The organism is Komagataeibacter saccharivorans (genome assembly GCF_003207825.1).
In the GTDB taxonomy this organism is placed as follows: Bacteria; Pseudomonadota; Alphaproteobacteria; order Acetobacterales; family Acetobacteraceae; genus Komagataeibacter; species Komagataeibacter saccharivorans.
Genome location: NZ_NKTY01000003.1, coordinates 1 through 115,343, shown reverse-complemented (window position 1 = coordinate 115,343; position 115,343 = coordinate 1). Strand labels below are relative to the sequence as shown.

100 protein-coding genes and 2 tRNA genes (1 of these 102 running past the window's edge) are annotated in these 115,343 nt (G+C 63.8%); 72 read left to right on the top strand and 30 right to left on the bottom strand.

Translation table 11 applies throughout. From position 1 onward, the window contains the following. The 3 genes in view from CFR79_RS03435 to CFR79_RS03425 are tightly spaced (at most 8 nt apart) and all read left to right on the top strand, a layout consistent with a single transcriptional unit that may run on beyond the window. On the top strand, positions 1-731 hold the 3' portion of the coding sequence (locus tag CFR79_RS03435) for an ABC transporter substrate-binding protein (protein WP_110546934.1). It extends 325 nt beyond the left edge of the window; only the last 731 of its 1,056 coding nucleotides appear in the window; its start codon lies beyond the left edge, outside the window; it ends in the stop codon at positions 729-731. An 8-nt stretch (positions 732-739) separates the two neighbouring features. Then, on the top strand, positions 740-1,756 hold the full coding sequence (locus CFR79_RS03430; protein ID WP_371207029.1) for a FecCD family ABC transporter permease: 1,017 nt from the start codon (positions 740-742) through the stop codon (positions 1,754-1,756). Continuing rightward, positions 1,753-2,499: an ABC transporter ATP-binding protein gene (locus CFR79_RS03425; RefSeq protein WP_110546984.1), complete on the top strand. Its 747-nt coding sequence runs from the start codon at positions 1,753-1,755 to the stop codon at positions 2,497-2,499. The genes CFR79_RS03430 and CFR79_RS03425 overlap by 4 nt, the downstream gene beginning before the upstream one ends. Positions 2,500-2,529: 30 nt before the next feature. Here CFR79_RS03425 and CFR79_RS03420 read toward each other — a convergent pair whose 3' ends face one another. From CFR79_RS03420 to CFR79_RS03410, 3 genes are all read right to left on the bottom strand, one after another. Continuing rightward, positions 2,530-2,850, bottom strand: coding sequence for a hypothetical protein (locus tag CFR79_RS03420; protein WP_110546983.1), 321 nt, complete (start codon positions 2,848-2,850; stop codon positions 2,530-2,532). Between the two features lie 137 nt (positions 2,851-2,987). Then, complete coding sequence (locus CFR79_RS03415; protein WP_110546933.1) at positions 2,988-4,847, bottom strand: hypothetical protein; 1,860 nt, start codon at positions 4,845-4,847, stop codon at positions 2,988-2,990. A gap of 164 nt (positions 4,848-5,011) precedes the next feature. After that, positions 5,012-5,656, bottom strand: coding sequence for a class I SAM-dependent methyltransferase (locus tag CFR79_RS03410; protein ID WP_110546932.1), 645 nt, complete (start codon positions 5,654-5,656; stop codon positions 5,012-5,014). A gap of 90 nt (positions 5,657-5,746) precedes the next feature. On the opposite strand from CFR79_RS03410, the gene CFR79_RS03405 reads away from it, so the two are divergent. From CFR79_RS03405 to CFR79_RS03385, 5 genes are all read left to right on the top strand, one after another. Further along, positions 5,747-6,148, top strand: coding sequence for a VOC family protein (locus CFR79_RS03405; RefSeq protein WP_102324847.1), 402 nt, complete (start codon positions 5,747-5,749; stop codon positions 6,146-6,148). A gap of 73 nt (positions 6,149-6,221) precedes the next feature. Then, positions 6,222-7,046: a diaminopimelate epimerase gene (gene dapF / locus CFR79_RS03400; protein WP_110546931.1), complete on the top strand. Its 825-nt coding sequence runs from the start codon at positions 6,222-6,224 to the stop codon at positions 7,044-7,046. Further along, complete coding sequence (gene mtaB, locus CFR79_RS03395; protein ID WP_110546930.1) at positions 7,043-8,290, top strand: tRNA (N(6)-L-threonylcarbamoyladenosine(37)-C(2))-methylthiotransferase MtaB; 1,248 nt, start codon at positions 7,043-7,045, stop codon at positions 8,288-8,290. Before dapF ends, mtaB begins: the two co-directional genes overlap by 4 nt. Before the next feature lies 1 nt (position 8,291). Next, the gene (gene ftsY, locus CFR79_RS03390; RefSeq protein WP_102324694.1) at positions 8,292-9,302 is read left to right on the top strand and encodes a signal recognition particle-docking protein FtsY; all 1,011 of its coding nucleotides are present in this window, start codon (positions 8,292-8,294) and stop codon (positions 9,300-9,302) included. Between the two features lie 122 nt (positions 9,303-9,424). After that, entirely contained in the window at positions 9,425-10,051 is a 627-nt protein-coding gene (locus CFR79_RS03385) for a LysE family translocator (protein WP_110546929.1), read from the top strand. 58 nt (positions 10,052-10,109) lie between these two features. On the opposite strand, the gene CFR79_RS03380 is transcribed toward CFR79_RS03385, so the two are convergent. Genes CFR79_RS03380 through CFR79_RS03370 form a run of 3 tightly spaced genes read right to left on the bottom strand, consistent with a single transcriptional unit; the run spans position 10,110 to position 14,297 of the window. Continuing rightward, a complete protein-coding gene (locus tag CFR79_RS03380; RefSeq protein ID WP_110546928.1) occupies positions 10,110-11,333 on the bottom strand; it encodes a phosphoglycerate kinase in 1,224 nt (407 codons plus the stop codon). Then, the gene (gap, locus tag CFR79_RS03375; RefSeq protein WP_102324691.1) at positions 11,333-12,355 is read right to left on the bottom strand and encodes a type I glyceraldehyde-3-phosphate dehydrogenase; all 1,023 of its coding nucleotides are present in this window, start codon (positions 12,353-12,355) and stop codon (positions 11,333-11,335) included. The genes CFR79_RS03380 and gap overlap by 1 nt, the downstream gene beginning before the upstream one ends. 31 nt (positions 12,356-12,386) lie before the next feature. Next, the gene (locus tag CFR79_RS03370; protein WP_110546927.1) at positions 12,387-14,297 is read right to left on the bottom strand and encodes a transketolase-like TK C-terminal-containing protein; all 1,911 of its coding nucleotides are present in this window, start codon (positions 14,295-14,297) and stop codon (positions 12,387-12,389) included. 134 nt (positions 14,298-14,431) lie between these two features. On the opposite strand from CFR79_RS03370, the gene CFR79_RS03365 reads away from it, so the two are divergent. Beyond that, positions 14,432-14,896, top strand: coding sequence for a hypothetical protein (locus CFR79_RS03365; RefSeq protein ID WP_110546926.1), 465 nt, complete (start codon positions 14,432-14,434; stop codon positions 14,894-14,896). A 200-nt stretch (positions 14,897-15,096) separates the two neighbouring features. Continuing rightward, on the top strand, positions 15,097-16,362 hold the full coding sequence (gene hemA / locus CFR79_RS03360) for a 5-aminolevulinate synthase (RefSeq protein ID WP_110546982.1): 1,266 nt from the start codon (positions 15,097-15,099) through the stop codon (positions 16,360-16,362). A gap of 66 nt (positions 16,363-16,428) precedes the next feature. Here the strand turns inward: hemA and CFR79_RS03355 are convergent, their stop codons facing one another. Beyond that, positions 16,429-17,223: a DsbA family protein gene (locus tag CFR79_RS03355; RefSeq protein WP_110546925.1), complete on the bottom strand. Its 795-nt coding sequence runs from the start codon at positions 17,221-17,223 to the stop codon at positions 16,429-16,431. A 239-nt stretch (positions 17,224-17,462) separates the two neighbouring features. On the opposite strand from CFR79_RS03355, the gene CFR79_RS03350 reads away from it, so the two are divergent. The 3 genes from CFR79_RS03350 (at position 17,463) to CFR79_RS03340 (ending at position 20,586) form a co-directional block, all read left to right on the top strand. Then, positions 17,463-18,884 carry a gamma-glutamyltransferase gene (locus CFR79_RS03350; protein WP_110546924.1) on the top strand — a complete coding sequence of 474 codons (1,422 nt, stop codon included), beginning with the start codon at positions 17,463-17,465 and terminating at the stop codon, positions 18,882-18,884. Positions 18,885-19,066: 182 nt separating this feature from the next. Beyond that, complete coding sequence (recA, locus tag CFR79_RS03345; protein ID WP_110546981.1) at positions 19,067-20,113, top strand: recombinase RecA; 1,047 nt, start codon at positions 19,067-19,069, stop codon at positions 20,111-20,113. Positions 20,114-20,214: 101 nt separating this feature from the next. Further along, positions 20,215-20,586, top strand: a complete 372-nt coding sequence (locus CFR79_RS03340; RefSeq protein ID WP_243705218.1) for a hypothetical protein — start codon at positions 20,215-20,217, stop codon at positions 20,584-20,586. Here CFR79_RS03340 and CFR79_RS03335 read toward each other — a convergent pair. Continuing rightward, entirely contained in the window at positions 20,583-21,908 is a 1,326-nt protein-coding gene (locus CFR79_RS03335; protein WP_110546923.1) for a glycerate kinase type-2 family protein, read from the bottom strand. The two genes, CFR79_RS03340 and CFR79_RS03335, sit on opposite strands and share 4 nt — an antisense overlap. A 303-nt stretch (positions 21,909-22,211) precedes the next feature. Between CFR79_RS03335 and coaA the strand changes: the two genes are divergently transcribed. Continuing rightward, the gene (gene coaA, locus CFR79_RS03330) at positions 22,212-23,189 is read left to right on the top strand and encodes a type I pantothenate kinase (protein WP_102324685.1); all 978 of its coding nucleotides are present in this window, start codon (positions 22,212-22,214) and stop codon (positions 23,187-23,189) included. Positions 23,190-23,264: 75 nt separating this feature from the next. On the opposite strand, the gene aldA is transcribed toward coaA, so the two are convergent. Together aldA and CFR79_RS03320 are read right to left on the bottom strand one after the other, a co-directional pair. Next, the gene (gene aldA, locus CFR79_RS03325; protein WP_110546922.1) at positions 23,265-24,713 is read right to left on the bottom strand and encodes an aldehyde dehydrogenase; all 1,449 of its coding nucleotides are present in this window, start codon (positions 24,711-24,713) and stop codon (positions 23,265-23,267) included. Between the two features lie 135 nt (positions 24,714-24,848). After that, on the bottom strand, positions 24,849-25,412 hold the full coding sequence (locus tag CFR79_RS03320) for a ferritin-like domain-containing protein (RefSeq protein ID WP_102324683.1): 564 nt from the start codon (positions 25,410-25,412) through the stop codon (positions 24,849-24,851). A gap of 244 nt (positions 25,413-25,656) precedes the next feature. On the opposite strand from CFR79_RS03320, the gene CFR79_RS03315 reads away from it, so the two are divergent. Continuing rightward, complete coding sequence (locus CFR79_RS03315; protein ID WP_102324682.1) at positions 25,657-26,331, top strand: GntR family transcriptional regulator; 675 nt, start codon at positions 25,657-25,659, stop codon at positions 26,329-26,331. A 54-nt stretch (positions 26,332-26,385) separates the two neighbouring features. On the opposite strand, the gene minE is transcribed toward CFR79_RS03315, so the two are convergent. The 3 genes from minE to minC form a co-directional block, all read right to left on the bottom strand. Beyond that, positions 26,386-26,661 (bottom strand): cell division topological specificity factor MinE, encoded by a 276-nt coding sequence (gene minE / locus CFR79_RS03310; RefSeq protein ID WP_110546920.1) that lies wholly within the window; start codon positions 26,659-26,661, stop codon positions 26,386-26,388. Beyond that, positions 26,661-27,473 (bottom strand): septum site-determining protein MinD, encoded by an 813-nt coding sequence (gene minD, locus CFR79_RS03305; RefSeq protein WP_102324680.1) that lies wholly within the window; start codon positions 27,471-27,473, stop codon positions 26,661-26,663. The genes minE and minD overlap by 1 nt, the downstream gene beginning before the upstream one ends. 111 nt (positions 27,474-27,584) lie before the next feature. Next, positions 27,585-28,322, bottom strand: a complete 738-nt coding sequence (minC, locus tag CFR79_RS03300) for a septum site-determining protein MinC (RefSeq protein ID WP_102324679.1) — start codon at positions 28,320-28,322, stop codon at positions 27,585-27,587. A 166-nt stretch (positions 28,323-28,488) separates the two neighbouring features. Between minC and fzlA the strand changes: the two genes are divergently transcribed. The 7 genes from fzlA to CFR79_RS03265 all read left to right on the top strand — a co-directional run bounded on the left by fzlA (position 28,489) and on the right by CFR79_RS03265 (position 37,517). Further along, a complete protein-coding gene (gene fzlA / locus CFR79_RS03295) occupies positions 28,489-29,157 on the top strand; it encodes an FtsZ-binding protein FzlA (protein WP_102324678.1) in 669 nt (222 codons plus the stop codon). A 4-nt stretch (positions 29,158-29,161) separates the two neighbouring features. Further along, complete coding sequence (locus CFR79_RS03290; RefSeq protein WP_110546919.1) at positions 29,162-30,394, top strand: BaiN/RdsA family NAD(P)/FAD-dependent oxidoreductase; 1,233 nt, start codon at positions 29,162-29,164, stop codon at positions 30,392-30,394. Beyond that, positions 30,394-31,770 (top strand): MBOAT family O-acyltransferase, encoded by a 1,377-nt coding sequence (locus CFR79_RS03285; protein ID WP_110546918.1) that lies wholly within the window; start codon positions 30,394-30,396, stop codon positions 31,768-31,770. The genes CFR79_RS03290 and CFR79_RS03285 overlap by 1 nt, the downstream gene beginning before the upstream one ends. Before the next feature lie 104 nt (positions 31,771-31,874). Then, positions 31,875-33,263 carry a replication-associated recombination protein A gene (locus CFR79_RS03280; RefSeq protein WP_102324675.1) on the top strand — a complete coding sequence of 463 codons (1,389 nt, stop codon included), beginning with the start codon at positions 31,875-31,877 and terminating at the stop codon, positions 33,261-33,263. After that, a complete protein-coding gene (locus CFR79_RS03275) occupies positions 33,260-34,237 on the top strand; it encodes an RluA family pseudouridine synthase (RefSeq protein ID WP_110546917.1) in 978 nt (325 codons plus the stop codon). The genes CFR79_RS03280 and CFR79_RS03275 overlap by 4 nt, the downstream gene beginning before the upstream one ends. A 32-nt stretch (positions 34,238-34,269) precedes the next feature. Further along, positions 34,270-36,759, top strand: coding sequence for an AsmA family protein (locus CFR79_RS03270; RefSeq protein WP_110546916.1), 2,490 nt, complete (start codon positions 34,270-34,272; stop codon positions 36,757-36,759). After that, positions 36,756-37,517: an ATP12 family chaperone protein gene (locus tag CFR79_RS03265; RefSeq protein ID WP_110546915.1), complete on the top strand. Its 762-nt coding sequence runs from the start codon at positions 36,756-36,758 to the stop codon at positions 37,515-37,517. Before CFR79_RS03270 ends, CFR79_RS03265 begins: the two co-directional genes overlap by 4 nt. Positions 37,518-37,573: 56 nt before the next feature. Here the strand turns inward: CFR79_RS03265 and ispF are convergent, their stop codons facing one another. After that, on the bottom strand, positions 37,574-38,743 hold the full coding sequence (ispF, locus tag CFR79_RS03260) for a 2-C-methyl-D-erythritol 2,4-cyclodiphosphate synthase (RefSeq protein ID WP_110546980.1): 1,170 nt from the start codon (positions 38,741-38,743) through the stop codon (positions 37,574-37,576). A gap of 70 nt (positions 38,744-38,813) precedes the next feature. Between ispF and CFR79_RS03255 the strand changes: the two genes are divergently transcribed. The 9 genes from CFR79_RS03255 (at position 38,814) to CFR79_RS03215 (ending at position 49,142) form a co-directional block, all read left to right on the top strand. Continuing rightward, a complete protein-coding gene (locus CFR79_RS03255) occupies positions 38,814-39,056 on the top strand; it encodes a hypothetical protein (protein WP_110546914.1) in 243 nt (80 codons plus the stop codon). A gap of 71 nt (positions 39,057-39,127) precedes the next feature. After that, positions 39,128-40,189, top strand: coding sequence for a tRNA dihydrouridine synthase DusB (dusB, locus tag CFR79_RS03250; protein ID WP_181417343.1), 1,062 nt, complete (start codon positions 39,128-39,130; stop codon positions 40,187-40,189). Beyond that, positions 40,186-41,328 (top strand): two-component system sensor histidine kinase NtrB, encoded by a 1,143-nt coding sequence (locus CFR79_RS03245; protein WP_110546912.1) that lies wholly within the window; start codon positions 40,186-40,188, stop codon positions 41,326-41,328. Before dusB ends, CFR79_RS03245 begins: the two co-directional genes overlap by 4 nt. A gap of 35 nt (positions 41,329-41,363) precedes the next feature. Further along, positions 41,364-42,815 carry a nitrogen regulation protein NR(I) gene (gene ntrC, locus CFR79_RS03240; RefSeq protein WP_110546911.1) on the top strand — a complete coding sequence of 484 codons (1,452 nt, stop codon included), beginning with the start codon at positions 41,364-41,366 and terminating at the stop codon, positions 42,813-42,815. A gap of 50 nt (positions 42,816-42,865) precedes the next feature. Further along, positions 42,866-45,079 carry a sensor histidine kinase NtrY-like gene (locus tag CFR79_RS03235; RefSeq protein WP_243705374.1) on the top strand — a complete coding sequence of 738 codons (2,214 nt, stop codon included), beginning with the start codon at positions 42,866-42,868 and terminating at the stop codon, positions 45,077-45,079. Further along, entirely contained in the window at positions 45,069-46,460 is a 1,392-nt protein-coding gene (ntrX, locus tag CFR79_RS03230) for a nitrogen assimilation response regulator NtrX (RefSeq protein ID WP_102324666.1), read from the top strand. Before CFR79_RS03235 ends, ntrX begins: the two co-directional genes overlap by 11 nt. A gap of 127 nt (positions 46,461-46,587) precedes the next feature. Continuing rightward, positions 46,588-46,872 (top strand): RNA chaperone Hfq, encoded by a 285-nt coding sequence (hfq, locus tag CFR79_RS03225; RefSeq protein WP_102324665.1) that lies wholly within the window; start codon positions 46,588-46,590, stop codon positions 46,870-46,872. Next, the gene (hflX, locus tag CFR79_RS03220) at positions 46,869-48,182 is read left to right on the top strand and encodes a GTPase HflX (RefSeq protein ID WP_102324664.1); all 1,314 of its coding nucleotides are present in this window, start codon (positions 46,869-46,871) and stop codon (positions 48,180-48,182) included. Before hfq ends, hflX begins: the two co-directional genes overlap by 4 nt. A 123-nt stretch (positions 48,183-48,305) precedes the next feature. Beyond that, positions 48,306-49,142 carry an inositol monophosphatase family protein gene (locus CFR79_RS03215; RefSeq protein ID WP_102324842.1) on the top strand — a complete coding sequence of 279 codons (837 nt, stop codon included), beginning with the start codon at positions 48,306-48,308 and terminating at the stop codon, positions 49,140-49,142. A gap of 139 nt (positions 49,143-49,281) precedes the next feature. Here the strand turns inward: CFR79_RS03215 and mazG are convergent, their stop codons facing one another. Next, positions 49,282-50,079 carry a nucleoside triphosphate pyrophosphohydrolase gene (gene mazG / locus CFR79_RS03210; protein ID WP_110546910.1) on the bottom strand — a complete coding sequence of 266 codons (798 nt, stop codon included), beginning with the start codon at positions 50,077-50,079 and terminating at the stop codon, positions 49,282-49,284. Between the two features lie 97 nt (positions 50,080-50,176). Between mazG and argC the strand changes: the two genes are divergently transcribed. From argC to CFR79_RS03185, 5 genes are all read left to right on the top strand, one after another. Then, positions 50,177-51,112: an N-acetyl-gamma-glutamyl-phosphate reductase gene (gene argC / locus CFR79_RS03205; protein ID WP_102324662.1), complete on the top strand. Its 936-nt coding sequence runs from the start codon at positions 50,177-50,179 to the stop codon at positions 51,110-51,112. Positions 51,113-51,185: 73 nt separating this feature from the next. Further along, a tRNA-Leu gene (locus tag CFR79_RS03200) sits at positions 51,186-51,269 on the top strand. 64 nt (positions 51,270-51,333) lie between these two features. Further along, on the top strand, positions 51,334-52,506 hold the full coding sequence (locus tag CFR79_RS03195; protein ID WP_110546909.1) for a phosphoserine transaminase: 1,173 nt from the start codon (positions 51,334-51,336) through the stop codon (positions 52,504-52,506). A gap of 74 nt (positions 52,507-52,580) precedes the next feature. Beyond that, positions 52,581-53,732, top strand: a complete 1,152-nt coding sequence (locus CFR79_RS03190) for an ATP phosphoribosyltransferase regulatory subunit (RefSeq protein WP_110546908.1) — start codon at positions 52,581-52,583, stop codon at positions 53,730-53,732. A gap of 82 nt (positions 53,733-53,814) precedes the next feature. After that, on the top strand, positions 53,815-55,104 hold the full coding sequence (locus CFR79_RS03185; RefSeq protein ID WP_102324659.1) for an adenylosuccinate synthase: 1,290 nt from the start codon (positions 53,815-53,817) through the stop codon (positions 55,102-55,104). A 149-nt stretch (positions 55,105-55,253) separates the two neighbouring features. Here the strand turns inward: CFR79_RS03185 and rpoH are convergent, their stop codons facing one another. Both rpoH and CFR79_RS03175 read right to left on the bottom strand, forming a co-directional pair. Further along, positions 55,254-56,150, bottom strand: a complete 897-nt coding sequence (rpoH, locus tag CFR79_RS03180; RefSeq protein WP_102324658.1) for an RNA polymerase sigma factor RpoH — start codon at positions 56,148-56,150, stop codon at positions 55,254-55,256. Between the two features lie 239 nt (positions 56,151-56,389). Beyond that, positions 56,390-57,361, bottom strand: coding sequence for an RluA family pseudouridine synthase (locus CFR79_RS03175; protein WP_110546907.1), 972 nt, complete (start codon positions 57,359-57,361; stop codon positions 56,390-56,392). 48 nt (positions 57,362-57,409) lie between these two features. Here CFR79_RS03175 and CFR79_RS03170 point away from each other — a divergent pair, with 48 nt between their 5' ends. The 17 genes from CFR79_RS03170 to CFR79_RS03085 all read left to right on the top strand — a co-directional run bounded on the left by CFR79_RS03170 (position 57,410) and on the right by CFR79_RS03085 (position 82,213). Further along, positions 57,410-57,757, top strand: coding sequence for a hypothetical protein (locus CFR79_RS03170; protein ID WP_110546906.1), 348 nt, complete (start codon positions 57,410-57,412; stop codon positions 57,755-57,757). Positions 57,758-57,835: 78 nt separating this feature from the next. Then, positions 57,836-57,911, top strand: a tRNA-Glu gene (locus CFR79_RS03165). A gap of 638 nt (positions 57,912-58,549) precedes the next feature. Beyond that, complete coding sequence (locus CFR79_RS03160) at positions 58,550-59,221, top strand: SGNH/GDSL hydrolase family protein (protein ID WP_110546905.1); 672 nt, start codon at positions 58,550-58,552, stop codon at positions 59,219-59,221. Between the two features lie 63 nt (positions 59,222-59,284). Beyond that, positions 59,285-60,445 (top strand): acyltransferase family protein, encoded by a 1,161-nt coding sequence (locus tag CFR79_RS03155; protein WP_110546904.1) that lies wholly within the window; start codon positions 59,285-59,287, stop codon positions 60,443-60,445. Between the two features lie 49 nt (positions 60,446-60,494). Further along, on the top strand, positions 60,495-64,337 hold the full coding sequence (locus CFR79_RS03150) for a cellulose biosynthesis protein BcsC (RefSeq protein ID WP_146220112.1): 3,843 nt from the start codon (positions 60,495-60,497) through the stop codon (positions 64,335-64,337). Between the two features lie 34 nt (positions 64,338-64,371). After that, positions 64,372-66,060 carry an SGNH/GDSL hydrolase family protein gene (locus CFR79_RS03145; protein ID WP_110546902.1) on the top strand — a complete coding sequence of 563 codons (1,689 nt, stop codon included), beginning with the start codon at positions 64,372-64,374 and terminating at the stop codon, positions 66,058-66,060. Positions 66,061-66,184: 124 nt separating this feature from the next. Continuing rightward, positions 66,185-67,276 carry a glycosyl hydrolase family 8 gene (locus CFR79_RS03140; RefSeq protein WP_110546979.1) on the top strand — a complete coding sequence of 364 codons (1,092 nt, stop codon included), beginning with the start codon at positions 66,185-66,187 and terminating at the stop codon, positions 67,274-67,276. Continuing rightward, a complete protein-coding gene (locus tag CFR79_RS03135; protein ID WP_110546901.1) occupies positions 67,273-68,409 on the top strand; it encodes a hypothetical protein in 1,137 nt (378 codons plus the stop codon). Before CFR79_RS03140 ends, CFR79_RS03135 begins: the two co-directional genes overlap by 4 nt. Positions 68,410-68,665: 256 nt before the next feature. Beyond that, positions 68,666-73,255, top strand: a complete 4,590-nt coding sequence (gene bcsA, locus CFR79_RS03130; protein ID WP_110546900.1) for a UDP-forming cellulose synthase catalytic subunit — start codon at positions 68,666-68,668, stop codon at positions 73,253-73,255. 204 nt (positions 73,256-73,459) lie between these two features. After that, complete coding sequence (bcsD, locus tag CFR79_RS03125) at positions 73,460-73,930, top strand: cellulose biosynthesis protein BcsD (protein WP_102324647.1); 471 nt, start codon at positions 73,460-73,462, stop codon at positions 73,928-73,930. A gap of 262 nt (positions 73,931-74,192) precedes the next feature. Next, a complete protein-coding gene (locus CFR79_RS03120) occupies positions 74,193-74,846 on the top strand; it encodes a hypothetical protein (protein WP_181417342.1) in 654 nt (217 codons plus the stop codon). Between the two features lie 82 nt (positions 74,847-74,928). Then, on the top strand, positions 74,929-75,384 hold the full coding sequence (locus CFR79_RS03115) for a cupin domain-containing protein (RefSeq protein ID WP_110546899.1): 456 nt from the start codon (positions 74,929-74,931) through the stop codon (positions 75,382-75,384). After that, the gene (locus tag CFR79_RS03110) at positions 75,381-76,019 is read left to right on the top strand and encodes an NUDIX hydrolase (RefSeq protein WP_110546898.1); all 639 of its coding nucleotides are present in this window, start codon (positions 75,381-75,383) and stop codon (positions 76,017-76,019) included. The genes CFR79_RS03115 and CFR79_RS03110 overlap by 4 nt, the downstream gene beginning before the upstream one ends. 96 nt (positions 76,020-76,115) lie before the next feature. Further along, the gene (gene htpG, locus CFR79_RS03105) at positions 76,116-77,999 is read left to right on the top strand and encodes a molecular chaperone HtpG (protein ID WP_110546897.1); all 1,884 of its coding nucleotides are present in this window, start codon (positions 76,116-76,118) and stop codon (positions 77,997-77,999) included. 313 nt (positions 78,000-78,312) lie between these two features. Then, on the top strand, positions 78,313-79,404 hold the full coding sequence (gene mtnA, locus CFR79_RS03095) for an S-methyl-5-thioribose-1-phosphate isomerase (protein WP_102324840.1): 1,092 nt from the start codon (positions 78,313-78,315) through the stop codon (positions 79,402-79,404). Between the two features lie 113 nt (positions 79,405-79,517). Then, the gene (aspS, locus tag CFR79_RS03090) at positions 79,518-81,314 is read left to right on the top strand and encodes an aspartate--tRNA ligase (protein WP_102324641.1); all 1,797 of its coding nucleotides are present in this window, start codon (positions 79,518-79,520) and stop codon (positions 81,312-81,314) included. A 5-nt stretch (positions 81,315-81,319) separates the two neighbouring features. Beyond that, positions 81,320-82,213 (top strand): EipB family protein, encoded by an 894-nt coding sequence (locus CFR79_RS03085; RefSeq protein WP_110546895.1) that lies wholly within the window; start codon positions 81,320-81,322, stop codon positions 82,211-82,213. Here CFR79_RS03085 and CFR79_RS03080 read toward each other — a convergent pair. Both CFR79_RS03080 and CFR79_RS03075 read right to left on the bottom strand, forming a co-directional pair. Next, complete coding sequence (locus CFR79_RS03080; protein ID WP_110546894.1) at positions 82,182-82,979, bottom strand: exodeoxyribonuclease III; 798 nt, start codon at positions 82,977-82,979, stop codon at positions 82,182-82,184. The genes CFR79_RS03085 and CFR79_RS03080 overlap by 32 nt on opposite strands. Further along, positions 82,976-83,341 carry a HesB/IscA family protein gene (locus CFR79_RS03075; protein ID WP_102324638.1) on the bottom strand — a complete coding sequence of 122 codons (366 nt, stop codon included), beginning with the start codon at positions 83,339-83,341 and terminating at the stop codon, positions 82,976-82,978. The genes CFR79_RS03080 and CFR79_RS03075 overlap by 4 nt, the downstream gene beginning before the upstream one ends. 129 nt (positions 83,342-83,470) lie before the next feature. Between CFR79_RS03075 and CFR79_RS03070 the strand changes: the two genes are divergently transcribed. The 8 genes from CFR79_RS03070 to serS all read left to right on the top strand — a co-directional run bounded on the left by CFR79_RS03070 (position 83,471) and on the right by serS (position 91,826). Continuing rightward, positions 83,471-84,649, top strand: coding sequence for a deoxyguanosinetriphosphate triphosphohydrolase (locus CFR79_RS03070; RefSeq protein WP_110546893.1), 1,179 nt, complete (start codon positions 83,471-83,473; stop codon positions 84,647-84,649). Positions 84,650-84,754: 105 nt separating this feature from the next. After that, entirely contained in the window at positions 84,755-86,560 is a 1,806-nt protein-coding gene (gene argS / locus CFR79_RS03065; RefSeq protein WP_110546892.1) for an arginine--tRNA ligase, read from the top strand. Beyond that, positions 86,557-87,558, top strand: coding sequence for an SPOR domain-containing protein (locus CFR79_RS03060; RefSeq protein ID WP_110546891.1), 1,002 nt, complete (start codon positions 86,557-86,559; stop codon positions 87,556-87,558). Before argS ends, CFR79_RS03060 begins: the two co-directional genes overlap by 4 nt. 36 nt (positions 87,559-87,594) lie before the next feature. Further along, complete coding sequence (locus CFR79_RS03055; RefSeq protein WP_258373403.1) at positions 87,595-88,443, top strand: segregation and condensation protein A; 849 nt, start codon at positions 87,595-87,597, stop codon at positions 88,441-88,443. Then, positions 88,443-89,108, top strand: coding sequence for an SMC-Scp complex subunit ScpB (gene scpB / locus CFR79_RS03050; protein WP_110546890.1), 666 nt, complete (start codon positions 88,443-88,445; stop codon positions 89,106-89,108). The genes CFR79_RS03055 and scpB overlap by 1 nt, the downstream gene beginning before the upstream one ends. Positions 89,109-89,174: 66 nt before the next feature. Further along, complete coding sequence (gene tatB, locus CFR79_RS03045) at positions 89,175-89,741, top strand: Sec-independent protein translocase protein TatB (protein ID WP_110546977.1); 567 nt, start codon at positions 89,175-89,177, stop codon at positions 89,739-89,741. A 4-nt stretch (positions 89,742-89,745) separates the two neighbouring features. Beyond that, positions 89,746-90,555, top strand: coding sequence for a twin-arginine translocase subunit TatC (gene tatC, locus CFR79_RS03040; RefSeq protein WP_102324633.1), 810 nt, complete (start codon positions 89,746-89,748; stop codon positions 90,553-90,555). Next, the gene (gene serS, locus CFR79_RS03035; RefSeq protein WP_110546889.1) at positions 90,555-91,826 is read left to right on the top strand and encodes a serine--tRNA ligase; all 1,272 of its coding nucleotides are present in this window, start codon (positions 90,555-90,557) and stop codon (positions 91,824-91,826) included. Before tatC ends, serS begins: the two co-directional genes overlap by 1 nt. A gap of 162 nt (positions 91,827-91,988) precedes the next feature. Here serS and CFR79_RS03030 read toward each other — a convergent pair whose 3' ends face one another. Next, complete coding sequence (locus CFR79_RS03030) at positions 91,989-94,436, bottom strand: helicase-related protein (RefSeq protein ID WP_110546888.1); 2,448 nt, start codon at positions 94,434-94,436, stop codon at positions 91,989-91,991. 294 nt (positions 94,437-94,730) lie between these two features. Here CFR79_RS03030 and CFR79_RS03025 point away from each other — a divergent pair, with 294 nt between their 5' ends. The 3 genes from CFR79_RS03025 to gorA are packed head-to-tail and all read left to right on the top strand — an operon-like array spanning position 94,731 to position 97,136. After that, a complete protein-coding gene (locus CFR79_RS03025) occupies positions 94,731-95,609 on the top strand; it encodes a ferredoxin--NADP reductase (protein WP_102324630.1) in 879 nt (292 codons plus the stop codon). A 4-nt stretch (positions 95,610-95,613) separates the two neighbouring features. Then, positions 95,614-95,739 carry a hypothetical protein gene (locus CFR79_RS16095; protein WP_258373402.1) on the top strand — a complete coding sequence of 42 codons (126 nt, stop codon included), beginning with the start codon at positions 95,614-95,616 and terminating at the stop codon, positions 95,737-95,739. Continuing rightward, the gene (gene gorA, locus CFR79_RS03020; protein ID WP_110546887.1) at positions 95,736-97,136 is read left to right on the top strand and encodes a glutathione-disulfide reductase; all 1,401 of its coding nucleotides are present in this window, start codon (positions 95,736-95,738) and stop codon (positions 97,134-97,136) included. Before CFR79_RS16095 ends, gorA begins: the two co-directional genes overlap by 4 nt. 112 nt (positions 97,137-97,248) lie before the next feature. On the opposite strand, the gene CFR79_RS03015 is transcribed toward gorA, so the two are convergent. Continuing rightward, positions 97,249-97,596, bottom strand: a complete 348-nt coding sequence (locus CFR79_RS03015) for a hypothetical protein (protein ID WP_102324628.1) — start codon at positions 97,594-97,596, stop codon at positions 97,249-97,251. Positions 97,597-97,903: 307 nt separating this feature from the next. Between CFR79_RS03015 and CFR79_RS03010 the strand changes: the two genes are divergently transcribed. The 4 genes from CFR79_RS03010 to gltX all read left to right on the top strand — a co-directional run bounded on the left by CFR79_RS03010 (position 97,904) and on the right by gltX (position 102,515). Next, entirely contained in the window at positions 97,904-99,307 is a 1,404-nt protein-coding gene (locus tag CFR79_RS03010; protein ID WP_102324627.1) for a class II 3-deoxy-7-phosphoheptulonate synthase, read from the top strand. Between the two features lie 30 nt (positions 99,308-99,337). Beyond that, a complete protein-coding gene (locus tag CFR79_RS03005) occupies positions 99,338-100,501 on the top strand; it encodes a beta/alpha barrel domain-containing protein (protein WP_110546886.1) in 1,164 nt (387 codons plus the stop codon). 46 nt (positions 100,502-100,547) lie between these two features. Beyond that, positions 100,548-100,916, top strand: a complete 369-nt coding sequence (locus tag CFR79_RS03000; RefSeq protein ID WP_102324625.1) for a hypothetical protein — start codon at positions 100,548-100,550, stop codon at positions 100,914-100,916. A gap of 261 nt (positions 100,917-101,177) precedes the next feature. Beyond that, positions 101,178-102,515 carry a glutamate--tRNA ligase gene (gltX, locus tag CFR79_RS02995; RefSeq protein WP_110546885.1) on the top strand — a complete coding sequence of 446 codons (1,338 nt, stop codon included), beginning with the start codon at positions 101,178-101,180 and terminating at the stop codon, positions 102,513-102,515. A gap of 59 nt (positions 102,516-102,574) precedes the next feature. On the opposite strand, the gene CFR79_RS02990 is transcribed toward gltX, so the two are convergent. The 4 genes from CFR79_RS02990 to rpsD all read right to left on the bottom strand — a co-directional run bounded on the left by CFR79_RS02990 (position 102,575) and on the right by rpsD (position 107,139). Beyond that, complete coding sequence (locus tag CFR79_RS02990; protein WP_174234077.1) at positions 102,575-103,360, bottom strand: RNA methyltransferase; 786 nt, start codon at positions 103,358-103,360, stop codon at positions 102,575-102,577. Beyond that, complete coding sequence (gene cysS / locus CFR79_RS02985; protein ID WP_110546883.1) at positions 103,357-104,733, bottom strand: cysteine--tRNA ligase; 1,377 nt, start codon at positions 104,731-104,733, stop codon at positions 103,357-103,359. The genes CFR79_RS02990 and cysS overlap by 4 nt, the downstream gene beginning before the upstream one ends. A gap of 107 nt (positions 104,734-104,840) precedes the next feature. Beyond that, positions 104,841-106,403, bottom strand: coding sequence for a peptide chain release factor 3 (locus tag CFR79_RS02980; RefSeq protein WP_110546882.1), 1,563 nt, complete (start codon positions 106,401-106,403; stop codon positions 104,841-104,843). 118 nt (positions 106,404-106,521) lie between these two features. Further along, positions 106,522-107,139 carry a 30S ribosomal protein S4 gene (gene rpsD / locus CFR79_RS02975; RefSeq protein WP_102324620.1) on the bottom strand — a complete coding sequence of 206 codons (618 nt, stop codon included), beginning with the start codon at positions 107,137-107,139 and terminating at the stop codon, positions 106,522-106,524. An 80-nt stretch (positions 107,140-107,219) separates the two neighbouring features. Here rpsD and CFR79_RS15625 point away from each other — a divergent pair, with 80 nt between their 5' ends. Further along, a complete protein-coding gene (locus tag CFR79_RS15625; protein WP_132305664.1) occupies positions 107,220-107,414 on the top strand; it encodes a hypothetical protein in 195 nt (64 codons plus the stop codon). Between the two features lie 33 nt (positions 107,415-107,447). Continuing rightward, on the top strand, positions 107,448-107,996 hold the full coding sequence (locus tag CFR79_RS02970; RefSeq protein WP_102324619.1) for an HdeD family acid-resistance protein: 549 nt from the start codon (positions 107,448-107,450) through the stop codon (positions 107,994-107,996). Here CFR79_RS02970 and CFR79_RS02965 read toward each other — a convergent pair. After that, entirely contained in the window at positions 107,975-108,757 is a 783-nt protein-coding gene (locus CFR79_RS02965) for an NADPH-dependent F420 reductase (RefSeq protein WP_110546881.1), read from the bottom strand. The two genes, CFR79_RS02970 and CFR79_RS02965, sit on opposite strands and share 22 nt — an antisense overlap. Before the next feature lie 120 nt (positions 108,758-108,877). On the opposite strand from CFR79_RS02965, the gene CFR79_RS02960 reads away from it, so the two are divergent. Next, on the top strand, positions 108,878-109,231 hold the full coding sequence (locus CFR79_RS02960; protein ID WP_102324617.1) for a hypothetical protein: 354 nt from the start codon (positions 108,878-108,880) through the stop codon (positions 109,229-109,231). Positions 109,232-109,263: 32 nt separating this feature from the next. Here the strand turns inward: CFR79_RS02960 and CFR79_RS02955 are convergent, their stop codons facing one another. The 3 genes from CFR79_RS02955 to alaS form a co-directional block, all read right to left on the bottom strand. Beyond that, a complete protein-coding gene (locus CFR79_RS02955) occupies positions 109,264-110,091 on the bottom strand; it encodes an endonuclease/exonuclease/phosphatase family protein (RefSeq protein WP_110546976.1) in 828 nt (275 codons plus the stop codon). Positions 110,092-110,143: 52 nt separating this feature from the next. Then, a complete protein-coding gene (locus tag CFR79_RS02950; protein ID WP_102324616.1) occupies positions 110,144-110,833 on the bottom strand; it encodes a carbonic anhydrase in 690 nt (229 codons plus the stop codon). 295 nt (positions 110,834-111,128) lie between these two features. Next, positions 111,129-113,777, bottom strand: a complete 2,649-nt coding sequence (alaS, locus tag CFR79_RS02945; RefSeq protein ID WP_110546880.1) for an alanine--tRNA ligase — start codon at positions 113,775-113,777, stop codon at positions 111,129-111,131. A gap of 151 nt (positions 113,778-113,928) precedes the next feature. Between alaS and tenA the strand changes: the two genes are divergently transcribed. Next, the gene (gene tenA / locus CFR79_RS02940) at positions 113,929-114,633 is read left to right on the top strand and encodes a thiaminase II (RefSeq protein WP_110546879.1); all 705 of its coding nucleotides are present in this window, start codon (positions 113,929-113,931) and stop codon (positions 114,631-114,633) included. Here the strand turns inward: tenA and CFR79_RS02935 are convergent. Beyond that, positions 114,555-115,079: a GtrA family protein gene (locus CFR79_RS02935; protein ID WP_102324613.1), complete on the bottom strand. Its 525-nt coding sequence runs from the start codon at positions 115,077-115,079 to the stop codon at positions 114,555-114,557. The genes tenA and CFR79_RS02935 overlap by 79 nt on opposite strands. Positions 115,080-115,343: the final 264 nt, after the last annotated feature.

Genomic DNA, 115,343 nt, shown 5'->3' with positions numbered 1-115,343 from the left:
GGGTGGACCTTGTATTCGTGCCCGAAGCCTCCGCCACCATCGCGGCCTTTCGCGCGGTGGGGGTGCCGGTCCTTGTCTCATCCTTCCATGACAGCGACGGACTGCTGCGTGTCGTGGATATGACCGCCACCGCGCTGGGCACGGATACCGCCCGCGCCACGGCGGCGGCCTACCGTGCCATGATGCACGATACGGTGGACAGTATCCGCACGCGACTGGCGGACCTGCCTGCTATGGCGCGTCCGCGCGTCGTGCATATCCAGTCGCTGCATCCGCTTCGGGTGGATGGGACGGACAGTATCGTGGATGAATGGATTACCCTTGCCGGTGGCGTGAACGCGGCGACGGGGATCAGCGGGAACATGAAACCGGTCTCTGCCGAACAGGTGGCGGCATGGAATCCCGATGTCATAATTCTTGGCCCCGATAGTGGCACGCTGGACCAGAATGCCGATGGTGGTGTGTGGCAGCGCATGACCGCCGTCCGGGCCGGACGGGTTTACCAGAATCCATCGGGCGTTTTCCCATGGGACCGTTACGGCAGCGAACTGCCGCTACAGATCCGCTGGGCGGCCAGAACCCTTCACCCTGACCGTTTCGCGGATGTGGACATGGTGGCCGTAACACGTGATTTCTACCGCACCTATTTCCATTACGACCTGAATGCGGGGGATGCCGCGCGCATTCTCGCAGCCCAGCCCCCGCAGGCAGCCCCGGACAGGAGCCGGTGATCCTGCGCATGCGTGCGTCAGTGGTCGGATGCCTGTGTTTTGCGGGATTGATCGTGGTGGCGATGGTATCAGCCTGCGTGGGGCGTTTTCCGCTGCACGCGGGGCAGGTGCTGCACGCGATGCTTGCGGCGGCAGGCATGAATCCCGGCCCGCCGCCACCGGATGCGGACATGGTGCATACCATCCTGTTCGGCGCGCGCCTGCCCCGTATCGGGGGGGCGATCTGTGTGGGCGCGGCGCTGTCGGTGGCGGGGGCGGCGTATCAGGCCGTGTTCCGTAACCCGCTGGTCTCCCCCGGTCTGCTGGGCGTGCTGGCGGGGTCCGGAACCGGTGCCGCACTGGGGATCGTATGGGGTGCGGGGCCTGCGGGGGTGGCGGGCCTGTCCTTTGTAGGGGGGCTGGCGGCCGTGGCGTTCGGGGTGGGGGTTGCGCATATGTTCGATGCGGCTTCCATGCTGATGCTGGTCTTTGGCGGGCTGATCAGTTCGGCGCTGTTCACCGCATTGCTGTCATTGCTCAAATACGTGGCGGACCCGCAGAACCAGTTGCCCGATATCGTATTCTGGCTGCTGGGCAGCCTGACGCAGGTGACGCCGCGCGCGCTGTCCGTGCTGGTGCTGCCGGTGCTGGCGGGGACCATGCTGCTGTCGGCCTGCGGGCGGATGCTGGACGGGCTGGCCATGGGGGACGAGGAGGCCCGTACCCTTGGCATTCCCGTCATGGCGCTGCGTTACGGGGTGATCGGCGGGGCTACGGTGCTGGCGGCGCTGACGGTGTCGGTCGCGGGCATGATCGGCTGGGTGGGGCTGGTGGTGCCGCATGTGGCGCGGCTGCTGGTGGGGCCGTGCAATATGCGCGTACTGCCGGTCAGTGCGTGTATCGGGGCGATCTTCCTGCTGGTATGCGATGATCTGGCGCGCAGCCTGTCGGCGGAGGAAATACCAGTGGGCCTGATTGCCGATCTGCTGGGGGTTGTGGTGTTCGTATCGGTCCTGCCGCTGCTGCGGCGTGGGTGGCGGGCATGAAGGCCGATACGCCCGTGCTGTGTCTGGATCATGTGAGGTTCCGCCATGGCAGGCGTACGGTGCTGCATGATCTGTCCTTTGCAATCCATGCGGGTGAACTGACCGCGCTGCTGGGGCCGAACGGTGCAGGCAAGACCACGCTGCTACGCCTGATGCTGGGCCTTGCGCAGCCCGACACGGGGCAGGTCTGGCTGGACGGGCGGCCCATGGCCGACTGGTCACGGCGCGAGGTCGCGCGGCGCATCGCCTATGTGCCGCAGGGGCATGTGCCGCTTTTTCCCTATACCGTGCGTGATATTGTCGGCATGGGGCGACTGGCGGAAACACCGTTTGCCCCATCGCTGCGGGCGACGGATTGCAGTGCGGTCGAACATGCCATGGCGGAACTGGCCATAACCCGGCTGGCCGGACGGCCCTATACCGATCTGTCAGGCGGGGAACGGCAGGCCGTGCTGCTGGCGCGTGCGCTGGCGCAGGGGGCGCGGACCCTTATTCTGGATGAACCGGAAACCGGGCTGGACCATGGGCAGAAACAGCGCCTGTACGCCCTGCTGCGCAGGCTGGCGGAACAGGGCCATGCCGTCGTGGCGACAACACATGACCCGTTTCAGGCGGCACGGGTATTTGACCGCGCCGTGCTGCTGCGCGATGGCCGGATTATGGGCGATGGCCCGGCAGAAACGGTATTATGCGCCGACATGGTGGACAGGCTTTACGCGCCCCACGGCCAGACGGCGATTTAATCCCTGATTCTGCTTTTGGGAAAGCGTCCCTTACCGGCTGGACGGGTTCATATCCACCCGCACGGCCTTGCCCGTGCGGTCGTAATACAGCACGGCGTTACCGCGTTTTTCGGCATAGCCGTCCGGTTCGCCGGATTTGGTCCAGAACAGCAGGCGGTTCAGGTCCGGCTGTTCCTTGATGACGTCGCCCTTGGGAATATAGCGGTACTGTCCGTAATCCATATGCAGGCGCGGCAGCGGCGGGCGTTTGGAAAGCTGGTGCATGGTTGACTGGCGCTGCGAGGCCTCGCCGGGGTCTTCGTTACCGGCATCGGCATGGCCGGCATCAGCCCGCGCCACACCTGGTACCATAGCGGCGCAAAGCCACGCGGACAGCATCACGTGACGTAACCTGACTGACATAAGCGCCGACCTCTCCATCATTCCCAATCGCGGCCCACCATCCTCCTTTTCCCTGCGGGGCGCAATATCCGGCGCGCGGGCCGGGATTACTGGAAGGGAAGGTAACGGAAATCGAAGAAGATCTCGCTCAGGCTCGTGGTGGGCGCGCCCCCCATGCCCGCCCATGTATTGACGCGGGAATAGGCAAGCTGGGTCCCTGCCTGCACGGTGCCATACTGGCCATGGATGAAGCGGTACCACGCACCGATGGTGAACTCCTCCACCGAGCGGATGCTGGCGGTACAGTCGGTCGAGCCTTCGGTCCAGCAGCCCATGTTGGACGACATGGGGTTGCCATAACCATAAGCCTGTCCGCCTTCATCAAAGTAGCTGCGGCCCGAACGCTGCATGCCGAAATACCCGTAAACATCAATCAGCTTGTTCGGGTGCGCGATAACGCCAGCCGTGGTCTGGGCACTCGACAGCAGGGCGGGTGCGCCATTGGGCTGCAATGTGGCGTCCGGCAGCAGAACGGAGCCATAACGGCCGATACCCCGGCCCGCCAGCCCCGTCAGCCGCACTTCCAGCCGGTGCGGGATGACCGGCAGGATCATTGATCCACCCGCGCCCCACGCAATGGCGGTATGGTTCTCGCCCACGCCATTGATGACGGAGCGGTCATGCGGGAAGTGGACGACGCCCTCGACTTCGTAATGGCCCCATTTCGGGTCCCATGCCAGCTTGCCGATCACGTCGGGCGCGATTTCGTTGGAGTAGTTGGTGGTCGCGCTGCTCAGCCCCACGCCATTGGAGCCGACCTTGGCGTAGCCACCGTTGGCAAGGGTGTATTCCCCGTTGTCATCCGCGGCGGAAAATCCGGTCGTATCGTAGATCGTCGCCGGGTTTTCGATCGAGATGCCCGCCCACAGGCGATGCTGCATGAAATCCTTGACCGCGCGCACCTGCCACTGCCGCGACCATGTCTGCCCCGCGAGAATGGAGGATTCGATCGTTTCGGGCAGGCTTTCCTGTCGGGGGACGATGCCCACGCGGTCTGGCGTCAGCATGGTCCATGCCTGACCGATCAGGAAGTGCATGTTGGCGCGTGAATCGTCCAGCGTCAGGTAAGCCTGCCGCAGGCGTGGCACGTAGGAATTGCTTTCATACGGATTGGTGGTTTCGGCGCTGGCGCCAAAATCCGTTTCCACGAAGCCCGCCACCGTCAGGTGCGGGTTAAGCTGTCCCCGCGCCATGAGCGAGAAGCGCGAATACCGCGCATCGCCGTTGAAATTGGTGGTGTGGTAATTCGAACTGTTGCGGAAGGGAATGGCATTCCAGTAGTTGAAGATGCCTGATGAAACCTGCCGGTTTTCCACCAGCGCCGCAGCATCGAAGAAACCGCCGAGGATGATGGAAACCGGACCGAGGTGGAACACCTTGCTACGCAGCGCGCCTGCGGACTGCGCGCCCACCGTTTCGCGGTTGTGGGGGCCGACATTGTTGTTGGCCATGTGGGCGATCAGGTCTTCCTCGCGGTGGGCCACGACGGATTCATATGTCGGCTTGTCATCAAGCATCGGCATCGGGTCGGAATGCCCGCCGATATAGGGGCGACCGACCGGCTCGCCCCCGTTGGCATGGGCTGCCGCGCCGCGCCCTTCAACCGGTGTCCAGCCGCCGTGGACATGGCCACCCGACGCCGTTACCTGTAGCGGATGCGTACCGCTTCCCCCCGACGTGCCGCCCAGATGGGCGCGATGCTGGGCGATCTGCTGGCGCATGGCCATGAGTTCGTTCTGGAGCGACATCTGCTGCTGCTGCAGATGCTCCATCTGGCGTTCCATGATATCCAGCGATTCGGGGTCTTCATCACCCCATGCCAGCGGAATGGGCCCCAGTGCTGAACACAGCATCAGCATGCCGGCAAAACGGCCATGCCGGTTCGTAGAAAAAAACGGAATCCGCATTTAGTGTCAGGAGGCCCCCAAACAGGTGTTCTTCTATTTTATGTCAAAACATTTCCCATTCCATAGGTAAATGATAATTTCTTTTAATATACACGGATTTTATCGCCTGTGCTGTTTTGGTCACCCTGCACGCGGCAGTCTGCTACGGCATTATTTACGTAATGTTACACAACGTCAGGACGACGCGCGGTCATGGCGTGGACGGCGTCGTGCCAGAACATGTCCTCGGGCGCGGGGGTGACGTTGCCATTGTCCACCGGGCCGAATCCGGCGCGCTGGAGCAGGACGGTCAGCATGCGGCGGCGGTCCCCTTCATCCAGCGCCTGCCACAGGGCGGTCGCCTTCTGCGGGATCAGACGCGTACCGAAGGTAATGACGATCAGGCCACCGGGTTGCAGCACGCGCGCGGCTTCACGAAAGACCTGTACCGGCTGGCGCAGGTAAGGCACCACATCGCACAGCAGGACGGCGTCCATGCTTTCATCGGCCAGGGGCAGGTCGGGGGTTTCGTTGATGTCGCTGACCACGCGGTCGGTCAGCCGTGAATTGCTGTCCAGCGCCTGCGCGTTGACGCCGATGCCGATCACGCTGTCGAATTCCATGTCCGTGGGCAGGTGGCTGTCGGGACCGGCCATAAGGTCAAGGATGTTGCCATCTTCGGGCAGAAGGGTGCGGTACAGCGCCGTGATGGCCCTCTGCGCGCCCGCGTCCAGCATGGGACCGGCGGGGCGGCGGGAATAGAAGACCGTGTCGGACTCAGCCGATGCAGCGGTAAAGGATTGCGGGTGGAACCCGTGCAGGTCGTTCATGAATATGCCAGACAGTATGGAAGCAACAATGCCCTATGCGGTGGCCGGGCGTATCATGCCCCGCGCCGCATGGAACAGGAGAAAAGCATAATGGCCCGTATGATCCATTCCATGATCCGCGTGCGTGATGAAGCCGCGAGCGTGCGTTTCTATGACACGGCCTTTGGCCTGAAGGTAGCCGACCGGCTTGTTTTCGACAGCTTTACCCTTATCTACCTGTCCAACGCCGAACAGACATTCGAGCTGGAACTGACCGTAAACCATGACCGGACCACGCCGTACGACCTTGGCGACGGTTATGGCCATCTGGCCGTGTCGGTGGCGGATGTGGATGCGGAACATGCCCGGCTGGCGGCGGCTGGCCTGTCACCGCTTGCGGTAAAGGACATGTCGTGCGGCGCACGGTTTGTGGGGCGGTTCTTCTTCATTACCGATCCCGATGGCTACCGGATCGAAGTGTTGCAGCGCGGCGCGCCGGGGCGTTTTCTCTGATCGGGCTTGCAAGCGCGCGCCCGTGGTGCCATCCCGCTCGCCAACGGGGACGGGTGGGCGCTATACAGGACGGATGATGACCGGTTTTCTCAAGATGCACGGGCTGGGTAATGATTTCGTGGTGGTGGATGAACGCGTCCACCGCCATGATCTGACACCCGCCCGGATTGCCGCCCTGTGCGATCGCCATCAGGGCATAGGGTGCGACCAGTTCGTGACATTGCGCTCCGCCTGCGCGGAAGGGGCGGATGTGTTCGTGCGCTTCTTCAACGCCGATGGATCGGAATCCGGGGCGTGCGGCAATGCGTCGCGTTGCGTGGCCGACCTGCTGGCGCGCGAGACGGGACAGGAGCATGTCGGCCTGCAGACCCGCGCGGGCGTGCTGCATGCAACGGTCGTGCGGCCCGGTCTGGTTACGGTTGATATGGGTGCGCCCGCGATGGGCTGGACTGATGTGCCGCTGGCGGAAGAACGCGATACGCTGCACCTGCCCATCGCAGGGGACCCTGCCGCGGTTTCCATGGGTAATCCGCATGCGACGTTCTTCCTGCCCGCCCCGGACAGCGTGGACCCGTCCGTGGCCGGGCCGGGACTGGAACATCATGCCCTGTTTCCCGAACGTGCCAATATCGGTTTCGCCCATGTCACGTCACGCGATGCGATGCGCCTGCGGGTATGGGAACGTGGCAGCGGACTGACGCTGGCCTGCGGTTCGGGCGCGTGCGCCGCCGTGGTCAACGCCGTGCGGCGCGGTCTGGTGGAGCGTACCTGCACCGTTACGATGGATGGCGGGGAACTGTGCATCACATGGCGTGAAAGCGACGGCCATGTGTTGATGACAGGCCCCGCCACGACCAGTTTCCAAGGCACGTTCAGCCCGGAAGATTATCCCCGATGAAGAAGCCGGACATCCTGACTTTCGGCTGCCGCCTCAACACCTATGAGAGCGAGGTGATGCGCGCGCACGCCGCCGGGCTGGATAATGTGGTGATCGTCAACACCTGCGCGGTCACGGGCGAGGCCGAGCGTCAGGCCCGGCAGGCCGTGCGCCGCGCCCACCGCGAGCGGCCCGATGCGCGCATCGTGGTCACCGGCTGCGCCGCCCAGATCGATCCGGACCGCTGGGCCGCACTGCCCGGCGTGACGCGCGTGCTGGGCAACCGCGAAAAGCTGGATGCCGCAAGCTGGAGCGAACTGGCGCTGGGGCAGGGCAATGCCGTGTCCGACATCATGGCCGCACGCGAAACGGCCCCCCATCTCGTGACCGAATTCGCGGGCCGCACCCGCGCGTTTGTGGAAGTGCAGCAGGGCTGTGACCACCGCTGCACCTTCTGCATCATTCCCTTCGGTCGCGGGCCGTCACGCTCCGTTCCCGTTGGCGTGGTGGTGGAACAGGTGCGCACGCTGGTACAGGCCGGTTATCGGGAAGTGGTGCTGACGGGTGTGGACATCACATCCTGGGGTGGGGATCTGCCGGGGCGGCCCATGCTGGGGCAGTTGTGCCGCAGGCTACTGGCGCTGGTGCCCGAACTGGAACGGCTGCGGCTGTCATCGGTCGATCCGGTCGAGATTGACGAGGATATCTGGAAGCTTCTGGAAAACGAGCCGCGTTTCATGCCCTATCTGCACCTTTCGCTGCAGGCGGGGTGTGACATCATCCTCAAGCGCATGAAGCGCCGCCATCTTACGGCGGATGTGGCCGCAGTCGTGGCGCGCGCGCGGCAGTTGCGGCCCGATATCGGCATCGGGGCGGACATCATCGCCGGTTTCCCGACCGAGGATGAGGACCTGTTTGGCCAGACACTCGATTTTGTGCGCGATAACGCGCTGCCTTACCTGCATGTCTTCCCCTATAGTGAGCGACCGGGCACACCGGCGGCCCGCATGCCCGCCATAGCGGTAAGCGAACGCAAGGCGCGCGCGGCCCGCCTGCGTGATGCGGGGGCGCAGGCCGCCCATGATTTTCATACCCGCCTGATCGGGCGCACGCTGCGCGTTCTGATGGAAACGGACACGGCTGGACATTCCGAGGAATTTGCCCCGGTAAGGCTGGCGGACGGCGCGGTATCCGCGGCCGGGCGGATCGAGACGGTGCGCCCGGTGGCGGTTGACGATAACGGACTGGTTGCGGAAATTCTCTGATATGGCTCTTGGCTTCTTTTCACGTCTCAAGGCGGGGCTGTCGCGCTCCACACAGAAACTCAGCGGTGGCATCGCCTCCGTATTCACCCGGCGCAAGCTTGACGATCAGGCGCTGGAGGAACTTGAGGACCTGCTGATTTCCGCCGATCTTGGTCCCAGCGTCGCGGAAAAGGTGATTGAGTCCTTCCGCCGCTCCAAATTCGGCAAGGAAGTGACGGATGAGGAAGTGCGCGAGGCGCTGGCCGATGAGATCGCCCAGATCCTGCAACCCGTAGCCATCCCGTTTGAACCCGATCCCGAACGCAAGCCGCATGTTGTGCTGGTGGTGGGCGTGAACGGCACGGGCAAGACCACCACCATCGGCAAGATGGCCCGCTTCTATGGCGAGCAGGGCAAGAAGGTGATGATGGTCGCGGGCGATACCTTCCGCGCCGCCGCGGTCGAGCAGTTGCAGGTATGGGGCGAACGCACGGGTGCGCCCGTCATTGCGGGCAAGCCCAATGCCGATGCGGCGGGACTGGCGTTCGAGGCCCTCAAGCGCGCCACGGCGGAAAAGGCCGATCTGCTTCTGGTCGATACCGCCGGGCGCCTGCACAATAAAAGCGCGCTGATGGAGGAACTGGCCAAGATCATCCGCGTCATGCGCAAGTTTGACGAAACGGCGCCCCATTCCGTGCTGCTGGTGCTGGATGCCACCACCGGTCAGAACGCGGTGGAGCAGGTGCGGGTGTTCAAGGAACTGGTCAATGTGACCGGGCTGGTCGTGACCAAGCTTGATGGTTCGGCCCGTGGCGGCATTGTGGTGGCGCTGGCTGATGCATTCGGCCTGCCGGTCCATCTGGTCGGGGTGGGAGAACAGGCGGAGGACCTGCGTCCCTTCTCGGCGGAGGCTTTCGCCCACGGGCTGGTCGGTGACTCCATCAAGGTGATCGAGCGTGAGGATGCCCCGGCGGAGGGGGCTGAAAATACGTCATCCCCCACGCCTGAAGATCACGGCGCGCAGCCGGGCTGACCCTTCCGTCCGCATCCTGTCGCCGCAGGGGCGGGTGCAAAGCCTTCAGGCGCGCAGGAAGGCAGGGGATTTTGCTTTATTTAACCCGGTGCGCGGTCCGTGCCCGCTGACAGGAAAAAGCAGTGACCATATCGCAGTCCCTTCTATCATTCGCGCTGGCGGCCGTCATTCTGGTCATAACGCCGGGTCTGGACACGGCGCTTGTCCTGCGCACGGCAACGGGGGCAGGACGGGATCGGGCGATTGAAGCCGCGCTGGGCATTACCTGTGGCTGTCTGGCATGGGGACTGGCCGCCGCCACGGGGCTGGGCGCGCTGTTGCAGGCATCACGTTTCGCCTTTGACGTAATCCGCGTTGTCGGTGCGGTTTACCTGTTATGGGCGGGGGTGAAAATGCTTCTGCGCCCGCGCGGTGAAGAGCTTGCGCCCGCAGGGGAACAGGACGCCGTTCCCCATCGGGGATATTTTCTGAAGGGGCTGTTCCAGAACCTTCTCAACCCGAAGATCGGCGTATTCTATATCTCCTTCCTGCCGCAGTTCGTGCCGGGCAATGTGCAGGTCGGTCCCTATCTTTTCATGCTGTCGGGGTTGCAGTCGGTGCTGAGTTTTACGTGGCTCATTTCCGTGGCCTTCATGGGGCATTCTCTTGCCCGCCTGCTGCGGCGCGAGGCGGCGGCCCGGTTCATGGACCGTCTCACAGGCTGCGTGTTTATCGGCTTCGGTCTCCGGCTGGGCTTTTCCAGAAGCTGAAAACAGAAAAGGGACCACCTTGCGATGGTCCCTTTTTTATTGAAATTCTGGCGCGAAATCAGATCGGCAGCGCACGCTCGAAAATGTTTTCCAGCGCCATGATACCGGGCAGCGTCTTGCCTTCCAGCCATTCAAGGAAGGCCCCGCCTGCGCTGGAGATGTAGGAGATATGCCCCTCCACCCCCGCATGACGCAGGGCGGAGACCGTATCGCCACCCCCGGCCACGCTTTTCAGAACGCCCGCATCGGTCAGTCTGGCCACTTCACGCGCAACCGCGTTGGTCGCGGCATCGAAGGGCGTGATCTCGAACGCGCCCAGCGGGCCGTTCCAGACCAGCGTCTTCAGCGTCGCGATTTTCGTGCAGATCAGCTTCACCGTCTCCGGTCCCACGTCCAGCATCATCGCATCGGCAGGGATGGCGCTGACCGGCACGATCCGGGTGGGAACATCGGCCTGAAAGTCGGTTGCGGTCACCGCATCGACCGGCAGGACGATCTCGCATCCCCTGTCATGGGCCTTGGCCATGATCGCGCGTGCAGTGTCGTGCATGTCCGCTTCCTGCAGCGAACGCCCCACATTCACGCCCTGCGCGGCCAGGAACGTATTGGCCATCGCGCCACCGATAATCAGCATGTCCACCTTTTCAAGCAGGTTGCCGATCAGGTCGAGCTTGGTGGAGATCTTGGAACCACCCACGATCGCGCCAACGGGGCGCTCGGGGTTTTCCAGCGCGATGTTCAGCGCGTTGAGTTCCGTCTCCATAAGCCGTCCGGCGAAGGAGGGCAGAAGCCGGGCCACCCCTTCGGTCGAGGCATGGGCGCGGTGTGCCGCGGAAAACGCATCGTTGACGTAACAGTCCGCCAGTGCGGCGAAGGCCTTGGCCAGTTCGGGGTCGTTCTGTTCCTCACCCGGATAGAAGCGGGTGTTTTCCAGAACCACCACATCGCCGTTCTGCATGCTGTCCACCGCCTTTTGCGCGGCGGGGCCGATGCAGTCATCGACGAACGTGACCGGACGGCCCAGCGCATCGCCCAGCGCATCGGCAATCGGACCGAGCGACAGGGCGGGAACGCGCTGGCCCCTGGGGCGGTCGAAGTGACTGACGACAATCACCTTTGCACCCTTCTGCGCCAGTTCCTGTATGGTGGGCAGCAGGCGCAGGATGCGCGTGGCGTCGGTGATCTGCCTGTCCCGCACGGGAACATTCAGGTCAGCGCGCAGGAGCACCTTCTTGCCGGCGGCATCAAGGTGATCGAGCGTCTTGAAGGCGATGGTGGCCATTACAATGCTCCGAATACGGCAGCCGTATCGGCCATGCGGTTGGAGAAGCCCCACTCGTTGTCATACCAGCTGCAGATGCGCACAAGCCTGCCGCCATCGATCACGGCCGTCTGGGTCGCGTCAAAGGTGGATGAGGCGGGGGAGTGGTTGAAGTCCGTGCTGACCAGCGGCGCGGTGTTATAGGCCAGGATGCCCTTCAGCGGCCCGGACTCGGACGCCTTGCGCAGGGCTTCGTTCACTTCCTCAACCGAGGCCGGTGCCTTTGTCGGCACGAAGTCGAGCGAGACGAGCGAGACGTTGGGCGTGGGAACGCGGATGGCGGTGCCATCAAGCTTGCCCTTCAGGTGCGGCAGGACCAGACCCACCGCGCGCGCGGCGCCGGTGGAGGTCGGGATCATGTTCAGCGCCGCCCCGCGTGCGCGGCGCAGGTCCTTGTGCAGGGTATCAACCGTGCGCTGGTCGCCGGTGTAGGAATGAATGGTGACCATGTAGCCGCATTCGATGCCGAACGTATCGTCCAGCACCTTCGCCACGGGGGCAAGGCAGTTGGTGGTGCATGATGCGTTGGAGATAACCGTCATGTCCGGTGTCAGGACATCCTGGTTCACGCCGTAAACGATGGTTGCATCCACGCCCGAAGCAGGGGCGGAGACGATCACCTTGCGCGCGCCGGCGGTAATGAGCTGCGCGGCCTTTTCCTTGTCGGTGAAGCGGCCGGTGCATTCCAGCGCCACGTCCACCCCCTGGAAGGGAACCCGGATGGGGTCGGCCTCGGCCGAGACGGTGATCGGGGCATAGGTGCGGCCATTGGCGGTGATGAGGATCTTGTCGCCCTCCACCTTCACATCGGCGGGGAAGCGGCCGTGCACGCTGTCATAGGACAGCAGGTGTGCGTTGTCTGCCACGCTGCCCAGGTCATTGATGGCGACAGGCACCACATCGGTGCGGCCGCTTTCAATAATGCCGCGCAGCACGAGGCGACCGATGCGACCGAAACCGTTTATTGCGACTTTGACAGCCATTTTCTTATTTTCTCCGTAAAGGTCAGACATTTCACACACAGGCATCGACCGATGCCATTCCGGGCGGGGCCGCGCCGTTTCCTCCCGCGGTCTGCATCGTGGCTTCGGACAGGCGGCGCACCAGCCGCATGGCGTCGCGGCAGATCCGTTCGGGCGTGATGTCCGCCGCGCTGTCCGGCCGGTCGGGGGCAGGGGTGGCCCCGAACCCGTCAATACCGACGAACAGCCCGTCGGGGCCAAGCCATCGTTCCCATCCAAAACCCGAAGCGGCCTCTATCCCGATCCGGGGTGCTGTCCCCAGCACCGCATTACGATACGTCATTTTTTGGGCGGCGAACAGTTCCCAGCACGGAAGCGACACCACGGCTGCCTCCATCCCCGCCTCCTTCAGCAGTCTGCGCGCCTTCAGCGCCAGGATCACCTCATGCCCGGTGGCGACCAGCGTGACCTGACGGGCATGTTCGGCTTCGGCCACAACATAACCCCCACGGGCGCACAGATTGGTCAGTCCATACTGTTCACGTTCATGTGCGGAGCATGAAATGGCGGATTCCAGTGTCAGCAGGCTCGGCCCGTTCGTGCGGCGCAGGGCCAGTTCCATGCATTCCATGGTCTCCCGGTGATCGGCGGGGCGGAAGACCATCATGTTGGGCATGGCGCGCAGGCTGGCAAGCTGTTCCACGGGCTGCCAGCCGCCCGCGCTTTCGCCCCGGTGCAGGTCGTCATCGGTCAGCAGGTAGATGACCTGCTGGTCCGTCATTGCGGCGTAGCGCAGGGCAGGGCGCATGCGGTCCACGGCGATGATGGTCGAAGCCCCGCAGGCCAGCAGCCCGCCATGCATGGCGATGCCATTGAGCAGTGCCGCCATGCCATTGACCTGCGTGCCGCATGACTGGTCCGTTTCGGCCCCGGCGCGGCGGACGGACAGATCGGCCATGATGCCCTGCCGTGAACGCAGACAGGTCAGTTCGGGCAGCAGTTCATGCAGTGTCTCCAGCCCGCGCCGGGCGGCAACGGGTGGTGCGGGGCGGCCTGTTCCGCTTCCGTCACGCCATGAACGCTGCCAGTCCTGCTGCCAGAAGGCGGGGCGCTGGTTGTGCGCCATGCGTTCGAATTCGGTTTTCTGCCGGTCCTTGAGCAGCCTGCGCAGCCATGACCGCCGTGCGCTTGCCCCCCGTCGCGCCGCCCCTGCCCACAGGCCCGGATCATCAATGACGGCGGGGGAGGACGCGGGTTCAGGTGTGGCGACGCATGCGATCAGGCATGGTTTATGGGTACGCTGCGATGATGCGATGGCGGCTGCGATCTGTTCGGCGTTGCAGGCGTCCACCTTGCGCACCGACCACCCCGATGCGCTGTAGCGCGGCAGGATGGCCTCCACCTGCGGACGTTCGCTTTCCCACAGCCCGACCACCAGCGTCACCCGGTCAAGACCAAGCTGCCCCGCCAGTGCGGCACTTTCCAGCGCTACGCCGGTGGACAGTTCCGTCCAGCAGCCAACGGCCCATACCCGATGGTTGACGACCGACCGGCCAAAACGTGCCGCCAGCTTCTGTTCGGCCAGCGCCATGCCGATGGCAGCACCCAGCCCCTGCCCGTTGGGGCCGCAGGCCTGCCGTTCACTGGCCCGTGCGTTCGGGTCGGTCGGGCGGGGCGCCTGTCCCGACAGTTCGGCCATGATGCCGGGCAGCACGCGGTAAGGCGGGGATGAAACGATGAAGCGGTCCCGGTCCGGCCATTCGGGGCTGGCGGGATCGAAACGCAGGAAGCGACTCCATAACACGGCGCAGAAACCGGCCATGACCCGCGCCTGCGGGGCGTAGCGGGGGTCGGTTTCATGAATGGTGACCGCATGGCGGATGGCCGTCGCCAGCCGGTCGGGCATGCCGGTGGCAGCAGCCAGGTCGGTGGGCAGGGATGCGGTGGCGTGGTCTTTTGGCATTCGGCGTCGTCCATATGTGCGGCATGGGCGGTGGGGGCGCGCCTGCAATGACTACCGTTGCGCGCGCGCGGCGGCAACATTGCCGCGTTGTTCCACTATGCCCGGCGGGGGGGATACTGTATCGGTAAGGGGCCATGACCCGTCCGTTCCGCCGCCCTGCCTGCCGTGCCATCCTGCTCGCCGCCCTGTGCGTGCCGGTGATGGGCGGATGCACGCTGGTCAGCCAGAAAACGTTCGACCGTCATGCCGGGGACCCGCCCAGACTGCCCCAGACGCCGCCACCACCCGTACCCGGTCCAGACAGCCCGGCGCTGGTCACGATCACGGCGGGCACGCCCGATACGCAGTGGAAGCCCATTGTCAGGGCTGCGGTGATGGATGCGCTGTCACGCAAGCCCAATGCCCTGTTTACGGTCGTGGTCGATGTGCCCGCCAATGCCGCGGGCGCTCCGCCGGACATGCGGCAGGGGACGGTCGCTGACGGGCAGCCCGTGCTGCAGGCGGTCATGGATGCGGGTGCTGGCAGCGCGCAGACGGAACTGGACGCGCGCAGCGTCTCCCCCACAGGCGCAACCCAGATCTGCATTTACGTGCAGTAGTCCAATGCGGTTTTGCAATTCCTGCTTCCGTCATGCCATAAAGGCAGCCCTGACGCCGGTTAACCGCCGCCGATAGCGTGCCCTGCGCAAGGGAATGGAACCACCGGGTATGGCCATCCGGATGGCGACCGAAATGAATGAAGGCCCCGCAGGCGTATCCGGGGTGTACATGGAGAAAAACAGCAGTGTCCAGTAATCATGTGGATGGGCATCCGTTCTTCCGGTTCTGCCGGACGGCGCTGGAGGACATCCGCGCACAGGGTCGATACCGGCAGTTCACGCCACTGGCGCGTCAGGCCGAACGCTATCCCCTGTATGACCAGCCGGAAACCGTAGCCACCCCGTCAACCCCGGCCTGCGCGCGGGACCGGGAAGTGGTGGTCTGGTCTTCCAACGATTATCTGGGCATGGGGGTCGAGCCGGTGGTGGTCGAAGCCGCCATCCAGGCCATCCATGAACATGGCGCCGGTGCCGGTGGCACGCGCAACATCGCGGGCACCAGCCCGCTGCATACCGCGATCGAAGCTGAACTGGCCGACCTGCATGGCAAGGAAGCCGGGCTTCTGTTCGTGTCCGGTTACGTCTCCAATCAGGCCACGCTCCAGACCATCCTGAGCAGCATGCCCGGCTGGATATGTTTTTCGGACCGGCTGAACCATGCCTCCATGATCGCGGGCATCAAGGGCGCGCGCGGGTCCAGCACCGTCATTTTCGAACATAACGATCTGACAGACCTTGAGGCCAAGCTGGCGGCGGCCCCGAAGGACGCGCCCAAGCTGATCGCGTTCGAGAGCGTGTATTCCATGGATGGCGACATCTCCGACATCGCCGGGACATGCGCGCTGGCCCGTAAATACGGGGCCATGACCTATCTGGACGAAGTGCATGCCGTGGGCCTGTATGGCGAACAGGGCGGTGGCGTGTCACAGCGTGATGGCGTGGCCGATCAGGTCGATATTATCGAAGGCACGCTGGCCAAGGGTTTTGGCGTGCATGGCGGCTACATCACCGCGACCAGCAATATCGTGGAATACCTGCGGCTTTCGGCTTCGGGCTTCATCTTCACCACATCCCTGCCGCCTGCCGTGGTGGCGGCGGCGCTGGCCAGCGTGAAGCAGGTGCGCAAGGATGGCTGGCGGCGTGAACGCATGTTCGAGCGCGTGAACACCTTCCGCGACAAGCTGCGCAAGGCGGGCATTCCCTTTACCATGACGCCCAGCCATATCGTGCCGATCCCCGTATGCGACGCGCAGCGTTGCCGCGAACTGAGCGACCGGCTGCTGAGCGATTACAATATCTACGCAACCCCCATTAATTATCCCACCGTGCCGCGCGGGACCGAACGCCTGCGTCTGACGCCGGGGCCGTTCCACACGGATGCGATGATGGACGAGATGGTTACCGCCCTGAGCCATCTGCTGCGGCTTAATGACCTGACGGAACAGCCCGTACCGGCCATGGCCTGAACGGCGCTGCGCTTCACCTGACAGGGTGAAGCGCAGTGACCGGGGTTCGTATCGGCAGTGTCCGGCTTAACGGTTCTGCGCGATCGCTTTTTTCAGATCGTCATAATCAACAGCGCCGGGAATGATCTGGCGGGCGTTGAAAACAAAGGTCGGCGTACCATCCAGACCGATGGCCCGCGCCAGATCCATGTTCGCCTGCAATATGGCCGTCACCTTGGGACCGTTCATGTCGGTGGCCAGCGTTGTGGCGTTCAGGCCGGACTGTGTGGCCAGCGTGCGCATGCGCTCGACCGTGGGGGCTGTGGAATCGCTCATGATCGCGCGCTGCATGCGGAAATAGGCATCCTGCCCGCCCTGGATGAAGGCTGCCACCAGCGCCTGCGACGTAATCAGGCTGCCCTGTCCCAGCACGGGAATGACCTTTTCGATAATGCGCAGGTCGTGGTCCTCATGTGTGAGGCGATCGAGATCGGGCAGGACCTTGCGGCAGTAAGGGCAGCGCGGATCGTAGAATTCGACAACGGTGGTACGGGCCGTGGCCGTGCCCAGTATGGCGTCGCTGGCATTGGGGGTAAGCAGGTCGCTGCGATGGCTTTCCAGCGCGCTGCGGGCAGCATTCTGCTGTGCGGCGTTGGCGCTGCTGCGCAGGGCGGCGATGGCGTCCGACAGGATGGTGGGGTCGTTCTTCAGTGCATCGCGCATGATTCCGACAATTTCCTGCCGCTGGGCCGGGGTGAAGCTGGTGGTGTCAGCCGCCACGGCGCGCGGCGCATTAGCAGGCATGGCCATGGCCATTGCCCCGGCGGCCAGCACGGCGTGCAGCAGGCGTGGACGGGGCAGGCGTGGGGAAATGGAAGTCACGGGTTTGCTCCGTTGTCATGTCGGGATAGGGTGTCTGTAGAGGATCGGGCACAGGAAAGGAATGGCCATGCGGACGCAAGGGGGGCATCGCTGTTGCCGATGGCCCGTAAGGCCGCTAAGTCGTGAATACCTGCCACGATCACGCGGTCGCGTGCGCGTGGTTCACCGATAAAGCCGACCTGCCCCATGGAGAAGCGTGCGTGCCTGAGCATTCGATAACACCTTTTGCCCGTCGATCCATGCGTGCGGCATTGTCGGCTGTTCTGGCCATTTCCGTCACGGGCTGTTCCCTTCAGCGCTACTCGCCGGTCAAGCTGGTCTCCCATATGTTTGGCCCGTCGCCGGGGGCGCTGATCGGAACGGTTTCCGCTGATGAGCCGGAGGCAACGCTGGTTGGGCGTGATATCCTCCAGCGCGGTGGCAATGCGGCGGATGCGGCAACGGCCATGGGCATGGCGCTGGCTGTCACCCTGCCTTCACGTGCGTCGCTGGGGTCGGGCGGGGCGTGTCTGGCCTACCGGCCGGGCGATCAGAACGGCGGCCGCGCCTTCATGTTCATGCCTGTCGCGGGCACGGTGGCTGCGCCCAACATGCCGCTTGCGGATCGTCCCGCCGCCGTGCCGATGCTGGCGCGCGGGCTTTATCTCATGCACCTGCAATATGGTTCGGCTGCGTTTTCCGAACTGCTGCCCAACGCGATTACGCTGGCATCGAACGGGATCAATGTCAGCCGCCAGCTTGCCAGTGACCTTGCTGCGGTGCAGGTGCCGCTGCTGGCTGATCCGGGTGTGCGGGCGGTGTTCAGCCGTTCGGATGGCAAGGCGCTGGCGGAAGGTGATGCGCTGGTGCAGACGCACCTGTCCGGTGCGCTGGACCAGATTCGCGCCATGGGCGTGGGCGATCTGTATAATGGCGCGCTGGGCCAGTCCTTTGTCGCGGGCAGTCAGGCTGCGGGTGGCGGGCTGCAGATATCCGACCTGCGGCAGTCGGTTCCTTCCGAACGGCTGCCACTGGTTGTCAGCCGTGGCGAAACCCAGATTGCCTTCCTGCCCCCGCCTGCTGATGGCGGGCTGGGCAGTGCGGTGGCCTACAGTGCTACTTCCACGTCCGATGCGATGCAGCGTGCGCAGGCCAGCGTGGCCGCATGGCGCGCGCAGAACGGCAACCATGCGGGCGGCACCGGCGATGACCTGACCGCCCGTGCGCAGGCTTTCGTCAATGGTGGCGGTGGTTCGGGCGGTGGGCTGCCAGCCCTTCCGGCATCCACCTCGTTCACGGTGGTCGATCATGCAGGCATGGCGGTTGCGTGCAGCCTGAGCATGAACAACCTGTTTGGTACCGGGCGCATGGCGGGCAATACCGGCATCGTGCTGGGTGCGTCCCCCGCGCGCCTGCCGCAGCCGCTGATAACGGCTGCGATCGCCAGTCAGGGCCGTGCTTTCCGTGCCGTTGCCGCCGGGTCGGGCCAGAATGACGCCGCCGCCGCCGTGGGGATCGAGATGCACCAGATCATGGCGGGCCAGACGCCGGAGGTGCGTCCGGCCACAACGCAGGGCCGCGTCAATGCCATTTCCTGTCCGCAGGGCCTGCCGGGGGATGCGGCGACCTGCACCGCCGCGACCGACCCGCGTGGGGCTGGTCTGGCCATGGGGCCGCGCTAGGTCCTTACAGGTGACGCGCGTCCCGGGTTTTATCGGGGGATGTCATGACGGGGCATTGTAAATGGTCCTGTTTTGTTCCATATTGATCTGCATGATGTATCGCCTGTCCCGTACAGGCGTTGCAGGGCAGGATGCCCGTTCTCGGTTTCATCACCTTCATTAAGCACCAGGGTAGGCAGGCTATGGCACAGGCTCCGGGTATAGATAAAAGCAAGGCCCTGGAAGGGGCGTTGAGCCAGATCGAGCGCGCGTTCGGCAAGGGATCGATCATGCGCATGGGCGAACGGCCCAGCGAACAGGTCGATGTGATTTCCACCGGTTCGCTCGGGCTGGATATCGCGCTGGGCATTGGCGGCCTGCCGCGTGGCCGCATTGTCGAGATTTATGGCCCGGAAAGTTCGGGCAAGACCACGCTTGCGCTGCATGCCATTGCAGAGGCCCAGCGCAAGGGCGGCACCTGCGCCTTCATCGACGCCGAGCACGCGCTCGATCCCGGCTATGCGCGCAAGCTGGGCGTGGACGTGGACAACCTGCTGATCAGCCAGCCCGATGCGGGTGAGCAGGCGCTGGAAATCGCGGATACGCTGGTCCGTTCCGGCGCGGTTGACGTGCTGGTGGTGGACAGTGTGGCAGCCCTTGTGCCGCGCGCGGAACTTGAGGGCGACATGGGCGACAGCCATGTCGGCCTGCATGCCCGGCTTATGAGCCAGGCGCTGCGCAAGCTGACGGGGTCCGTCTCCCGCTCCAACACCATGATGATCTTCCTGAACCAGATCCGGTTGAAGATCGGTGTGATGTTCGGCAGCCCCGAGACGACGACGGGCGGCAACGCGCTGAAATTCTACGCTTCCGTGCGTATGGATATCCGCCGCATCGGCTCGATCAAGGACAAGGACGAGGTCACGGGCAACCAGACGCGCGTCAAGGTGGTCAAGAACAAGATGGCCCCGCCCTTCCGTCAGGTCGAATTCGACATCATGTATGGCGAAGGGATCAGCAAGGTTGGTGAACTGATCGACCTTGGGGTCAAGGCCGGCATCGTGGAAAAATCCGGTGCGTGGTTCTCCTGCGACAGCCAGCGCATCGGTCAGGGGCGCGAGAACGCGAAACAGTTCCTGCGTGACCACCCCGAAATGGCGGCGGATATTGAACGCCGGGTGCGTGAACAGGCCGGTGTCGTGGCGGAAGCCATGCTGGTCGACCCCGGTGAGGAAGCTGCCGGGGACTGATCGCCCTTGGCCTGTGCCGTCATGGCGGGCTATCGTTCCACCCCCCGGTCTGCGTATCGCCCCGGGGGAGGGGAAATGAAGCGGGGATAAGGGCTGCCGGGATGAAACCGCGTCTTGCGATGATCGGATTGCTGGCCTGTCTTGCGTCCTGTAGCGCGGGACATGATGACAATAACGATCCGGCCGATGTGGATGAATCACCGCCACCCCTTGGCGGGGGACATCATGTCGCCAGTGCGCGCGATGCGCTGCGTCCCCTGTCCAAACGTCTGGCCCGCGTGCCCGATGATGATGACAGCCAGACCGAAGCCTATCATACCCCGCCTGATTCGGCTGCGATGCAGATGATCTCCTCCGGCTATGACGCCAATCAGGCGGGCGATGACGATGCGGCCGACAGTGATGACGGCAAGCATTTTGTCGTGCCGGACACGCAGGTCAGCTACGGGCGGCAGGGAAAATCCTCCAACTAGGTCACCAGTACTATCCGGATATCATTGACGTTGGTCAGCGTCGGGCCGGTCATGACCAGATCCCCGGTCTGCTGGAAAAGGCTGTAGCTGTCATGCGCGCGCAGGTAGACGCGCGGGTCGCAGCCTAGCTTGCGGGCACGGGGCAGGGTATCGGGTGCGATGGTCGCGCCTGCTGCGTCCTCGGTGCCATCAATACCGTCACTATCGGCTGCAATGGCCCATATTCCTGCCTGTCCCTGCAGGGCAGTGGCCATGGCCAGCAGGAATTCCGTATTGCGGCCGCCCCGTCCCGGCGCAGGCCCCGCCGGGTTGATCGTAACCGTGGTCTCCCCGCCCGACAGGATTACGGCGGGGCCCGCCACCGGCAGGCCATGCAACCGGGCGCAGAGCGCAATCCCGGCCATGAATGTTCCCGCATCGCGGCTTTCGCCTTCCAGCGCATCCCCCAGTATCAGCGGTGCAAGACCGCATTCCCGCGCGGTTTCCGCTGCGGCTTCAAGCGCCATGAGCGGCGTTGAAATCAATGTATAACTGCATCCCGACGCAGGTGCGCGTGCAGGGGCTGCCTGTGCCAGCATCGTCCGCACCGCCTCAGGGATGGGAATACCGTAATGGACGAGGATGGACAGCGCGTCATCCGGTGTGGTGGGGTCCGCGACCGTTGGGCCGCTTGCGATGGTCAGCGGGTCATCCCCCGGCACGTCGCTTATGGCCAGTGTCACCACCCGCGCGGGGGCGGCGGCTGCGGCAAGGCCCCCACCCTTGATGACGGACAGGTGGCGGCGGACCACGTTCATGTCGTTTATGCTCGCCCCGGAATGCAGCAGGGCGCGGTTGATCGCGCGAATGTCATCCAGCGTAACCCCGGCCCGTGGCAGTTCCATCAGGGCCGATCCCCCGCCGGAAATCAGCGCGATGACCAGATCATCCGGCCCCAGCCCGCTTACGGCGTCCAGCATAGCGCGGGCTGCCGCCTCGCTGCGGCTGTCGGGCACCGGGTGGGCGGCTTCCAGCACGCGGATGCGGCGCGTGGACGTGGTATGCCCGTCGCGCGTGACCACGCAGCCGGTCAGGTCCACATCCGGCCATGCCTGCTCCAGTGCCGCCGCCATGGATGCCGCCGCCTTGCCCGCGCCGACCACCACGCATTTCCCTTCTGGCCGGGGTGGCAGGTAACGGGCCAGCACCACATCGGGCATGGCGCTGTGGATGGCGGCATCAAGAATGCGGCGCAGGACGGCGCGCGCGCGTTCGTCGGTCCAGCCGGGAGCCTGAACGGATTGCGTCATTGCGGAAAACGGATGTGTGGTCGTGTCGTTCATTACGGTATCCGGATCATGCGGTACGGTCCGCCACGGGGTTCCGTGGGCCGCTGGTTTACGGTTCGGTAGCGCGAAAATGGCCAGTGGCGCGTGCTGCCGCCGTGTCTGTTTCATATCATTCAGGGTGGGGGTAAGGGGTGTGTCACAATTGTCACGTCTATGTCAGGATGCCGGAAATGGCGGGCTGGCCGGGGAAGCACACGCTAAATTGGGCCACCGCTGTCTGGATTGGCGCGAACGATGATGATACGCGGCAGATGGCCTGCGCACACCGGCAGGCGCCACAGCAGAAAGGACAAGGGCATGGAGAACTGTGTGCTGGACGCGGGTCCTGTCATCTCCACGCAGCCTTCCCATGGCGCGGTGCAGCCTTACATGATCTTTCCCCGCCCCGAATGGGCGGCGTTGCGCGCGAATGTGCCCCAGTCGCTGGGGGAGGGGGATATCGCGTCCCTGCGCGGGCGTAACGAGCCGGTCTCGCTGGAAGACATAAGCGAGATCTACCTGCCGCTTTCGCGCCTGCTCAACCTGCATGTCATGGCCACCCGCAGCCTGAACCATATGGTCAAGAGCGCCTTCATGGGCGCACCACTGGTCACGATGCCCTTCGTGATCGGCATTGCGGGCAGCGTGGGCGTGGGCAAGAGCACCTTTGCCCGACTGCTGCAGGCCGTGCTGTCGCGCTGGCCCGATCACCCCAATGTCGCGCTGGTCACGACCGATGGCTTCCTGCATTCCACACGGGTGCTGAAACAGCGCGACCTCATGCACCGCAAGGGCTTTCCCGAAAGTTATGACCTGCGGCAGATGATTTCCTTCCTCGCGGCGCTGAAAGCGGGGGAGCGGAACCTGAAGGTGCCTGTCTATTCGCATGAGGCCTACGACATCGTGCCAGACAGGTATCAGGTGATCGACCAGCCCGATATCCTGATATTCGAAGGGCTGAACGTGCTGCAGACAGTGTCCGAACAGCCGTTCATGGCATCGGACTTCTTCGATTTCTCGATTTATCTCGATGCGGAAACCGATGTGATCGAGGACTGGTACGTCCAGCGTTTCCTGCTGCTGCAGCAGACGGCGTTCCGCAAGCCGACGTCCTATTTCCATCACTGCGCCGATCTTTCCCGCCCGGAGGCCGAGCGCATGGCGCGCGATATCTGGCACCGCATCAACCTGCCCAACCTGCGGCAGAACATCCTGCCCACGCGCGAACGCGCCCGCGTGGTCATGCATAAAAGCCCCAGCCACGCGGTCGATACCGTGTGGATGCGCCAGATCTGACCCCGCGGGCCGCGCGCCAGTAAAAAAGGCCGCCCGGATTGCGCCGGGCGGCCTGATTACGTGACCCGTGATGGATCAGGCGTTCAGGTAGATGGTTTTGGTGGTGACATAGGCTTCAAGCCCGTACTGGCCGTCCTCGCCACCAATGCCGCTGTCGCCATAGCCGTGGTGGAAGCCCTGTGCTGCTTCGCCGCCTTCGCGGTTGACGTAGACTTCACCGAAGTTGAGTTCACGCGTCATGCGCATGATGTTCTTCAGGCTCTGCGTAAACAGGTAGGCGGACAGGCCGTAACGTGACCTGTTGGCCTGCGTCAGCGCATCATCGAAGTCACGCACCCGGATCAGCGACAGGACAGGGCCGAACACCTCGTTCTGTGCAATGTCCATTTCTGCCGTTACTTCGGTCAGCAGGGTGGGGGCATAGAAATTGCCCTTGTCATACGCGCCGCCCGTCAGGCGCTTGCCGCCGGCTTCCAGCTTCGCCCCCTGTTTGACGGCGTTCTGGACCATGCCATCGACCTTTTCCATCTCGGCGGCGCTGATCTTCGGTCCCATATCGGTCTTTTCATCCAGCGGGTCGCCAGTCCGCAGCGCCTTGATCCGCGTGCGCAGGCGCTCGAGGAACTTGTCATACACCGCCGTATGCACATAGGTGCGTTCATTGGCCGTGCAGACCTGACCGCAGTTCATGAAGCGCGCGGCCACCGCCGCATCCACCGCCGCATCCAGATCGGCATCCTCCATTACGATGAAGGGGGCCTTGCCGCCCAGTTCCAGCCGGACTTCCTTCAGTCCTTCGGACGCCGCCGCCATGATCTTGCGGCCAGCAGGCGTGCTGCCGGTCATGGTAATGAGCTTGGTGATGGGGTTGGTGACCAGCGCATTGCCCACGGTCGCGCCGCCACCGGTCACGACATTGAATATGCCCTTGGGGAAGCCTGCCTCAACCGTCAGTTCCGCCAGCGCCAGCGTGGCAAGCGGGGTGAGTTCGTGCGGTTTGATGACGAAAGTGTTGCCAGCGGCAAGGGCCGGTCCCAGCTTGCGTGCGGTCAGTGCCAGCGGGAAATTCCATGCCGAGATGCCAGCCACTACGCCGTGTGGGATCTTGTCGATCAGGATTTTCTCGCCTGGGCGGCTGCCGGGAATGATGTTGCCTTCCAGCCTGCGCACGTTTTCGGCGGCGAAGCGGATAAGCTGGATGGCGAAGTTGACCTCGATCCGGGCTTCCTTCAGCGGTTTGCCATTTTCACTGGTGATGATGCGCGCCAGCTTTTCGGTATCGCGCTTTATCAGTTCGATCAGGCGGTACAGGTAATCGGCGCGGTCCGTCGCGACCTGACGGCTCCATGCGGGAAAGGCTTCCTGTGCCGTGCGCAGGGCGCGCCCGACGTCATTTTCGCTGGCGATGGCTACCGTGGCGAGTATTTCGCCCGTGGCGGGGTTGCGGATGGTGTCACGATCAGATGTTTCAGCTCTGGTCCATTCACCACCGATGAACAGGTCACGGGTTTTCGGCTCAGCCATTATGGGGTCTCCGTTTGAAATGGGAAAAGGCCACCGCAGGACGATGAACGCGCCAAGGCCTCCCGTCCCGCCCATGCGGGCGGACAGGATTGCATAAAGGGCAGGCGCAGTGCGCGGTGGCTGAAAAGCAGGAAATCAGGACAGGAAGGGATGTCCTTCGTGGGCAACCAGCAGGTCGTGCATATCGGTTGCGTGTTCTTCTTCTTCCGCAAGGATCTTTTCGAGCATGATGCGCGTTGTGGGGTCGTGGTCGGCAAAGTAGCGGATCAGTTCACGGTAATGCTCGATCACCAGGCGTTCGGCCACAAGGTTCTGGCGCACCATCTCGATCAGATTGCCGCCCTTACCGTATTCACTTGCCGAACGCGTGGCCAGCCCTTCGGGCGCAAGGTTGGGTATACCGCCAAGCTGGTCTATGCGCTGCGCTGCCCACATCATATGGGCGCGTTCCTCTTTCGCATGGGTTGCGAATTCGCCCGCGACGCTTTCACTGTTGATGCCCGCGACGGAAATGGAATGCATCGTATAGCGCAGGACACACACAAGTTCGGTTGCGACAACCGTCTGCAACAGTTCGATCGCGGTCTTGACGTCGCCCTGGTAGGCGGGGGTCAGCGCACCTTTTTCGATCGCCTGCTTCGCGCGTGCGCGCAATGTCTGCACATCGGTCAGGAAGGTGTTTTCTGCGACGTCGGCCATGGTCGTCTCCTTATTGCTCCCCATCTTGTGATGGGAAGCGGCATGTTACGAACCTGTGCCGGGATAACGGGTCTGGGGGGCGGGGGGTTCCCTGCCGGGGCGGCTTTCCATGACAAAGCAGCCATGAATCCCGCCAAATGCAGCAAAAAATGGTTTTTCGCTTTTTCAGGCGTTGCCATTCACGCATAGATCATTATTGATCCGTATTAATAAGACCTATTTGCATTAAGGATGATTCAACGGCATGGTAGCATTCACCGCAGGCCAGTCTGAAAAGCTTCCACGCCGCGCCTTGAGCGAGGAAGCCTATGACCACGTGCGTCGTGGGCTGATCCGCAGCCGCTATCGTTCGGGTGAACGTCTGGTCCTGCGTCCCCTGGCTGCCGAACTGGGGCTTAGCCCTACTCCGGTGCGCGAAGCGCTGCTGCGTCTGGTATCCGAACATGCGCTGGAACTGAATGACCGCAATACGGCGGTGGTGCCCGCCATGACCCAGCGCAGCTTTGCCGAAATCCATGACCTGCGTTCCGATCTGGAAATGCGTCTGGCTGCCGCCGCAGCCCAGCGCGCGACCGATCACGGGATCGAGGCGCTGGTCATCCTGCAGCGCCAGTTCATGGATGCGTCGCGTGCGCGCGACGACGGGGGTATGGCCGCCTTCAATGCGGATTTCCATACAACGGTGGCCACTCTGGCCGAACTGCCGCTTACGGCCACGATCCTGCGGAACCTGTGGATGCGTATCGGTCCGATCTATGCGCTGTCACGCCCCATGATCCATCTGGAACATGAAGGCCGTCCCCATCCGCATGAAGACCTGATCGCAGCCCTGCGCCAGCGTGACGTGGCGGCGGCACAGGCGGCGGTCGCGCGGGATTTCGAACATGCCCGCCGCTGGATCGAACCCCGCCTTTCCTGAACAGTCTCTGTCATGGACAGGGCCGCATGCGGCCCTGTCCATATGCCGTTGCCTTTACGGACGGTCCGATGACTTGAGCTGCGGCACTTCGATGTCAATTTCCAGCATCGAGACGGAGTTGCCACGGTCCAGCTTGACCTGCACCTTGTCCTGATCGACGGGGATATGCTTCTTGATCACCTGCAGGATTTCCGCATGCAGCTTGGAAAGCAGGTCGGATTCCGTGCCGTCGCCCGTGCGTTCATGGGCCAGCAGGATCTGGAGTCTGTCACGCGCTACGGGGGCGGAAGTCTTGTTACCGCGACCGAAGAAGGAACTGAACAGGCTCATCAGCCTCTCCCTTTGAACAGGCGTGCGAACAGCCCCTTGCGTTCGGTCGGCACGGTCACTTCCAGTTTTTCACCTTCCAGCCTGCGCGCGGCTTCCGCATAGGCACGGGCCGGCGGGCTGTCGGGGCTGCTGATGGTTACAGGCGCACCAAGGTTGGAGGCCCGCAGCACTTCCTCGCTTTCGGGAATGATGCCCAGCAGCGGTATGGACAGGATTTCCAGCACGTCCTCGATCCGCAGCATTTCGCCGCGTGCGGCGCGCGCCGGGTCGTAACGGGTCAGCAGCAGGTATTTCTCGATCTTGCCACCAGCTTTCGCCCGTTCTGTCGTGCTGTCCAGCATGCCGATGATCCGGTCACTGTCACGCACGGAGGAGACTTCGGGATTGGTCACCACAACGGCGTAATCGGCATGGTACATGGCAAGCTGGGCGCCACGTTCAATGCCCGCCGGGCTGTCACAGATCACCCAGTCGAACTTTTCGCGCAGTTCCTGCATCACCTTGGCCACGCCTTCGGCGGTCAGGGCGTCCTTGTCGCGTGTCTGGGACGCAGGCAGGATGGACAGGGTCTCGATCCGCTTGTCGCGGATCAGCGCCTGCGAAAGCTTGGCGTCACCCTGGATCACGTTGATCAGGTCGAACACGACCCGGCGCTCGGCCCCCATGACAAGGTCGAGATTGCGCAGGCCGACGTCAAAATCGACAACAACGACATTCTGCCCGGTCTGTGCCAGTGCTGCGCCCAGTGCCGCAGTTGACGTTGTCTTTCCGACGCCGCCCTTGCCGGATGTGACAACCAGCACTTTTGCCATTGGGGTAGTTCCTTGTCCGCTCTTGGGGGGTGTTTTCTTGTTCATGACCTGATGGATACGGTTGTATGGGTTGGCGCGCGCATGGCGCAATGGGAAATCAGTGCGATGTCGTCAGGTTTTGCGGCCTGCGAATGTCGGCGGGACCAGTGGCTGCACAACAAGTGTGTCATTACTGAGAATGATCTGCGCGGGTTGCTGGACGTAGCGCGGATCTATTTCTTCGGCGGTAATGTAATAACCGTCAATAGCCGCCAGTTCGGCCTGCATCGAATGGGCGAAGATGCGCGCGTCCGGCTGCCCGTTCATGCCCGCGATGGCCCGGCCGCGCAGCGGGCCGTAAACATGGATCGATCCCCCTGCCGTCACTTCCGCGCCGGAAGCGACGGACCCCACGATGATGATGTCCCCGTCGGGGTTCATGATCGTCTGTCCCGAGCGGATCGGCTGTTCAAGGATCATGGATGAACCGCGCGGCGCCTCGGGGGCGGTGGCCGTGGCCGTATCCTCGGGGATTTCCACGGCGCCGGAGGCCCGTCCCCCCATGAAGCCGGCGGGCCAGTCCCACTGCGCGCAGGCGGGCCATGACGGATCGCCGCCTTCTATGCCGATGATGCGGATGCCACGTTCACGCAGCGCGGGATAGAGACCGGCCAGCCCTTCGGTCCCGGCATCCAGCAGGGACAGGTCCAGTATGACCGGCTTGCCCGCGAAGAACGTGCTGGACCGCGCGATCTGCGCATCCAGCCCGAGCAGCCAGTCCGCCAGCGCGGGTTCGGGCGAAAGCACCAGGGCAAGGAACGACCGCCCGCGTGCGCGGATTTTCGGTGGGGGACGCAGTTCGTCTGGCAACGTGATCCTGTCCTGTATGGTAAATGGGCGTGTCTGTTTTCAGCTATCGTGCCATGGGCCAACTGTCGAGGGGTGGATGCTGTTTCACCGCCCCTGCGCGCGTGCTTTTTCTTTCATGCGTACTCGGGGCTTGGCGAAGAGCGGCCCGATGCAATAAAGCGGAAGCATGCGCATCCTGTACCACCTTCCCCTTTCGCCGTATTCCCGCAAGGTTCGCCTCGTGCTGGGGGAAAAGCGGCTGCCGTTCGAACTCAAGATCGAGCGTATCTGGGAACAGCGTCCCGAATACCTTGACCGCAACCCTGCCGGCACGGTCCCCATGCTACAGGAAGAAAACGGCCTGTGCATTCCGGATTCGTGGGTGATCTGCGAATATCTGGAAGAAGCCTATCCCGACACCCCCCTTCTGGGCCGCACGCTGGCCGAACGGGTGGAAGTGCGCAGGCTGGTGGTGTGGTTTGACGAGAAATTCGGCCGCGAGGTATCGCGCAACCTGCTTAATGAAAAGGTGATGAAGCGCATTTCGGGACGCGGCAATCCCGATGGGGCGGCGCTGCGGGCGGGATACGCCAATATCCGCACCCACCTGTCCTATATCGACTGGCTGGCCGAAACGCGGCAGTGGCTGGCGGGGAACATGCTGTCGATGGCGGATTTCGCGGCGGCGGCGCATCTGTCCTGTCTCGACTTCCTTGATGACGTGGACTGGGCGCGGGCACCGGCGGCAAAGGACTGGTACGCCCGGATCAAGAGCCGCCCATGCTTCCGCTCCCTGCTGCAGGACCGCATCACCGGCATCAATCCGCCCGCCCATTACGCGGATCTGGATTTCTAGCGCCGTGAAGGCACAGACCGCGGGCTGCGACGCCATCGTGCTGGGCGCAGGGGCCGCGGGCCTTATGGCGGCGGCCACGGCGGGGCAGGCGGGCAGGCGGGTCATGGTGGTGGACCATGCGCCGCATGCGGGCCGCAAGATCCTGATTTCGGGCGGCGGGCGGTGCAATTTCACCAATATGGATATGGGCGCCAGCCAGTTCCTGTCCGGCAATCCGCATTTTGCGAAGTCGGCGCTGGCGCGGTACACCGCCGCCGATTTCCTGGCCCTGGTGCAGCGCCATCGCATCCCGTGGCATGAAAAGGCGGCGGGCCAGCTATTCTGCGACCGTTCGGCGCGTGACATTGTGGACATGCTGCTGCGTGAATGTGCTGCGGCACAGGTGGACATGCGCCTGTCGCACCGGATCATCGACGTGGCGCGCGATGGTGGCGGGGAATACCGGATTGAAACGGATCAGGGGGTTTTCCGCGCCCGTAACCTGATCGTGGCGACAGGGGGACTGTCCATTCCCAAGCTGGGGGCCACGGGGCTGGCGCATGATCTCGCGCGCCGTTTCGGCCTGCGTGTCGTGGCCCCGGCCCCCGCGCTGGTGCCGCTGACCTTTGGCGCGCAGGACCGGGAATGGATGGAGCCGCTGGCCGGACTGTCCGTCAACGTGGGCATCGCATGCCGCAGCGGGACGGGGCGGCATGCGCGGGAGGTCATTTTCCGCGACGGCATGGTCTTTACCCATCGTGGCCTGTCCGGTCCCGCCATATTGCAGGCGTCATCCTACTGGCAGCCGGGACAGGCGCTGGACATCGACCTGCTGCCGGGCGTGGATGCGGGCCGCCGCGTGCTGGACATCAAGCGCGACCGCCCGCGCGCTGGCGGGCTGGCCATGCTGTCCATGCTGCTGCCGCAGCGGCTGGCGCAGGTTTTCGCGCAGGCTTACCTGCCTGAAGGACAGCTTGCAGGCATGCCCGATGCCGTCCTGACCGCCGTGGCGCACCAGCTTGGCGCATGGCGGCTCAACCCCCATGGCACGGAAGGCTACGTCAAGGCGGAGGTTACGCGCGGCGGGGTGGATACCGACGGCCTGTCTTCGCGCGATATGGAAGCGCGGGACGTGCCGGGGCTGTTCATGGTGGGGGAAGCCGTGGACGTGACCGGGTGGCTGGGCGGCTATAATTTCCAGTGGGCATGGTCCAGCGGCCATGCGGCGGGGCAGGCCGTGGCGGAACGTAGCGGCTGATGCTGTTTGCCTCGCAGTCCTTCCTTGTGGTGTTCCTGCCGCTGGTGCTTGGACTGTATTACGCCGTATCGGGCAGCCGGGCCGCGCGGCAGGGCGTGGTGATTGCGGCGTCGCTTGTATTCTACGGGTTATGGGACTGGCGGTTCGTGCCCTTCCTGCTGGGCATGGTCGGGTTCAACCAGATGGTGGCCATGGCGTGGGGGTGCCGGCGCAGGCGGGAATGGCTGTGGCTGGGCATTGCGGGCAACCTGCTGGTGCTGGGCGGTTTCAAATATGCTGACTGGCTGGCGGGCTGTCTGGTCTCCCTCACGGGGGGGATTCATACGCCGTGGCCGGTGGTGCTGCCGCTTGGACTTTCTTTTTTTGTGTTCCAGAAAATCTCCTATCTGGTGGATCTGGGGCGCGGGCAGGCGCGGGTTTACCGGCTGGCGGATTTCTTGGAATTCGTGACCTTTTTCCCGCAGCTCGTGGCGGGGCCGATCGTGCGGCATAACGAACTGATCTGGCAGTTCGACGCCAGCCCGCGTGGCGCCATGATGTGGGAGAATATCGGCCGGGGCAGCCTGCTGCTGCTGGTCGGTCTGGGCAAGAAGGTCGGGCTGGCCGATACGCTGGGCAGCATGTGTACGCCGGTATTCGATGCAGCCCATATGGGACATGCGCCGGATATGGCGGCGGCATGGCTCGCGGCCGTTGCCTACATGCTTCAGATCTATTTCGATTTTTCCGGTTATTCCGACATGGCCATCGGCATGGCGCTGATGATGGGGATACGCCTGCCCTTCAACTTCAACGCGCCATACCGGGCGGTGTCGGTGCGCGATTTCTGGCGGCGGTGGCACATGACGCTGTCGCGTTTCCTGCGCGATTACATCTACATCCCGCTGGGTGGCAACCGCTGCGCGCCGCTGCGTCAGGTGGCCAATGTGATGGTTACGATGGGCCTTGCCGGTCTGTGGCACGGGGCGGGCTGGACCTTTGTGCTATGGGGGCTGCTGCATGGCGCTGCGCTGGCGGTGGCGCATGTATGGACGCGGACGGGGCGGGTCATGCCCCGATGGGGTGGGCGGGTGCTGACGCTGGCTTTCGTGCTGCTGACATGGGTGGTGTTCCGTGCCGCCGACCTGCCCACGGCGGGCCGGATGCTGGCGGGGATCGGCGGGGCGCAGGGGATCGGTGCGGCCAGTGTCCGGCATCCCGTGGTTCTGGGGCTGGCGCTTCTGGTGGCGCTGGTGGGTCCATCATCGCAGGAAGCCGTGCTTGAGCGCATGCGCCCGGCACCCTGGCTGGCGGTGGCGGGGGGCGTGGCCTTCGTGCTGCTGCTGTTCCTGATGGGGGGCAGGCCACCCGAACCCTTCATCTATTTCCAGTTCTGATACGGTGCGCGGTAATGTTGGGGCTGGTATTATGATGCCGCACTTCCCAATTTGAACGGATGGTCCCGCAGGGGGCCGCGACAGGACGGTACAGGCAGGAGCATATGGCAGGCAGGCGTGACAGTATGGATGAAGGCCCGGCGGATCTGTTCGGTGGACTGCCGTCTGGCCAGGGGGACCGCGATCCGGTCGCCTTTCCGCCCGCTGCCACGGCCCAGCCCGCGCGCACCCAGCCACTGGCCGACAGGCTGCGCCCGGCCACGCTGGATGACGTGGTGGGGCAGGATCACCTGCTGGGGCCAAAGGGCAGCCTGCGGCAGATGCTGGCGCGCGGATCGCTGGCCAGCCTGATCCTGTGGGGTGGGCCGGGTGTGGGCAAGACCACCATCGCCCGCCTGCTGGCCAATGCGGCGGGGCTGCGCTTTGTCCAGCTTTCAGCCGTCTTTTCCGGTGTGGCCGATCTCAAGCGCGCGTTCGAGGAAGCCCGGCGCATCAGTGCGCAGGGCGGCGGCACCCTTCTGTTCGTGGATGAAATCCATCGCTTCAACCGCGCGCAGCAGGACGGGTTCCTGCCGGTGGTGGAAGATGGCACTGTGGTGCTGGTGGGTGCGACGACGGAAAACCCGTCCTTCGCGCTCAACAGCGCGCTGCTTTCACGCTGTCAGGTGCTGGTGCTGCATCGGCTGGACGATGCGGCGATGGAACAGCTCCTGCACCGCGCGGAAGCTGCGACCGGCACGCCGCTGCCCCTGACACCTGAAGCGCGCGCCACCCTGCGCGCCATGGCGGATGGGGACGGGCGCTACCTTCTGAACATGGTCGAACAGCTTTTTGCCCTGCCGCCACAGGCTGTCCCGCTGGACCCGGCGGCGCTGTCAAACCTGCTGGCGCGGCGTGCCGCGCTGTATGACAAGGACCGTGAAGAGCATTACAACCTGATTTCCGCGCTGCATAAATCCATGCGGGGATCGGACCCCGATGCGGCGCTGTACTGGTTCGCCCGCATGCTGGAAGGTGGCGAGGACCCGCGCTATATCGCCCGTCGTCTGACCCGCTTCGCCGCGGAAGATGTGGGCATGGCCGACCCCCATGCCCTCCCGCTGGCGGTGGCGGCGTGGGAAACGTTCGAGCGCCTTGGCTCGCCCGAAGGGGAACTGGCGCTCGCACAGCTTGTGGTACATCTGGCCACCGCGCCGAAATCCAACGCGGTCTACAAGGGCTACAACATGGCCCGCCGCGCCGCCCGCGCCACGGGCAGCCTGATGCCACCGGCGCATATCCTGAACGCGCCGACCACGCTCATGAAGGATATCGGCTACGGCAAGGGCTATGAATACGACCATGATGCGGAAGGGGGCATATCGGGGCAGAATTACTTCCCCGATGGCATGCGCCGCCCGAAATTGTACCAGCCGACGGACCGTGGATATGAACGTGAAGTGGCGCGACGACTGGACAGTTGGAACAGAGTGCGCGAAAGCCGTCGGTCATGAGTGTCGTTTCCCTTACCGTCAGCGATGACGAAGCCGATATCCGTCTGGACCGCTGGTTCCGCCGGCATTACCCACACCTGACGCAGGGCGCGTTGCAGAAGCTGTGCCGCACGGGGCAGGTGCGCGTGGATGGCAAGCGCGCCACCGCCGCCACCCGTCTGGTGCCGGGGCAGGCGGTACGCGTGCCGCCCATACCCAACGCAAACCGTCCGCCGCCACTGGCGGTAAAGCCACTGGATGAGCGGCAGGTGCGTGAGATCAACAAGATGGTGATCTACCGCGACGAGCATGTGATCGTGCTCAACAAGCCTGCGGGCATTGCCGTGCAGGGCGGGCCGGGCATCACCCATCATATCGACGCGCTGCTTGACGGCCTGCGTGACAGCCCCGACGATCCGCGCCCGCGGCTGGTCCACCGTATCGACCGTGACACGTCCGGCCTGCTTCTGGTCGCCCGCACGCCCGGCGTTGCCGCCAAGCTGGCGGCTGCCTTCCGTGGGCGCGACGTGCATAAGGTCTACTGGGCCGTGGTTGTCGGGCGGCCCAGCCCGGCGACGGGCATCATCGATCAGCCGCTGACCAAGCTGGGCGCGGGTGCGGGCGCGATCAGTGTGGTGGCCGAACGTGGCGACGCGGATGCCGTCCATGCCCTGAGCGAATATGAAGTGCTGGATGCGGCCGCGCGCAAGATGTCGTGGCTGGCGCTCTCGCCCCTGACCGGTCGTACCCACCAGTTGCGCGTGCATTGCGAAGCGCTGGGCAACCCCATACTGGGCGACCCGAAATATGGCGGTGACATAGCGCATGTCGCGGGCTTCGCCGATCGGCTACACCTGCATGCACGTCGGCTGGAACTGCCGCATCCGGCAGGCGGCAGGCTGGTGGTGGAGGCGGAGCTTTCCCCCCACATGCGCGAAACATTCAGGCAGATCGGGTTTGTCGCACCTGCCGCGGCGCCCTGCCGGCGCATCTGACGCGCCGGGGAACGTACAGGACAGGAAGCGATATGGCACAGAACGCAAAGGCACGGCGGATATTGCTGGGTTCCGCCGCAGCGGTAGTGGTGGTGGCCGGTGGGGCCGGGTTCATGGTCCACTCCATGCTGGACCCCGAGGCACTGCGGACGAAAGCCATCGCCGCAATAGAGAAACAGACAGGTCGGCAGGTGCGCATGGGCGTGCCGGACCTGCATCTTTTGCCCAGCCTGTCGCTGTCCGTGCGTGATGTCGGCCTGTCCGACATGGCCGGTGGTGCTTATGCGGACATGGTCACGGCGGACAGGCTGGAAGCCACGGTGGGGCTTATGGCGCTGCTGCATCATGAAATCCGGCTTGATGATGTGAAGCTGGACCATCCGGTGGTCCATCTGGAACGCACGGCACAGGGGCAGGCCAACTGGCGCCTGTCCCCCGCTGGTCCGCAGGCCACCGCCACCGCGCAGCCCGCAACGACGCAGGCCGCATCTGACTGGAAGGTGCAGATCGGCAGTATCCGGGTCGCCAACGCCGATCTGGACTGGGATGACCAGATGACGGGCAGCAGGGGCAAGGTCGTGCTGGACCATGCCAACCTGTCCGGTGTCAGTGGTGAAAAACCGCAGATCGACATCGCGGGCCATAATGATGGCGGCGGCTTCACGCTGACGGGCTATACCGGCCCGATCAACCTGACATCCACCGCGCGTTCCGGCTGGCCGGTCGCGTTGAACGCCGCCTTCACTTCGGGCGGGCAGCCGGTGGGGCAGGTGGCCCTGTCGGGCAGTGTGGCCGACCCGGATCACATGAAGGGCTACAACCTGGCACTTGATGGCAGCATCGCCAGCCTGAAGGCGATCGAGGCCGTGGTGCCCGGCCTGAACCTGCCCGATGTGCGGCGTCTCTCGCTCAGGGCGAAGGTGGTGGATGGCAGTGCGGCGGACAAGGAAGGCAGCACGCCGCTGCTCGACAGCCTGCATCTGGATACCGGGGCTGTGGATGCGGGGCTGTATGTGACAGGACTGACGCTGCAGGGCCTGTCCATTGATGCGCCGGGTCCAAAGGATACCGTTACCATCCGCACGCAGGGACAGTGGGAAGGGCAGGGGCTGAAACTGTCCGGTACGCTGGGTTCGCTCCAGCAGGTCGAGGCCGCTGTCCTGTCCCACCTGTCGGACCCGCTGCCGCTTTCGCTTGATGTATCGGGCGATCCGGGTTCGATGCGGATTGCGGGCACGCTGGGCGGATCGCGCGCGGTGGTGAATGTTACGGCTTCCGCCGGGCATCTTGCATTGCCGCATGGGGCGGGGATCGACCATCTTGAAGCCTCCACCCATCTGGTGAGCGAGGACAACGGCGCGCATTTCCAGCTATCCGATATCGCGGTCAAGAGCACGCAGGTCTCCCTTCAGGGGGCGCTGGACCTGTCGGTCCATGGCGGCCATGACGGCGTGCCGCTGCTGGCGGGCACGCTGGATGCAAGCTGGCTGAATGCGGATGCCCTGATGGCGCAGGGCGCGAAGGCCGATGCGACCGGCGTAACCGCCCCGGCGCAGGAAACGGCTGCTGGCGATACGCTGCCCTTTGCCGAACTGCGCAAGCAGGATGTGGATCTGCGGTTGAGTGTCGGCCAGATGGAATTTGAGGGCGACGACTACCACAACGCCCTGACGCATGTGGTCCTGCGTAACGGGCGGCTGACCATTGACCCGATACAGGCGCAGGGCACGGGACGCAGCATATCGGGCCAACTTACGGTTGATGCATCAGGCAGCGTGCCCACCATATCCGGCACGATCGGCACGCTGGTGCTGCCTGCCACATGGGTGGAAAGCAGGGCGGGCCTGTCCAACATGGTGCAGGGCGCGTTGCAGGTGGTCGGAACGGGGCGTGCGCAGGGCAATACCCGCACCGAACTGCGCAACAGCATGACGGGCCATATGGGCGTGTCGATGGTCAATGGCACGGTCAGCGGCAGCGCGCTGGGCGCGATGCTGGGTGACACCGCGCGGGGGGCGCTGGGGTCCGGCCCGATCGCGCTGCGCTGTTTTGGCGTGCACATGGATATGGCGGATGGACGCGCCAATATCGATACGATCGGCGTGCAGACCAATGCGCTGACTGTCACCGGCCACGGCACGGTGGGGATGGTTACGCAGGATCTGGACCTGCATCTCGTGCCGCAGGTGCTGATTGGCGGGACGGGTGCCAGCCTGCCGCTGCGTGTTGGCGGCACCCTGTCCGCGCCGCGTCCGAAGATGGATGCGGGTTCGGACGGACGCTACGCCATCGGTCTGCTGCTGGGTGGATCGGGCAAGAATACCGCCATTGCCGATCCGTGCCCCGCGACGCTGAAGGCCGCACGCGAAGGACAGCCCGGTCCCCAGCCCACCACGGCGGCCCCCAGGGCTGCGGATGCGTCCACGTCAGGCGGGGCGGCGGCGATTCTGGGCAATTCCAAGGGTGCGCCCAATCTCAAGAAAGCCGCTGGCCTGCTGAAAGGCCTGGGTATCCTGAAATGATGAAAGACGGCGTACGCGTACCCAGCGCGCAGAAAGCGGGCAGTCGCAAACGGTTCTGGACGGATGCGGCCGTGCGTCCAACTGCGGATGGCCTGTTCGGGGTTGAACTTGACGGCCGGCCCATCCGTCTGCCCGGCGGGGCGGTGCTCTGTGTTGCCTCCGCCGCGCTGGCTGAAGCCATTGCGGCGGAATGGGCGCAGGCGGGCGGGGAGAAAGGGGGCATGTTCACCCCCGATGACCTGCCCATGACCCGTATAACCGGCAGCATGATCGAACGCGTGGCTCCCGATCCGGCGGCGCAGGTGGCGGCGTTATTGCAGTATGTGGATGGCGAGCTGCTGTGTTACCGCGCGGATTATCCCGCCCAGCTCTGCACCCGCCAGCAGACGGAATGGGACCCGCAGCTTGCATGGCTGCGCGCACGGCATGGCATCGATATGGTGGTCACGCAGGGCATCATGCCGCTGGTGCAGCCGCAGGGCGTGCAGGCGGCGTGGCAGGAACTGCTGGACAGGCTGGATAATGCGACGCTGGCCGCCCTTGGCGTCATGGTGCCCGCCATGAAAAGTATTGTGCTGGGTTATGCGGTGGCGACGGGCGCGCTGTCAGCCGCGCGCGCCGCTGATATCGCCAGTGTGGATGAGCTGACCCAGATGGCGATATGGGGGCGCGATGAAAAACAGGTCGAGACCCTGCGCCTGCTGACGGCGGAGGTGGAGGACGCGGCCCGCTTCCTGCGCCTGTGCCATACGGGGTAAGAACCCCGCGGAAGTAAAAACGGCCCGGTCTGAACCGGGCCGTTTTCATATGGAAATCAGGGCACCAGAACCGTGGCGCTGGCCTGACAGGCTATGCCTTCCTCGCGCCCGGTAAAACCAAGGCGTTCGGACGTGGTGGCCTTGACCGAAATCCGGTCGATATCAACCTTCAGCAGTTCGGCCAGACGCGCGCGCATCGCTTCCGAATGCGGGCCGATCTTGGGGCGTTCACAGATCAGGGTCACATCGGCATTGACCAGCATGCCGCCGCGCTGGCGGATGCGTTCGCCCGCATGGATCAGGAAGCGCGCGCTGTCCGCATCCTTCCACTCGTTCTGGCTGGGGGGGAAGTGGCGGCCGATATCCCCTTCGGCCAGCGCACCGTAAATCGCATCGCACAGGGCATGGATGCCCACATCCGCATCGGAATGCCCGGCAAGGCCGCGCGTGTGGGGCACGGTGATGCCACACATGATCAGGGGACGGTTTTCGGCAAAGGCGTGTACGTCATAGCCGATCCCGGTGCGCGGCAGCAGGGTCGGGCCGATCAGGCGTTCCAGGCGCACCAGATCCTCCTTGTAGGTCAGTTTGATATTGTCTTCCGAACCGGGAACGATGGCGACGGGGTGCCCGGCTTTTTCCAGCAGGGCGGCATCGTCGGTCGCATCCGCAGCCTCGGCGGAGCGATGCAGGTCGCGCAGCAGCCCGAAGCGGAAGCCCTGCGGCGTCTGGGCGCGGAACAGGTCCGTGCGGGGCACGGTATCGGTAATGATGCCGTCCCTGGCGCGTTTGATGGTATCGGCTACCGGCACGGCGGGAATGGCCCCGGCATGCTGCGAAAGGGCCGCGATCACGCCCTGCGTCACGCTGTCGGGCACGTAGGGGCGGGCACCGTCATGGATCAGCACCAGATCGGGGCGCTCGCCTTCGGGAAGGCGGTCAAGCGCCTCAAGTCCCGCGCTGACGCTGGCCTGACGCGTATCGCCGCCGGATACGACCGGCAGGACCGTGCAGCCTTCGGGTGCGAATCCCTCAAGCGCTGCGCCCAGCAGGGCGGGATCGCCCACGGGCTGGATCATCCCGACATGAGGGGCAAGGGCATCCGCCGCATGGCGGATGACGGGCCGTCCGCCCAGCGTGACATACTGCTTGGCGACGGGGGCCGCGGTCTGGGCGCTGTACCGGCTACCCTGGCCTGCGGCAAGAAGAATGGCTGCAACACGCATGATGCGGAGCAATGCGGCCATGTCGCCCGCGCGTCAAGCATCGCGGGGGAATAAATGACTGCGGTTGTGGATGGTCATGCTGCTGGCCTGCGTCCGCTCGGGTATGGGCATCATTGCGCGGCGGCTGGCTGACTGTCCGTTGCGGCTGATCCATGACCCGCAGGGAAGGTGCATTCCGATTGGCTTCCTGCCGCCGGTTTCCCGCCAGATGCGCGGCCTGCGCCATCGCGGGGAAATGTTGCTTCAATGCACCGAAGCCGATTGCGTGGGGCGGCGTGAGGGGGTATTCTGCCTAAATCATAAGCATTATTGATGGATTGTGGCTGCCACACCCATTGCGCCGTCATGAACACGGCCGGGTGCAGGGGCAGGGAAGCGGGGTTCATGTCGTCTCAACTGCTGTCGCCTATTGATCTGGGGGGTGGGGTCATCCTGCAGGCGCCCGTCATTCTGGCGCCCATGGCCGGGGTGACCGACCTGCCGTTCCGCAGGCTGGCGCGCAGGCTCGGGGCCGGGCTGGTCGTGTCGGAAATGATCGCGTCATGGGCCATGGTCCGCGAAAACCAGAATACCCTGCGCATGGCGGAAGTGGCGGATGACGGTCCCAATTCCGTGCAGCTTGCCGGTTGCGACCCCGATGCGATGGGTCAGGCGGCCCGGATCGCGGTTGATCGCGGGGCGGACATCATCGACATCAATTTCGGCTGCCCGGTGAAAAAGGTGGCGGTGGGGCAGCTTGCGGGTTCAGCCCTCATGCGGGACGAGGCGCAGGCCGGTCGCCTGCTTGAAGGCGTGGTGCGCGCGGTGAACGTTCCCGTCACGCTCAAGATGCGCATGGGATGGGACCATAACAGCCTGAACGCCCCCACGCTGGCCCGGATTGCACAGGAATCGGGCATCCGCATGGTGACGGTACACGGCCGCACCCGTCAGCAGTTCTATAACGGCACGGCTGACTGGCGCTTCGTGCGCAAGGTGGTGGATGCGGTGGACCTGCCGGTTATCGTCAATGGTGATATCCTGACGGTGGAAGACGCCCGCGTGGCCCTTGAACGTTCCGGCGCGCAGGGTGTGATGATCGGCCGGGGCTGTTATGGCCGCCCGTGGTTTCTGGCGCAGGTCGCCCGCGCGCTCATGAACGGCGAGGATGTGCCCGAGCCTGACCTTGCGGCGGAAAAGGCCATCGTGCTGGAACATTACGGCATGATGATCGACCATTTTGGCGCCCATCCCGGCCTGCGTCTGGCGCGCAAGCATGTGTCCTGGTATTCGGCGGGGCTGCCCGATTCGGCGGGTTTCCGCGCCGCGATCAACCGTGTGGATGCGGTTGATGCCGCCATCGGCATGATCCATGAATTCTATGACCGCCAGATCGAAGCGGGCAATCTGCGCGGGCCACGCCCCTCCACCATGGAGGCGGAAAGGGCCGCCGCACAGGCGGCATGAGGGAAAGCCAGTCCCCTTCTGATGGCCCCGGTGGCTGTACGCCCGCCAATGTAACGGGCAATGGCCGGATCGTGCTTGATTCGCTGGCTTTGCCGGTCATGGTCGTGCGGGCCGATAACAGCATCGGTTACGTCAACAGCGCGGCGGAGCCGTTTTTTGGCATGTCGCGCTCCTATCTGGCGCAGTCGCGGCTGACCGACCTGCTGCCTGCCGACAATCCCGTATTCATGCTCATGGAGCAGGTGCGCGCGCAGGACCATACCGTGGTCGAGCATGAGGTCACGCTGGAAAGCCCCCGCCTGCATCATGACGGTGTCACCGTGCAGGGCGCGCCCATGCCGGAGGAACCGGGTTCGGTCGTCCTGACCTTCCATGATTTTTCAGCCGTGCGCGTGCTGGACCGGCAGCTTACCTTCCGTTCCGCCGCGCGCAGCGTGGCGGGCATGGCCGCCATTCTGGCGCATGAGGTCAAGAACCCCCTTTCGGGCATAAGGGGGGCCGCGCAACTGCTTGAAACATCGGTGGGCGAGTCCGACCGGGAGCTTGCGGTCCTGATCCAGGACGAGGTCAACCGTATCCGTGACCTTGTGGACCGGATGGACATGTTCAGCGACCGTCCGATCGAACGCAGGCCGGTCAACATCCATCGCGTACTCGAACATGTACGCAGGCTGGCCCAGCAGGGCTTTGCCGCCGATATCCGGTTTCAGGAAGAATACGATCCTTCCCTTCCCCCCGTATGGGGCAACCGCGACCAGTTGGTGCAGGTGCTGCTCAACCTTGTGAAGAACGCAGCCGAAGCCCTGCACGATTATCCCGCCGACGCGCCCGCCCCCGTGATTACGCTTACGACCGGCTACCGGCCCGGCATATGGGTCTCCACTGGCGGGGGGCAGCGCGTGCAGCTACCGCTGCTGGTTTCGGTGCGCGACAACGGGCCGGGCATTCCCGACAATATCCGCCCGCACCTGTTCGAGCCGTTCCTGACAACAAAAACAACGGGCAGCGGGCTGGGGCTGGCGCTTGCAGGCAAGATCGTGGGAGACCACGGCGGCGTGATCGAGGTGGAAAGCCAGCCCGGCTGCACGGACGTACTGCTGCATCTGCCTGTCGTGACGGAAGACCGCGAGACCCCGTAATGCCCCCATTCCAGTTCCTGAGAGATTTATAGCGAATGTCGCTGCCGACCATTCTTGTTGCCGATGATGACCGCTCCATCCGTACGGTATTAAGCCAGGCGCTGGGACGCGGGGGGTATCAGGTCCGCGCCACCGCGCAGGCATCGACCCTGTGGCAGTGGATCGAGGAAGGCGAGGGCGACCTCGTGATTACCGATGTGGTCATGCCCGATGAAAACGGGCTGGACCTGATCCCGCGCATCCGCCGTATCCGGCCCGACCTGCGCGTGGTGGTCATGAGTGCGCAGTCCACCCTGATGACGGCGGTCAAGGCGACGCAGCGCGGCGCATTCGAATACCTGCCCAAGCCGTTCGACCTCAAGGAAGTGCTGGCGGTGGTGGCGCGTGCGCTGGCGACACCGGCAACTCCGGTCCAGCCGCTGGCCGCCCCCGCGCCGGACGAGCAGATGTCGCTTATCGGCCGTTCGGTCGTGATGCAGGACATCTACCGCATCATCGCCCGGCTCACGACTTCGGACCTGACCGTAATGATCGGTGGCGAGAGCGGCACGGGCAAGGAACTGGTGGCGCGCGCACTGCATGAATACGGGCGCAGGCGCACGGGGCCGTTCGTCGCCATCAACATGGCGGCCATTCCGCGCAACCTGATCGAAAGCGAACTGTTCGGGCATGAACGCGGGGCCTTTACCGGGGCCGCGACCCGCGTGGCCGGACGCTTCGAACAGGCGGCGGGTGGCACGCTGTTCCTTGACGAAATCGGGGACATGCCGCCCGAAGCCCAGACCCGCCTGCTGCGCGTGCTGCAGGACGGAGAGTTCACGACCGTAGGCGGCACCGCGCCCATCCGCGCCAATGTGCGCATCATTGCCGCGACGCACCGCGACCTGCGGCAGGCGATCCGTGCCGGAACCTTCCGCGAGGATCTGTATTACCGCCTGAACGTGGTGCCCATGCGCCTGCCCCCCCTGCGGGAACGGGTGGAGGACATTCCCCTTCTGGCCCGTCATTTCCTTAATGAAAACGCGGATGAGGGCGGGGTCGTGCGCCTGCTGGATGATGATGCGGTGGCCCGGCTGCAGGCCTATCGCTGGCCCGGCAACGTGCGCGAGCTTGAAAATCTCATGCGCCGCATCATTGCCCTGCACCCGCAGGAAAATATCGGCGCGGACATCATCGATGCCGAACTGGTCGAAGCCGGTAACATGGCGGCACAGGGCGAAGGCGAGGCTACCGGCCTGACCGAAACGCTGGCGGAAGCGGTGGAGCGTCACCTGCGCCGCTTCCTGTCATCGGGGCAGGACGGCATCCCGATGAGCGATATCTACGACAAGGTAATAGCCGAGGTCGAACGCCCGCTGATCACCATGACGCTGGCGGCCACACGCGGCAACCAGATCCGTGCCGCCGCCATGCTGGGGCTGAACCGCAACACGCTGCGCAAGAAGATACGCGATCTCGATATCCCCGTCGTGCGTGGCGGTAGCTGACCATGGACGCCACGCCCCGTCCCGGTGCCGCCTACCGTCTGGCGCGTCGCATGCTGGACATGCTGGTGCGCCGCAATGTGGCGCTGGTTCTGGTCCTGCTGGCGCTGGTGCTGGGGGTGGCGACGTTCGTGGTGCTGTCGGGTGGCCGGTCGCTGGCCCATCATCCGCAGATACAGGCTCTGGTCTTTGTCCTGAACTTCCTTGTCCTGCTACTGCTGGCGACATCGCTGACCGAAAAGGTGGGGCGTGTGCTGGCTGAACGCCGCAGCGGGCTGGCGGGCGCGCGGCTGCATGTGCGGCTGGTGACGCTGTTCGGTATCGTGGCGGTGGCCCCCACGATCGTCGTGGGCACGTTCGCGGCCGTATTCTTTCATTACGGCATCCAGATCTGGTTCAGCGACCGGGTGAATACCGCGCTGAACGAAGCGCTGGAGACATCACGCGGCTATCTGCAGGAACATAACGCCAATATCCGCACGGAAGCCTTCTCGCTGGCGAATTACCTTGTCAGTGCGCAGAACGGGCTGGCGGGTTCGGGTGGCGACCTGCTGCATGATTCCGATGCCCTGTCGCAGGTTCTGGACTCGCAGGCCACGCTGCGCGGACTGGATGTGGCCGTGGTCTATGACCCGTTTACCAACACGGTCGTCGCTTCCGGCGGGCTGATGGGGCGTGCGGCCAACCTGAAGGACCTGCCGCCGCCTGCCGCCACGCTGATGGCGCGCACCAACGAAATCGCGATCCTTGATTCGGCGGATGAAAAAACCGTCCGCGCGGTGGTTACGCTGGGCGATACGCCGCCGCTCATGCTGATGATCGCCCGCCCGGTCGATCCCGCCATTCTCGAACACATGCACCGTACCGAGCAGGTGGTGGCTGATTACCAGCGCCTCAACGGCAACCGGGGGAAGATACAGTTCACCTTCGTGCTGATCTTCGCGCTGGTGGCGGTTCTGGTCCTGGCCACGGCCATTCTGATCGGGCTCATGCTCGCCAACCAGATCGTGCGCCCCCTGCGTCTGCTCATTCTGGCGTCCGAACGGGTCAGCAAGGGCAATCTGGACAGCAATGTGCCCGAAGGCGATCGCGATGACGAGGTATCCAGCCTGTCGCGCGCCTTCAACCGCATGACCACCCAGCTTGCGACCCAGCGGGCCGAACTGGTCAACGCCACCAACCAGATCAATGAACGCCGCCGCTTTACCGAAGCGGTGTTGTCCGGCGTTTCCGCCGGGGTGATCGGGCTGGATTCGCATCGTGTGATCGAACTGCCCAACCGGGCCGCAAGCGTGCTGCTGCACCGTGACATGGCGGCATGCGTCGGTCGCCCCCTGATCGACGTGGTGCCCGAACTGGCCGACATGCTGGCTCGCATCGCCCATGACGGCGCGCGGGAACTGACGGGGGAAGTCAACGTGCTGGCCGGTGGGCGTGCCAGCACGCTGCTGGTGCGAATCGGCGCGGAAATGCAGAGCACCGTGACCGGCGATTTCGCTGACGGTTATGTGGTCACCTTTGATGACATAACAGCCCTGCAGGTTGCGCAGCGCAAGGCGGCATGGGCGGATGTCGCGCGCCGCATCGCGCATGAGATCAAGAACCCGCTCACCCCCATCCAGCTTGCCGCCGAACGGCTCAAGCGGCGCTTCCTGCGTGAAATCGCCTCCGATCCCGATACCTTTGCCCAGTGCGTGGATACGATCATCCGCCATGTGGGCGATATCGGGCGGATGGTGGATGAATTTTCCGCGTTCGCGCGGATGCCGCAGCCCGTGATGCGGGTGGAAGACCTGTCACGCATCGTGCGCGAGGCCCTGATCCTGCAACGCAACGCCCATCCCGAAATCATCTACGAGGCGACGCTGCCCGATCGCGGGCCGCTGGTGAACTGCGACCGCAGGCTGGTGGGGCAGGCGCTGACGAACCTGCTGCAGAACGCGGCGGACGCCATCGCCATGCGCGCCGGTGCCGCCGCATCGGGCGGGGATGGCGTGATCGGCACGATCCGTATTACATTGGAACATGAAGGCCCGAATGTCGTGCTCGCAATCGCGGATGACGGAATCGGGCTGCCGGTTGAGGATCGCGCCCGACTGACCGAGCCATATGTGACGCACAAGCCCAAGGGCACGGGGCTTGGTCTTGCGATCGTCAAGAAAATTCTTGAAGATCATGGCGGTAGCATCGGGCTTGAGGACCGCGCCGGGGGCAGGGGAGCTGTGTCGACGTTGATTTTGCCGATAAAGGACGACCATGGGGCATGAAATCCTGATCGTTGATGACGAGCCGGATATTCGGCTCCTTATCGAGGGTATTCTGGCCGATGAAGGATACGAGACCCGGCTGGCCGGGGATTCCGATTCCGCCATTGCCGCCTTCCGGGAACGTCGTCCCTCGCTTGTGGTGCTCGATGTCTGGCTTCAGGGGTCGCGGCTGGACGGGCTTGGCATCCTCAATGTCCTGCACAAGGAAGAACCGTCCGTTCCCGTCATCATGATATCGGGCCACGGCACGATCGAGACGGCGGTTGCCGCCCTTCAGCACGGGGCGTACGACTTTATCGAAAAACCCTTTCAGGCCGACCGGCTGCTTGTGGTCGTGCGCCGCGCGCTGGAAGCCTCCCGTCTTGCGCGCGAAAATGCGGAACTGCGCCTGCGCGCGGGCTCCGGCACCGTGCTGGAGGGGCGCAGTGCGGCCATAGTCGCCGTACGCAACCAGATCGACCGCGTGGCCCCCACTGGTTCGCGCGTCCTGATCTCCGGCGCGGCGGGCACGGGCAAGGAAATCGCGGCGCGGATGATCCATGCCAGTTCCCGCCGGGCGGAAGGGCCGTTCATCGCGCTCAACTGCGCCACCCTCGCCCCCGGCCGGTTCGAGGAGGAACTGTTCGGCATCGAAGGCGGGGAAAACGGTACGGGCCGCCGCACGGGCGTGCTGGAACGCGCCCATGGGGGCACGCTGCTGCTGGATGAAGTGTCGGACATGCCGCTGGAAACGCAGGGCAAGATCGTCCGCGCCCTTCAGGACCAGACGTTCGAGCGCCTCGGCGGCGCGCGGCGGGTCAAGGTGGATGTGCGCGTGCTGGCCACCACGAACCGGGACCTGCAGTCCGAAATCGCGCTGGGGCGTTTCCGGGAGGATCTGTACTACCGTCTGGCCGTCGTGCCGCTGCGGATTCCCAGCCTGCGGGAACGGCGCGAGGACATACCCGAACTTGCGCGCATGTTCCTTGACCGTGCGGCGGAAAATGCCGGTCTGCCCATGCGTGAACTGTCGGGCGATGCGATTGCCGCGTTGCAGAGTTATGAATGGCCGGGGAACGTGCGCGAACTGCGCAACCTTATGGAGCGGCTGCTCATTATGATGCCGGGCAACAGCGGCGATCCCATCCGGGCGGACATGCTGCCGTCCACGGTGGGGGAAGGGGCGCCCGCGCTGCTCAAGTTCGATTCTGACGAGGATGTGATGAGCCTGCCCCTGAGGGAGGCGCGCGACCTGTTCGAGACCCAGTACCTGCAGGCGCAGCTTCTGCGCTTTGGGGGAAATATCAGCCGTACCGCCGGATTTGTCGGGATGGAACGCAGTGCGCTGCACCGCAAGCTCAAGCAGCTTGGCGTCACATCCGAGGATCGTAACGCCGGATGAATTTTTGCCCCGTGCACCCATGACTGCTACACAACGAACTGTGATACGGACGGTGGCAACGCCGTAGCATGACACGAGACTGTGCCGTGTAAACCCGCCCAACAAGTAATCAAGTAAGGCCCTGCCCGTGGCAAAAGAACCTTCCCAGAATGTACAGGACGTGTTTCTCAACCACGTCCGCCGGTCGAAAACGCCGGTCACCATTTTTCTCGTAAACGGTGTCAAGCTTCAGGGCATCATCACCTGGTTTGACAATTTCTCCGTCCTGCTGCGGCGCGACGGGCATACGCAGCTTGTCTACAAGCATGCGATCAGCACGGTCATGCCCGCGACACCGGTCAGCCTGTTCGAACCGCCCGCCGAAAGCAGCGGGGCGGAAGATCACGCAGTAACGGATGGCAGCCTGTCGTGACGGCGGTGGTGCCGTCATCTGCCACGCGCGCGGCCGTCATCCTGCCGTGGGAACGTCCCGACCGGCATGATGATGCCCGCGCCGCCGAAGCGCGGCTGGAGGAAGCGGTCGGTCTGGCCGCCTCCATCGGGCTGGTGATCGTCTGTCAGGCCGTGCTGCTGCTGCGTGCGCGCAGGCCCGCCACCCTGCTGGGGGGCGGACAGGTTGAATCACTCAAGGAAACGGTCCAGGCGGACAACATCAAGGTTGTCATCATCGATTCCCGCCTGACGCCCGTGCAGCAGCGTAACCTTGAGCGCGCGCTTGGGTGCAAGGTGATCGACCGGACCGCGCTGATCCTTGATATCTTTGGCGAACGCGCCGCCACGCGCGAAGGCACGCTGCAGGTCGAACTGGCGCATCTGGAATACCAGCGCAGCCGCCTTGTGCGGACATGGACCCATCTTGAACGCCAGCGCGGTGGCTTCGGCTTCCTTGGCGGTCCCGGTGAAACCCAGATCGAGGCCGACCGCCGCATGATCGGGGACCGGATCGTGCGCCTCAAGCGCGAGCTTGAGCAGGTCCGCCGCACCCGCGGCCTGCACCGGCAGGCCCGTAGGCGCGTGCCGTTCCCCATCGTGGCCCTTGTCGGTTACACCAATGCGGGCAAGTCCACCCTGTTCAACGCGCTGACCGGGGCCAGCGTATATGCGCAGGACCAGCTTTTCGCCACGCTCGATCCCACCATGCGCAGCATCCAGCTTCCATCGGGTCGGCGGGTGATCCTGTCCGATACGGTTGGCTTCATAAGCGACCTGCCGACCGAACTGATCGCAGCCTTCCGCGCCACGCTGGAAGAGGTGGCGGAAGCGGACATCATCCTGCATGTGCGCGATGTCGCCCATCCGGACAGCGTATCCCAGCGCAATGATGTGATCGAGGTGCTTGAAGGCATGGCCCGCACCGGCACGATCGAACAGGACTGGCAGTCCCGCGTGATCGAGGTGCTGAACAAGGCCGATCTGGTGGGCGGGCGTGATGCGGTGGGCGCCCGGCCGGGCAATGTGGTCATTTCCGCCATCACTGGCGATGGCCTGCCTGACCTGCTGGCCGCGATTGACGAGCGCATGACGCGGGCGATGGAAGTCGTCGCCTACCGTGTGCCGCTGACCCAGGGCGCCGCCATGGCATGGCTGCACGAACATGGGGAAGTCATCGCCCGGACGGACGGAGAGGACGGCACTGACATGACCGTTCGTGTATCCCCTGCCAATCGCGCGCGGTTCGAAATGCAGTTCGGTGATGTCGTGACGTGCATGCAGCCTTCGTAGCCGGTTCCGGCGTGCGATGAGCGGAGTGCGATGACCGGGGTGTGACCGGGGCGGGGTGGAAAATCCACTGCTGCGGGTGCATGGATGGGTGGCCGCGAACTGACACGCATAACGGAGGTGGCAATGACGGTACGGATCACACTGGCGGACATGCACATTGTGGTGGGCATGATGCGGGCGGCGGCGAACCGTCATGTCATGCCCCATTTCCGCTGTCTTGACCGTGCCGACATCCGCACCAAGACCAGTGCGCTGGATATCGTGACCATAGCGGATGAGGCCACCGAGCAGGACCTGACCGCCGCCCTGCAGGCCGCGTGGCCCGGTGCGCTGGTGGTGGGGGAGGAAGCGGTGGCAGCCGATCCTGCCCTGCTGGACGGATTGGCGTCGGCGGATCTTGCCTTCGTGATTGACCCGATTGATGGCACGGCGAATTACGCGGCGGGCGTGCCGCTGTTCGGGATCATGGTCTCCGCCCTGTCCGGTGGCGAGGTGATCGGCGGGGCGATTGTCGATCCGGTCTGTGACATCGCGGTACTGGCCGCGCGGGGACATGGCGCATGGCTGCATGACCAGCGGGGCCGCGAACGCCGCCTGCACGTTGCGCCCCCCGTGCCGCCACAGCAGATGTCGGGCAATGCCTCCTGGCGCTACCTGCCCGCGCCCGTGCGGGAGGCCGTGACGCGAAACCTGCCAAAGGTGGCGGGATCATGGGATTTCCGCTGTGCGGCGCATGAATATCTGATGCTGGTGGACGGGCGCTGCCATTTCCTGCTGTTCAACCGCACCCTGCCATGGGACCATCTGGCGGGCTGGCTGATCCATGCGGAAGCAGGCGGCTATGCCGCCCGGTTCGATGGCACGCCTTACCGTGTGACCAATCATGGCGGCGGCCTGCTTTATGCGCCGGACAGGGAAAGCTGGCACGCCCTGCACGCCCTGCTGTTCGGCCCTACCTGATATATACGCCGGGTGAGTCTCGGCTTTCTCCTCCACGGATTGCAGGCGCATCGCCGCTGGATTGCCGGGACGGTCCGGCTGTCCCCCGCGGGATTTCAGCGTAAACGGTTTTACCAGCGCGATGTCCGGGGGCGGCAGGTCAGCTTTCGGGCATCATATCCGCGCGTTCGCGGCGTTTGACCGCCTGCCAGCCTTCTTCCATGGTCTTTACGTCCACATCCCCAAGGCTGAGGCCACGCGCCATGATGTCGTGTTCCATGGCGGTGAAGCGGCGGGTGAACTTGGCGTTTGCCTGACGCAGGCAGGCTTCGGGGTCCATGTCCAGCTTGCGGGCCAGCGTGGCCAGCGTAAACAGCACATCGCCCAGTTCGTCGAATATCTTTTCCCGATCGCCCGATTCCAGTTCGACCTTCAGTTCGTCCAGTTCCTCGTCCACCTTGGCCGCGACTTCGCCCACCGTGTCCCAGTCGAAACCGGTGCGTGCCGCGCGGGCCGACAGTTTGCGCGCGCGCAGCAGGGCGGGCAGCCCCACGGGCACATCATCCAGCGTGCCGCCGCGGTTGCGGGCCAGACGTTCCTGCGCCTTGCCGTTTTCCCACTGGCCCGCACTGGCCGGGGTGTCGCCAAATACATGGGGATGGCGGCGCACCATCTTGTCGCCGATCATCCGGGCGACGGTGGCGAAATCGAACAGGCCCTGCTCATCGGCCATCTGCGCGTGATAGACCACCTGCAGCAGCAGGTCGCCCAGTTCATCGGGCAGGCTGTCCCAGTCCTCACGCGCGATGGTGTCCGCCACTTCATAGGCTTCTTCGATGCTGTAGGGCGCTATGGTGGCGAAGTTCTGGGCCTTGTCCCACGGGCAGCCGGTCTGCGGGTCACGCAGGCGGGCCATGATGTCCAGCAGACGTTGCAGGGCGGTCGGGGCATCGTGCATGGGGTGGTTTCCTGCCTGTTTTGGTTGCGGTCTTGCGCAGGTTTTGTATAGATCGGCCACCGCGTGGGCGGAAAGTTTTTATCGGGACGCATGGAACATGAGCAGCGACGCACAGGCAGCGGTCTTTATCGATGGTGAGGCAGGGACAACCGGGCTGGGTATCCGTAACCGCCTGAAGCACCTGCCGGTCACGCTGCGTTCCATTGATCCCGAACGGCGCAAGGACCCGCAGGCGCGGCGGGACATGATGGCGTCGGTCGATGTCGTCATCCTGTGCCTGCCCGATGCGGCGGCACGCGAAGCCGTGGCGATGGCCGATGAAATGGGGGCTGATGCCCCCCGCGTGCTGGACGCCAGCACGGCGTTCCGGACCGATCCGGCATGGGTTTACGGTTTTCCCGAAATGGATGCAGGCCAGCCTGCCGCCATCCGTGCTGCGGCGCGGGTATCGAACCCCGGCTGTTACCCCACCGGCATGATCGCTCTGCTGCGCCCGCTGATTGCAGCGGGGCTGGTGCCTGCGGACTACCCGGTAAGCGTCAATGCCGTCAGCGGGTACAGCGGTGGTGGCCGCAGCATGATCGAGGCGCATGAGCGTGACGGCGGACCGGCCTTCGAACTGTACGGGCTGGGGCTTGGGCACAAGCACGTGCCTGAAATGATGGCCTATACCGGGCTTGCGCATGCGCCGGTTTTCGTACCCTCCGTCGGGCATTTCCCGCAGGGCATGATCGTGTCGGTGCCGCTGCATCTGGACCGGTTGCCCGGTCAGGTCCGCATTGCCGACCTGCATGAAGCCCTTGCGGCCCATTACAGGGGATCGGACCGGATTACCGTGAACGATCCCTGCGCCAAACTGGTGGCCGATACACTGGCCGGGACCGACCGGATGGAATTGCGCGTGCATGGTGACGACACGATGCGACAGGCCGTGCTGACCGCTCGTCTGGACAATCTGGGCAAGGGGGCTTCGGGTGCCGCGTTGCAGAATGTGGCGCTTATGCTTGGGCTGGAACCGCCGCCGCCCGTGTGATATAGCGGGTCCGCAAGACGTCCCTGGACCGATTGCCGTGGCATTCCGTCCTCTCCGGGCGGGTTGCCTGTATGCGAGAGTGACGGAATGGTAGACGTAGTCGACTCAAAATCGACCGCCGAAAGGCATAGGGGTTCGAATCCCCTCTCTCGTACCAGTCTGGCGCACCGGCGCGCGGTGTCGCCCCCTTTTGCCCGTGTCGCGAACAGGACGTGTCTCCCTTGCCTGAACCCCTTACTGCCAAGCCGTCCGCACGGCCTGCCAATCCGTGCTTTTCTTCCGGGCCGTGCGCCAAGCGCCCGGGCTGGTCGCTTTCCGCCCTGTCCGATGCGCTGGTGGGGCGCTCGCACCGTTCGACGGAAGGCCGCGCGCGCCTGAATGATGTCATCACGCGCTCGAAGGCGCTGCTGGGCATGCCGGATGACTGGGTTCTGGGCATCGTGCCCGCATCGGATACGGGTGCGGTGGAAATGGTGCTGTGGTCCATCCTCGGCACGCGTCCGGTGGATGTGCTGGCGTTCGAAAGCTTTTCCGCTACATGGGCCAATGACATCATTGCCCAGCTCAGACTGGCCGATGCCCGCGTGCTGAAAGCGGATTACGGCGAAATCCCCGATCTGGCGCAGGTCGACTGGGCGCGCGACGTGGTGCTGACCTGGAACGGCACGACATCGGGCGCGCGCCTGCCCTATGACGCCGCCATTTCCGCGCAGCGCGACGGGCTGGTGATCTGTGATGCCACATCCGCCGCCTTCGCCATGGACCTGCCATGGGACAGGCTGGATGTGGTGACGTGGTCGTGGCAGAAAGTGCTTGGTGGTGAGGCCGCGCACGGCATGCTGGCCCTGTCGCCACGCGCGGTTGAACGACTGGTTTCAACGCCCGCGCCGCGTGCCCTGCCCAAGATCTTCCGCCTGACCAACAGCAAGGGGCTGATTGACGGCATCTTCCGTGGCGACACCATCAACACCCCGTCCATGCTGTGTGTGGAAGACGCGCTTGACGGCCTGAAATGGGCCGAAAGCGTTGGCGGGCTGAAGGGGCTGATCGCGCGCAGCGAAGCCAACCTTGCCGCCATAGCCGAATGGGAAGAAAAGTCCGACTGGGCGCAGTTCCTTGCGACCAATCCCGCGCACCGTTCCAGCACCGCCATCTGCCTGCGTATCGTGGCGCCGTGGTTTACCGCGCTGGACCATGCGGGCCAGACGGCGGCGGCGAAGAAGATCGTCTCCCTGCTGGGGCAGGAAGGTGTGGCGCTTGATGTGGGCAGCTACCGTGATGCGCCGCCGGGCCTGCGGCTGTGGGGTGGTGCGACGGTGGAGGCATCCGACCTGCGTGCCGTGCTGCCGTGGCTTGACTGGGCCTACGCACAGGTCTGCCCCCAGCACGCCTGAAGCCATCCGCTTCCATGTCCTCTCCACCCTGTCCGCCGCTGGCCGGGCAGGGTGCAGCACGATAGGCCCCCGATATGACTGATGATCCGCCGTTCAATCCCGCGCTGCTGCCCGCCGGTTTCGTGGACAGGCTCCCCCCCGAGGCTGAAGCCGAGGCCGCCGGTGTCGAGACGCTGATGCGCGTGTTCGCGGCCCACGGTTATGACCGCGTGACGCCGCCCCTGCTGGAATTCGAGGAAACGCTGCTGTCCGGTTCGGGCTCTGCCGTGGCGGAGCAGACGTTCCGGCTGATGGACCCTGATACACGCCGCATGATGGCGCTGCGTCCCGACATGACACCGCAGATCGCCCGCATTGCCGCAACACGGCTGCCGGACGTGCCGCGTCCGCTGCGTCTTGCCTATGCGGGGCCGTGTATCCTCATGGCCAGCAATCGGGGTGAGGGGGATCGCCAGATTTCGCAGGCCGGTATCGAACTGATCGGTCCCGACCGGCCTGAAGCGGATGCGGAAATCGTCGCCATCGCCGCGGAATGTCTGGCCACGTTGCAGGTGCGTGGCGTGTCATTCGACCTGACCATGCCTTCCCTGACCACGGCGCTGCTGGATACGGGCGGGTTTGACGGACAGGTGCGCGGCACGCTCATGCGCGCGCTGGACCGCAAGGACGCGGCCGCCGTTGCCCGCCATGGCGGTGAACTGGCCCCGGTGCTGATCCGCCTGCTGCATGCGGCGGGTCCGGCGCGTGGCGCGCTGGCGGAACTGGCTGCGGTCGACCTGCCGCCTGCCGTACGTGCGCTGAGCGAAAGGCTGGCCGCGACTGTCGCCGCGATCGAAGCCCGCGTGCCGGGTATCCGCCTGACGGTTGACCCGGTGGAATTCCGGGGCTGGCAGTATCATACCGGCGTCTGCGTCAGCGTGTACGCAGCCGGACAGCGCGAGGAGCTGGGCCGTGGTGGCCGTTATCTGTCCAATGATGACGAACCGGCCTGCGGTCTGACCCTGCGCCCGGACATCATCCTGCGTGCCGCCCCGGCGCTGCCCAGCCGCGTGCGGGTGTTCCTGCCGTGGGGCACCCCGGCGGAAACCGGGGCGGCACTGCGCGCCGGGGGCTATGCCACGGTTGGCGCGCTGGCGCCCGATGGGGATGCGCGGGCGGAAGCGGTGATGCTGTCCTGTCCGCTGATGGTGGTGGACGGGCAGGCCGTGCCGGTGGACGGGGCCTGATTTTTCGCCTGATTTTCTGAACAGCAGAGTTTTTTCCGGCAGGCACAGCAGTCGCCGCCGGGCAGCAATCAAGGAGCATGAAATGTCCAACGTCACCGTGATCGGCACCCAGTGGGGTGACGAGGGCAAGGGGAAGATCGTTGACTGGCTGGCCAGCCGGGCCGACGTGGTCGTGCGCTTCCAGGGTGGCCATAATGCGGGCCATACGCTGGTTGTGGGCGATCAGACCTACAAGCTGTCGCTTCTGCCTTCCGGCCTGGTACGTGGCAAGACGGGTGTGATCGGCAATGGCGTGGTTGTTGACCCTGAAGCCCTGCTGAAGGAAATCGACCGTGTCACCGCGCAGGGCCTGAAAGTCACGCCCGAGACGCTGAAGATTGCTGAAAACGCGCCGCTGATCCTGCCCGTGCATGGCGCGCTGGACCGTGCGCGTGAAGCCGCGCGTGGGGATCGCAAGATCGGCACGACCGGCCGTGGCATCGGCCCCGCCTATGAAGACAAGGTCGCCCGCCGCGCCATCCGTCTGTGTGACCTGGCCGAGCCGGAAACGCTGGACTGGAAGCTGGACGAACTGCTGCTGCACCACAACACCCTCCTCAAGGGGCTGGGTGCGGACACCTTCACCAAACAGGAACTGCTGGACTTCCTGAACGGCGTGGCGCCGCGCGTGCTGCCGTTTATGGCCCCGGTATGGGACCTGCTGGATGACAGCCGCCGTGGTGGTGCGCGTATCCTGTTCGAAGGCGCGCAGGCGGTCATGCTGGATGTGGATCACGGTACCTATCCGTTCGTGACCAGTTCCAACACGGTTGCCGCCAATGCCGGTACCGGCGCGGGTGTCGGCCCCAACAGCATCGGTTTCGTTCTGGGTATCGCCAAGGCCTATACGACCCGCGTGGGTGAAGGCCCGTTCCCCAGCGAACTGCATGATGAAATGGGTCGCACGCTGGGCGAGCGCGGGCATGAATTCGGTACCGTGACGGGGCGCCCGCGTCGCTGCGGCTGGTTTGATGCCGTGCTGGTGCGTCGTGCGGTGCGTGTTGGTGGCGTGAACGGCCTTGCCCTGACCAAGCTGGACGTGCTGGACGGGCTGGACGAAATCAGGATCTGCGTCGGTTACGAGCTTGATGGCGTGACGACGAAGCATTTCCCCTCCGCCCCCGGTGCGCAGCAGCGTATCCGTCCCGTGTTTGAAACGCTGGAAGGGTGGAAGGACAGCACGAAGGGCGCGCGCTCATGGGCTGAACTGCCCGCGCAGGCCATCAAATATGTCCGCCGGATCGAGGAACTGGTCGAAGCGCCGGTAACGCTGCTGTCCACCAGCCCGGAACGTGACGACACCATCCTGATGCGTGACCCGTTCGAGGACTGATCTGAAAGTCATGGAAGTTTCTGGGTACCGCCTTTTTTCAAAAAGGCGGTATTCCCTGAAGCTTCTTCCCTCCTGTGGTCAGCACAGACAAAAAAAGCCCCGCAGCGCCAGAAGCGTGCGGGGCTTTTTTATCGGGAAGTAACGCGGGGTCAGGCCTCGGCCTGTGCCTCGTGTTTCGCGCGGCGGGTGGCGACTTCCGCTTTCATGGCGTTCTGCACCTTTTCAAAGGCCCGGACCTCGATCTGGCGCACCCGTTCGCGGGAGATGTTGTAGACGTGCGACAGTTCTTCCAGCGTGGCGGGTTCTTCCTTCAGCCTGCGCTCGGTCAGGATGTGGCGTTCACGCTCGTTAAGCGACTTCATGGCGTTGGCCAGAAGGGCCTGCCTGCCGGAAAATTCCTCGCTCTGGGCAAGGGTTTCTTCCTGGTTGTCATTGTCATCAACCAGCCAGTCCTGCCATTCGCCCTCGCCATCCAGCCGCAAGGGCGCGTTCAGGCTGTGATCCGGGGCGGCAAGCCTGCGGTTCATGTTCACCACGTCCTGTTCGGGCACGCCGAGGGACTGGGCAATCTTGTTGACCTGTTCGGGCGGCAGGTCGCCATCGTCAATCGCCTGCATCTGCCCCTTGAGGCGGCGCAGGTTGAAGAAAAGTTTTTTCTGGGCGGCGGTTGTGCCGATCTTGACCAGTGACCAGCTATGCAGGATGTACTCCTGTATTGCGGCCCTGATCCACCACATGGCGTAGGTGGCCAGACGGAAGCCACGATCAGGGTCGAAGCGGCGCACGGCCTGCATCATCCCGATATTGCCTTCGCTGATCAGTTCGCCCACCGGCAGGCCGTAGCCGCGATAGCCCATGGCGATCTTGGCCACCAGCCGCAGGTGGGAGGTTACGAGTTTATGCGCGGCTTCGGTGTCGCCCTTGTCTTTCCACCGGTGCGACAGGCGAAGCTCCTCCTCGGGGGAGAGCATGGGGAATTTGCGGATGTCCCGAAGGTATTTGGACAGGTTGTTTTCGGGACCGGAAATGAGAGCAGAAGAGGCCATTGTAACGGACTCCTGTTGCAGGGATGGGCAGCGGTAATCCGGTTCAACGTAATTGTGACCGGAAGGGTTGCATCATCACTCTGCTAGACGCACGACTGGACTTCTCACGTCCCCATATCAAACCCCCGTCATGGGCAGTTTCATACAGGACGTCCAGTTAGCCTGGGGGCGTCGGCCCCGGCAAACAATCATGGAATGTAGGGATTTTTCCCCGTTATGTCAATAAATATGCCAGCAGGTCAGGCGATGCTGTCCAGAAGCTGGCGGAAGTCTTCGGGGGGCGCGGTCTCGAACAGCATCTGTTCGCCGCTGCGCGGATGGATGAATCCCAGCCTGCGGGCATGCAGCGCCTGACGGGCAAAATCCAGCGCGGCATGCTTCGCATCGGGGGGCAGGCCGCGGGCGGCTGCGGGAATGCGGCGCAGGTAGACAGGATCGCCCACCAGCGCGTGACCCGCATGGGCGAAATGAACCCGGATCTGATGCGTGCGCCCGGTGGCGAGCCTGCATTCCACATGGGACAGCCCGCCATGGAAGGTGTCCAGAATCCGGTAATGCGTCAGGGCCGCCTTGCCGCCGCCATTGGCGATCACCGCCATGCGTTTGCGGTCGCGGCGGTCGCGCCCGATCGCACCGTCAAACGATCCGCTGGCGGGCGTGGGAATGCCCCAGCATATGGCCTGATAGGCACGGTCGATCCTGCGTTCGGCAAAGGCGAGGGAAAGCGCCTGATGGGCCATTTCCGTTTTGGCCGCGACCATGACGCCCGACGTATCCTTGTCCAGACGGTGGACGATGCCGGGTCTTTTTTCGCCACCGATTCCGGTCAGCCCCTCGCCACAATGGGCCAGCAGGGCGTTGACCAATGTGCCGTCCTCGTTGCCCGGCGCGGGATGGACGACCATGCCTGCCGGTTTGTCGAGTACGATCAGGTCGCGGTCCTCATAGAGTACGTCCAGACCGATATCCTGCCCCTGCGGTGTTGCGGGGATTGCGGGGGGCAGATGAATTTCATAACACATGCCCGCGCGCACGGGTTCCGCCGGGTCACGAAGCGGGCTGCCATTGCGTAACAGGTGGCCGCTTTCCATAAGGGACTTGATGCGTGAGCGTGACAGCGTGGTGACCGCACTGGCAATGAAGCGGTCGGTACGCTGGCCTGCGTCCTCGGCGGTGGCGATGACGGGGGCAGGGGGGGCGGTGTCGGTCATGGCATGTGTCTATCGGAAAAAACGGCATACGGGAACGGAAAGCACATAATGGAAAAACAGGGATCGCGCGCGCTGCTGGCGGCTGTGATCGGTATGGGGGTTCTGCTGTTTGTCGGCTCCCTCGTGCTGGTGGGCGTGCTGGTGCACCGGATGATGCATCCGTCCATTGCCGCTACCCGTCCGGCGGTTTCGGCGTCCGTGCCGACACTGCCGGCGCAGGGGGGATATGAGGCGCTGATGCTGGATGAACCGGCAGGCACCCATGTTGAATCGCTGACCACGCGCCCCGATGGCATGATCGCCGCCGCCCTGTCGGGTGGAGGAAGTGCTGAACGTATCATCATATGGGACCCGGCGGGCAGGCGGATTGTGGCGCGGCTGCTGATCGGGCGCTGAAAGCCGGAAAAGCGGGGCGGCAGCATTCTTGCCTCTTGCATTGGAATGCGGGATCACATAGAAGCGGCCTCGGCCCTGGTCCCGTTCGTCTAGAGGCCTAGGACATCGCCCTCTCACGGCGACAACACGGGTTCGAATCCCGTACGGGACGCCAATTCTTCATATCGCAAATGATATTGCCCTTCCTGCTTATGCGGGCAATAGCGGCGTGGCATATGGATGCGCCCACTTGTGCGCATCTGAAGTCCTGTGCGGGATTTCTGTCTGCTTTTGTAAATATAATGCAGTTCGTGCAGGTGCCGGCGGAATGCTGTTCTGGAAAGCAGGACTACTGTTGCGGCACTTTACGGTTTGTAAAAACATATCATGGCATGTGGTGATCAACAGATCGAAACGATCTGGTTTTCGCCGGGGGTTTGATGGATATTTTCTGACTTTTTTCCATAATTTTTCATGACAATTTTTTAAAAAAATATATTTTTGTGATATTCGCGGGGCGACAGGCAGAAAGAATACCGGACTGTCGGCCTCTATTTTTGGGGCCGGGCCTGTTTTTTCATGAATTTGTCAGGCACGTAGATGTGCCAGTCTAACTTTCTGTCCGGTTTTCGTATCGGTCCGCCAGCGTGAAAATGGAAATAAAAACGATTAAAATCATAATAATAGAAGCGCAGATGGCTGATAAAGGCCGATGCGGTCGCCATCGCGCGCACGGTGGCTGTGGCTCTGGTTCGATATTTTTTTTTCTGCTATGCGCTTAACATTCGTAAAAAACTTGTGGAGTAATGGATTGTGAATGCGTTGCTGGCTGGTCTCACGCTTCTGATCATTGGCGACAGCCATGTAACATTCAAGGATTCCCTGCTCTCCATTCTCCCTGATGAATATACGAAGCAGGGTGCGAAAGTCGTGACATACGGGGTGTGTTCATCCACGGCGGCGGACTGGGTCGTGCCCAATCCCAATAACGGCTGTGGCGCGGCCGAGCGCATCGGCGATGCGCCGATCGGCGCCCCCAACATGAAACCCGCCTCCCCACCGCCCATTTCCGCGCTGATGGAAAAATGGCATCCGGATGTCATCATGGTCGTGCTGGGCGACACCATGGCGGCCTATGGCCAGAACACGGTGTCGAAGGACTGGGTGGATGAACAGGTCAAGACCCTGACCTATACCATCGGCAAGACCGCGTGCATCTGGATTGGTCCCACATGGGGGCAGTACAGCCCGCGCTACGGCAAGACCGACAAGCGCGCGGCTGAAATGGCGGAACTGCTGAAAAGCGAGGTTTCGCCCTGCGCCTATGTTGACGGCACGCAGCTCATGAAACCCGGTTCGGTCAACACCATCGATGGTATTCACGCCACGGGCGCAAGTTATCAGGTCTGGGGTAACGCGATCATCCAGACAACACTGCCCATGCTGGAGAAGATCAGGGCGGAATCACCCGCTTCGGCGCAGTAACCCCGTGTCTGCCCCGACAGGGGGCGCGGGCCGAAGGGTGGTGTATTTCATGGATTGCGGATCATGATCCAGAGTCAGGCGGTCAATGCTGCCCACAATACATGGCGACGCATACTTCAGAACGAGTTCTTTCCCACAAGCCGTCGGCGCGATATCGACGGCCTGCGGGGGCTGGCCGTGCTGTCCGTCATGCTTTTCCATGCCGGGTGGCTGCAGGGCGGCTTTATTGGCGTCGATATCTTTATTGTCATTTCCGGTTATTTCATCGGACATTCCGCACTGGTGACGCAGCCGTTCCAGCCCATGCGGTTCATCTGCCGCCGGCTGTACCGCCTGTTGCCCGCACTTTTGTGCATGATTGCCGCCATATCCGCCGGAATGCTGTGGTGGGTACTGCAAAGCGACCGTGCGGATATCGCCATCAACGGGGCGTATGCGCTGGTCTATCTGTCCAATATATGGGCATCGGGCCATGTCGGGTATTTCGAGGGGCAGAGCATTGCCTACCCCTTCCTGCATACCTGGTCGCTCTCGCTGGAGATGCAGTTCTATCTGGTCATCCTTGCCGTGGCGCTCGCGGTCAGGCTGGCGCCGCTGCGGCATATGGTGGTGATCGGTATTTTTGTCCTGTCGCTGGGATATGACCTGTACAGCCATTTTACCGGCGATACGCAGGGGTATTATAATATTCTCGACCGCCTGTGGGAGTTCTCCCTTGGTGCGATGATCTGGATACTGCCGCGTCCACAACCGGGGCGGGCCGTGTCCAATATCGTGTGTGGCGTGGCGATCGCCCTTCTTGTGGGCGTGATGTTTTTCTACACGCTGCAGTACGCCTGTCCGTCCTATATGATTATCGTGCCCTGTCTGGCGGTCATGGCCATCATCATGTGCCCGCAGCACGATGTGGCCCGCATGGCGCTGGTTCCCCTGTCGCCGCTGGGGGTTGTTTCCTATTCGGTGTACCTGTGGCACTGGCCCGCCATCGTGGTTGCCAATTACCTGCTGCAGTTCCAGGTCCATGGCATGGTGATGGGGGGCGTGCTGCTGGCGGCCCTGGTTGCAAGCCTGCTGAGTTATGTGTTTGTGGAGCGTGTTTTCCTTGATTACGAAGGCCGCCTGACACCTACTGCACGTAATTACGGCGCGCTGGCGCTGGTCGGTGCCTGTGGGGGGCTGGCGATGATTCTGTTCTACATATCGTCCGTGTCACGTGTGCATTAAGGCACCTGACCCACGCGGCGCGGGGGTGCCCCGACGCATCCGCGCGTCCATGCCAAAGGGCATGTACAATATGACGCTGCTATGTGGTGTCACGTTGTGCATCCCTTTTGGCATGGCGCGCGCGGATGATGGTCCTGCGCTCAGTTCCCAATCGGTCGCGGTGCAGGGCGTTGTGGCCGGAAATACGGTTCCATCGCCTGATAATCCCGAATTGGGTCTGCTCCTGCGCAAGGCCCAGTACTGGATCGGGCAGCAGCAGTACGACAAGGCGATTGAGGTCGTGCGCGAAGCGCAGAGCATCGCCCCTGATGACAGTCGTATCCTGTATTTTCAGGGGCGCATCCAGATCGGCACGGGCGAGATGGCGGCTGCCCACGCAACGGCGAAGCAACTGGTGGCGCGCCGTGATGGCGCGTCCTATGCCGATATGCTGAACGCGCAGATCAAATACAGTGCGATCGACCCCAGGGCACTGGCGGAGGCACGGCATCTGGCTGAAACCGGCAAGATGATGCCGGCGATGTTCAAGTACAAAGCCCTGTTCAGGGATGGTGATCCACCGCCCGATCTGGCGCTGGAATACTACCGCGTACTCGGGGCCACCATTCTGGGCTATCAGGAAGCGCGGACGAAACTGGGTGACTATGTCGCCCGTAATCCGGAAGATATGGATGCACGTCTGGAATATGACCGCATACTGACCTACCGCATCGCAAGCCGTGCGGAGGGGCTGGCGGATCTGAAGCAGATGGCGCGCGATGCCGATTCCACCCATATCCGCCATCGGGCACTGGCTTCCTGGCGGGAAGCCCTGCCATGGGAGCCGGTAACGGGTTCAAGCATCCCGCTCTATCAGGAATGGCTGGCCAGCCATCCCGATGATGTGGAAATCCGCAAGCTCATGCAGAAGGCGCAACTGACACAGGCCAGCATTGATGCCGCCACTGCCCGGATGGCCGGGTATAAGCTGCTGTCGGAAAAGAAATACGCCGAAGCTGCCAGCCAGTTCCAGCAGGCCCTGACGCTCAGCCCCAATGATCCGGATTCCCTTGGCGGGCTGGGGATCGCAGCACAGGCGCAGCAGCACCCGGACGAGGCCAAGGCCTATTTCATGCAGGCGATCGCGGCGGATTCCACGCCGGACAGCCACTGGCGCGCGGCGTTGCAGAAAGTTTATGTCGGCGCGGCGCCCGATCCGCTGATCGCCAATGCCCGCTCGGCCATCGACGCCGGACGGTATGCCGCAGCGCAGGATGACATCAACCGCTTGCGCAGGCATGCGAATGCCGCCGACATGGCGCTGTTCCTGCAGGCGGCACTGGACCGCAAGCTGGGGCGGCTGGATGACGCGGCGCAGGCGTATCGGGAAATCCTGCGTCTTGCGCCCCATAATGCCGATGCCGCCTATAACCTTGCCTATGTCCTGCTCCAGCAGGGGAAGGGGCAGGGCGAACAGGTGAATGAACTGATGCGCATGGTGGAAAGCACGCAGCCCGCGCGTATCCCCACCCTGCGCGCCATGCAGTTGCATTACGAAGCAGACCACGCGACTGACGGGGATCAGCGCATCGCCCTGCTGAAGAAAGTTCTGGAGTACACGCCTGAAGATCCATGGGTGCATCTGGAACTGGCAAACGCGCTGTATGTCCATGAGGATACGGAACAGGCCGCCGCCCTTATCCAGCAGCTTACCAGCGGGGCGCAGGTGCCCGCGGTGAATATCGAGGTGGCGATCCTGTATATGATCGCGCATGGCGAAATTGACACGGCAACAGCACTTTATGCCCGTCTGCCGCCGTCTGCGCGCCAGACCCCCAACATGGTGCGGGCCGGGCGTGAACTGCGCCTGACGCATGAAGTGCGGGCCATTGACCCCGGTGTGGCGGATTATACGGACCAGCTTATGGCGCTGGCGAACACGCCCGACCCGGACGGCATGCGGGGCATGATCGTCGCCATCGCCTTTATGGACCGTGACGATCCCCGTTCGGCCCGCAAGGTGCTGCAGCACGAGAACGCAATCACGTTCAATCCCGAGCCGAACCAGAAACTGTCCTATGCCGGGACATCATTGCGTATCGGTTCGTTGCGGGATGCGCGGGCGTATCTTACGGAATTCGATCGCATCGCCACGGACAGTCCCGATATCATCACCGCAGAGCAGCGCGATGTCCGCCACCAGATCGAGATTGGCCTGACCATCATGCAGTCGGACCGGCTGGACCAGAAAGGCCGGACGGCTCTGGCGGAAAAGCTGATGCTGCCACTGGTGATGGGCAATCCTTCCTCTGCCGCCGCGCATCTGGCGCTGGGGCGCGTATATGCAAGGGAAGACAAACCGCGCCGCGCGCTGGATGAAGACGTGACGGTGCTGAATGCACATCCGGACAATCCGTCGGCCCTGACGGCGGCGGTGGATGATTCGGTGGGGGCGGACGTCATGGCATCCGCCCATGCCTACATGAAGCGGCTGATGGATGTCGCACCTGAAGCCGCGCCGACATGGGAAGCGCGGTCGGACATTGCCCGCGCCGAAGGCCATGCCCGCATCCAGCTTGCGGATCTGGAACATGTGCGTGAGCTGCTGTGCTCTGGCCGCCTGACCAAAAAATGCCCACCGCACGATACCTTTGTGCCGGACTATGTCTGGCCACAAATGCACATCGAGCGTAACGGGCCGGGTGTTGTCCCGCTGCCTGCGGGCTATCAGATCATGTTCGATGACACGGCCATACAGGCGACCGACCGGCAGATCGCCTACCTGCGCGAAACGCTTGCCCCGCAGATTGATTCGAACATCTATGTCCGGGGCCGCACCGGGGCCAGCGGGGAAGGGCAGATGACGGAACTGGCCGTGCCGGTGACGGCCACCTTCCCGCTCTCGTCATGGGCGCACCGGCTGACATTTTCCCTTACGCCGACATTCCTGTTCACCGGCAGGCCCCAGCCGACATCCTATGGCATGAACATGTTCGGGACGGTCGGGGTCAATGGCGGCACGCTGAAGAACCATTACGACGCGCAGGGTGTCAGTCTGGGTGTCAGTTACACCAACCGCTGGTTTACGGGCGATGTGGGCACATCACCGCTGGGCTTCCCCATTACCAACGTTCTGGGTGGTGTCGAATTCGCCCCCTCGCTTACGCGTAACCTGCGGCTGCACATCAGTGGCGGCCGCCGCATGGTGACCGATAGCATCCTGTCCTATGCCGGCATGACCGATCCCGGTACCGGCAGGACATGGGGCGGGGTGACGCGTGTATTCGGTCATGGGGCGATAGAATACGCCCGTCCGTTTTGGACCCTGTATGCCGGGGGCGGCGGCGCCTATGTGGAAGGCACCAATGTCGTTGGCAATACGGAAGGCGAGGCCGGTGCCGGTGGCAATGTGATCGTGTGGAATCACAACGACCGGCAGGCCCTGCGCGTGGGGCTGGACCTGATCTATTTCGGGTACAGGCGTAACACCTATTTCTTCACGATGGGGCAGGGGGGATACTTTTCCCCCAGCTCCTATTACGGCGCGATGGTGCCGGTTACATGGTCCGGGCGTCAGGGCCGCTGGAACTGGTTCCTGCGTGGGGAGGCAGGATACCAGAATTACCATAGCGGCAGTTCCCCGGTCTATCCGCGCGACCCGCAGCTTCAGGCCACGCTGTCGCAGGGCAGTGGCCGACTGGCAGGGGGTGGCGCAAGCGGGGTTGCGGGCAACGTGTCGGGGCAACTGGTCTACCAGCTTACGCCGCAGTTCCGGCTGGGGCTGAATGGCGGTTTCACGCGCGCGGGAAGCTGGTCGGAAACCAGCGGGATGCTGATGTTTCATTACGTATTTGATGCGCCTGACAAAACGCAGGCTGCGTCATCTTCCCGCCTGTCGGCGGAAGAGGACTGAGCGGAGAGATGCGGCGCAACCGGGATCGCAGGCCATGAAAAAGAAATCTCTCTGCCTTGCCGTACTGACCCTTGGGATCACGGGCCATACGCTGCCCGGCCATGCGGCGTCATGCGCGGATGCGCCGGGGGGAAGCGGCGTGTGCATTCCTGCGCCTGATAGCCGATCCGGCGGTATGGACCGCGCGCCGGGACAATATGATGACAGCACGAAGGGTTATGCCACGGGCGATATCTGGCAGGCGGGCGGACAGGTCTGGCAGGCGGCATCGGTAACGGCGGGAAGCGCGCGGTGGGAACCGATGGTGGTCGCGCGTCCGGCGGATGCGCTGGCCGGTCATGTGGTGTTTGCGGGGGGCGCGGTGCAGATGGTTTCCGGCTATGTCGGGCCTGCGGTCGATGTGGAAACGGTGCAGGGGGGCAGGCGGGTCGTGACCACGCTTGCGATCCTGCCTGGCGGCATGCTGGATCAGGACACGTTGCGAACACGTCTTGCCGGGCGTGACGCGGGCACGTTCGCCACGGTCCTGCGGGTATATGACCAGAGCGGGCATGGCCATCACCTGCTGGCGACCGAAGGACGGCATGTGGTCCATATCGGTGAGGTCCGTATCGCGGGGAACGAGACCCTTTCATGGGGGGAAGAGAACGGGCCGGGGGGATTTGTCATCCCGGCGGGGGTGAAGGTTCCGGCGAATGACTTCTTTTTTGGAAGTGTGGGCACCTATGCTTCCTCCAATTCCGGATATGCGGCCTATCCCGTGCCAGTCCTGCTGGGCAGTGCCGGGCGGGGGCGGACGTTCAGGGTCTTTTTCGGCAGTTACAGTCTGGATGGGTTCACCCATATAGGTGATGCGGCCAGCCCGGACCGCCGGACGGATCTGGTCATTACCAACGCGCCCGCCGCGTTCGACGTGTATGCGACACCTGCGGGCTATGGCCTCCATTCCGGCAATGCAGCCGCCAGCCTGTCCGGCAGCGTGGCGGCGGGCGGACTGGCCGGGGGGTATGTCGGGTTCAACATGGATGGCGGTCCGTGGTTTTCGCAGGGGCGCAATACGGGACAGTGGAGCGGTCTGGTTATTGCCGACCATGCACCTGATCCCGCGCAGCGGCGGTTGTTCCATGCAGCGGCAGCGGCAGCCGGAAACTACATGCCCCAGCTTCGCCCGGCCCTTGTCACGATCGGTGACAGCCGTTCGGAGGGGTATGGCCTGTCCGATGGCCGGAACTGGCCATACCTCATGCAGCAGTACGGACGTTACCAGAGCTATGATCTGGCGGTATCGGGTGCGAACACGCGGCAGATGCTGGGCATGGTTCCCGCGGCGGAAGCGGTAGGCCGGGGTGCCGGCCCGAAGGTGGCCGTCGTGTTCGGTGGTTATAATGACCACCTGCCTTCTAGCCATATCCCGGCAGATGAAACCGTGCGGAACATCGCGGAAATCATCAGGCGGCTTAAAAAGGCCGGTTTCACCGTAGCCCTGATTGATGAGACCAGTACCGGCGGCGCGCCGCGTGCGGCACTGAAAGCCGCGATCCACGACGGAACGCTTGCCCCCGATATCGAGATCGATCCCTTCGCGCCTGACCAGCCGCTCTACAACGTCGAAAACCATACCAACTGGCTGGCTGATGATACGCATCCCTCGCAGACGGGGCATGCCATTCTGGCCAGCATGGTCTGGGACCGGATCGGACGCCTGCTGCTGGAAGCGCCTTGAACCGGCGTGCTGCCGCGCGGAGGAAGGTATGCAGGGACTGGCTGCGGTTGCAGTTTGATGGATTTCGGATAGGAAAACCTGATAACTCCACAGGATGCATGATTATCTGATGCACGCGAATTCCATGACATCTGACAGCGGCGCACCGCTCCCCCCGCGCCCGGCAATGGGCCGCCGCGCCATGCTGGCGGCCCTTGCGGCAATCGGGGGCGGGATGTCGTGCGCCCGTGCGGCTTCCCCTGTCGCCCCGCCGGGACCGGATGCCATCGCGGCGCAATGGGCCATCTTCCGCGCGCAATATTTCCGTCCTGACGGCCGCATTGTCGATACCGGCAATAATGGCCAGTCCCATAGCGAGGGGCAGGGCTACGGCATGCTTTTTGCCGTTGCCGCCGGTGATCTCCAGTCGTTCGAGGTCATGTGGAACTGGGCGCGCACCACCTTGCAGCATACGAAGGACAAACTGTTTTCATGGCGGTTCTTGCCCGACCATGATCCCGCCGTGCCCGACACCAACAACGCCACCGACGGCGACCTGCTGATCGCACTGGCCCTTGGGCGCGCGGGGGTGCGATGGGGACGCACCGATCTGGTGCATGATGCGATTGCGATCTATCGCGATGTCCTGAAACACATGACCCTGCAGGTCGGGGGGTATCGGGTCCTGCTGCCGGGGGCGACGGGTTTTGTCACGCCGGATGTGGTGATACTCAACCTGTCCTATTACATCATGCCCGCGCTGCTGCAGGCCCTGGAACTGACGGCCGACCGGGCGTGGCGCACGATCATGCATGATGGCATGCGCATCATCCTGCAGGCCCGGTTCGGTCAGTGGCGGCTGCCTGCGGACTGGGTCGCCATGGACCGGCATACGCAGGTTTTCTCCATCGCGAAGGGATGGCCGCCGCGTTTTTCCTATGATGCGATCCGTGTGCCCCTGTATCTGTACTGGGCCCACATGCTGACGCCACGCCTGCAGGCGGATTATGCCCGGTTCTGGAATCATTTTGGCGCGGACGGGCTGCCTGCATGGGTGGACCTGACGACGGGCGCGCGCTCGCCTTATAATGCTCCACCGGGCTATCTGGCGGTGGCGCAGTGCACGGGGCTTGCTTCCGTCGCGGAATTGCCGACACTGGACCATTCGCCGGATTATTATTCTGCGGCATTGACGCTTCTGGTTTATATCGCGCGAGCAGAGGAGCAAGCGAAGTGAGCGGTTCAGGGTCGGAAGACAGGGTTGAAGGCAATGGCCAGGCCCCGGCAGGGGAGCGTCCGCAGGATATAGAACGTGTCCTGCAGAGCTTCGGTGTCGAGCAGGGATTCGTTTACCGTCCCTTTAGCGACCCCGCCTTTCAGCCCCCGGATGGTCCCCCTGCGATCGCACCGCCTTCCAGCCACGAAGAAGAAGGCCCCGCCGAGACCGAGGACCCTTACGACTGGCAGGGTGACAGCGAACCGGGTGAAAACGAACCGGCTGAAGAACCGGAAATGCGCGACGGGCCAGAAGAGCCAGAAGAGCCAGAAGAACACGATGAAGGCGAAGACGGGCCGGAAGACGTAACGGCGGAAGAAACGCCCGAACACGGGGATCATGCCCTGCCTGCCATCGGCACCGATGTGCCGCCCGAGCCCGCGCATGACGACCGCCCGCCCGCGCCTGCCATAGCGCATGAAGCGCCGCCGCCACCCGCGGTGGAAGAACCCGCGCTCCCCCCGCCGGAAGCCGCCGTGGCGCCTGAGCCGCCTGCGTTGCCAGAACCGGAACCACACGAAACGCAGGCTTCGCCGCTTCCCGCAATCGAATCGCCGCCGGTGGAAGCGCATGAGCCCGCTCCTGCCCCACCGGTGGAGGAGCCTGTCCCCACACCGGCATTGCAGCCCGCGCGCCGGAACGCCAAAGTGGATCGCTGGCCCCGTGCCCTACCACCCTATAAGGAACCGATGTCGTCGCCACAAAAACATGCGCTGGAGCTTCCGCTATCCTTCCCGGAGGAAACCGGGGAGGAGGACTGGATGCCCGTTCCCAAGGCGCGGCACCAGCGCGGGGAACGCCCGCGCCCTGCAAGCCGTAGCCTTGTTTTCTCCCTCAACCGCCCACCGGATGAACGCAGGCTGTTCAGCTCCGTTCCCGTGCGCGTTTCCCGTCCCCAACATTCCAAGGTGAAGAGCATGACCAAGTCGAATTCGAACCCCAACAGCGAAACCGTCTCCACTCCGTCGGCTGATGGTTCGCCGACCATGAGCGAAATGTTCATGATCCTTGGTGGCCGCGCGACCGAACGCCTGACCCCCAAATCCACCCTGCGCGACGCCCTGCTGCGCCGCCGGGAAGAAGAAGAATCCTGAAAAGGAACGTATCGCGCGTGGTTTCAGGGCCAGTCCGCTATGGCTCCCCTGAAACCGTGTGACGATATGACGACCGGGACAGGCGGGGCATTATCCCCGCCGTTTCGCACGATCTGGGCCTTTTCCGTCCAGACCGCCCGCCGGTTTTCAGGCGGCTGGAGTGCCGTTGTGCATGCTGGCGGCAGGCGTAATGACTGTCTGACAGTTTTTGAATGCAGTTTTCTGTTTTTGCAGTTTATTTCGGACGAGTGGATTTATGTCAGAGGTTGAGTCGCCAACACGGGCCGAATCGGCATGGTCGCGCCGGTTAGAACTGTTCCTCGCATCCCGTCCGGGAATTGGAATTACGGTTGCTATCGCCCTGTGCGCCCTGTTCGCGGCCAGTACGGTCACGCTGACGCCCAACCAGCAACTGGTCGTGGCCTTTGTCTACATGGCCGTCTTTTTCGTGGTTGGCAGAAAAAAGACCCGGCATGTCCAGGTCTTTCTGGAAGTCCTGTCGGCTGCCGTATCCCTGCGCTATCTCACATGGCGTCTGACCGATACGCTTTATTTCGACACCTGGATCGAGATCGGACTGGGCACGTTCCTGCTTACGGCGGAACTGTATGCGCTGGTGATGCTCTTCCTGACCTATTTCCAGACCATCTACCCGCTGGGCCGCGCGCCCATTCCCCTGCCCGACAATGCCAGGGACTGGCCCACGGTCGATGTCTACATCCCCACCTATAACGAGGATCTGAGCATTGTCCGCCTGACCATACTTGGCGCGCTGGGCATCGACTGGCCGCGTGACAAGCTGAACGTCTATGTCCTGGATGACGGAAAGCGGGAAGAATTCGCCCGGTTTGCCGAAGAGTGCGGGGTGGCCTACATCGCGCGCCCCATAAATGAACATGCCAAGGCCGGTAATTTCAACTACGCGCTCAAACGGACATCGGGCGAGTTCATCCTGACGCTGGACAGCGACCATATTCCCACCCGTGCCTTCCTTCAGTTAACCATGGGCTGGATGATCGGGGACCCCAAGATCGCGCTGATGCAGACCCCGCATCATTTCTATTCTCCCGATCCCTTCCAGCGCAATCTGGCGACCGGTTTCCGTACCCCGCCGGAAAGCAACCTGTTCTATGGCGTGGTGCAGGATGGCAATGACTTCTGGGATGCGACCTTTTTCTGCGGCTCATGCGCCATCCTGCGTCGTGAGGCGATCGAGGGCATAGGCGGCTTCGCCACCCAGACCGTGACCGAGGATGCGCATACCGCCCTGCGCATGCAGCGTCAGGGATGGTCCACCGCCTATCTGCGCATACCGCTGGCAGGCGGGCTGGCGACGGAACGGCTGATCACGCATATCGGCCAGCGCGTCCGCTGGGCACGCGGGATGCTGCAGATTTTCCGTATCGACAATCCCCTGCTGGGGCCGGGGCTGAACTGGGGGCAGCGGCTCTGTTACCTGTCGGCCATGATCTCCTTCCTGTTCGCGGTGCCGCGGGTGGTGTTCCTGACCTCGCCACTGGCCTTCCTGTTTTTTGGCCAGAATATCATTACCGCTTCGCCGCTGGCGGTGCTGGCCTACGCTGTTCCGCATATGCTGCACGCGATTGCCACGGCGTCGCGCATCAACAAGGGCTGGCGGTATTCGTTCTGGAGCGAGGTGTACGAAACCACCATGGCGCTGTTTCTGGTGCGCGTGACGATCGCGACCCTGCTGCGTCCCAGACGCGCCCGCTTCAATGTCACGAACAAGGGCGGCGTGCTGGAAAGCGGGTATTTCGACCTGCGCGCGGTCTATCCCAATATCATTCTGGGCATCGTGATGCTGATCGGCCTGTCGCGGGGGATCTACGGGCTGTTTTTCGAGCATGTCGATTTCATCGCCCGGCGCGGTTATCTGCTCAATTCCCTGTGGGCCGCAATCAGCCTGCTGATTATCCTTGCCGCCATCGCCGTGGGCCGGGAAACGCAGCAGAAGCGGTATAGCCATCGTATCCGCGCGGAACTGCCGGTCAGCATCATGGGCGAGGACGGCGTCACGATGAATGGCATGACCGAGGACCTGTCCATGGGTGGGGCGTCGGTCAGCATGAACTGGCCCCACCCGGTCACGGCACCGCAGCAGGTCGATGTCCGCGTCGGCATCGAAGGGGAGCAGGCGCATCTTAAGGCGCGTGTGATCCGTAGCAGCAATGGCAAATGCGTCCTGCAATGGGATATAGGCTCCATTCCGGAAGAAGCCAGTATCGTCCGCATCGTGTTCGGTCGTGCAGATGCGTGGATGGACTGGAACGATTACAGATATGATCAACCCCTGCGCAGCGTGATGGAAATCCTTATCAACATCAAAGGTCTGTTCTATTTCCCCAGGCGGCGGCGCAATGCGGGGGCAGAGGCCAGCTATCCCAGTCTCAGTGAGGAAAATGTGTTAACGGATGAAGGAACGGCCGGGACGGATGGCGCCCAGCGCAGGCGCAAGACCGGTCTGCTGTCCGGCACGCGCAGCCTGAAAATACTGCCGCTGCTGGCATGCCTGTCATGGGCGGCATCGGCGCAGGCGGCTTCCTCACCCTCACCCGCGTCCGCACCCGTATCCACGCCAGCACCGGTCCCGGCGAGCGATGCCGATACCGACGCCGCCGCTGCGGAAGCCGCAGTGGATAGTGGCGAGAACGCCAGTGGGGCGGGGGAGCAGATGGCCACCACCCACACCTATACGCTGGAACAGCTTGGCGCACCGCGCGCCCTGACCATGCGCAGCAACTCGCCGTTGCAGGGTCTGGAATTCGGTGTGCCCGCCGACCGGCTTGTCACCTCCGCGCGGCTGATCGTTTCCGGGGCGATGTCACCCAGCCTGCGGCCCGAGACCAGCGCCGTCACCATCACGCTGAACGAACAGTATGTCGGCACGCTGCGTCCCACCCCTTCGCAGCCGGCATTCGGGCCGATTGCGTTCGATGTGAACCCGATCTTCTTCGTGAACGGGAACCGGCTGAATTTCAATTTCGCCGCAGGCACGCAGGGCTGTGCCGACCCGACCGACAAGCTGATGTGGGCAACCATTTCCCAAAATTCGCAGTTGCAGGTCACGACCATTCCCCTGCCGCCGCGCAGGCAGCTTTCCCGCCTGCCGCAGCCGTTTTTCGACAAGGCTGTGGACCAGCAGGCGACCATTCCCATGGTGCTGGCGGCCAGCTACGATTCTGAAATCCTGACCGCGAGCAGCATCGTCGCCTCATGGTTCGGCAAACAGACCGATTTCCGTGGCGTGACCTTTCCCGTCTCCTCCACCATACCGCAGCGGGGTAATGCGGTTGCGGTGGGCGTGGTTGCGGAACTGCCCGCGGCGCTGGGGCATCTGCAGGTCAACGGGCCGACCGTGCTGGAGCTTGCCAATCCGTCCGATGCCAATGGCACGGTTCTGGTGGTGACGGGCCGCGACCGTGATGAGGTGATTACGGCCAGCAAGGGACTTGGCTTCGGTTCCGCCACGCTGCCCAACGCGCCGCGCGCGGACATCGCCCCCATCGATCTGGCGCCGAGCAGGCCTAACGACGCGCCCGCCTTCATTCCGACCAACCGGCCGGTCAAGCTGGGTGAACTGGTGCCGCCCGGCGTGCTGCAGGGGGTGGGCTATACACCCGGTATCATGAGCGTGCCGTTCCGCGTGCCGCCGGATCTGTACACCTGGCATGACCGTCCGTACAAGATGGATGTGCGTTTCCGCTCCCCCGACGGGCCGATTGTGGACGTGTCCCGGTCGCATCTGGATGTGGGGGTGAACGATGTCTATGTCCGCTCCTATTCCCTGCGTGATGACAGCAATGCCATCAAGAACGTGCTGGAACATCTGGGCCTGCACGCGGCATCGGGGGTGGAGAGCCATATCGTCTCGCTGCCGCCATGGCTGATCTATGGCAAGAACCAGCTTCATTTCTATTTCGACGCCATGCCCATGTCGAGCGCGGTATGCCGGGCCGGGCTGAACGTGCTTCACCTGTCGGTTGATCCTGATTCCACGATCAATTTTTCAAATGCCTTCCATATCACCACCATGCCCAACCTGGCCTATCTGGCCAGTGCGGGGTACCCGTTCACGACCTATGCCGACCTGTCCCGTACTGCCGTCGTGCTGCCCGATCATCCTTCCGCCAGCACGATCAGCGTGTTCATGGACCTGATGGGGTTCATGGGCGCATCGTCATGGTATCCGGTTGCGGGTGTTGAGATCGTGACCGCCGACCATGTCAGCGATGTTGCGGACCGGAACCTGATCGTCCTGAGCACGCTGGGTGAAAGCGGGGACATCTCGCCGCTGCTGGCCAATTCGGCTTACCAGATTTCCGATGGCCGCCTGCACATGTCCATCCGCACGCCGCTGGGTGGTATATGGAATGCGTTCCGCAGTCCGCTGGCCGCGCTGCAGGGGCATGGGACCACGGAAATGGAAAGCGACCTGACCGGCGGGGTCGGCGCGATGATGGAGTCCCAGTCGCCGCTCATGGCCGGGCGCACGGTCCTGGCCCTGCTTTCAGCCGATGGACAGGGACTGAACAACCTGATCCAGGTGCTGGAATCGCGTAAGGACCAGCCGCAGATACAGGGCGACCTGCTGCTGGTGCATGGTGATACGCTGTCCACCTATCGCAGTTCGCCGCTCTATACGGTGGGGTCGCTGCCGCTGTGGATGTGGCCGGACTGGTATATGCACAACCATCCCTCGCGCGTGCTGGTGCTGGGCCTGTTTGCCTGCGTGCTGCTGACGGCGGTCATGACACGTGCGCTCGTCCGCCACGCCACCCGTCGATACAAGGAACTGCAGGACCAGCGCCGGACCTATCGCGACTGACCGGGCCGCTTCCGTGTCCCGTGCGCCAGCGGCGCGCGGGGCGCATGGACGGCCTAGCCGCGGGGCCTATTCGGTGGCAGAGTAGATTATTGCTGTTTTATCCGCAGCCCCGGTGCGGCATGGTGGCAGCGTAATCAGCGCGACGACAGCACGACCGCGGGGGAGTGCCATGATTTCGAACCACTATCTTGTTATGGACCAGTAATGACAACTTTCAAGAAACAACCGGATTTTTCCCTGTTCCTTCAGGCGCTGTCCTGGGAAATCGACGATCAGGCGGGGATCGAGGTCAGGAACGAACTTCTGCGCGAGGTCGGTCGTGGCATGGCGGGCCGTCTGGCGCCGCCGCTGTGCAATACGCTTGATACGCTTCAGATCGAACTGAACGCCCTGCTGTCCATGCTGGGCTGGGGCTATGTCTCGCTTGAACTGCTGAGCGAGGAAAAGACCCTGCGTATCGTGCATGAAGACCTGCCGCAGGTCGGTAGCGCGGGCGAACCGCCGGGAACCTGGCTGGCACCGGTGCTGGAAGGGCTGTATGGCCGCTGGATCACGTCGCAGCCGGGTGCGTTCGGTGATTACGTGGTGGTGCGTGATCTGGAAGCGGAAGATCTGGATTCCGTGCCCCGCCAGACCATCATCCTTTACATGCGCGTGCGCAGCAACGCGCTGTAAGCTACAGGCGAACTGACACATGCGTTCCCTCCTGCCACTCCTCCGGCAGGGGGAAGGGTGCTGGCATGTGCAGGCCGGAAGGGCAGGGGCTGCTGCCGTCCGGTCATGGCTGCGCTCATCTGGGTATGATGTTGCGGGTGGCCCTTGTGGCGCATGCCGGTAACGTTCCGTCTGGAACAGGCGGGATATGCGGGCATGGTCGCCGCCGCTCATGCAGGAGCCATCATAGGGTTGCACGATGCGCAAAGGCGGATTTCTGGCCATGGCCGCAGCAGCGACGGGAATGGTATGGGCTGGTACCGCACCGGCAGCAGCTTCGGGCTGGCCCGATACGCCGCCTGGGCGTGCCCGTATGCTGGCGGCCATTCAGGAACTGGAAATCACCCTTCTCACCCATCCCAGCGCGACGCGTGCGCTTGAGGAGTGGTGCGCCACCCATCGCATGGCCGACAGGCCCGTGGTGGTCGCACACAAGGTAGCCGGAAACAGTCCCGAAACCGTGCCCGAGCGGGTGCGGACCGATCTGGCCGTCACCGCCACGCAGGCCATCCGGCACCGGCAGGTGCAACTGGTATGTGGCGCGCATGTCCTGTCGGTTGCCGATAACTGGTACGTGCCCGACCGGCTGACGGTGCAGATGAATGACGCGCTTGACCAGACCGACATGCCTTTCGGCCATGTGGTCGCTCCGCTGCATTTTTCCCGGGAGCGGCTGGAATTCGTCCGGCTGTGGTCGCCGTCAGATGAAAAACCCCCGGTAGCAGTGGGTGCGATGATCGTGCCCCCCGCCATCATCCTGCGCCAGCGCGCCGTGCTGCGCGACGCCCACGGCCTGCCGTTCAGCGAGGTTGTGGAAACCTATACCAGCCAGACGCTCGATTTTACGCCGGCCCCACAGACCCCGCCCACACGCTGAGCGGGTACCGGGCGGGCATTGCCGTGTCCTGTCAACGGGGCTACGCCGGTGCGTGGATGAAGACCGGAGCAAGGACGCAATCATGATCGACCTGCGAGATCCAGCCGTACCCGCGCACGAGGTAAGGCGGATGCTGGACCTGCAACCGCACCCCGAAGGTGGCAGCTACCGCGAGATATGGCGCGATACGCCAGCCCATGGTGGCCGGGGCGCTGTCTCGACCATCCAGTTCCTGCTTGCAGCAGGGGAGCGGTCGCACTGGCACCGTGTCGATGCGGCGGAAATCTGGTGCTGGCAGGGGGGCAGTCCGCTGGTTCTGGAAATGGCGGCGGAGGGAATGCCGGTTACGCGCACCATCCTTGGCCCGCTTCCGGGCAGCCAGCAGGCGCTTCAGGCCGTGGTGCCCGCAGGCATGTGGCAGGCGGCATCATCGCAGGGGGCGTGGAGCCTTGTGGCCTGTCAGGTCGCGCCTGCGTTCCTGTTCAGCAGTTTCGAACTGGCCCCGCCCGGATGGTCGCCGGAAGGAGAGGGCGCATGAACATGCAACTGACCCCGCAATGGCTGGTCTGGGCGCGTGACCTTCAGGCACTGGCCCAGAGTGGCCTGACCTATGCCGAAAGCCCCTTCGACCGGGAACGCTATGAAAGCATAATGCAGATCGCGGCGGACATGATGGCCGCAGGCAGTGCTGCCGACATGAAGCGTGTGCTGGACCTGTTCAGCAGCCAGCACGGTTACGCCACGCCGAAGGTGGTGGTGCGCGCCGCCGTATTCGATGACCGCCAGCGTGTGCTGCTGGTGCGTGAAGTTCTGGATCACGACCGGTGGACCCTGCCCGGTGGCTGGGCCGATGTGAACCTGACGCCGGTTGAAAACGCCGTAAAGGAAGTGCGCGAGGAAAGCGGGTACGACGTGCGCGTAACCCGGCTTGCCGCCGTATGGGACCGCGACCGGCAGGGGCACCCGCCGGCACCGTTTTCGTGCTACACGCTGTGCTTCATCTGTGAACTGACGGGCGGTACGGCCCGCACCAGTATCGAAACATCTGAAATCGGGTGGTTCGGCGCGGATGCAATCCCCGCTGACCTGTCACTGGGGCGGGTATTGCCCCGGCAGATCGCGCGTCTGTTCGCGCATGCCCGCAATGCGGACCTGCCCGTGGATTTTGACTAGGGCACGGCAGGATCACCCATTGAAAACGCTGCAAACATTTCCATATCCAATACAAATTGTAATTTAACAGCCCATTTATAAACAACAGGACAGCCAATGACCGATCAGACCACAGCCAGCCCGTCCGAAACCACGGGCGAACAGCATGAATTCAGCGCCGAGGTCGGGCGCCTTCTCGACCTTGTGGTGCATGCCCTTTATTCCGAACGTGAAATCTTCCTGCGTGAACTGGTTGCCAACGCGGCGGATGCGACGGACAAGCGCCGTTTCGAAGCCCTGACCGATGGCGCGCGCGCGCTGCCCGATGATGCGAAGATCCGCATCAACCCGGACAAGGATGCCCGCCTGCTGACCATCAGCGATGATGGCGCGGGCATGGGCAAGGATGAGCTTGCCCGCAACCTTGGCACCATCGCCCGCTCCGGCACCCGCGCCTTTGGCGAGGAACTGGCCAACGCGAAGCCCGAGGACAAGCCCAACCTGATCGGGCAGTTCGGTGTCGGCTTCTACGCGGCCTTCATGGTGGCGGACCGGGTGGATGTGATCTCGCGCCGAGCCGGAAGTGACGAAGCATGGCGCTGGTCCTCCACCGGCAAAGGCAATTACACCATAAGCCCCGCCACGCGCGACAGGGCGGGCACGGACATCATCCTGCATATCAAGGACGATGCGAACGACTTCCTCGATTCGTGGCAGCTTGAGACGATCGTGCGTAAATGGGCCGATCACATCTCGTGGCCGATCACCATCGTCAAGGAAGGCGAGGAAACATCCGCCAACAAGGGGACGGCCCTGTGGCGCAAGCCGCGCGGTGAGATCGACGAGGAACAGCTCAACGAATTCTACCGTCACGTCAGCCACAATTTCGATACGCCGTGGGCGACCCTGCACTGGCATGCTGAAGGCACGCTGGAATTCTCGGCCCTTCTGTTCATTCCCGGCAGCAAGCCGTTCGAGTTTGCCGAGCCGGTGCGTGAAAGCCAGATCCGCCTGCACGTCCGCCGCATGTTCATTACGGACGATGCGGGGCTACTGCCGCCATGGCTGCGTTTCGTGACCGGTGTGGTCGATACCGAAGACCTGCCGCTGAACGTCTCGCGTGAGATGCTGCAGGCGACGCCGGTGCTGGCCCGCATCCGCAAGGCCGTTACCAACCGCGTGATTTCCGAACTCAGGACCCGTGCGAAGGACGAAGCGGATTTTGAGAAGTTCTGGGACAATTTCGGCCCCACCTTCAAGGAAGGTATCTGGGACGATGCGGAGCACCGTACCGACCTGGCCACCATCGCGCGCTTCCGTTCCAGCACGCAGGAAGGCTGGACTACGCTCGATGCCTACCTTGAGCGCAGGAAGCCCGAGCAGGAAGCCATTTACTATCTGACGGGCGACCGCACGGAAATGCTGTCCTCCTCGCCGCAGCTTGAAGGTTTCCGCGCGCGTGGGATCGAGGTTCTGCTGCTGTCCGATCCGGTGGATTCCTTCTGGCCCGATCGTCTGGGCGTGTACAAGGACACACCGCTGCGCAATATCAGCCAGTTCCATACCGATCTGGAAAAGTTTGGCGCACCGGAAGAAACGCAGGCCGAAAAGGATGCGCTGGAAGTCGTCATTCCCGCGCTGAAGGAAGCGCTGGGCGATGCGGTATCTGATGTGAAGGGCACCAACCGTCTGGTCAACAGCGCCGTGGTGCTGGCAGCTCCCGAATCCGGTCCCGACCTGCAGATGATCCGGCTGATGAAGCGCAGTGGCCAGCAGGTGCCAGACACGGCCCCCGTGCTGCAGGTCAATCCCGCGCATCCGCTTGTCCTTGATCTGGCGGCACGGGTGAAGAACGGCGACCCGGTGCAGGATATCGCCCTTGTGCTGATGGACATGGCCCGCATCCAGGATGGCGAAAGCCCGAAGGACCCGACCGGCTTTGCCCAGCGGCTGACCACCATCCTGACGCGTCTGCCGCTGACCGATGGCCCGCAGGGCTGAGCCTTCCGGCTTCATTCTTTTCGCGTTGTTTCATCCCGCCATGCAGGCTGCATGGCGGGATATTTTTTGCCCGATGCAGGTGGCGCCCCTTCCGCCGCCGGCACTGCGCCCGCATATATGGAACCATCCATGAACTGGCTGTATGATACGACCGGTTTCGCAGCGATGGTTTCGCGTGGTCTGACGGGATGAAGCTGCCCCGACTGCCCGGTCATGCGGGATTCGGGGGAAGGGGGGCTTGAATACCAGCCTGCCGGATGCTTCCCTACGCGCCCTTCTGGTGTTCTGGTTTTTCTATGGCGGCAAATATTATATGAAAATCGACAACGTCTCCTATCGTAGCGTCTGGGTGGATGCGGATGATGGCTGGTCAGTCCATATCTTTGACCAGACCCGGCTACCGTGGTCGCTGGACATCCTGCGCCTGACCGAACGCGATCAGGTGGCGCATGCCATCCGCACGATGCAAGTGCGCGGCGCACCGCTGATCGGTGCGGTAGCGGCCTACGGGCTGGCCCTTGCATTGCGTCAGGACAGCAGCGATGCGGCGATGGAGCGTGATGCTGCCCTGCTGGCGGCTACCCGCCCCACGGCGGTCAACCTTGCATGGGCCATCCGGCGCATGCTGACGCGCCTGCGCACCACGGCCCCGGCCGACCGCGTGGCAGCCGCCTATGACGAAGCCGGACGCATCTGTGATGAGGACGTCATCCAGAATGAGGCCATTGGCCGACAGGGACTGGAACTGATCGAAGAGATTGCCAGCCGTCGCCCCGGACCGGTCAATGTCATGACCCACTGCAATGCGGGCTGGATCGCCACGGTGGACTGGGGCACGGCCCTTGCGCCGATCTATATGGCGCATGACCGTGGCATTGACGTGCATGTATGGGTGGATGAAACCCGCCCGCGCAATCAGGGCGCGTCGCTGACCGCGTGGGAACTGGGGCGTCATGGCGTGAAGCATACCGTCATTGCTGATAATGCCGGTGGCCACCTGATGCAGCATGGTATGGTGGACATGGTCATCGTCGGTACCGACCGCGTGACGCGTACGGGCGATGTGGCGAACAAGATCGGCACGTATCTCAAGGCGCTGGCCGCGCATGACAATGGCGTGCCTTTCTGGGTGGCGCTGCCTTCCACCACCATCGACTGGACCATCAGTGACGGTGTGACGGAAATCCCCATTGAGGAACGCAACGGCCGCGAAGTCACCCATATACAGGGACGCGACGAAACCGGCGCCGTGACCACCGTGCAGCTTGTGCCCGATGGTAGCAAGGGGGCCAATCCGGCCTTTGATGTCACGCCCGCGCGGCTGGTGACGGGACTGATTACCGAACGGGGCCGCTGCCCCGCATCGGCCGACGGGTTGTGCGACCTGTTTCCCGAATACGTGTGACACATCACCTATAACCTTGACAGGCGGGGGCGGGATTGGCTTTGTCGCGCCTGAAACCGGGCGCGTCCATGGCAGGCGCGCCCCCCGGACTCTGGTAGAATCAGGACAAGAGCATGCATCCCTATCGTACCCATAGCTGCGCGGCCCTGCGGGCTGCTGACGCCGGGCAGACGGCCCGCCTTTCCGGGTGGGTACACAGCAAGCGCGACCACGGCGGCCTGCTGTTCATTGACCTGCGCGACCATTTTGGCATGACGCAGATCGTGATCCCCGCCGGTTCCCCCGTTCTGGAAACGGCCGAGCGCGTGCGCGTGGAAAGCGTGCTGACGGTAACGGGCGAAGTGGTGCTGCGCGATGGCGCGACCAAAAACCCGAACCTGCCCACGGGTGAGATCGAACTGCGTGCGCGTGAAATCGCGGTCCAGTCCAGCGCCGACGTGCTGCCGCTGCAGGTGGCGGGGAACGAACATTACCCCGAAGACCTGCGCCTGACCTACCGCTACATCGACCTGCGGCGCGACAAGGTGCACCGTAACATCATGCTGCGCGCGCAGGTGATCGCCAGCCTGCGCAAGCGCATGACGGATCTGGGGTTCATGGAATTCCAGACGCCGATCCTGACCGCATCCTCCCCCGAAGGCGCGCGCGACTTCCTCGTGCCCGCGCGCATGCATCCGGGCAAGTTCTATGCCCTGCCGCAGGCCCCGCAGCAGTTCAAGCAGCTTGCCATGGTCGCGGGCTTCGACCGCTATTTCCAGATCGCACCCTGCTTCCGCGATGAAGCGGCGCGTGCCGACCGCTCGCCCGGTGAGTTCTACCAGCTCGATTTCGAAATGGCGTTTGCAACACAGGAAGATGTGTTCGCGACGCTGGAACCCGTGATGGAAGGCGTGTTTCGCGAATTCGGCGGTGGCCGGACCGTCAGCAAGGCCCCGTTCGAGCGCATTCCCTACGCCACGGCCATGGATGTGTATGGCAGCGACAAGCCCGACCTGCGCAACCCGCTGAAACTGTCCGACGTGACCGAAGCCTTCGCCGGTTCCGGTTTCGGCCTGTTTGCCCGCATCGCCGCCGATGGTGGTCAGGTCCGCGCCATTCCCGCGCCGGGTGCGGGTGATCGCCCGCGTGCCTTCTTTGACAAGCTCAATAACTGGGCGCGCGAATCCGGTGCCGGTGGGCTGGGCTACATCATCTTCGCCGAAGATGGCGGCAAGGGGCCGATCGCCAAGAACCTTGAAGCCGAGCGCATCGAGGCCATTCGTGCGGCAACAGGGCTGAAGGCGGGCGACGCCGTGTTCTTCGTGGCGGGCAAGGGCGATGAGATGGTCAAGTTCTCGGGGGCGGTGCGTACGCGCGTTGCGACCGAACTGGACCTGATCGAACAGAACGCCTTCCGCTTCTGCTGGATCACGGATTTCCCGATGTATGAGCGCAACGAGGAAACGGGCGAGATTGACTTCTCCCACAACCCGTTCTCCATGCCGCAGGGCGGCATGGACGCGCTGCAGAATCAGGACCCGCTGACCATCAAGGCCTACCAGTACGATATCGTGTGCAATGGCGTGGAACTGTCATCGGGCGCGATCCGTAACCACCAGCCCGATGTGATGATCCGTGCGTTCGAGATCGCGGGCTATCCCGCCAGCGAGGTCGAAGCCCGCTTTGGCGGCATGCTGAATGCGTTCCGTTACGGCGCACCGCCGCATGGTGGTTCGGCCCCCGGCGTGGACCGTATCGTGATGCTGCTGGCTGATGAGCCGAACATCCGCGAAGTGATCCTGTTCCCGCTCAACCAGCAGGGCGAAGACCTGATGATGGGGGCACCGGCCCCGGTCGAGCCGCAGCGGCTGAAGGAACTCTCCCTCGCGCTCGACCTGCCCCGTCCCAAGCCCGGTCAGGCCAAGAACTGACCCTCATGGCGCGGGTGGGGCGTGCCGGGGCGCTTGCCCATGGCTGCATGGTCATCGTTGCGGGCGCAATTGCCCTGTGGCGGGGCCATTCGGTCGCGGCCCCCGCTTCCGCCCCCGTCATGGCCCCGCATCGCGCGGTCTATGATCTTTCCCTCTCCGCCGTGGGGGATGGCGATGTCGTCACGGCGGAAGGGCAACTGACTTTTGTCCTGTCCGACATGTGTTCGGCATGGTCCACGCAGCAGCAACTGCACCTGCGCACCACGGGGCGTAGCGGGGCGGAAGCCATAAGCGATTCGGATTATGCCGTGCTGGAGGAAAAGGACGGCTCATCCCTCGTCTTCCGTGCCGACCAGACGGAAAATGGCACGCCCGCGCCCCGCATCGCGGGTGAAGCGCGGATGGGGACCAGGGGGGGCAGCGTGCATTATACTGCCCCCGCCACCCATGATGTTGCCCTGCCTGTGGGCACGCTGTTTCCCGTAGCGTATACCCGCGCCGTCATTGCAGCCGGCCTTGCAGGCAGGGGGCAGATTTCCCCCGATCTGTTTGATGGAACCGTCGAAACCGGGGCGCTGGGCACGTATGTGCTGCTGCTGGGCCAGCAGGCGGCCCCGGTTGCCGTGCCCTTTCCCGCGCTGGCCGCCCTGCCGGCGGTGCGGGTGCATGTTGCGTATTACAACAGCGCCACGCACGACATGACGCCGATGTTCCAGACCGGAATGCGTTATTTCATCAATGGCGTGGCCGACAATGTGGAGCTGGATTTCGGGCAGTTCCGCGTGGCGGGCACCTTGCGTGAATTCCGCCTGTTACCCGCTCATGACCGCTGCATGGACGGTGCCAGTCCACCGGCGGGCGGTGTGGTCAGTCCGCCACGCCAGCGTCAGCCGGCGTAAGGGTGATCGTCAGCGGTACATGATCGGATGGCTGTTCCCTGCCGCGCTCGTCACGGGCGGGCAGGGCGGTCAGCAGCCGTTCGGCCACGCGGGGCGACAGAAGGGCATGGTCGATGCGCAGGCCGCTGTTACGCTGCCATGCAGCCGCCTGATAATCCCAGAACGTATAGAACGCCCCGGTGGGGTGCAGGGCGCGCAGTGCGTCCGTCAGCCCCAGCCACAGCAGGCGGCGGAAGGCCGCGCGGGTCTGCGGGCGGACCAGTGCGTCATCGGGTGACAGCGCGCCCGGGGCACAGTCTTCTTCCGTGGGGCAGACATTGTAATCCCCCATCAGGATGAAATCCTGCCCCGCCTTCAGCATCGCCTGCGCATGCAGGGCGAGGGCTTCCATGAAAGCCAGCTTTGATTCGTATCCCGGCGTTCCACCGGAATTGCCGTTGGGCAGGTAAAGATTGCCAACCACCAGACCACAGGTGCGGATTTCTACATACCGTGCCTGTGGCGGTTCCGTTTCCCAGCCGGGCAGGCTGGTATGGGTGACCGTATGCGGGTGGCGGGTCAGGATGGCGACGCCGTTATAGCTTTTCTGTCCCACCACGATGCTGTCATAGCCCGCAGCCCTGAACACCTCGACGGGGAAGATTTCGGTGGCGCATTTGATTTCCTGCAACGCCAGCACGTCGGGCTGCTCGCGGGCAAGATAGTCCAGCACATGATCCTGACGCTGGCGGATGGAATTGACGTTCCAGGTCGTGAGTTTCATCATTCGACCGAAAAGCTCGTGCCACATCCGCACGATGACGCGGCATTGGGGTTACGCACGGTAAAATGCGCGCCCATCAGGCTGTCATTGAAGTCCAGTTCGGCCCCGGCCAGCAGGTCCATGCTGGCCGGATCGACCAGCACGCGGGCATCGCCTGCCGTAATGACGATATCATCGGGCATGGTGGCGGGATCGAGCGCGAATTTGTACTGAAATCCGTTACACCCCCCCGCCAGAACCGACACGCGCAGCGCCGGTTCGTCGTCCGCGCCCGTGGGCTGTTCGTCCAGGATCTCACGCAGGCGCCGGGCAGCCGAATCCGATACGCGGAAGCTTTCGGCGGTGGGGGAAGGGGGCATCGACATCGGGCTTCACCATGGTGTGTGGAACGCGCAGGCACGGGATCATGTTGGCCACGGGCCGCGCGCGGGTTATGGATGCAGGCGGCGGTATCATCATGTGCCGTCTTATCCATGGCTGGGTCTTGATCATATATGAGTACTGCACCCTACGCTGTCCAGACCGCCACCGCGCGTGGCCGCCTTCATCGCGAAGCGGAAGCCCCGACACGCAGCCCCTGGCAGCGTGACCGCGACCGGGTCATCCACTCCGCCGGGTTCCGTACCCTGCAATACAAGACGCAGGTGTTCCTGAACCATGAGGGGGATTTCTTCCGCACGCGCCTGACCCATTCGCTGGAAGTCGCGCAGGTCGCGCGCTCGATTGCGCGCAGGCTGGGGCTGGAGGAAGACCTGACCGAAGGGCTTGCCCTTGCCCATGACCTTGGCCACACGCCCTTTGGCCATGCGGGGGAGGAAGCGCTTGCGGCAGCGATGAAGCCGTGGGGCGGGTTCGATCACAATACCCAGTCCCTGCGGCTGGTGACGTTGCTGGAGCGGCGGTATTTCGCCTTCGACGGGCTGAACCTGACATGGGAAATGCTTGAAGGGCTGGCCAAGCATAATGGCCCGGTGGATCATCCGACCACCTATGTCGCCGATTACGCGGCCCGGCACGGGCTGGAACTGCAAAGCTATGCCTCGGCCGAGGCACAGGTGGCCGCCGTGTCGGATGACATCGCCTATCACGCCCATGATCTTGACGATGGCCTGCGGGCGGGTCTCCTGCATATCGAGGAACTGGAAGCCCTGCCGGTGGTGCGTGAAGCGCTGGCCGAAGCCCGCACCGCCCAGCATCAGGCAGGCCACAGCATCGGCAATAACGATCCCCGCCTGCGGCATGAAACGCTGCGCCGCGTCATCAACGCGCTGGCGATGGACCTGATCGGGCAGACGCAGCGCAATCTTGAACGGCTGTCCCCCCGGTCATCGGACGACATACGCAATGCTGCCGCCCCGGTCGTGGCGTACAGTCCGGCCATCGCGGCGGCCAATCTGGAAATCCGCAAATTCCTGTATGCCCGCCTTTACCGCCACTGGCGCGTCAACCGGATGACCCGCAAGGCGCGGCTGACGGTCGAATCGATTTTCAGCATCCTGTCGGAAAACGTGACGCTGCTGCCCGATGGCTGGCGCGAGTCCGCTCTGGCCGCGCGGGATGGCGGGGACATGGCGCGTGCGTGTCGCGTGGTGGCCGATTATATTGCCGGTATGACCGATCGCTGTGCGATGGAAGAATATCGACGGTTGACGGACCTGTCCTCGCCGGGGTGAAACACGCGCAGCAAGATCATCCGCCTGTCATGCCATCTGGCATCACGGCAGGCCATTTATGCCGGGCCGCGGGGTCCGGCGCCGTTTTTTGGGAAACCGAGCCGCATGTCAGAAAGTCTGTTCGCCCGTTACCTCTCGCATGTGCGCGACGCGCTGCGTCAAATCCTGCCTGACCTGCCGCCCGCCACGCTGGACCGGGTGGAAGTCACCTCCACCCGCGATCCTGCCCATGGCGATCTGGCCACCAATGCGGCGCTGGTCATCTCCAAGGCCGCGCGGCGTCGCCCGGCTGAAATCGCGGCGGAACTGGTTACGGTGCTGGCGGGCGCGCCCGGTATCACGCGCGCCGAAGTGGCGGGGCCGGGTTTCGTCAACATGACGCTGTCCGCATCGGTGTGGCAGGGCATCGCGCGCGAGGTGCTTGAAGCGGGCGAGGATTACGGTCAGGGCACCGCGGGCGAGGGCGTGCGGGTGAATGTGGAATATGTTTCCGCCAACCCCACTGGCCCCATGCATGTCGGTCACTGCCGCGGCGCCGTGGTGGGGGACGTGCTGGCCAACCTGCTGGCCAAGGCGGGTTACGCGGTGACGAAGGAATATTACATCAACGATGCCGGGGCGCAGGTCATCGCCCTGGCATGGGCGGCGTACTGGCGTTACCTGCAGGCGCTGGGCACGACCATGGACGAGGCGGAATTCGCCGCCATCGTGCCCGGTGGCGCGATCCAGTACGGTGGTGACTACCTTGTCCCCGTGGGCGAGGCGCTGGTGGCGCGACACGGCGCGACACTTGCGGCGGCGGACGCGAAACCAGCCGACCCGTCCGTATGGCTCGATACCGTCCGGACCGAGACGGTCGATGCCATGATGGGCATGATCCGGCAGGATCTGGCCGCCCTTGGCGTGCATCATGATGTCTTTACCAGCGAAGCCCGGATTCTGGCGGATGGCGAAACCGACCGCGCCATTGCCCGTCTTGAAGAAAAGGGCCTGATTTACGAAGGCGTGCTGGAACCGCCCAAGGGCAAGCTGCCCGATGACTGGGAAGCCCGCCCGCAGACGCTGTTCCGCTCCACCGAATTCGGGGATGACGTGGACCGGCCCCTGCGCAAGTCCGACGGGTCCAACACCTATTTCGCCAATGATATCGGCTACCATGCGGACAAGATCCGCCGGGGCGCGGATGTGCTGATCGATGTGTGGGGGGCGGATCATGGCGGTTACGTCACCCGCATGAAGGCAGCCGTGGCGGCGCTGGCGACGGATGGCCGCCCCGTGCTGGACGTGCTGCTGTGCCAGATCGTGCGCATCGTGCGCGATGGCCAGCCGGTGCGCATGTCCAAGCGCGCGGGCACCTTCGTTACCCTGCGCGACCTGATTGACGAAGTCGGGCGTGACGCCGTGCGCTTCACCATGCTGACGCGCAAGGCTGACGCGCAGATGGAATTCGATCTGGATCAGGTCGTGGCCCAGAGCCGCGACAACCCGGTCTTTTATGTCCAGTACGCCCATGCGCGCTGCTGTTCGGTGCTGCGGGCCGCAGCCGGTCTGGTCAATGAAGGCAGGCTGCCCGGTGGCATCACGCCTGCCGAACTGGCGCAGGGCGACCTGTCGGGCCTGACATCGGATGCGGAACTGGCCGTGCTGCAGCGCATGGCGCAGTGGCCGCGCATGGTGGAATCGGCCGCCGCCGCGCATGAACCGCACCGGATCGCTTTCTACCTCAATGAACTGGCGTCGGATTTCCATGCCCTGTGGAACCGGGGACGTGACGACACCACCCTGCGTTTCCTTCAGGAAGACGATGTTGAGGCGACCCGGATGAAACTGGCCCTTGTCGAAGCAACGGCAACCGTGCTGCGTTCAGGGATGAAAGTACTCGGCGTGCAGCCGGTCGAGGAGATGCGATGAGTCCTGACGATACATCATCCCCTGATACGTCCCCTGACGATGACCGCCACAACCCGGCGGCGCCAGATCCCTATGCCGCATCCAAAAGCCGGATGCGCGAACGCATGGGGGCGGATTCCAACCCCGATATCGACCCGCGCAACCCCATGGAACCACCCGAGGGTGGCCGCTCCCGACCGGGACGCAGCGGGGCGGGCATGGACTTCCGTGGCATGCTGGCGCGGCTTGGCGGGATCAGTCTGATCGGTCACGACCCGACAACGCGCAAACTGGTTTACGGTGCCGCCGGACTGGGCGGCGTGCTGGTGGTGGCGATCGGTGGCTGGTCGCTGTTCGGCCATCATCAGGGCGGGATTCCCGTTCTGGGGCCACCACCGGGGCCGGTGCGGGTCAAGCCGGCCGATCCGGGCGGCATGCAGATACTTGGCGCCGCCGATGGCATGCCTGCTGATGGCGGGGTGATGCGTCTTTCCCCGCCGCCGGAACAGCCGCAGCCCGATGCCATGGCCCGGCAGTATGGCCAGAACGCCACCCCCGATGCGGCCCACCCGGCTGATGCCACGACGGTACCCGAAGCCCCGCCCACGCCATCAGCCCCGCCTGCTGGCGCGCCCCCGGCCGCACCGCCCCCGGCTGCACAGGAAGCCCCGGAACCGGAGGCCGCGGCCCCGCCGCCGTCCCGATCCGTAGCCGAAGCGCCATCCCCCGCAGCAACCCTGCCGCCGCCTGCATCGGGCGAGGCGGGTGAGGGGAGCGGCGCATATGGCGTCCAGCTTGCCGCCCTCGATTCCCAGGCGGCGGCCCTGAAAAGCTGGAACAGCCTGAGCAGCCGTTACCCCGCCATTTTCGGGGCGTACCAGCCAGCGGTGGTGAAGGCCGAACGCAATGACCGCACCTTCTACCGCCTGCGGGTAAAGGGGCTGACCAAAGCGCAGGCCACGGGGCTTTGCGAGAAGGCCAGGGCAAAAAGTCTGCCGTGTGATCTGGTCCATTCCTGAGACAGTCGTGATACGGACCACACAGCGGAGGGATGGGTGAACGGGAGCAGTACATCCGTTCCCGCTGCGCAGTCCGTCGCCTCCACCGCTCCCATCGTCCATCTGGAAGGTTTTCAGGGGCCGATGGACCTGCTTTTGGAACTGGCGCGGGCGCAGAAGGTGGATCTGTGGCGCATATCCATCCTGCAACTGGTCGAGCAGTTCCTGTCCGTTGTCCGCTCCGCCCAGACGGTGCGGCTGGAACTGGCGGCGGACTGGCTGGTTATGGCGGCGTGGCTGGCATGGCTCAAATCCCGCCTGCTTCTGCCTGAAGACGATGAGGAAGCCACCGATGCGGAAGAAGCGGTGGCGCTTCTGCATGAACGGCTGCTGGAACTTGAGCGCATGGTCCAGCTTGGCCGGTGGCTGGCGGCCCGTCCCCAGTTGGGGCATGTGGTGTTCGAGCGCGGACAGCGCGAGGATCTGGTGGAAATCGACCGCTCCGGGCTGGCGGTGGATGTGCCCCAGCTCATGCGGGGCTATATGGCGGCCATGCGGCGGCGCGTGCGCCGGTCCGTCTATCAGCCACGGGTATTGCGTTTCTGGACCGTGCAGGACGCGCTGGCGCGGTTGCGGCGCATGCTGGGTGGTGGCGTGGGGGAGGAAGGCTGGTGCGGGCTGGAGCATTTCCTGCCTGATCCCCTGCCGCAGCCCGACATGGCGGATGACATGGCCGAAACCGGTCGTCGCGCCGCGGTTGCGGGCACGCTGCTGGCCAGCCTTGAAATGGCGCGCAATGGCGCGATTGAACTCCAGCAGGCCCGGCAGTTCGGTCGTATCCTGCTACGTGAACGCATGGCGGATGACAGCGCCGTGGCAACAGAACCGGAAGGGGACATGGCCTGATGAACGATACGCAGCATGCGCAGGGCGAACTGATCGGTGATGAGGCTCCGGCTGTCGACATCCCGGTGCGCGAGTTTTCCATCAGGCTGGCGGAAGCCCTGATATTCGCCCGCGCCGATCCCCTGAGCACCCGTGCCGTGGCGGAGGTGCTGAGCGCGCAGGGTGGCGTCCCGCATGATGTGGCCGACCGCGACGCCTATGTCACCGCGACACTGGCGGCACTGGGCGCGCAGTATGCGGGGCGGGGTGTGGTGCTGGTGGAAGTGGCGGGGGGATGGCAGTTCCGCACCGCGCCCGACCTTGCATCCCGGCTGACCCGCGTGATGCCGCGCCCGCGCAGGCTGGCGCGTTCCACCATGGAAACGCTGGCCATCATCGCCTATCACCAGCCCTGCACCCGTGCCGAGATCGAGGAAATCCGTGGCGTGAGCCTGAGCCAGCAGGTGCTCGATACATTGCTGGAAGCCGAACTGATCATGCCGCTGGGGCGTAAGGAAGTGCCGGGGCGGCCGATCCTGTGGGGCACGTCCTCGGGTTTCCTGCGGCATTTCGGCCTCAAGGACCTTGGCGACCTGCCCCGGCGTGAGGAGCTTCTGGTGGACGTGCCCGATACGGGTATGCAGCCCGGCACGGATGACGAGGTTCCTGACCCGCCCATGTCATGATAGGTGTGCGGGGGCGTATGGTCGTATGTACGTGCGCGTGGCGCGCTGGGGAAGGATACAGGGTTCATGTTCGATTTCGCGTGGTCTGAATTTGCCCTTGTCGGGGTGGTCGGCCTGTTGCTGATCGGCCCGAAGGACATGCCCGTCGCCATCCGCACGGTCACGGGCCTGATCAAGAAGGCACGCGGGCTTGCGACCGAGTTCCAGTCCCATGTTGACGAGATGGTGCGCGAAGCCGACCTGACCGAAGCGCGCGACCAGCTTGGCCAGTTGGGGCGGCTGAACGTGCGCGACAAGCTGATGAAGGCCATTGATGGTGATGGCGCGCTGCGCCGTTCGCTGACCATGCCGCCGCTGGTGGAAAACCCGCCCCCGCCATCCCCCGTCGCCGGGACAGCGCCCCCCCTTCCGGAACGTCCGCTGCCCGCCCGCCATTACATTCCGCCCCTTGTGGATGAGATGGACCGCGATACGGGACCGGTGCCTGATGCGCCGGATTTCCTGCCGCCCCGCACCGCACGCCGCATTGCCGCCGAACTGCCCCATCTGGCGCCGCCGGCCTTCCTGCCGCCGGTGCGCGTCATCCACCGGGGCCAGCGCGTATCCGTCATGACGGCAGGCAGGAATACCTAACGCGATGGACGCAGGAGACAGGACCCTGAACGAGGATTCGATCAACGACCAGCCCATGCCGCTGCTGGAGCATCTGGTGGAATTGCGGCGCAGGCTGCTGTGGTCCATGGCGACGTTCGTGGTGTGTTTCGCCGTCTGTTACTATTATTCGGAACAGATCTACTTCTTCCTTGCCCGTCCGCTTGGCACGATCATGCGGCAGAAGGGGGAACAGCCGCACCTGATCTATACCGCGCTGTATGAGGCATTCTTCACTTACATGAAGGTCGCCTTCTTTGGCGCGGCCTGCCTGTCCTTTCCCATGGTGGCGGTGCAGGCGTGGATATTCATCGCGCCCGGACTGTACCGTAGCGAAAAACGTGCTTTCGCACCTTTCCTTGTCGCGACGCCGATCATGTTCGCCCTGGGTGCCGCGCTGGCCTATTATTTCATTTTCCCTGCCGCGTGGAAGTTCTTCCTCTCCTTCCAGACGGCGGATGGACAGGACGGGCTGCAGATCGAACTGCAGGCCAAGGTGTCGGAATACCTGTCGCTTGTCATGAAGCTCATCATGGCGTTCGGCATGGCGTTTGAACTGCCGGTGGTGCTGACGCTCATGGCGCGGGTGGGGCTGGTGACATCGAAGGGACTGGCGAAGGTACGGCGATACGCCTATGTGGGCGCGTTCGTGGTTGCGGCCATCCTGACGCCGCCTGACGTGATTACCCAGACCGGACTGGCCGTGCCGCTGATCGGGCTTTACGAGATTTCCATTCTTTGCGCCCGCCTTGTCGAGCCGCGCAATCCGCCTGAAGAGACCGAGGAGACACCCTGATGCACGACCTGCGCGCCCTCCGCGCCGACCCCGATGGTTTTGACGCCGCCCTGAAGCGGCGCGGGGAGCCTGCCGTGGCTTCCACCGTGCTTGTGCTGGACAGGGAACGCCGCGCGGCGGAAACCGAACTGCAGGAACTCCAGTCCCGCAGGCGCACGATCTCCAAGGAAATCGGGGCGCTGCGCCGCAAGGGCTGCGATACCTCCGACCTTGAGGCCGAGGTGGCATCAGGCAAGGCGCGGATGGAAGAACTCCAGACGCAGGTGGATACGCTGGACGGCCAGTTGCGCAACACGCTGGAACGCCTGCCCAACCAGCTTGACGCGACCGTGCCCGACGGTGCGGACGAAAGCGGCAACGTGCAGGTCCACCAGAAGGGAACGCCCAAGGAGTTCGCCTTTACCCCGCGTGAGCATTACGAACTGGGCGAAGCGCTGGGCATGATGGATTTCGAAACCGCATCCCGCCTGTCGGGCACGCGGTTCGTGGTGCTGCGGGGCCAGCTTGCCCGTCTGGAGCGCGCGCTGGGCCAGTACATGCTGGACCTGCATACCGGCAGCAACGGGTATGAGGAAACGGCCGTTCCCGTTCTGGTCAACAGCGAAGCCATGTATGGCACCGACAAGCTGCCCAAATTCGCCGATCAGTCCTTCCGCACGGAAGATGGCCGCTGGCTGATCCCCACGGCGGAGGTGCCGCTGACCGCCACCGTATCGGGCCAGATCCTGCCTGCGGACGTGCTGCCGCTGCGCCTTGTCGCCCTGTCTTCATGCTTCCGTAGTGAGGCAGGTGCCGCGGGGCGTGATACCCGTGGCATGCTGCGCCAGCACCAGTTCCAGAAAGTGGAGATGGTCAGCATCACCGCGCCGGAAGAAAGCGATGCCGAGCATGAGCGCATGACGCGCTGCGCGGAAATGGTGCTGGAAGGGCTGGGCATTCCCTACCGGCGCATGCTGCTCTGCGCGGGGGATACCGGCTTTGGCGCCGCAAAGACCTTCGATCTTGAGGCATGGTTGCCGGGCCAGCAGGCATGGCGCGAGATTTCGTCGTGTTCCACCACGCGCGATTTTCAGGCCCGCCGCATGAACGCCCGTTTCCGCGCGGGGGATGGCAAGCCAGCTTTCGTCCATACCCTGAACGGTTCGGGGCTGGCCGTGGGCCGCACGCTGATCGCCGTGATGGAAAATTACCAGAACGAAGATGGCAGCGTCACCGTGCCCGACGTGCTGCGCCCCTACATGGCCGGGGTGGAAGTCATCCGCGCGGGCTGAAATCCGTAGCAGGGCTGGCGGGTACTGCCGCCGGGCACCGTGTTGGATGAGCGGGCAGGGCGGGCAGTGTCCCGTGCCTGCCCGTTCTGCTTTCTGTTCCCTGATCCGCCTTCACGGGCGCCATGAAGGAAGCGGTACGGGGCAGGGTACGCCCCGCCCGCGTCACCGCCGTTTGCGGGGCGGACGCTTGCCGCCGGGGGCTGCGTCGCGGTTGCGCCGTCCCGGCGGACTGCTCCGTCTGTCCGGGCTGAAGGGGGATGTCCGGGGCGTGCGGGCGCGGATGCTCTGCTGGCGCAGCACGTCTTCGATCCAGTCATTGAGGCGCGCGGTCGTGGCTTCCGCTTCCTCGCGGTTGACGTAGGCTTCGGGGAAGCGCAGCGCCAGCCAGCGCCATGCCACCAGCCGCTTGTGCCGCTTTTCCGCCCGTTCCAGTTCGGTACGTTCCGCCCGTTCCGGCGCGGGCAGGGGACCGGTGCCCGGCGGGGCCACGCTGTTGCCTGCGGCATGGTCCGCCGCCCAGTGGACAAGACGCTGGATGCCATTGTCGCGGTCATCCACCGGGCACATGGCGTAGACCCAGCGCTGCGCCAGTGTCAGGTCAGCTACACCTTCCAGTGCGGTTGCGATGGCGAAGGCCTGTTCCATGTTGGCCAGCCGGTAATTCGGATCGTCACGGCGCAGCACCGCGCGGCGGATGCGCACCAGCACGCCAAACAGGCTGTCCGATCCGATTTCGGCCGCGACGGCCTGCACGATGTCGGCATCCGGCTGGACCTGCGGGCGCATGTCCTCGATCGGCTGGGGCGGGGCGGCCAGCATGGCATGGATGAACGATGGGCTGCCCACCCCTTCCAGCACGGCGACGACGCCCTGTTCATGCTTGCCGAAACGTCCGGCGCGACCGCCGATCTGCTTGACTTCCTGCGGGTTGAGGTCGCGCGTCTGGTTGCCGTCATATTTGCGCAGGGCCGCGAACACGACCCGGCGGATGGTCAGGTTCAGCCCCATGCCGATGGCGTCGGTCGCGATCAGGATATCGGCGTCGCCATTATTGAAACGCTGGGCTTCCGCGCGGCGGACTTCGGGGCTGAGTGCGCCGTACACCACCGCCACCCGCTTGCCATGCGCCAGCAGCATCGCGCGCAGGTCCAGCACCTCGCGCCGGGAAAAGGCGATCAGCGCATCATGCTTCTGCAGTTCATGCAGGCTTACGGCCCGTTCGGCGGCAACCAGCGGGCTTTTGCGCTCCAGCCGGATTTCGTCCACCGGGTCGCCGCACAGTTCCGCAATGCGCTTCACCATGGGAATGCAGTCCGGCGCGCCCAGCACGAACAGGTGCCGTGCCGGTGCCCCCATGATGGCTGCCGTCCATGCCGCCCCCCGGTCGGGGTCGGTCAGCATCTGGGCTTCATCGATGATCGCGACATCGACGGGATTGTTCAGCGGGCACATTTCCACGGTTGCGGCCAGATGGCGGCTGCCGGGCATGTCGATGCGTTCTTCCCCCGTGGCAAGGGACGTGGGCACCCCGCGTGCCATGAGCGACTCGCGGAACTCATGCGCCAGCAGGCGTAGCGGGGCCAGCGCCAGCCCGCTTTCCGCCTGTGCCAGCGCATCAAGGGCCGTATGCGACTTGCCGCTGTTGGTCGGTCCCGTCACCAGTGTGATGCGGCGGTTGAGCGCGCGTGCGGTGCGGAAATGGGCGGCGTAGCGGTCAAGGGCCGCCACCTGCGCGATGACCGCATTGCCCACGCGCCGGTTGCCAAGATCGGGCGCGATGGGCGCGCGGCTGGTGCTGTCTGTTCCATCCCTGCGCCATTCGGGAATCTGCTGGCGCAGGGCCATGAGTTCGGCGGGATCGAACTCCCAGCGTTCCTGCCCGTTGGACTGGGGCACGCGACGGGCGACGGGCAGGCGGTTTTCCGCAATCCAGCGCAGGGCCTCGCGCTGGGAACAGCGCAGCAGGCCCGGCACATCGCTGAACGGGACAAGGCTTTTTTCCCATGCGCGCAGGCGCTGGACTTCCTCGCGCCTGCGGGCGCGGGCCGTATCCTCGATTTTTGCGTCCCGGTCCTTGCGGCTGCTTTCCTCACGCTCCAGATCGGTAGCGAAGGTGTCCGTATCGGTCAGGGCGAAGGCATCCGCCACCGCACGGGCAAGCGTGCCGAGTTCACCGGGGGAGAGGACCCGGCCGGTGCCATCGAACAGGTCAGCACGGATATTGTCCACCGCCGCGCGTGGCGTATCGCCCTGCGCACGCAGCCTGGCCTGCACCACGGGGGCGAGGGCGGCAAGCAGGCGCGCATCGTCGGGTTCGGGGTCATCCACCGTTATGGCGGCGGCTTCCGTATCCGCGCGTGTAACCCATACCTGCCCTGCGCGGCGCGTAAGGTCCATCAGGCGCGAACCCCACGGCTTGCGCCGGACGGTGCATATGGCCGCGCGGAAGGCGGCGTCGTCTATCCGGTCGGCGCCGGGTTGCAGCATGCGGGCGATCACGCGCTCCAGCTTCGGGCGTTCGCGGTTTTCAACATGCAGCCCGCTGGAGGCAATCGCGGCGTCCAGCGCCAGCAGGGCCGGGGCGGCCCGGTCGGGGAATTCTGAAGTCATGTCTATCTATGTGCGTCATCCACGCGGCGGGGACAATGGACTCAGTACTTGCATCCATACGCGAATTCATTGAATACAGGCCCGCATCGTACGCGTGTGACGTGACATGAGCGCCCCGGCATGGGCATTGTGCGGTGAATTCAGCTTCCCGTGGCGCGTGATATATTTGTTTGTGCTGGAATTCCACGCTGTGGATGGCCTAAACATTCCCGCCTCAGCCACGCAGTGCGGTGGGGGACATGTTTCAGGAGATCCTGTGTCCGCGGTCCCTCCAGCCGGGAGAATGACAACCTGATGTCCGATACGTTGATTATGCCAACTTCCGAGACCATGCTCACCGGGCTTGCACCGGTCGAGGGGCAGGAAGGCGTGTTCCACCTCGCCGAGCCGAGCAAGGAATACGGACACCTGAACGCTGAAACCGTTCTGTCGGTTCATCACTGGACCGACCGGCTGTTCAGCTTCACCACCACGCGCGACCCGGCGCTGCGCTTCGAGAACGGCCAGTTCACGATGATCGGTATCGAGGTCGAGGGCAAGCCGCTGCTGCGCGCCTACAGCATTGCCAGCGCGAATTACGAGGATCACCTCGAATTCCTGTCGATCGCCGTGCCCGATGGCCCGCTGACATCGCGCCTGCGCCATGTGAAGGTGGGCGACAAGGTGCTGATCGGGCGCAAGCCGGTCGGAACACTGCTGCTGGACAACCTGCGTCCGGGCCGTAACCTGTATTTCCTGTCCACGGGCACGGGGCTTGCGCCGTTCATGAGCCTGATCAAGGACCCGGAATGCTATGACCGTTACGAGCACGTGATCCTGAGCCACACGGTACGCATCTCGGGTGAACTGGCCTATTCCAACCATATCCGCCACGAACTGCCCGAGCATGAATTCCTGGGCGAGGACGTGTCGGGCAAGCTGCTGTACTACCCCGCCGTCACGCGTGAGGAATTTGCCGTCACCGACCGCATCACCAAGCTGATCGAGACGGGCAGGATCTTTACCGACCTGAACATTCCCGAACTCGACCCCGAGCATGACCGCGTCATGATCTGCGGTTCGCCGGAAATGCTGGCCGATACGGAAAAGATGCTGCAGGCACGTGGCTTTGATGAGGGCAACAACTCCCATCCTGGCGCCTATGTAGTGGAAAAGGCGTTCGCCGAACGTTGATCCCATGTCCCGGCCGGGCGCGCTGGCCGGGGCTTTTTTTATGGGCCGCCCCGTCGCGTGGCGGCCCGTTGCCGGAGCGACGCGTGCCGTTTCGTCCTTCCGGCCGGAACAGGATGCGGAACTGGCATGAGTTATGATTTTGATCTGTTCGTAATTGGCGCGGGTTCCGGCGGGGTGCGGTGCGCGCGCATCGCGGCGGGCCATGGCGCGCGTGTGGCGGTGGCGGAAAGTCGGCACTGGGGCGGCACCTGCGTCAATCTGGGCTGCGTACCCAAGAAGCTCATGGTTCAGGCCAGCGATTATGGCGACTGGGTGGAAGACAGCCACGGTTTTGGCTGGAACACGCGGCGGGGCCATAATGACTGGGCCGAACTGATCGCCGCCAAGGACCGCGAGATCACGCGCCTCAACGGCATATACGTCTCCATGCTGGAAAAGGCCGGGGTGTCCCTGTTTACCGGGCATGCCACGATCGAGGACGCGCATACCCTGCGCATCGACCCGTCCCCGCTTGCCCCCCATGCCGCCCCGCGCCGGGTCACCGCCGCACGGATTGTCATTGCCGTTGGTTCCACCCCCAGCATGCCCGCGATCGATGGGATCGGGCATGCCATTTCCTCCGATCAGGCGTTCCACCTGAAAGAACGGCCCGCGCGGGTGTGCATGGTGGGCGGCGGATATATCGGGGTGGAGTTCGCCGGTATTTTCCGTGGTCTCGGTTCGGAAGTGGATCTGGTCTACCGCCAGCAGCTACCGCTGCGCGGCTTTGATTCCGATCTGCGCCACGCTTTGCATGACGCCATCGACCTGCGCGGTATCCGCCAGCATGTCGGTGCGTCACCCACCAGCATCGACCGGCTGGCGGATGACAGTTTTGTCGTAACGCTGGACAATGGCGCCCGTATCGAGACGGACTGCGTCTTCTTCGCCACGGGACGCCATCCGAAAGTCGCCAGTCTGGGCCTGATTCAGGCCGGTGTCGCGACACAGGAGAACGGGCGCATCATCGTTGATGAAAATGGTGAGACCTCGATCCCCGGCATCTACGCCATTGGTGACGTGACCAACCGCCTAAACCTGACCCCCGTCGCCATTGCGGAAGGGCATATGCTGGCTGACCGCCTGTTCGGCAATGAACCGCCGCGGCAGTGGTCGTTCGCCACCACGCCCAAGGCCGTGTTCTTCACCCCAGCGCTGGCCAGTGTCGGCCTGACGGAAACGGAAGCCGCCCATAACGGCGATGTGGATATTTACATCAGCCGCTTCCGCCCCATGCGCAATACACTCAGCGGGCGGGCACAGCGCACGTTCATGAAACTGGTGGTCGATCAGGCCAGCCAGACGGTAGTGGGCGCGCATATGCTGGGTGATGACGCGCCCGAGATCATGCAGGGGCTGGCCATTGCCGTCACCGCCGGGCTGAAGAAGGGCGACTGGGACCGTACCATCGGTATCCATCCTTCGGCGGCGGAGGAATTCGTGACCATGCGGACCCGCACGCGCGTCACGCCGCGTAGCGCGGAGTAGGCGCGGACGCTCCAGTGCCGGTCCTGTGCATGGGTACGGGACCGGCCAGGCATGAAAAAACCGTTGGGGATCGATCCGCCAACGGTTTTTTATTTAATATTGCACGCTGGCTTTAGCGCGGCGCGACCCAGCCATTGCCGGTGGAATCGCCAAGCTGCCCATCACCATTGATCCCGCTGCTCTGGTATGCGGAACCGAAGCGCGACAGATCCGTGCCCGTGACCGAATCACGATGGACGTGTTCCAGATGGTCGGGGTCAGGGCCATGGTTCAGTTCCATGGACGGCGCTTCCTCATAGCCCGGCGGCAGGTGGCCGCGCTGGCCGTGAACGGTCATCCGGTCCTCGTTCTGGCTGCTGTCATCGCTGCTGTCCGCTGCGGGCGCGGCCATGGCTGTCACGCTGAACAGGCACAGCCCGGCCGATAGGGCGGTTATGAATTTCCCACGTGACGTGGCCATGATCCGTAATCCTTTTACCTGAGTGGCAAGCATGCCAACCCGCCCCCTTTTGGGGAAGCGCCGGTCTGACAGCCCAACCATGTCGCTTTTACATATGGGTTCCGGCCCATGGCAATGCGACCTTCTGGCGTAATGATACGCAGGCTTTGTGGCGACAATGCAACATTTCCCGCCAGCAGGCCCCCACCGATCCCCCGCAAAGCCCAGAACAGGCTTTGCGTTGCCGGGGTTTTTTCGACATAAAGGCTGCCCTTCCGCCACAGGCGGCGGGGATTGTCTTGTATCAAGAGGAATTAGGATCCGACCCATGAGTGCGACGCACAAGCATAACAGTTCTTCCCGGCAGGCCTGGACGCCGGAGAGCTGGCGGTCGTTTCCGGCGCGGCAGATGCCGCGATATCCTGATGAAGCAGCGGTGGAGGACGTGGAGGCACGCCTGCGCCGTTACCCGCCGCTGGTCTTCGCCGGGGAAGCCCGCCGCCTGCGCGCCCATCTGGCCAAGGCCGCTACGGGACAGGCTTTCGTGCTGCAGGGCGGTGCATGCGCCGAAAGCTTCAGCGAATTCACCGCTGACATCGTGCGCGACACCTTCCGCGTGCTGCTGCAGATGGCGGTGGTGCTGACGTTTGGTGCAAAAGTGCCGGTCATCAAGATCGGCCGCATGGCGGGGCAGTACGCCAAGCCGCGCTCTTCCGATATGGAAACGAAGGATGGCGTGAGCCTGCCGTCCTATCGTGGCGATATCATCAACGGTTCCGACTTTACGGAAGCTGCGCGCATTCCCGATCCCAGGCGGATGGAGACGGGGTATTTCCAGTCCGTCGGCACGATGAACCTGCTGCGCGCGTTCGCGGGCGGTGGTTATGCCAACCTGCATGAGGTCCATCGCTGGAACCTCGGCTTCGTCGAACGCTCGCCGCTGGCGCAGCGTTATGGCCAGCTTGCCGAACGCATTGGCGAAACGCTGGACTTCATGGCCGCATGCGGCCTGACGGCGGCCACCACGCCCCAGATTGACGAGACCGAGTTCTATACCTCGCACGAAGCCCTGCTGCTGCCCTATGAGCAGGCGCTGACCCGCATCGATTCGACATCGGGCGAATGGTATGACTGCTCGGCCCATTTCGTGTGGATTGGCGACCGTACCCGCCAGCCCGATGGCGCGCATGTCGAATTCCTGCGTGGCGTGCGCAACCCCATCGGCATCAAGGTCGGTCCCACCACGACCATCGAGGATCTGGAGCAGCTTCTCGATATCCTCAACCCGACCGATGAAGCGGGGCGCATTTCGCTCATCTCGCGCATGGGGGCGGGCAAGGTGCGTGATCATCTGCCGCCGCTGCTCGATAAAGTGATGGCCACCGGACGCACGGTCACGTGGTTGTGTGACCCCATGCACGGCAACACCAGCTCGACCGCATCGGGCGTCAAGACGCGGTCCTTCGATGCCATCCTGTCCGAGATTCACGGGTTTTTTGACGTGTTCGAGGCCGCTGGCGCCAGCCCCGGCGGCGTGCATTTCGAGATGACCGGGCAGAACGTGACCGAGTGCATCGGCGGTGCCCACCGCTTGACGGAAGACGACCTTGGTGAACGCTATGAAACCTTCTGCGACCCGCGCCTGAATGCCGAACAGTCGCTTGAGATGGCGTTCCGTCTGGCTGAGGAACTGAAAACGCGGGTCGGTCGTATCGCTGGCGGGGCAGACTAGTCCCGCCATCAGGGGGGATCAGGAGGGTGCATGACCCAAGGTGACCATGCCGGTCAGGGCGCGTTGGCCGATCCGGCGGCATATGATGTGATTGCCGACCGTACGGATGCCTACTTCAACCGCACGCGCGCCATTGTGGAGCATTTTGGCGACAGGAAGGTGACTTACGCCATCTTCCTGCGCCGCCCGGTCATTTCCGCCCCCCGCCTCATGGTGGACTGGTTCCGTGCCGTGGCGGCGAAACAGGGCGTGGATATCGACTGCACCATCATGTTTCCCGAAGGGACGTGGGTGGGGGCGGGCGAACCGCTGGCCTATGTGACCGGGTCGTTTGCATGGCTCGCCACGCTGGAGACACTTGCGCTCCAGCAGCTTGGGCCGGCCTGCGTTGCCGCCCATAACGCCTACCAGATGGCCATGGCGCTGCCGCATGTGCGTTTCATGGCGATGGAAGCCCGCCACTGCGCGGGTTTCGACATGCAGGACCAGATGGCCTATGCCGCCTCCGTCGGCAGTCGCGCCGCGCAGAAGGAAGGCGCGCTGGGTTTTGTCGGGGGCGCCAACGACGCCACGGCCCATTATTTCGGGACCGGCAAGGGACTGGGCACCATGCCCCATGCCTTGGTGGGGTATGCCGGGTCCACGCTGCGCGCGGCCGAGATGTTTCATGAAGTCTATCCCCAGATGGACCTTGCCGTCCTCGTCGATTATTTCGGGCGCGAGGTGACGGATGCGCTGGAAGTCTGCCGCCATTTCCCCGAACTGGCCGCAACCGGACGTATCGGCGTGCGGCTCGATACCCATGGCGGCCGCTTTCTGGAGGGGCTGGACCCGCAGTCTTCCTACGCGGTGCTGGAACGCCACTCGCCGGGCAGCATACGGCGCTACCGCTCCGACAAGGAACTGAGCTATCTTGTCGGCACCGGCGTTTCCGCCGCCGCCATCTGGCGCATGCGCGAAGTGCTGGACGAGGCGGGATTTCCCCATGTGCGCATCATTGCGTCCTCGGGTTTCAGTGTGGAAAAATGCCTCAGCATGGCGGATGCCCACGCCCCGGTCGATGTGATCGGGACCGGTTCCTTCATTCCCGACCGCTGGTCGGAAACATACGCCACGGCGGACATCGTGGCCTATGACGGCACGCCACGGGTCAAGGTCGGGCGCGAGTTCCTGCTGCGCCGCAACGGCGGCTGACAGCGCGCGGCCCCGCCCGTGGGGACGGATAACGAAAGGCTTCATCTTGTCAGAGACCATTTTTGCCCCCGAAGGGGGGTGGCGCGTACGGATTCTGGATCTGTCAGGCGGCGCGGAGGACAATATTGTCGAGGAAGTGGGTGGTTTCCCCGACCTGATCCAGGCCAACGCCTTTGCGCGCGCCTATGTGCGCGACAGCATCGAACGCTGCCGTATGCCCGGCCTTTCGGCGGCTGACATTCTCAAGGCCTGGTTCTCCTTTGGGGAGGACGCGGAAGTACTGGAAGCAGGCGATCAGGGCTGGCGTTCGGCCAATGAACTGGATGATTTCGCAGCGCACGCCGCCACCCCGATGGAACGCGACTGGCGGGCGTTTGATCCCCGCCGTGGCGATGATGAGGATGACGGGGCATAAGGATACCCGCAGTTCACTTCGCCATTATCAGAAGTCATAAAAGTTTTGGATGCTGCCTTTTTTCAACAAGGCGGCGTTCCCCGTAACCCATTAAAACAATCGCCCCATGTGTCGGGTAATGGACGGCTAAGCTGTTCAGATACCCTGCTGCGAATCTGACGGGGCCGGCATGTCGGGCCGTTGCCGCAGGTCGGTGTATTCCACACCGGATTGCGCATGTGTTCTCTGGCATTTGGGGCGTAATCGCCGCATATAGGGGGCATGAAACTCCGTTTTGCGCCCAGCCCGACCGGGCTGATCCATGTCGGCAATGCGCGTCAGGCCATTGCCAATGCCCTGTTTGCCCGCCGCCACAATGCACGCTTCCTGCTGCGTATTGACGATACCGATCGCGGTCGATCGAAAGAGGAGTATGTGCAGGCCCTGCAGGATGACCTGCGCTGGCTGGGCATCGGGTGGGATGAATTCGTCCGCCAGTCGGATCGTCTGGACCGCTACGCACTGGCCATCGAACAACTGAAGGCCAGCGGGCGGCTCTATCCCTGTTTTGAAAGCGAACAGGAACTGGCCTCCAAGCGCGAGGCGCGCATCCGCATGCGCAAGCCCCCGGTCTATGATCGCGCGATGCTGCGCATGACGCCCCAGCAGCGCGCGCAGGCCGAAGCCAATGGCAAGGTGCCTTACTGGCGCTTCCGGCTGTCCGACCATCGCACGGTGGAATGGAACGATCTTGTCATGGGGCCGTCGCGCGTCAAGCTGCCCGCGATTTCCGATCCCGTTCTGGTCCGTGCCGATGGCACGGTGCTGTATACGCTGGCCTCGGTCGTCGATGATATGGAAACGGGTATTACCCACGTCATCCGTGGGGAAGACCATGTCACCAATACCGGCGTGCAGATCGACATTGCCGAGGCGCTGGGTGCGAAGCGCAACCGCTTCACCTTCGCGCATCTGCCGCTTCTGCTGGATGAAGGCGGCGGCAAGCTGTCCAAGCGGTTTGACGGGCTTTCGATTCGGGCTCTGCGTCAGGATGGGATCGAGCCATCGGCCATTGTGTCCTATCTCGCCCGGCTGGGCAGCGCGGATGACCCGGCCCCGCTGTCATTTGATGAACTGGCTGCCAGCTACGACCTCAACCGCGTTTCGCGTTCTGCCGCGCGGTTTGACATGCGGCAGTTGCTGGGCCTGAACCGCCGCATCATGCACGCCATGCCTTTCGATGAAATCCGTAGCCGCCTGCCAGAAGGGGCGACGGAAGCCTTCTGGCTTGCCGTGCGTGGCAATGTGGATATGGCGGGCGAACTGCGCCACTGGTGGGATGTGGTTGCGGGCGAGATCGTGCCCCCGGTAATGGAAGCGGAAGATACGCCTTTCCTGTTGCAGGCCCTCGAAGTCCTGCCCGATGCGCCATGGGACGACACGGTGTGGAAGACATGGACCACCGCCATCCGGGAGGCCACAGGCCGCACGGGCCGCGCCCTGTTCCATCCGCTGCGCCTTGCCCTGACGGGGGAGGATAGCGGACCTGAAATGCGTGACCTGCTGCCGCTCATGGGGCGGGAGCGTGTTGCGGGGCGCCTGCGGATTGCAGCGCGCTGACATGAAAAAAGCCCGGTTCGCACCGGGCTTTTTTATTAAAGGGTGGTTATGGCCATCCCTTATTTGGCGTCTTTCTGCCGTGCCTTGCGTCCGCGGGACAGTTCCGTCACCACGCCGTGCAGGGTGCGCAGTTCCTGTTCCGTCACTTCCCCGCGCAGGAAGAAGTGGCGCAGGTTGCGCACCATCCCCGCGCGCTTCTGTTCGTTGCGCAGGAAGCCACATTCATCCAGATCACCGATCAGGTGGCGCATGAAGTTATCGAGTTCGCCCCGTGTCGCGACATGCGTCTCGTTGGTCATGAGGGTGCGCTGGGGCGTGGCGTCTTCGGCCATCCACCATTCATAGGCCATGATCATCACCGCCTGCGCCAGATTGAGCGACATGAAGGCGGGGTTGAGCGGATACCGGATCAGCGCATCGGCGCGGGCCATGTCCTCGTTATCCAGTCCGGCGCGTTCCGGGCCGAACATAAGCCCGACCTTCAGGCCACGCCCGGTCATCTCGCGCAGTTCTGCGGCACCGCCCCGGGCGGTCAGCACGGGTTTGACGATGTGGCGCGGGCGCGGGCAGGTGGCGAAGACATGATGCAGGTCGGCTACTGCGTCATCGACCGTTTCATGCACCGTGGCGGCTTCCAGAATGCGGTCCGCGCCCGATGCGCTGCGCCATGCGCGTTCCAGCGGCCAGCCGTCGCGCGGGGCGACAAGCCGCATGTGAAACAGGCCGCCATTGGCCATGGCGCGCGCGGTGGTACCGATGTTTTCCGCCATCTGCGGGCGGACAAGGATAACGACCGGACTGTTGCCTATGGGGCCGATATCCGCCCCGCCGTCACGTCCGGTCATGCCTGTCTCCATGTCGTGCCCTGCGGGCCATCTTCCAGCACAATACCCTGTGCCGCCAGTTCATTGCGGATTGCATCCGCGCGGGCGAAATCACGCGCCTTGCGCGCGGCCAGCCGTTCGGCGATCAGGGCTTCGATGGCGTCGGCATCCACATCCACCCCGCCACGGAACCACTGTTCGGGCGTATCATGCAGCAGCCCGATCAGGTTGCCCGCCGCCTTCAGGCGGGCAGCGGCAATGTTGCCGCCAGCCGCCGCGTCATGGGCCAGCGCGTCATCGGCCAGCGCGTGCATTTCCGCCAGCGCGCGCGGGGTGTTCAGGTCATCGCACAGCATCTGCACGAACCGTTGGGGCGGCGGGGCGGTGATGCCGGGATCAAGCTTTTCCAGCGCGCGGTAGAAGCGGTCGAGCATCTGGCGCGCTTCATCCAGACCGGCCTGCGTAAAGTTCAGCACCGAACGGTACTGCGCGCGCAGCAGCAGCAGGCGCAGGGCTTCGGGCGGGGTGTCCCGCAGCACGTCGCGCACGGTCAGGAAGTTGCCGAGCGATTTCGACATCTTCTCCCCGTTCACCAGCAGCATCGCATTATGCACCCAGTGATTGGCGAAGCGTCCGTGCGGATGGCAGCACATGCTCTGCGCGCGTTCGTTTTCGTGGTGGGGGAACAGAAGGTCCGACCCGCCGCCATGGATGTCGAAGCTTTCGCCCAGATAATGATGCGACATGGCCGAGCATTCAATATGCCAGCCCGGCCGCCCCCGGCCCCACGGGCTGTCCCAGCCCGGCGTCTGGTCATCCGATGGCTTCCACAGCACGAAGTCGCCCGGATCACGCTTGTAGGGGGCGACTTCCACCCGTGCGCCGGCGATCAGGTCATCCGGGCTGCGTCCCGACAGCGCGCCATAGGACGGATAGGTACTTACCGCGAACAGGACATGGCCCTGCGCTTCATAGGCATGGCCGCTTTCGATCAGGCGGCGGATCATATCCTGCATCTCGCCGATATGGTGGGTCGCGCGCGGTTCCGCATCCGGGGACAGGATGGAGACGGCCTGCAGGTCCTCATGAAAATCGCGGATGGTGCGTGCCGTCAGGTCCGCGATGGATTCGCCGTTGGCATGGGCGCGGGCGTTGATCTTGTCATCCACGTCCGTGATGTTGCGCACATAGGTCACGCGTGGATACAGGTGGCGCAGCAGGCGCACCAGCACATCCGCCGTAACCATGGCGCGCAGGTTGCCGATATGCGCCAGATCATAGACCGTGGGGCCGCAATAATAGACCCGCACGTTCTGCGGGTCGAGCGGGACGAAGGGAACGGTGCTGCGGGTCCTGCTGTCGTGCAGGTGCAGGCGGGGCTGTGTATCGGGCATGATGCGTCTAGATGCGACAGACAGCCGGTGGGACGCAAGACCTCATCTGCGCGTGCATCCACGCGGCGGATGAATGCCCGGCCAACCCGTCCCGCCAGGCCATCCGGTCAGCCGATTTCCTGTCCGATCTGCTTGATGTCATGAAAGGCCAGATCGGGGTTTCCCTCCGCCGTGCGACGCATCATGAACGCGGAAGATGCAAGGAAGACCGGGTCGCCATCAATGTCATCCGCCATGGCCGTGCGGTTGGCCATGGAAAAGGTTTCCAGCTTTTCCCGTGGCCCCGTGACCCAGCGCGCAAGGTTGTAGGGCGTGGATTCAAAACCGATCGCCACGCCATATTCGCCCTTCAGCCGGGCCTGCAGCACGTCAAGCTGAAGCGTGCCCACCACGCCCACGATGGGTGGTGCGCCATCCTGCGGGCGGAAAAGCTGGACCACGCCTTCTTCCGCCAGTTCGGTCAGCGCCTGACGCAGCTTCTTCGCCTTCATCGCATCATCCAGCCGTACGCGGCGCAGGATTTCAGGCGCGAAGTAGGGCACGCCCGTAAAGCGCAGGTCCTCGCCTTCCGTCAGCGTATCGCCAATGCGCAGGGTGCCATGATTGGGAATGCCCACCACGTCGCCCGCGAATGCTTCTTCCGCCAACTGGCGGTCACGCGCGAAGAAGAACTGCGGTGTATGCAGGGCGAACTGCTTGCCTATGCGTACGTGCTTGAGCCGCATGCCGCGCTGCAGCCTGCCCGAACAGATTCGCGCAAATGCCATGCGGTCTCGGTGGTTGGGGTCCATGTTGGCCTGGATCTTGAACACCAGTGCGGTCAGGGCGGGTTCGTCGGCGCGGACGTTGCGGGTCTCGGTCGCCTGATCGCGCGGCGGCGGCCCGAAGGCGGCCAGCGCGTCCAGCAGGTCGGTCACGCCGATTTCCTTCATCGCGCTACCGAAAAATACCGGTGTCAGATGGCCCGCATTGAAACTTTCCCGGTCGAATTCGGGCAGTGCCGCTTCAACCAGTTCCAGATCCTCGCTCAACTGCACCATGCGCGGGTCGGACTGGTCCAGTTCCTCGTTTACATGCAGTTCGCGGCTGCGCAGGTCGTATGTGCCCACGAATTTCGCGGCACGTCCCACCGGCCATGTGGCCGGAGCGGTATCGAGTGCCAGCGAAGATGAGATTTCATCAAGCAGGGCGAACGGGTCCTGCGACTCGCGGTCCATCTTGTTGATGAAGGTGACGATGGGGATATCGCGCAGGCGGCAGATTTCAAACAGCTTGCGGGTCCGGGCCTCGATCCCCTTGGCGGCGTCGATCACCATCACCGCCGCGTCTACCGCCGTAAGTGTGCGGTAGGTATCTTCCGAGAAGTCTTCATGACCCGGCGTGTCGAGCAGGTTGAAGATGCAGCCGCCATATTCAAACGTCATGACCGATGTCACGACGGAAATGCCACGGTCGCGCTCGATGCCCATCCAGTCCGAACGGGTGCGCCGCCGCTCACCTTTGGCCCGCACGTTGCCCGCCATCTGGATCGCGCCACCCGCGCGCAGGATGCGTTCGGTCAGGGTGGTCTTGCCCGCATCGGGATGGGAGATGATGGCGAAGGTGCGCCGCCGGACAATTTCGGCGGTAAGGGAGGTATCGGCAGCGTTGGCGGTCACGTGCTTGTCCATTCCTGCGGCTGGCCCGGCGGAAAGGATAGGGAACGGGGCAGGGGCCAGAAACGCGGACGCCGGACGCGGGGACAAAGCCCCACGCCCGGCGTCACGCCTGCCCGGTTCCGGGTATTGATCAGCGAGAGTAGAATTCGATGACCAGGTTCGGTTCCATCTGGACCGGATAGGGGACATCCGACAGCTTGGCGCTGCGCAGGAACGTGCCCTTCATCTGGCGATGGTCGACTTCCATGTATTCCGGCACATCGCGTTCGCCGCTCTGTGCCGCATCCAGCACGATGGCGAGCTGCTTGGACTTTTCACGCACTTCAATCACGTCGCCATCACGCACCAGGAAGGAGGGGATGTTGACCTTGCGGCCGTTGACCGTGATGTGGCCGTGGCTGATGAACTGGCGTGCCGCGAACGGGGTGATCGCGAACTTCATGCGGTAGACAACCGCATCCAGCCGGCGTTCCAGCAGGTCGATCAGGTTTTCGGAGGTATCGCCCTTGCGACGCACCGCCTCATCGTAATACTTGCGGAACTGCTTTTCGCCGATGTTGCCGTAGTAGCCCTTCAGCTTCTGCTTGGCCATAAGCTGCACGGAGAAGTCGGACGGCTTCTGCTTGCGGCGCTGGCCATGCTGACCGGGGCCGTATTCGCGCTTGTTGACCGGGGACTTCGCACGGCCCCACAGGTTCACGCCAAGGCGGCGGTTGATTTTATACTTGCTCTCAAGGCGCTTGCTCATGTCGCGCTCTCACTTCATTCATCTGCATGCACCACGGCGGGCCGTGTTTCATGTCGTTGCACCGGTAGGTCCTGTTCCCCATGAACAGGACGGGCGCGCCACGTATTACCGGCACCGGGGAGCAATCACCCATGGGCACCAGCCGTATCGTCCACATTCCCGGCAGTCGGGCGCGTATAGGGGTACAGCCCGTTCGTGTCAATCATGGCGTGGGGCTGGACCCTGCGTCGGACATGACAAAACCTGTATCGCAGGGGGCTGGCGGCCTGTTATGAAACGGCATGCCGGAACATAGGGAAGGGCTTCGCATGGAAACGCCGCTTACGCAGCGCTGGGGACTGTTTGTCGGGCTTGGGGTGGTATCGCTCGGGCTGGGATTCGTGGCCTGGGCGGACGCGCTGGCGCTGTCACTGGCCAGCACCATCCTGTTCGGGCTGGTACTGTTCGTCGCGGGCGCGGTCCAGCTTGTCCATGCCTTTGCCGTACGGGACTGGGATGGCAGGCTGATGTCCATCCTTGGCGGTGGTCTTTATATACTGGCGGGCACGATGATGATGGAGGAACCGGCCACCGGCTCCCTGATCATCACCATTTTCATCGCCGCCTGTCTGGTGGTGTCGGGAATCGGGCGCATCATCATGGCGTTCCGGCAGCGTGGGCTGCAGGGCTGGTGGATCATCCTGTTCGGCGGGCTGATCAGCCTTCTGGTCGGGCTGTGCCTGTACATCACACTGCCATGGTCGGGCCTGTGGCTGATCGGGACATTCATCGCCATTGAACTGATCGCAGCCGGGATCGGCTGGGTCCAGTTCGGCCTTGCCCTGCGCCGGGCCGCCTACCTGCCGCCGGAAGCCTGAGCTGCGGCAAACTGGGCGGCAAGGCTGCGTTCAACGGCACTGTCGCCCGTAACCCCCAACAGCCTGCGCAGGTCATCGGCATCCATCTGGGCCTCGAATGCCGGGCCGCCGGGCTGAAACAGGCCTGCCGCTGACAGGCCACCCGCCACGACCGGGTCAAATCCCGCATCATGGATCAGCCAGCCCGCCATAGTGAGCGCCCGCGCCACATCGCCCGCCATGGGCAGCGCCATGCGTGGCGGTGGCCGGTTGCTCTGGGCCAGCAGGGTTGTCATATCCTCTGAATTGAAGGCCCGCACTACGGCGGCGGTGGGAAAGAGCGACTGCGTGACCATGCCCGCGCCCTCAAGCAGCGCCTGACGGCCAATCTTGCCATCGCGCCATGTATACGGATTCGTCGCGTCGATCAGTGGCCTTGCATTCAGGATCGGGCCAATCGTATGCCCGAGCTGCTGCAATGCCCCATAGGGTACCGCCAGCACTACCACATCGCCAAAGGCAGCGGCATCGTGTGATGTGCCCGCGCTGCCGAAATGCAGTTCTTCAACCCGTTCCTGCGCCTCCCTCAATGTCAGGGCGGACAGCATGACCTCGTGCCCCGCCCGGCTCCATAACTGCCCCAGCGTGCTGCCGACATGGCCGGACCCGATCATGCCAATGCGCAGGGGCGTGCGGGCCATGGCGCCATGGGGCGTAAGGACGGGCAGCAGTCCGGCCAGCAGGGTGGTCAGGCTCTGCCTGCGGGTCAGTTTCAGGGGCATGGCTTTCTCCTGCGCGGGCAGCGGGTGATAGTATGTCGGGATGTCTGATCTGCCGTTTGGTTCTTTGCCGAACTGACAGGTATATGGCACAGAGTTGGGGAAAGCAGGAGTACAGCGTCAATGACCGACACACCCGATCAGGACAGGACTGTTGTAGCGGAATCCGCTGTTCCCGTGGGCGTGGATCATCCGGTCGAGGCACTGCACGACGCCACGCAGGAAGACGAGGCATCGGCTGCGGCGACCGACGTGCCCGATCCCGGCCCGGTGCCCGTGGCCCAGACACAGGTGGTGCCGCAGGCCGATGATGCTGTTGCGACATCCAGCAGCCATGCCGCCGCCATGGCTGGCGCGTCCGCTCCGTTCATGCCCTACAAGGAACTGTTCCAGTTGATGGGGGCAATCGTGTTCGTGCTGGTCGTGCTGGGTGTGGGGTGGAATGCGCTGCATGCTTCGGGCATCTGGCCGGAATAAGGTTGTCTGCCACGCCGTCCGGTCCTTCAGGTTCAGGGGGGCGATAGCCGGACCGAGACGGGGCAGTGATCGGACAGGCGCATGGCCTGCTCCTGTCCACTGCCGCGATAAAGCATGACGCGCAGGCTGTCGGGTTGCAGCCAGCCGCGTGCAGCACCCCCCAGTATGATGTGGTCGATAAAATAGCTGCCCTGCCCGCAGGGGCTGGCATGGCCCGCCGTGGCAAGGGTCAGCGGTCCGTTTTCGGCAAGGTTGCGCAGCGCCGGGTCATCGGGGGCGAGCAGGCGGTTGAAATCGCCCAGCACGGCAAAAGCCTCGCCTTCATCCTGCCGTTCCATGATCCAGTCCTGAATGACGGCAATCTGCCGTAAAAGCGTACGGCAGGCAGGCTTGCGGCTGGTGGGCGACGAATCCCTGCATCCCGCCTTGAGGTGAACGACAAGCAGCCGCAGCGTGTCCGGCCCGCTGCCAATGCTCAGATCCAGACCGGAACGCAGGTGACGCGGGGCGGTGGCAGGATAGACATCCAGCGCGGTAACATCCGCATGGCGCTCCACCTGTAGGTCGGCCCGGATGGCGAGTGCGACCTTCTGCACCACCTGATCGCCCGATATGATGATGTGGTAGGAAGGGGCAGGGAACAGCCGGGCGGCCAGTTCCGGCGTATCCACTTCCTCCAGCGCCGCAATGTCGGGTGCAAGGTGGCGGGCATACCGGGCCAGTGCATCCAGTTCGGCGGGCGTGCGGGGCGTTACATCCGGCGGCAGGGCGGCATCGCCCTGCGTGCGGGTGGTCAGCCAGTCAAGATTCCATGTGGACAGTTTAAGGCTGGCCGCCGCCTGCGCGGGGCCAGGCGGCATGGTGGTGAGGCACGCGAACAGCGCCAGCCACACCCCATGCCGGTGGAAGCCTTCAGGCGGTGGCGGGCGTACCCGACTGGGCGCGCAGCCGGGCGATGGCTTCATCCACATGGACGAACTGCCGCGACGTTTCATCCAGAACGACAACTTCCCCGCTTGCGATGTCATAGAACCATCCCTGCAACGTCAGGGTGCCACGGGCAAGCCCTGCGGCTACGGCGGGATGGGTGCGCAGATGGGCGATCTGAAGCTGGACATTCTGTTCTGCCAGACTGCGTACGGTCGCGGGGCCAGCATCGGATGCCTCCAGCACGGCGCGCGCGGCTTCGGCATTGCGCAGCCAGCTTGCGACGGTCGGCATCTTGTTCAGGTTGGTGGGGTCGGGATCGAGCAGGGCCTTCATCGCGCCGCAGTTTGAATGACCGCATACGATGATATGGGACACCTTCAGCGCGCTGACCGCATATTCGATGGCAGACGAGACACCGCCAAGCATTTCCCCATAGGCAGGCACGATATTGCCGATATTGCGTAGCACGAACAGGTCACCCGGCTGGGTCTGGGTAATCATGCTGGGGTTAACCCGGCTGTCGGCGCAGGCGATGAACAGCGTATCAGGGGACTGGCTTTCAGCCAGACTGGCGAACAGCTCGCGGTTCTGGGGGAAAACTTCCGTATTGAAACGTTCCACGCCCTGCAGCAGCTCGATGAGGGTATCCCGGGCAGTATTGGTATCGGCCATTGTAAAATCCTGTCACCTGAATGTCCGGACATTGGGGGAAGCATGCCGTGCGGTACAGCCGCCGTGGCATCCGATGGTCCGGCCTGTCTCTCCTATCCCCTATACCATGGGAAACACCCGGCGGGCATAAATGTTTCTCAATGCAGTGCAGTGGAAATACTATGTAACCACAATATAATTAATAAATATTCACTTTCTGTACTGAATATATTTCATCCTGTGATTGCACAGTACAGCACAACGGCGTGACTGGGCGCGCCGTTGCATGGTATTGGACCGCAGCAAGAAGCGGGAACTAGCCCGCTGCCTGCTTCAGTGCCGCACGCACCGCATCAAGTGCGGCATCAACCTTGGTGATGTCCGGGCCACCGGCCTGCGCCATGTCGCGTCGGCCACCGCCGCCCTTGCCATCCATTGCGGCACTGGCCACGCGCACCAGCGTCACGGCATCGACCCGTTCCGCCAGATCGGGCGTGGCCGCCACCACGATGCTGCCCTTGCCATCGGCGGTGGAGATCAGCACCACCACGCCGGAGCCGATTTCAGTGCGCAGGGAGTCCGCCAGCGGCTTGAGTTCCTTGGGCGGCAGTTCACCCACGTTGCGGGCATCGAGTTTGATGCCGTTGATGTCCTCGATGCTGCTGGCGGCCTGACTGCCCGATGCCAGCTTGCGCTGCAGATCGGAAATCTGGCGTTCCATGACCTTGCGTTCTTCCAGCATCACGGCAAGGCGCTCGGGCGCTTCCGCAGGCGGCACGCGCAGCATGGCGGCAATCTGGTTCAGGCGTTCCTCGGTCGCGACGGTGGCGTTTTCTGCGGCACGTCCTGTCACCGCCTCGATCCGGCGCACGCCGGAGGATACGCCGCTTTCGGACGTGATGCGGAACAGACCGATATCACCCGTGCGGCGCACATGCGTGCCACCGCACAGTTCGATGGACCAGCCTGCGCGCCCTTCTTCCGGGCCACCCATGGACACCACGCGCACTTCATCGCCATATTTTTCGCCAAACAGGGCCATCGCACCCTGTTCGATGGCTTCTTCCGGCGTCATGTGGCGGGTGGTGACTTCCGTGTTTTCACGGATGCGGGCATTCACCTCCGCTTCGATCTCGGCCAGTTCTTCCGGTGTGATCGGGCGGGGCTGGCTTACGTCAAAGCGCAGGCGGTCGGGTGCGTTCAGGCTGCCCTTCTGCGTGACATGCGCGCCAAGGCGGCGGCGCAGGGCTTCATGCAGCAGATGGGTTGCGGAATGATGCGCACGGATGGCGCTGCGACGGGTATGGTCAACCTGTGCGGTAACGGCCATGCCGGGTTTGACCGTACCTTCGACAACCGTGCCGTAATGCACCAGCAGGTCGCCCAGCTTCTTCTGGGTATCCGTGATGGCGATGCGCAGGCCCGGTGCCGTGACCGTGCCGGTGTCGCCAACCTGACCGCCACTTTCCCCGTAAAAGGGTGTCTGGTTCAGCAGCAGTGCGATCTGCGCGCCGAGGCCGGCACTTTCCACCTGCGCATTGTCCACGATTATGGTCTGCACCTCGGCATCCGACGTTTCGGTGGTGTAGCCGAGGAATTCGGTCGCCCCGAAGGTGTCGCGGGCTTCGAACCATACGGTTTCGGTGGCGCTGTCGCCCGAACCGCTCCATGCCGCGCGGGCGCGCCTGCGCTGCACGTCCATGGCTTCATTGAAGCCCGCCACATCCACGCCATGGCTGCTGCCGCGCAGGGCATCCTGCGTCAGGTCAAGCGGGAAGCCGAATGTGTCATACAGCTTGAACGCCACATCGCCGGGCAGCGGCGCGCCATCGCCAAGGCGTTCCGTCTCGTCCGCCAGCAGCGACAGGCCGCGGTCGAGCATGGCCTTGAAGCGCTCTTCCTCGCCCTTCATCGTTTCTTCGATCAGGGCGCGGGCATGCACCAGTTCGGGATAGGCTTCGCCCATCTGCCGGATCAGGGCGGGGACCAGACGGTAGAAGGTCGGTTCCGTGGTGCCCATCATGTGCAGGTGGCGCATGGCGCGGCGCATGATGCGGCGCAGCACGTATCCACGCCCGTCCTTGGAGGGCAGCACGCCATCGGCGATCAGGAAGGAAGAGGAGCGCAGGTGGTCGGCCACAACGCGATGGCTGGCGTTGAACGGGCCATCGGGGTCCTGACCCGTGATCTCGGCGGAGGCGAGGATCAGCGCGCGGAACGTGTCGATATCGTAGTTGTCGCGCTTGCCCTGCAGGATTGCGGCAAAGCGTTCCAGCCCAAGCCCGGTGTCGATCGACGGACGGGGCAGGGGAGAACGGGTGCCGGGCGGGTTTTCGAAATACTGCATGAACACGAGGTTCCAGATTTCGGTAAACCGGTCGCCATCTTCATCGGGGGAGCCGGGCGGGCCGCCTGCCACTTCCGGGCCGTGATCGTAGAAGATTTCCGAACAGGGGCCACAGGGACCGGTATCACCCATGCGCCAGAAATTGTCGGATGTGGGAATACGGATGATCCGGTCATCGGACAGGCCGGCAATCTTGCGCCACAGGGCGGCTGCTTCCTCGTCATCGGCATAGACGGTGGTCAGCAGCCTTTCCTTGGGCAGCCCGAACGTGCCGGTCACCAGCTTCCATGCCAGTTCGATGGCTTCGGCCTTGAAATAATCCCCGAACGAGAAATTGCCCATCATCTCGAAAAAAGTGTGATGGCGGGCGGTATAGCCCACATTGTCCAGATCGTTGTGCTTGCCGCCTGCGCGCACGACCTTCTGCGCCGTTGTCGCGCGGGAATAGGGACGTGTTTCCTGCCCGGTGAAAACGTTCTTGAACTGCACCATACCAGCATTGGTAAACAGCAGCGTGGGATCGTTATGCGGCACCAGTGACGAGGACGGCACGATCTGATGCCCATTCCCGGCAAAATAGTCGAGGAAGGTGGCACGAATGTCGTTTGTTGTGGGCATGGCGGGAAACAGACGATCCTGTATTGAAGATAGATGTAAAACCGGATTCATTCACCTAGCGCACGTAGCACCGGACCGGAAGTGAGAACATGCGTGTTTTGCCCATATGGCCGATGCGTGATGTGCGTGCATACCCAGGCGAAAAGGAAACATGATGCACGACTGGCAGGCGGAACGGGACTGGCCACTGCTGACACGGGGACTGGCGGGACGACTGCGGCAGGACTGCATGCCCCGATGGCTGGATTTCGTAAGTCATCCCTTTGTGCAGGGTATGGGCGCGGGGACGGTCAGCCCCGATGCGTTCAGGAATTTCCTGATTCAGGATTACCTGTATCTGATCCAGTATGTCCGTGCCTGCGCGCTGGCTGTCCATAAAGCGGATAGTGTTGCGGGCATGCGGCATGCCGCCCAGCTTCTGTCGGGCATACTGGATACCGAACTGTCGATGCATGTGGCGTATTGCCGGGGATGGGGGATCGAGGAAGCCGATCTTGAGGGGGCGGAAGAATCGCTCGAACTGCTGGCCTACAGCCGTTTCATCCTCGATCGCGCACAGACGGGCGACCTGCTCGATCTGCTGGTGACCATGGCTCCCTGCCTGATCGGCTATGCGGAGGTGGGCGCGCGACTGCATGCTGATCCCGCGACCCGGCGGGAGGGGAATCCCTACTGGTCATGGATCGCGCTTTATGGCGGGGATGAATATACCGCGCTGGTGGAAGACGGTATCAGCCGCCTTGAGCAGGTTGGTGCGGTCTATGGCGCGCAGATGCGTTATCCGGCCTTGCGGCGGGAATTCGAAACCTCGGTCCGTCTGGAAACGGCATTCTGGGCCACGGCGCGCTGCGGCTGAAAGGGCGTGATCTCGGCACTTTTCTGCTGACAGGCCGGGCGGCATGAATGGAAGACAAGCTTCCGGCTGATATGGAAGTTCGCCAGCATGCCCGCTACCGCGCCTGCGGCCAGCGCCAGCACGGGGTTGGCCTTGAAGACCGGGGAGAGGTGGAACATCATGAACACGCAGCCGCGGTTCAGGAAGAAGCCCAGTGAATTGCCCGCAAGAAAGCGCAGCCACTGGATGACGAAATGATGCTGGTTGCCCGCCTTGCGGAAGGTCCACAGCCGGTTGACGAGCCAGTTGATCGACGCCGCAATAAAATAGGCCGCAATCGTGGCGGTCGTCAGTCCGATGAGCGGACGCAGGCTGTAAACGGCTGTTGTGTCCCAGAATAGCCCAAACAGGCCGACAATTCCGAATTTCAGAAATTGTGTGACTTTCTCACGGGAAAGCTGGGGCAAGATGGTATCCTTCTGCCTGCATCGAGTGGAAGGGCCTTGCTATCGGACAGATGCGCGACAGACAGGCTTGTTACCGGCAGGCACCTCATAGGGGAATGAGGCCGGAAATAAAAGAAATGAAAAGTAATAAAGGGAGCAGATGACTGCTCCCTTTATTGACTGCCAGATCAGTGCAGGATGATTTCCACGCGACGGTTCTGGGGCTCACGGGTGTCGGGACCTGTGGGCACCAGCGGGTGTGCTTCGCCGTAGCCATGGATGTCG

Bases quoted from the DNA above. Each gene is read 5' to 3' on its own strand.
- CFR79_RS03430 (WP_371207029.1), top strand. From the start codon at position 740: ATGCGTGCGTCAGTGGTCGGATGCCTGTGTTTTGCGGGATTGATCGTG.
- CFR79_RS03425 (WP_110546984.1), top strand. From the start codon at position 1,753: ATGAAGGCCGATACGCCCGTGCTGTGTCTGGATCATGTGAGGTTCCGC.
- CFR79_RS03420 (WP_110546983.1), bottom strand. From the start codon at position 2,850: ATGGTACCAGGTGTGGCGCGGGCTGATGCCGGCCATGCCGATGCCGGT.
- CFR79_RS03415 (WP_110546933.1), bottom strand. From the start codon at position 4,847: ATGCGGATTCCGTTTTTTTCTACGAACCGGCATGGCCGTTTTGCCGGC.
- CFR79_RS03410 (WP_110546932.1), bottom strand. From the start codon at position 5,656: ATGAACGACCTGCACGGGTTCCACCCGCAATCCTTTACCGCTGCATCG.
- CFR79_RS03405 (WP_102324847.1), top strand. From the start codon at position 5,747: ATGGCCCGTATGATCCATTCCATGATCCGCGTGCGTGATGAAGCCGCG.
- dapF (WP_110546931.1), top strand. From the start codon at position 6,222: ATGATGACCGGTTTTCTCAAGATGCACGGGCTGGGTAATGATTTCGTG.
- mtaB (WP_110546930.1), top strand. From the start codon at position 7,043: ATGAAGAAGCCGGACATCCTGACTTTCGGCTGCCGCCTCAACACCTAT.
- ftsY (WP_102324694.1), top strand. From the start codon at position 8,292: ATGGCTCTTGGCTTCTTTTCACGTCTCAAGGCGGGGCTGTCGCGCTCC.
- CFR79_RS03380 (WP_110546928.1), bottom strand. From the start codon at position 11,333: ATGGCCACCATCGCCTTCAAGACGCTCGATCACCTTGATGCCGCCGGC.
- gap (WP_102324691.1), bottom strand. From the start codon at position 12,355: ATGGCTGTCAAAGTCGCAATAAACGGTTTCGGTCGCATCGGTCGCCTC.
- CFR79_RS03370 (WP_110546927.1), bottom strand. From the start codon at position 14,297: ATGCCAAAAGACCACGCCACCGCATCCCTGCCCACCGACCTGGCTGCT.
- CFR79_RS03365 (WP_110546926.1), top strand. From the start codon at position 14,432: ATGACCCGTCCGTTCCGCCGCCCTGCCTGCCGTGCCATCCTGCTCGCC.
- CFR79_RS03350 (WP_110546924.1), top strand. From the start codon at position 17,463: ATGCGTGCGGCATTGTCGGCTGTTCTGGCCATTTCCGTCACGGGCTGT.
- recA (WP_110546981.1), top strand. From the start codon at position 19,067: ATGGCACAGGCTCCGGGTATAGATAAAAGCAAGGCCCTGGAAGGGGCG.
- CFR79_RS03340 (WP_243705218.1), top strand. From the start codon at position 20,215: ATGAAACCGCGTCTTGCGATGATCGGATTGCTGGCCTGTCTTGCGTCC.
- CFR79_RS03335 (WP_110546923.1), bottom strand. From the start codon at position 21,908: ATGAACGACACGACCACACATCCGTTTTCCGCAATGACGCAATCCGTT.
- coaA (WP_102324685.1), top strand. From the start codon at position 22,212: ATGGAGAACTGTGTGCTGGACGCGGGTCCTGTCATCTCCACGCAGCCT.
- aldA (WP_110546922.1), bottom strand. From the start codon at position 24,713: ATGGCTGAGCCGAAAACCCGTGACCTGTTCATCGGTGGTGAATGGACC.
- CFR79_RS03320 (WP_102324683.1), bottom strand. From the start codon at position 25,412: ATGGCCGACGTCGCAGAAAACACCTTCCTGACCGATGTGCAGACATTG.
- CFR79_RS03315 (WP_102324682.1), top strand. From the start codon at position 25,657: ATGGTAGCATTCACCGCAGGCCAGTCTGAAAAGCTTCCACGCCGCGCC.
- minE (WP_110546920.1), bottom strand. From the start codon at position 26,661: ATGAGCCTGTTCAGTTCCTTCTTCGGTCGCGGTAACAAGACTTCCGCC.
- minD (WP_102324680.1), bottom strand. From the start codon at position 27,473: ATGGCAAAAGTGCTGGTTGTCACATCCGGCAAGGGCGGCGTCGGAAAG.
- fzlA (WP_102324678.1), top strand. From the start codon at position 28,489: ATGCGCATCCTGTACCACCTTCCCCTTTCGCCGTATTCCCGCAAGGTT.
- CFR79_RS03285 (WP_110546918.1), top strand. From the start codon at position 30,394: ATGCTGTTTGCCTCGCAGTCCTTCCTTGTGGTGTTCCTGCCGCTGGTG.
- CFR79_RS03280 (WP_102324675.1), top strand. From the start codon at position 31,875: ATGGCAGGCAGGCGTGACAGTATGGATGAAGGCCCGGCGGATCTGTTC.
- CFR79_RS03275 (WP_110546917.1), top strand. From the start codon at position 33,260: ATGAGTGTCGTTTCCCTTACCGTCAGCGATGACGAAGCCGATATCCGT.
- CFR79_RS03270 (WP_110546916.1), top strand. From the start codon at position 34,270: ATGGCACAGAACGCAAAGGCACGGCGGATATTGCTGGGTTCCGCCGCA.
- CFR79_RS03265 (WP_110546915.1), top strand. From the start codon at position 36,756: ATGATGAAAGACGGCGTACGCGTACCCAGCGCGCAGAAAGCGGGCAGT.
- ispF (WP_110546980.1), bottom strand. From the start codon at position 38,743: ATGCGTGTTGCAGCCATTCTTCTTGCCGCAGGCCAGGGTAGCCGGTAC.
- CFR79_RS03255 (WP_110546914.1), top strand. From the start codon at position 38,814: ATGGTCATGCTGCTGGCCTGCGTCCGCTCGGGTATGGGCATCATTGCG.
- dusB (WP_181417343.1), top strand. From the start codon at position 39,128: ATGTCGTCTCAACTGCTGTCGCCTATTGATCTGGGGGGTGGGGTCATC.
- CFR79_RS03245 (WP_110546912.1), top strand. From the start codon at position 40,186: ATGAGGGAAAGCCAGTCCCCTTCTGATGGCCCCGGTGGCTGTACGCCC.
- ntrC (WP_110546911.1), top strand. From the start codon at position 41,364: ATGTCGCTGCCGACCATTCTTGTTGCCGATGATGACCGCTCCATCCGT.
- CFR79_RS03235 (WP_243705374.1), top strand. From the start codon at position 42,866: ATGCTGGACATGCTGGTGCGCCGCAATGTGGCGCTGGTTCTGGTCCTG.
- ntrX (WP_102324666.1), top strand. From the start codon at position 45,069: ATGGGGCATGAAATCCTGATCGTTGATGACGAGCCGGATATTCGGCTC.
- CFR79_RS03215 (WP_102324842.1), top strand. From the start codon at position 48,306: ATGACGGTACGGATCACACTGGCGGACATGCACATTGTGGTGGGCATG.
- mazG (WP_110546910.1), bottom strand. From the start codon at position 50,079: ATGCACGATGCCCCGACCGCCCTGCAACGTCTGCTGGACATCATGGCC.
- argC (WP_102324662.1), top strand. From the start codon at position 50,177: ATGAGCAGCGACGCACAGGCAGCGGTCTTTATCGATGGTGAGGCAGGG.
- CFR79_RS03190 (WP_110546908.1), top strand. From the start codon at position 52,581: ATGACTGATGATCCGCCGTTCAATCCCGCGCTGCTGCCCGCCGGTTTC.
- CFR79_RS03185 (WP_102324659.1), top strand. From the start codon at position 53,815: ATGTCCAACGTCACCGTGATCGGCACCCAGTGGGGTGACGAGGGCAAG.
- rpoH (WP_102324658.1), bottom strand. From the start codon at position 56,150: ATGGCCTCTTCTGCTCTCATTTCCGGTCCCGAAAACAACCTGTCCAAA.
- CFR79_RS03175 (WP_110546907.1), bottom strand. From the start codon at position 57,361: ATGACCGACACCGCCCCCCCTGCCCCCGTCATCGCCACCGCCGAGGAC.
- CFR79_RS03170 (WP_110546906.1), top strand. From the start codon at position 57,410: ATGGAAAAACAGGGATCGCGCGCGCTGCTGGCGGCTGTGATCGGTATG.
- CFR79_RS03155 (WP_110546904.1), top strand. From the start codon at position 59,285: ATGATCCAGAGTCAGGCGGTCAATGCTGCCCACAATACATGGCGACGC.
- CFR79_RS03150 (WP_146220112.1), top strand. From the start codon at position 60,495: ATGCCAAAGGGCATGTACAATATGACGCTGCTATGTGGTGTCACGTTG.
- CFR79_RS03145 (WP_110546902.1), top strand. From the start codon at position 64,372: ATGAAAAAGAAATCTCTCTGCCTTGCCGTACTGACCCTTGGGATCACG.
- CFR79_RS03140 (WP_110546979.1), top strand. From the start codon at position 66,185: ATGACATCTGACAGCGGCGCACCGCTCCCCCCGCGCCCGGCAATGGGC.
- bcsA (WP_110546900.1), top strand. From the start codon at position 68,666: ATGTCAGAGGTTGAGTCGCCAACACGGGCCGAATCGGCATGGTCGCGC.
- bcsD (WP_102324647.1), top strand. From the start codon at position 73,460: ATGACAACTTTCAAGAAACAACCGGATTTTTCCCTGTTCCTTCAGGCG.
- CFR79_RS03120 (WP_181417342.1), top strand. From the start codon at position 74,193: ATGGCCGCAGCAGCGACGGGAATGGTATGGGCTGGTACCGCACCGGCA.
- CFR79_RS03115 (WP_110546899.1), top strand. From the start codon at position 74,929: ATGATCGACCTGCGAGATCCAGCCGTACCCGCGCACGAGGTAAGGCGG.
- CFR79_RS03110 (WP_110546898.1), top strand. From the start codon at position 75,381: ATGAACATGCAACTGACCCCGCAATGGCTGGTCTGGGCGCGTGACCTT.
- htpG (WP_110546897.1), top strand. From the start codon at position 76,116: ATGACCGATCAGACCACAGCCAGCCCGTCCGAAACCACGGGCGAACAG.
- mtnA (WP_102324840.1), top strand. From the start codon at position 78,313: ATGAAAATCGACAACGTCTCCTATCGTAGCGTCTGGGTGGATGCGGAT.
- aspS (WP_102324641.1), top strand. From the start codon at position 79,518: ATGCATCCCTATCGTACCCATAGCTGCGCGGCCCTGCGGGCTGCTGAC.
- CFR79_RS03085 (WP_110546895.1), top strand. From the start codon at position 81,320: ATGGCGCGGGTGGGGCGTGCCGGGGCGCTTGCCCATGGCTGCATGGTC.
- CFR79_RS03080 (WP_110546894.1), bottom strand. From the start codon at position 82,979: ATGATGAAACTCACGACCTGGAACGTCAATTCCATCCGCCAGCGTCAG.
- CFR79_RS03075 (WP_102324638.1), bottom strand. From the start codon at position 83,341: ATGTCGATGCCCCCTTCCCCCACCGCCGAAAGCTTCCGCGTATCGGAT.
- CFR79_RS03070 (WP_110546893.1), top strand. From the start codon at position 83,471: ATGAGTACTGCACCCTACGCTGTCCAGACCGCCACCGCGCGTGGCCGC.
- argS (WP_110546892.1), top strand. From the start codon at position 84,755: ATGTCAGAAAGTCTGTTCGCCCGTTACCTCTCGCATGTGCGCGACGCG.
- CFR79_RS03060 (WP_110546891.1), top strand. From the start codon at position 86,557: ATGAGTCCTGACGATACATCATCCCCTGATACGTCCCCTGACGATGAC.
- scpB (WP_110546890.1), top strand. From the start codon at position 88,443: ATGAACGATACGCAGCATGCGCAGGGCGAACTGATCGGTGATGAGGCT.
- tatB (WP_110546977.1), top strand. From the start codon at position 89,175: ATGTTCGATTTCGCGTGGTCTGAATTTGCCCTTGTCGGGGTGGTCGGC.
- tatC (WP_102324633.1), top strand. From the start codon at position 89,746: ATGGACGCAGGAGACAGGACCCTGAACGAGGATTCGATCAACGACCAG.
- serS (WP_110546889.1), top strand. From the start codon at position 90,555: ATGCACGACCTGCGCGCCCTCCGCGCCGACCCCGATGGTTTTGACGCC.
- CFR79_RS03030 (WP_110546888.1), bottom strand. From the start codon at position 94,436: ATGACTTCAGAATTCCCCGACCGGGCCGCCCCGGCCCTGCTGGCGCTG.
- CFR79_RS03025 (WP_102324630.1), top strand. From the start codon at position 94,731: ATGTCCGATACGTTGATTATGCCAACTTCCGAGACCATGCTCACCGGG.
- CFR79_RS16095 (WP_258373402.1), top strand. From the start codon at position 95,614: ATGTCCCGGCCGGGCGCGCTGGCCGGGGCTTTTTTTATGGGCCGCCCC.
- gorA (WP_110546887.1), top strand. From the start codon at position 95,736: ATGAGTTATGATTTTGATCTGTTCGTAATTGGCGCGGGTTCCGGCGGG.
- CFR79_RS03015 (WP_102324628.1), bottom strand. From the start codon at position 97,596: ATGGCCACGTCACGTGGGAAATTCATAACCGCCCTATCGGCCGGGCTG.
- CFR79_RS03010 (WP_102324627.1), top strand. From the start codon at position 97,904: ATGAGTGCGACGCACAAGCATAACAGTTCTTCCCGGCAGGCCTGGACG.
- CFR79_RS03005 (WP_110546886.1), top strand. From the start codon at position 99,338: ATGACCCAAGGTGACCATGCCGGTCAGGGCGCGTTGGCCGATCCGGCG.
- gltX (WP_110546885.1), top strand. From the start codon at position 101,178: ATGAAACTCCGTTTTGCGCCCAGCCCGACCGGGCTGATCCATGTCGGC.
- CFR79_RS02990 (WP_174234077.1), bottom strand. From the start codon at position 103,360: ATGACCGGACGTGACGGCGGGGCGGATATCGGCCCCATAGGCAACAGT.
- cysS (WP_110546883.1), bottom strand. From the start codon at position 104,733: ATGCCCGATACACAGCCCCGCCTGCACCTGCACGACAGCAGGACCCGC.
- CFR79_RS02980 (WP_110546882.1), bottom strand. From the start codon at position 106,403: ATGGACAAGCACGTGACCGCCAACGCTGCCGATACCTCCCTTACCGCC.
- rpsD (WP_102324620.1), bottom strand. From the start codon at position 107,139: ATGAGCAAGCGCCTTGAGAGCAAGTATAAAATCAACCGCCGCCTTGGC.
- CFR79_RS15625 (WP_132305664.1), top strand. From the start codon at position 107,220: ATGAACAGGACGGGCGCGCCACGTATTACCGGCACCGGGGAGCAATCA.
- CFR79_RS02970 (WP_102324619.1), top strand. From the start codon at position 107,448: ATGGAAACGCCGCTTACGCAGCGCTGGGGACTGTTTGTCGGGCTTGGG.
- CFR79_RS02965 (WP_110546881.1), bottom strand. From the start codon at position 108,757: ATGCCCCTGAAACTGACCCGCAGGCAGAGCCTGACCACCCTGCTGGCC.
- CFR79_RS02960 (WP_102324617.1), top strand. From the start codon at position 108,878: ATGACCGACACACCCGATCAGGACAGGACTGTTGTAGCGGAATCCGCT.
- CFR79_RS02955 (WP_110546976.1), bottom strand. From the start codon at position 110,091: ATGCCGCCTGGCCCCGCGCAGGCGGCGGCCAGCCTTAAACTGTCCACA.
- CFR79_RS02950 (WP_102324616.1), bottom strand. From the start codon at position 110,833: ATGGCCGATACCAATACTGCCCGGGATACCCTCATCGAGCTGCTGCAG.
- alaS (WP_110546880.1), bottom strand. From the start codon at position 113,777: ATGCCCACAACAAACGACATTCGTGCCACCTTCCTCGACTATTTTGCC.
- tenA (WP_110546879.1), top strand. From the start codon at position 113,929: ATGATGCACGACTGGCAGGCGGAACGGGACTGGCCACTGCTGACACGG.